Annotated in this window: 86 protein-coding genes and 1 tRNA gene; 38 read left to right on the forward strand and 49 right to left on the reverse strand. The window is 72.0% G+C overall.

Annotated elements, in window-relative coordinates:
* The first annotated feature begins 162 nt into the window (after window positions 1-162).
* The 3 genes from IG63_RS0117270 to IG63_RS0117280 all read left to right on the forward strand — a co-directional run bounded on the left by IG63_RS0117270 (window position 163) and on the right by IG63_RS0117280 (window position 3,161).
* Window positions 163-918, forward strand: coding sequence for a cellulase family glycosylhydrolase (locus tag IG63_RS0117270; protein WP_030485597.1), 756 nt, complete (start codon window positions 163-165; stop codon window positions 916-918).
* 96 nt (window positions 919-1,014) lie between these two features.
* On the forward strand, window positions 1,015-2,250 hold the full coding sequence (locus IG63_RS0117275) for a phosphotransferase (RefSeq protein ID WP_051707060.1): 1,236 nt from the start codon (window positions 1,015-1,017) through the stop codon (window positions 2,248-2,250).
* The gene (locus IG63_RS0117280) at window positions 2,247-3,161 is read left to right on the forward strand and encodes a sulfotransferase family protein (protein ID WP_084597287.1); all 915 of its coding nucleotides are present in this window, start codon (window positions 2,247-2,249) and stop codon (window positions 3,159-3,161) included. The genes IG63_RS0117275 and IG63_RS0117280 overlap by 4 nt, the downstream gene beginning before the upstream one ends.
* Window positions 3,162-3,179: 18 nt before the next feature.
* On the opposite strand, the gene IG63_RS0117285 is transcribed toward IG63_RS0117280, so the two are convergent.
* The 7 genes from IG63_RS0117285 to IG63_RS21755 all read right to left on the reverse strand — a co-directional run bounded on the left by IG63_RS0117285 (window position 3,180) and on the right by IG63_RS21755 (window position 12,755).
* Window positions 3,180-4,331 carry a CDP-glycerol glycerophosphotransferase family protein gene (locus IG63_RS0117285; RefSeq protein WP_342665974.1) on the reverse strand — a complete coding sequence of 384 codons (1,152 nt, stop codon included), beginning with the start codon at window positions 4,329-4,331 and terminating at the stop codon, window positions 3,180-3,182.
* On the reverse strand, window positions 4,259-5,686 hold the full coding sequence (locus tag IG63_RS0117290) for an MATE family efflux transporter (RefSeq protein ID WP_157210265.1): 1,428 nt from the start codon (window positions 5,684-5,686) through the stop codon (window positions 4,259-4,261). The genes IG63_RS0117285 and IG63_RS0117290 overlap by 73 nt, the downstream gene beginning before the upstream one ends.
* A 119-nt stretch (window positions 5,687-5,805) precedes the next feature.
* Window positions 5,806-7,263 carry a hypothetical protein gene (locus IG63_RS0117295; protein WP_169741819.1) on the reverse strand — a complete coding sequence of 486 codons (1,458 nt, stop codon included), beginning with the start codon at window positions 7,261-7,263 and terminating at the stop codon, window positions 5,806-5,808.
* A 212-nt stretch (window positions 7,264-7,475) separates the two neighbouring features.
* Window positions 7,476-8,462, reverse strand: coding sequence for a nitroreductase family protein (locus IG63_RS0117300; RefSeq protein ID WP_245604488.1), 987 nt, complete (start codon window positions 8,460-8,462; stop codon window positions 7,476-7,478).
* 2 nt (window positions 8,463-8,464) lie between these two features.
* On the reverse strand, window positions 8,465-9,598 hold the full coding sequence (locus IG63_RS0117305) for a polysaccharide pyruvyl transferase family protein (RefSeq protein ID WP_157210267.1): 1,134 nt from the start codon (window positions 9,596-9,598) through the stop codon (window positions 8,465-8,467).
* A 181-nt stretch (window positions 9,599-9,779) separates the two neighbouring features.
* Window positions 9,780-10,712, reverse strand: a complete 933-nt coding sequence (locus IG63_RS0117310; RefSeq protein ID WP_030485605.1) for a glycosyltransferase family 2 protein — start codon at window positions 10,710-10,712, stop codon at window positions 9,780-9,782.
* Window positions 10,713-10,796: 84 nt separating this feature from the next.
* Entirely contained in the window at window positions 10,797-12,755 is a 1,959-nt protein-coding gene (locus IG63_RS21755; RefSeq protein WP_051707063.1) for a GumC domain-containing protein, read from the reverse strand.
* A 256-nt stretch (window positions 12,756-13,011) separates the two neighbouring features.
* Here IG63_RS21755 and IG63_RS22825 point away from each other — a divergent pair, with 256 nt between their 5' ends.
* Window positions 13,012-13,515 (forward strand): hypothetical protein, encoded by a 504-nt coding sequence (locus IG63_RS22825; protein ID WP_157210268.1) that lies wholly within the window; start codon window positions 13,012-13,014, stop codon window positions 13,513-13,515.
* Between the two features lie 51 nt (window positions 13,516-13,566).
* On the opposite strand, the gene IG63_RS0117325 is transcribed toward IG63_RS22825, so the two are convergent.
* Window positions 13,567-18,150 (reverse strand): PKD domain-containing protein, encoded by a 4,584-nt coding sequence (locus tag IG63_RS0117325; protein WP_084597289.1) that lies wholly within the window; start codon window positions 18,148-18,150, stop codon window positions 13,567-13,569.
* Window positions 18,151-18,437: 287 nt separating this feature from the next.
* On the opposite strand from IG63_RS0117325, the gene IG63_RS0117330 reads away from it, so the two are divergent.
* From IG63_RS0117330 to IG63_RS0117360, 6 genes are all read left to right on the forward strand, one after another.
* Window positions 18,438-21,521: a PKD domain-containing protein gene (locus IG63_RS0117330; protein ID WP_030485609.1), complete on the forward strand. Its 3,084-nt coding sequence runs from the start codon at window positions 18,438-18,440 to the stop codon at window positions 21,519-21,521.
* A gap of 240 nt (window positions 21,522-21,761) precedes the next feature.
* Window positions 21,762-25,331, forward strand: coding sequence for a PKD domain-containing protein (locus IG63_RS21765; RefSeq protein ID WP_245604489.1), 3,570 nt, complete (start codon window positions 21,762-21,764; stop codon window positions 25,329-25,331).
* A gap of 210 nt (window positions 25,332-25,541) precedes the next feature.
* Complete coding sequence (locus IG63_RS0117345) at window positions 25,542-26,246, forward strand: LamG domain-containing protein (RefSeq protein ID WP_169741821.1); 705 nt, start codon at window positions 25,542-25,544, stop codon at window positions 26,244-26,246.
* A 164-nt stretch (window positions 26,247-26,410) separates the two neighbouring features.
* Window positions 26,411-27,097, forward strand: coding sequence for a WecB/TagA/CpsF family glycosyltransferase (locus IG63_RS0117350; RefSeq protein WP_051707075.1), 687 nt, complete (start codon window positions 26,411-26,413; stop codon window positions 27,095-27,097).
* A gap of 236 nt (window positions 27,098-27,333) precedes the next feature.
* Window positions 27,334-27,951 (forward strand): LamG domain-containing protein, encoded by a 618-nt coding sequence (locus IG63_RS0117355; RefSeq protein WP_157210271.1) that lies wholly within the window; start codon window positions 27,334-27,336, stop codon window positions 27,949-27,951.
* Window positions 27,952-28,004: 53 nt separating this feature from the next.
* A complete protein-coding gene (locus IG63_RS0117360; RefSeq protein ID WP_157210272.1) occupies window positions 28,005-28,967 on the forward strand; it encodes a hypothetical protein in 963 nt (320 codons plus the stop codon).
* Window positions 28,968-28,971: 4 nt separating this feature from the next.
* Here the strand turns inward: IG63_RS0117360 and pth are convergent, their stop codons facing one another.
* From pth to glmU, 4 genes are all read right to left on the reverse strand, one after another.
* Window positions 28,972-29,559 carry an aminoacyl-tRNA hydrolase gene (pth, locus tag IG63_RS0117365; RefSeq protein ID WP_030485614.1) on the reverse strand — a complete coding sequence of 196 codons (588 nt, stop codon included), beginning with the start codon at window positions 29,557-29,559 and terminating at the stop codon, window positions 28,972-28,974.
* A 7-nt stretch (window positions 29,560-29,566) separates the two neighbouring features.
* Entirely contained in the window at window positions 29,567-30,265 is a 699-nt protein-coding gene (locus IG63_RS0117370) for a 50S ribosomal protein L25/general stress protein Ctc (protein ID WP_030485615.1), read from the reverse strand.
* A gap of 253 nt (window positions 30,266-30,518) precedes the next feature.
* Window positions 30,519-31,499: a ribose-phosphate diphosphokinase gene (locus IG63_RS0117375; protein WP_281174309.1), complete on the reverse strand. Its 981-nt coding sequence runs from the start codon at window positions 31,497-31,499 to the stop codon at window positions 30,519-30,521.
* A 76-nt stretch (window positions 31,500-31,575) separates the two neighbouring features.
* On the reverse strand, window positions 31,576-33,006 hold the full coding sequence (glmU, locus tag IG63_RS0117380) for a bifunctional UDP-N-acetylglucosamine diphosphorylase/glucosamine-1-phosphate N-acetyltransferase GlmU (protein WP_030485617.1): 1,431 nt from the start codon (window positions 33,004-33,006) through the stop codon (window positions 31,576-31,578).
* A gap of 94 nt (window positions 33,007-33,100) precedes the next feature.
* Here glmU and IG63_RS0117385 point away from each other — a divergent pair, with 94 nt between their 5' ends.
* Window positions 33,101-34,552: an aldehyde dehydrogenase gene (locus IG63_RS0117385; protein WP_030485618.1), complete on the forward strand. Its 1,452-nt coding sequence runs from the start codon at window positions 33,101-33,103 to the stop codon at window positions 34,550-34,552.
* Between the two features lie 4 nt (window positions 34,553-34,556).
* Here IG63_RS0117385 and ddaH read toward each other — a convergent pair whose 3' ends face one another.
* From ddaH to IG63_RS0117410, 4 genes are all read right to left on the reverse strand, one after another.
* Window positions 34,557-35,354 (reverse strand): dimethylargininase, encoded by a 798-nt coding sequence (ddaH, locus tag IG63_RS0117390; RefSeq protein ID WP_030485619.1) that lies wholly within the window; start codon window positions 35,352-35,354, stop codon window positions 34,557-34,559.
* A gap of 65 nt (window positions 35,355-35,419) precedes the next feature.
* Entirely contained in the window at window positions 35,420-36,358 is a 939-nt protein-coding gene (locus IG63_RS0117395) for a glycoside hydrolase family 26 protein (RefSeq protein ID WP_157210273.1), read from the reverse strand.
* Window positions 36,359-36,602: 244 nt separating this feature from the next.
* A complete protein-coding gene (locus tag IG63_RS21770; RefSeq protein ID WP_169741822.1) occupies window positions 36,603-38,648 on the reverse strand; it encodes an RCC1 domain-containing protein in 2,046 nt (681 codons plus the stop codon).
* Between the two features lie 681 nt (window positions 38,649-39,329).
* Window positions 39,330-39,408 (reverse strand) — tRNA-Gln (locus IG63_RS0117410).
* A 389-nt stretch (window positions 39,409-39,797) separates the two neighbouring features.
* Between IG63_RS0117410 and IG63_RS0117415 the strand changes: the two genes are divergently transcribed.
* Window positions 39,798-40,958 carry a glycerophosphodiester phosphodiesterase gene (locus tag IG63_RS0117415; RefSeq protein WP_051707080.1) on the forward strand — a complete coding sequence of 387 codons (1,161 nt, stop codon included), beginning with the start codon at window positions 39,798-39,800 and terminating at the stop codon, window positions 40,956-40,958.
* Window positions 40,959-40,967: 9 nt separating this feature from the next.
* Here IG63_RS0117415 and IG63_RS0117420 read toward each other — a convergent pair whose 3' ends face one another.
* Complete coding sequence (locus IG63_RS0117420) at window positions 40,968-41,750, reverse strand: trans-aconitate 2-methyltransferase (protein ID WP_030485624.1); 783 nt, start codon at window positions 41,748-41,750, stop codon at window positions 40,968-40,970.
* A gap of 51 nt (window positions 41,751-41,801) precedes the next feature.
* On the opposite strand from IG63_RS0117420, the gene IG63_RS0117425 reads away from it, so the two are divergent.
* A complete protein-coding gene (locus IG63_RS0117425; protein WP_030485625.1) occupies window positions 41,802-42,290 on the forward strand; it encodes a MarR family winged helix-turn-helix transcriptional regulator in 489 nt (162 codons plus the stop codon).
* Between the two features lie 10 nt (window positions 42,291-42,300).
* Here the strand turns inward: IG63_RS0117425 and IG63_RS0117430 are convergent, their stop codons facing one another.
* From IG63_RS0117430 to rsmI, 6 genes are all read right to left on the reverse strand, one after another.
* Complete coding sequence (locus IG63_RS0117430; protein ID WP_030485626.1) at window positions 42,301-44,118, reverse strand: ABC-F family ATP-binding cassette domain-containing protein; 1,818 nt, start codon at window positions 44,116-44,118, stop codon at window positions 42,301-42,303.
* Window positions 44,115-45,017, reverse strand: a complete 903-nt coding sequence (locus IG63_RS0117435) for a 4-(cytidine 5'-diphospho)-2-C-methyl-D-erythritol kinase (RefSeq protein WP_030485627.1) — start codon at window positions 45,015-45,017, stop codon at window positions 44,115-44,117. Before IG63_RS0117435 ends, IG63_RS0117430 begins: the two co-directional genes overlap by 4 nt.
* Window positions 45,014-45,874: a 16S rRNA (adenine(1518)-N(6)/adenine(1519)-N(6))-dimethyltransferase RsmA gene (gene rsmA / locus IG63_RS0117440; RefSeq protein WP_030485628.1), complete on the reverse strand. Its 861-nt coding sequence runs from the start codon at window positions 45,872-45,874 to the stop codon at window positions 45,014-45,016. Before rsmA ends, IG63_RS0117435 begins: the two co-directional genes overlap by 4 nt.
* A 17-nt stretch (window positions 45,875-45,891) precedes the next feature.
* Window positions 45,892-47,016, reverse strand: coding sequence for a resuscitation-promoting factor (locus tag IG63_RS23875; protein ID WP_051707087.1), 1,125 nt, complete (start codon window positions 47,014-47,016; stop codon window positions 45,892-45,894).
* Between the two features lie 271 nt (window positions 47,017-47,287).
* Complete coding sequence (locus IG63_RS0117450; RefSeq protein WP_030485630.1) at window positions 47,288-48,121, reverse strand: TatD family hydrolase; 834 nt, start codon at window positions 48,119-48,121, stop codon at window positions 47,288-47,290.
* Window positions 48,118-48,951, reverse strand: a complete 834-nt coding sequence (gene rsmI / locus IG63_RS0117455; protein WP_030485631.1) for a 16S rRNA (cytidine(1402)-2'-O)-methyltransferase — start codon at window positions 48,949-48,951, stop codon at window positions 48,118-48,120. The genes IG63_RS0117450 and rsmI overlap by 4 nt, the downstream gene beginning before the upstream one ends.
* 48 nt (window positions 48,952-48,999) lie before the next feature.
* Here rsmI and IG63_RS0117460 point away from each other — a divergent pair, with 48 nt between their 5' ends.
* Entirely contained in the window at window positions 49,000-50,646 is a 1,647-nt protein-coding gene (locus IG63_RS0117460; protein ID WP_245604487.1) for a dolichyl-phosphate-mannose--protein mannosyltransferase, read from the forward strand.
* 45 nt (window positions 50,647-50,691) lie between these two features.
* Here IG63_RS0117460 and IG63_RS22830 read toward each other — a convergent pair whose 3' ends face one another.
* The 6 genes from IG63_RS22830 to IG63_RS0117490 all read right to left on the reverse strand — a co-directional run bounded on the left by IG63_RS22830 (window position 50,692) and on the right by IG63_RS0117490 (window position 53,741).
* On the reverse strand, window positions 50,692-50,865 hold the full coding sequence (locus tag IG63_RS22830; RefSeq protein WP_157210274.1) for a hypothetical protein: 174 nt from the start codon (window positions 50,863-50,865) through the stop codon (window positions 50,692-50,694).
* Between the two features lie 115 nt (window positions 50,866-50,980).
* Complete coding sequence (locus tag IG63_RS21775) at window positions 50,981-51,607, reverse strand: hypothetical protein (RefSeq protein WP_051707091.1); 627 nt, start codon at window positions 51,605-51,607, stop codon at window positions 50,981-50,983.
* A 19-nt stretch (window positions 51,608-51,626) separates the two neighbouring features.
* On the reverse strand, window positions 51,627-52,106 hold the full coding sequence (locus IG63_RS0117475; protein ID WP_030485634.1) for an SRPBCC family protein: 480 nt from the start codon (window positions 52,104-52,106) through the stop codon (window positions 51,627-51,629).
* A 21-nt stretch (window positions 52,107-52,127) separates the two neighbouring features.
* Window positions 52,128-53,021, reverse strand: a complete 894-nt coding sequence (locus IG63_RS0117480; protein WP_030485635.1) for an alpha/beta hydrolase fold domain-containing protein — start codon at window positions 53,019-53,021, stop codon at window positions 52,128-52,130.
* A gap of 4 nt (window positions 53,022-53,025) precedes the next feature.
* Window positions 53,026-53,334 (reverse strand): GNAT family N-acetyltransferase, encoded by a 309-nt coding sequence (locus IG63_RS0117485; RefSeq protein WP_030485636.1) that lies wholly within the window; start codon window positions 53,332-53,334, stop codon window positions 53,026-53,028.
* A gap of 50 nt (window positions 53,335-53,384) precedes the next feature.
* Window positions 53,385-53,741 carry a hypothetical protein gene (locus tag IG63_RS0117490; protein ID WP_030485637.1) on the reverse strand — a complete coding sequence of 119 codons (357 nt, stop codon included), beginning with the start codon at window positions 53,739-53,741 and terminating at the stop codon, window positions 53,385-53,387.
* Window positions 53,742-53,826: 85 nt separating this feature from the next.
* On the opposite strand from IG63_RS0117490, the gene IG63_RS0117495 reads away from it, so the two are divergent.
* The 3 genes from IG63_RS0117495 to IG63_RS0117505 all read left to right on the forward strand — a co-directional run bounded on the left by IG63_RS0117495 (window position 53,827) and on the right by IG63_RS0117505 (window position 57,269).
* Window positions 53,827-54,906 (forward strand): hypothetical protein, encoded by a 1,080-nt coding sequence (locus IG63_RS0117495; protein WP_036196126.1) that lies wholly within the window; start codon window positions 53,827-53,829, stop codon window positions 54,904-54,906.
* Window positions 54,907-54,976: 70 nt separating this feature from the next.
* Window positions 54,977-56,191 (forward strand): ornithine--oxo-acid transaminase, encoded by a 1,215-nt coding sequence (rocD, locus tag IG63_RS0117500; protein WP_030485639.1) that lies wholly within the window; start codon window positions 54,977-54,979, stop codon window positions 56,189-56,191.
* A 130-nt stretch (window positions 56,192-56,321) separates the two neighbouring features.
* Window positions 56,322-57,269, forward strand: coding sequence for a M23 family metallopeptidase (locus IG63_RS0117505; protein ID WP_051707093.1), 948 nt, complete (start codon window positions 56,322-56,324; stop codon window positions 57,267-57,269).
* 24 nt (window positions 57,270-57,293) lie between these two features.
* Here IG63_RS0117505 and IG63_RS0117510 read toward each other — a convergent pair whose 3' ends face one another.
* From IG63_RS0117510 to IG63_RS23680, 3 genes are all read right to left on the reverse strand, one after another.
* The gene (locus IG63_RS0117510; protein WP_030485641.1) at window positions 57,294-57,554 is read right to left on the reverse strand and encodes a hypothetical protein; all 261 of its coding nucleotides are present in this window, start codon (window positions 57,552-57,554) and stop codon (window positions 57,294-57,296) included.
* 202 nt (window positions 57,555-57,756) lie between these two features.
* Window positions 57,757-59,184: an FAD-dependent oxidoreductase gene (locus IG63_RS0117515; protein ID WP_030485642.1), complete on the reverse strand. Its 1,428-nt coding sequence runs from the start codon at window positions 59,182-59,184 to the stop codon at window positions 57,757-57,759.
* A gap of 301 nt (window positions 59,185-59,485) precedes the next feature.
* The gene (locus IG63_RS23680) at window positions 59,486-60,799 is read right to left on the reverse strand and encodes an HNH endonuclease signature motif containing protein (RefSeq protein ID WP_030485643.1); all 1,314 of its coding nucleotides are present in this window, start codon (window positions 60,797-60,799) and stop codon (window positions 59,486-59,488) included.
* A gap of 309 nt (window positions 60,800-61,108) precedes the next feature.
* Here IG63_RS23680 and IG63_RS0117525 point away from each other — a divergent pair, with 309 nt between their 5' ends.
* From IG63_RS0117525 to IG63_RS0117545, 5 genes are all read left to right on the forward strand, one after another.
* Entirely contained in the window at window positions 61,109-62,149 is a 1,041-nt protein-coding gene (locus IG63_RS0117525) for a glycosyltransferase family protein (protein ID WP_036196157.1), read from the forward strand.
* Window positions 62,146-63,222 carry a glycosyltransferase gene (locus tag IG63_RS0117530; protein ID WP_030485645.1) on the forward strand — a complete coding sequence of 359 codons (1,077 nt, stop codon included), beginning with the start codon at window positions 62,146-62,148 and terminating at the stop codon, window positions 63,220-63,222. The genes IG63_RS0117525 and IG63_RS0117530 overlap by 4 nt, the downstream gene beginning before the upstream one ends.
* The gene (locus IG63_RS0117535; RefSeq protein ID WP_030485646.1) at window positions 63,219-64,250 is read left to right on the forward strand and encodes a glycosyltransferase; all 1,032 of its coding nucleotides are present in this window, start codon (window positions 63,219-63,221) and stop codon (window positions 64,248-64,250) included. The genes IG63_RS0117530 and IG63_RS0117535 overlap by 4 nt, the downstream gene beginning before the upstream one ends.
* Window positions 64,247-65,053, forward strand: a complete 807-nt coding sequence (locus IG63_RS0117540) for a glycosyltransferase family 2 protein (protein ID WP_030485647.1) — start codon at window positions 64,247-64,249, stop codon at window positions 65,051-65,053. Before IG63_RS0117535 ends, IG63_RS0117540 begins: the two co-directional genes overlap by 4 nt.
* Window positions 65,054-65,157: 104 nt before the next feature.
* On the forward strand, window positions 65,158-65,835 hold the full coding sequence (locus IG63_RS0117545) for a Type 1 glutamine amidotransferase-like domain-containing protein (protein WP_030485648.1): 678 nt from the start codon (window positions 65,158-65,160) through the stop codon (window positions 65,833-65,835).
* On the opposite strand, the gene IG63_RS0117550 is transcribed toward IG63_RS0117545, so the two are convergent.
* Entirely contained in the window at window positions 65,832-66,092 is a 261-nt protein-coding gene (locus IG63_RS0117550) for a DUF3099 domain-containing protein (protein ID WP_030485649.1), read from the reverse strand. The two genes, IG63_RS0117545 and IG63_RS0117550, sit on opposite strands and share 4 nt — an antisense overlap.
* 325 nt (window positions 66,093-66,417) lie before the next feature.
* Here IG63_RS0117550 and idi point away from each other — a divergent pair, with 325 nt between their 5' ends.
* From idi to IG63_RS23360, 4 genes are read left to right on the forward strand one after another with little or no spacing between them, the layout of a single operon-like run.
* Window positions 66,418-67,014, forward strand: a complete 597-nt coding sequence (gene idi / locus IG63_RS0117555; protein ID WP_051707097.1) for an isopentenyl-diphosphate Delta-isomerase — start codon at window positions 66,418-66,420, stop codon at window positions 67,012-67,014.
* A complete protein-coding gene (locus IG63_RS20995; protein WP_051707099.1) occupies window positions 67,011-68,114 on the forward strand; it encodes a polyprenyl synthetase family protein in 1,104 nt (367 codons plus the stop codon). Before idi ends, IG63_RS20995 begins: the two co-directional genes overlap by 4 nt.
* A complete protein-coding gene (locus IG63_RS0117565; RefSeq protein ID WP_036196129.1) occupies window positions 68,111-69,604 on the forward strand; it encodes a phytoene desaturase family protein in 1,494 nt (497 codons plus the stop codon). Before IG63_RS20995 ends, IG63_RS0117565 begins: the two co-directional genes overlap by 4 nt.
* The gene (locus tag IG63_RS23360) at window positions 69,601-71,493 is read left to right on the forward strand and encodes a DUF5914 domain-containing protein (RefSeq protein ID WP_211249376.1); all 1,893 of its coding nucleotides are present in this window, start codon (window positions 69,601-69,603) and stop codon (window positions 71,491-71,493) included. The genes IG63_RS0117565 and IG63_RS23360 overlap by 4 nt, the downstream gene beginning before the upstream one ends.
* Before the next feature lie 156 nt (window positions 71,494-71,649).
* Here IG63_RS23360 and IG63_RS0117580 read toward each other — a convergent pair whose 3' ends face one another.
* From IG63_RS0117580 to IG63_RS0117605, 6 genes are all read right to left on the reverse strand, one after another.
* Entirely contained in the window at window positions 71,650-73,188 is a 1,539-nt protein-coding gene (locus tag IG63_RS0117580) for an FAD-dependent oxidoreductase (RefSeq protein WP_036196132.1), read from the reverse strand.
* Window positions 73,185-73,958: a class I SAM-dependent methyltransferase gene (locus IG63_RS23685; protein WP_030485654.1), complete on the reverse strand. Its 774-nt coding sequence runs from the start codon at window positions 73,956-73,958 to the stop codon at window positions 73,185-73,187. Before IG63_RS23685 ends, IG63_RS0117580 begins: the two co-directional genes overlap by 4 nt.
* Window positions 73,955-74,296 carry a lycopene cyclase domain-containing protein gene (locus IG63_RS0117590; protein ID WP_030485655.1) on the reverse strand — a complete coding sequence of 114 codons (342 nt, stop codon included), beginning with the start codon at window positions 74,294-74,296 and terminating at the stop codon, window positions 73,955-73,957. The genes IG63_RS23685 and IG63_RS0117590 overlap by 4 nt, the downstream gene beginning before the upstream one ends.
* Window positions 74,296-74,652, reverse strand: a complete 357-nt coding sequence (locus IG63_RS0117595; RefSeq protein ID WP_030485656.1) for a lycopene cyclase domain-containing protein — start codon at window positions 74,650-74,652, stop codon at window positions 74,296-74,298. Before IG63_RS0117595 ends, IG63_RS0117590 begins: the two co-directional genes overlap by 1 nt.
* Before the next feature lie 221 nt (window positions 74,653-74,873).
* Window positions 74,874-75,692, reverse strand: coding sequence for an ABC transporter permease (locus IG63_RS0117600; protein WP_030485657.1), 819 nt, complete (start codon window positions 75,690-75,692; stop codon window positions 74,874-74,876).
* Window positions 75,689-78,487 (reverse strand): alpha/beta fold hydrolase, encoded by a 2,799-nt coding sequence (locus IG63_RS0117605; RefSeq protein WP_030485658.1) that lies wholly within the window; start codon window positions 78,485-78,487, stop codon window positions 75,689-75,691. Before IG63_RS0117605 ends, IG63_RS0117600 begins: the two co-directional genes overlap by 4 nt.
* A gap of 814 nt (window positions 78,488-79,301) precedes the next feature.
* Here IG63_RS0117605 and IG63_RS0117615 point away from each other — a divergent pair.
* Window positions 79,302-79,652 (forward strand): hypothetical protein, encoded by a 351-nt coding sequence (locus IG63_RS0117615; protein WP_030485659.1) that lies wholly within the window; start codon window positions 79,302-79,304, stop codon window positions 79,650-79,652.
* Between the two features lie 21 nt (window positions 79,653-79,673).
* Here IG63_RS0117615 and IG63_RS23690 read toward each other — a convergent pair whose 3' ends face one another.
* On the reverse strand, window positions 79,674-80,075 hold the full coding sequence (locus IG63_RS23690; RefSeq protein ID WP_245604491.1) for a hypothetical protein: 402 nt from the start codon (window positions 80,073-80,075) through the stop codon (window positions 79,674-79,676).
* Here IG63_RS23690 and IG63_RS0117625 point away from each other — a divergent pair.
* The 3 genes from IG63_RS0117625 (at window position 80,016) to IG63_RS0117640 (ending at window position 84,864) form a co-directional block, all read left to right on the forward strand.
* The gene (locus IG63_RS0117625) at window positions 80,016-82,388 is read left to right on the forward strand and encodes a heavy metal translocating P-type ATPase (RefSeq protein WP_030485661.1); all 2,373 of its coding nucleotides are present in this window, start codon (window positions 80,016-80,018) and stop codon (window positions 82,386-82,388) included. The two genes, IG63_RS23690 and IG63_RS0117625, sit on opposite strands and share 60 nt — an antisense overlap.
* Before the next feature lie 648 nt (window positions 82,389-83,036).
* Window positions 83,037-83,696 (forward strand): DUF305 domain-containing protein, encoded by a 660-nt coding sequence (locus IG63_RS0117635; RefSeq protein ID WP_084597295.1) that lies wholly within the window; start codon window positions 83,037-83,039, stop codon window positions 83,694-83,696.
* Window positions 83,697-84,402: 706 nt separating this feature from the next.
* On the forward strand, window positions 84,403-84,864 hold the full coding sequence (locus tag IG63_RS0117640; RefSeq protein WP_030485663.1) for a hypothetical protein: 462 nt from the start codon (window positions 84,403-84,405) through the stop codon (window positions 84,862-84,864).
* 132 nt (window positions 84,865-84,996) lie between these two features.
* On the opposite strand, the gene IG63_RS22840 is transcribed toward IG63_RS0117640, so the two are convergent.
* From IG63_RS22840 to IG63_RS21785, 5 genes are all read right to left on the reverse strand, one after another.
* On the reverse strand, window positions 84,997-85,449 hold the full coding sequence (locus IG63_RS22840) for a hypothetical protein (RefSeq protein WP_157210276.1): 453 nt from the start codon (window positions 85,447-85,449) through the stop codon (window positions 84,997-84,999).
* Window positions 85,450-85,616: 167 nt separating this feature from the next.
* Window positions 85,617-85,997: a hypothetical protein gene (locus tag IG63_RS0117645; RefSeq protein WP_030485664.1), complete on the reverse strand. Its 381-nt coding sequence runs from the start codon at window positions 85,995-85,997 to the stop codon at window positions 85,617-85,619.
* Between the two features lie 72 nt (window positions 85,998-86,069).
* On the reverse strand, window positions 86,070-87,047 hold the full coding sequence (locus IG63_RS0117650; RefSeq protein ID WP_157210277.1) for a hypothetical protein: 978 nt from the start codon (window positions 87,045-87,047) through the stop codon (window positions 86,070-86,072).
* A gap of 1,644 nt (window positions 87,048-88,691) precedes the next feature.
* Window positions 88,692-90,407 (reverse strand): carbamoyltransferase family protein, encoded by a 1,716-nt coding sequence (locus IG63_RS21780; protein WP_051707101.1) that lies wholly within the window; start codon window positions 90,405-90,407, stop codon window positions 88,692-88,694.
* On the reverse strand, window positions 90,382-92,019 hold the full coding sequence (locus IG63_RS21785) for a glycosyltransferase family 4 protein (RefSeq protein ID WP_051707103.1): 1,638 nt from the start codon (window positions 92,017-92,019) through the stop codon (window positions 90,382-90,384). Before IG63_RS21785 ends, IG63_RS21780 begins: the two co-directional genes overlap by 26 nt.
* Window positions 92,020-92,155: 136 nt before the next feature.
* On the opposite strand from IG63_RS21785, the gene IG63_RS0117665 reads away from it, so the two are divergent.
* The 8 genes from IG63_RS0117665 to IG63_RS0117700 are packed head-to-tail and all read left to right on the forward strand — an operon-like array spanning window position 92,156 to window position 101,884.
* A complete protein-coding gene (locus tag IG63_RS0117665) occupies window positions 92,156-92,344 on the forward strand; it encodes a hypothetical protein (RefSeq protein WP_030485668.1) in 189 nt (62 codons plus the stop codon).
* Complete coding sequence (locus tag IG63_RS0117670; RefSeq protein WP_030485669.1) at window positions 92,341-92,544, forward strand: hypothetical protein; 204 nt, start codon at window positions 92,341-92,343, stop codon at window positions 92,542-92,544. The genes IG63_RS0117665 and IG63_RS0117670 overlap by 4 nt, the downstream gene beginning before the upstream one ends.
* Before the next feature lie 17 nt (window positions 92,545-92,561).
* Entirely contained in the window at window positions 92,562-94,307 is a 1,746-nt protein-coding gene (gene asnB / locus IG63_RS0117675) for an asparagine synthase (glutamine-hydrolyzing) (RefSeq protein WP_030485670.1), read from the forward strand.
* Complete coding sequence (locus tag IG63_RS0117680; RefSeq protein WP_030485671.1) at window positions 94,304-95,143, forward strand: hypothetical protein; 840 nt, start codon at window positions 94,304-94,306, stop codon at window positions 95,141-95,143. The genes asnB (IG63_RS0117675) and IG63_RS0117680 overlap by 4 nt, the downstream gene beginning before the upstream one ends.
* Entirely contained in the window at window positions 95,140-95,982 is an 843-nt protein-coding gene (locus IG63_RS0117685; protein ID WP_030485672.1) for an MbnB/TglH/ChrH family RiPP precursor modification enzyme, read from the forward strand. Before IG63_RS0117680 ends, IG63_RS0117685 begins: the two co-directional genes overlap by 4 nt.
* Before the next feature lie 17 nt (window positions 95,983-95,999).
* Window positions 96,000-98,057 (forward strand): glycosyltransferase, encoded by a 2,058-nt coding sequence (locus IG63_RS0117690; protein WP_245604490.1) that lies wholly within the window; start codon window positions 96,000-96,002, stop codon window positions 98,055-98,057.
* A gap of 3 nt (window positions 98,058-98,060) precedes the next feature.
* A complete protein-coding gene (gene asnB / locus IG63_RS0117695) occupies window positions 98,061-101,336 on the forward strand; it encodes an asparagine synthase (glutamine-hydrolyzing) (protein ID WP_030485674.1) in 3,276 nt (1,091 codons plus the stop codon).
* Window positions 101,336-101,884 (forward strand): hypothetical protein, encoded by a 549-nt coding sequence (locus IG63_RS0117700; protein ID WP_157210279.1) that lies wholly within the window; start codon window positions 101,336-101,338, stop codon window positions 101,882-101,884. Before asnB (IG63_RS0117695) ends, IG63_RS0117700 begins: the two co-directional genes overlap by 1 nt.
* Here the strand turns inward: IG63_RS0117700 and IG63_RS0117705 are convergent.
* From IG63_RS0117705 to IG63_RS23365, 4 genes are all read right to left on the reverse strand, one after another.
* Window positions 101,856-102,572: a 2OG-Fe(II) oxygenase gene (locus IG63_RS0117705; RefSeq protein ID WP_157210280.1), complete on the reverse strand. Its 717-nt coding sequence runs from the start codon at window positions 102,570-102,572 to the stop codon at window positions 101,856-101,858. The genes IG63_RS0117700 and IG63_RS0117705 overlap by 29 nt on opposite strands.
* 8 nt (window positions 102,573-102,580) lie before the next feature.
* Window positions 102,581-103,471, reverse strand: a complete 891-nt coding sequence (locus IG63_RS21790; RefSeq protein WP_051707105.1) for a hypothetical protein — start codon at window positions 103,469-103,471, stop codon at window positions 102,581-102,583.
* Window positions 103,472-103,541: 70 nt separating this feature from the next.
* Window positions 103,542-105,638, reverse strand: a complete 2,097-nt coding sequence (locus IG63_RS0117715) for a carbamoyltransferase family protein (RefSeq protein ID WP_051707106.1) — start codon at window positions 105,636-105,638, stop codon at window positions 103,542-103,544.
* Window positions 105,639-105,946: 308 nt separating this feature from the next.
* The gene (locus IG63_RS23365) at window positions 105,947-106,129 is read right to left on the reverse strand and encodes a transposase (RefSeq protein WP_211249378.1); all 183 of its coding nucleotides are present in this window, start codon (window positions 106,127-106,129) and stop codon (window positions 105,947-105,949) included.
* Window positions 106,130-106,495 lie beyond the last annotated feature (366 nt).

A 106,495-nucleotide genomic window follows, 5' to 3' on the forward strand; every position in this document is an offset into this window, starting at 1 on the left:
ACCCCGGACCCCACCCCGACCCCCACGCCCCCGGCACCGCCCGCAGCGAAGTGGTCCCTGACGAATGACTGCGATCTCAGTGACCGAGGCATCCCGACCTGTGGCGCCCTCTTCGGTGCGGCGTACGGCGGCAATGCCGAGCCGGGCACCTGGGAGCAGTCCATGGGGCGCAACCTCGGTGTGAGGCGCACCTACTACAACGGCGCGCAGGTCGACCGGGCCGTGACGACCGTGAAGGCCGACCTGGCGAAGGGCCGCATCCCCTGGATCAGCTTCAAGCTTCCCCACAGCTGGGCCGACATGTCGACCGGCGCGGGCGACGCCTGGACCAAGGACCTCGCGGTCAAGCTGAGCAAGGTCGACGGCCCGGTCTGGCTCGCGCTCCACCACGAGCCCGAGGGCGACGACGACATCACGAAGTGGACGTCGATGCAGCAGCGACTGGCCCCGATCGTCCGCGACAACGCGCCCAACGTCGCGTACACCATCATCCTGACCGGGTGGAACCAGTTCTACGGTCCCTCGCAGTACTCGTTGGACTCGCTGTGGCCCAAGAACACCAAGATCGATCTGGTCGGCTACGACCCCTACAACTTCTACGGCGCGATCAAGGACGGCAAGGAGTTCACCGCCCCCACCGACATGGTCAACCAGTACTTCAAGAAGATGGACGCCTGGTCAACGGCCAACGGCGTTCCGTGGGGGATCGCCGAGACCGGCTTCACCGACAAGGCCTCGGTCGACTACCCCCAGTGGATCCAGCAGACCTACGACGCCGTGAAGCAGTACAACGGCAAGGCCTTCACCTACTTCAACACCTCGCTCAACAGCACGGCGTCCTGGGTCATCACCACCCAGCACAAGCAGGACCTCTTCGCTGCGGTCCTGCGCAACAGCCCGAGCCTGCGAATGAAGTAGCAGAGCGCCGCCGTTCGGAGCCGGTCACCTGTGACCGGCTCCGAACGGAGTCGGAGACGGTGCACGGGTCGGGATGGTCGACGTTAGGGTCGGTGGGTGTCGCACGAGACGGATGACGCCGACGCCACGCAAGCGATCGACGCGTACCTCACCAGCAGCCACGAGCTGTGGCCCGACGCCCAGCAGCCTCGGCTGCACCACACGAGGGGGACGAGCGACCACGCCGACGAGAGCGCGTTGGACCTTCTCGTCCTGCCTCGGTCGAGCCACCCCCGACTCCTCGTGCCGGCCGGCAACCGACCCGCCGCCGCGCGCGCCATGTTCCGCTTCAGTGCAGCGCTCTCGGTCCGGGAGATCGTGCAGCGCCTGGGAGTGGCGGCCCTGCTGCGGACCGCCGGTGGCCAGGCCTTCCCGGACAGGATCCGCGTCCGCGAGTCGCCGGCATCATTGCGCTCGCACCTCGGCGACATCCTCGGTCAGCCGGTCGACGTGAGCCTCGGGCTGGGCACGGCACGGGTCAACCGCAAGCCGGTGCTCCAGGTCTTCGACAGACGAGGCAGGAGCATCGCCTTCGCGAAGCTCGGTGAGTCGTCCTCGACCCGCGCGCTGGTCCGAGGGGAGGCGGCATCGCTGCGGCACCTGGAGTCCGCCGGGCTGCCCCCGGGGCTCGAGGTCCCCCGCCTGCTCCACGACGGCGAGTGGCGCGGTCACTCGCTGCTGGTCATGTCCGCCCTCCCCAACTCGGTCCGCCAACGTCCGAGTCACCAGTTCCAGGTCCCCCACGACAGCATGCGTGCGCTGCACCAGGCGTTCGCGGGCGAGACCTGCAGCGTCACCGACACGCCCTTCTGGGAGCGGCTGCTCCAGCAGGTCGACGCCCTCGGGTCTGCGCCCGGGGCGGACCGGCTGAGGGATGCCGTTGCCCGCCTCGAAACCACGGCACGGCAGCAGACCACGACGCCCGGCGCCTGGCACGGCGACTGGACCCCGTGGAACATGAGTCGACGCCGTGGCAGGGTCCAGCTGTGGGACTGGGAGCGGTTCGAGACAGGCGTCCCGGAGGGGCTCGACGCCTGCCACTACGGAGTGAACGCCATCTGTCGGCGTGACGGGTTCAGCGTCGCCTCGGTGCTCGCCGGGCTCCGCCTCGCCGTCGAGGACGCCCCCAGAGGACTGGGCATCGCCCCCTCGCTCTATCTCGCCGCCATCGGGAGCCGGTACCTTGCCGGCACGCTCGACGCGCGCGGCCGCGCGATCGCCCCGGCCAGCCGGGTCGTGCTCGACGTCCTCGAGGCCCACGTCGCCGAGCAGCACACCCAGGGGGAACCATGACCAGGCAGCATCCCGTACGTCGACTCGCTGCCCTCGTGCGCCGGCACGCTCCGGCGCCGGTGCTGGGCGCCATCCGCCGCGCCGTACACGCCTGGGGCATGCTCACGGCTCGGTGGCGGATGCAGCCCGCGGTGCTGGTGGTCGGAGCTCAACGAGCCGGGACCACGACGCTCTTCCGTGTGCTCAACGCTCACCCGCAGGTGGCCCGGCCGACGGCGGCCAAGGGCATCGGCTACTTCGACGTGAACCACCACCGTGGGGCTCGCTGGTACCGCGCTCACTTCCCGGTGACCGCACTGGCTCGGCGCCGCCACGGTCCCGGCGTCATCACCTTCGACAGCAGCGGCTACTACCTCTTCCACCCCCTCGCGCCCGGCCGCATCGCCCACGAGCTGCCGGACGTGCGGGTCATCGTCATGGTCCGCGATCCCGTCGAGCGCGCCTACTCGGCCTACAAGCACGAGCACGCGCGGGGATTCGAGACCGAGGACTTCGCCACGGCGCTCGAGCTCGAGGACGAGCGTCTGGCCGGCGAGGTCGACAGGATCGTGGCGGAGCCTACCTACGAGAGCTTCCACCACCGCCACCACGCCTACCGAGGTCGCAGCCGGTACAGCGAGCAGATCGAGCGGTACCGGGAGGCTCTCGGAGCGGACCGCGTGCACGTCGCCGATGCCGACGAGTTCTTCGTCGACCCCGTCGGCGAGTTCGCCCGCATCGAGCGCTTCCTCGGACTGACGCCCTGGCAGCCGGAGTCGGTCGAGCGGTGGAACGCCCGACCCGGATCCCCTCTGGACCCCGACGTGAGACGGCGCCTGGACGAGGAGTTCGCTCCCTACGACGAGAGGCTTGCGCAGCAGATGGGTCGCACTCCTCGGTGGCGGCGCACCTCGCCACGCGGCAACGCGTAGGTCACCCCGGGGCACCGCTCAGCAGTCGAGCACCGAGCAGAGCCGCTCCACCACACGATCCCCCGCGTGGCCGTCCTCACACGGGCACCAACGCGCAACGAACTGGTCGTAGCGTGTCTGGTCGCTCGCGGAGACACCCCGCACGACGAGCTGCTCCACGGCAGCCGCGAGCTCGTCCTGCCCCGTGACCACCGGCCCCGGAGCCCACTCGTGGTAGTCGAAGTAGAAGCCTCGTACCTCTTCGTACGCCGCCAGGTCGGGCACGAAGAAGAGCACCGGCTTGCCCGTGACGACGAAGTCGAAGACCGCCGAGGAGTAGTCGGTCACGAGGGCGTCCGCTGCCAGGTAGAGCTCCGCGACCTCGGGGTGCCGGCTGACGTCGATGACGCCGTCGCCTGCCACCCGTGCCCGTCTCACGTTGTGGTGCTGGCGATCGAGCACCACGATCCGCCGGCCCACGTCACGCAGGCCCTGGGTGCGGATGCCGACGGCAGGCGCGAAACCCCCGGTATCGTCGCGCTGGTCGTCTCTCCACGTCGGCGCGTGCAGCAGCACGAAGTCGTCCTCCCGGAGCCCGAGGGCATCCCTGACACGCGTCCGGATGCTGGGCGCTCCCGCCGAGCGCAACACGTCGTTGCGCGGGTAACCGGTCTCCCATACCTCGCCGTCGTAGCGGAAGGCACTGCGGAGCAGGGCGGTGCAGTCGGGCGAGGAGGAGATGAGGGCGTCCCACTTCGCGACGTCGCGGTCCATGCGTCGCACGTGCTCCTCCACCCCGTAGGCCGGTGACCGCTCGTCGTGACCCAACAGCTTCAGGGGGGTGCCGTGCCACGCCTGCACGTAGAACAGCCGGGGACCCTTGACGAGGTGCTTGGTGATGATGTCGTTGGCCACCAGGGCTCGGGAGCCGTAGAGGTGCGCGAAGTACGCCGGGCTGTGGCGACGCACGGTCCTGACGTCGTCTGGGAATGCGGCCGCATCCGCACCCACCCAGACACGGCGCGCTCGCTGTCCCAGTACCTCCGAGACGGCCCGCGGACTGTCGGCGTAGGAGCCGCGCCAGCTCTCGAACATGATCGTCGGCTTCGCTCGCCGCCTCACGAGGGACCTCGCGCCCGCGTGCGCAGCAGACCACCCAGGGTCGAGAGCATCAGCGCCTCGCGACCCCACCAGAGCGCGAGCGCGTAGAGGGGCAGCACCGCGAGGACGAGGAGCCCCATGCCCAGCAACCCCGGCGTCAGCAGCGCGCTCAAGACGGCCAGCGGCAGACCGAAGCACAGCACGTTGGCTGCGATGGCGATGCGCACGGCTGGCCCGAAGCTGGCGATCCCTAGCGCCGAGCGCGTCTGCACCACGGCCAGGGCGGACCGCACGGTCACCGCGACGGCCCACCCGATCGCCGCGCCGACGATGCCCAGGTCGGGAATGAGGACGAAGCACAGCACGAGATCGATGGCGAGTGCGACCAACGAGTTCACCAGGCTGAGCGTGCTGCGGCCCGACATGAGCAGCAAGGTGTCCACCGGACCGGTCGCCACGGAGAACAGCATGCCCAGCGACATCAGCAGCACCACCAGGGTCGCATCGCTCGTGGCATACCCCTCGCCAAAGAGACCCAGGTAGGCCAGCGGGCCCGCAGCCACAGCGAGGTAGAGCGGCCAGGCGAGGATGATGTTCCAGGCCGTCGACACCTGGTGCACCGAGCGCAGGTTCTCGTGGTCGTCGGCCGCGATCAGCGCGGTGAACTTCGGCTGCAGCACCTGTTGCGTCGCCTGTGTGCCGAACTGCCCGAGTGCGACGAAGCGGGTGGCGGCCGTGTACAGAGCCGCCTCCGCAGGTGACCGCAGCGCCGCGATGATGAGGATGTCCGCACGCTGGATGGCCATCTGGGAGATACGGGCGATGCTCCGCGGCCAGGTGAAGCGCCAGAAGTCCGAGGCGAGGGCTCGCGTGTCGGTCGTCGCCTCGTGTCCGCGCACATCACGTCGGTCGAGGAAGCGTCTCAGGAGCACCAAGGAGGCCACCGCGGCGATCGCGTAGGGCACCGACCATGCGACCGTCAGCAGCAGGAGCCCCGACCCCGACAGCGCGATGAGGGCGATCAGGGCGGGCTGCGCAGCCGGACGTAGGATCTTGTCGATCATGACGGTCGGGCGGATCCGCCCGAAGGCACGGGTCGCGGCGAGCGCCAGGGTGTTGTACGTCGCGAACGGGACCAGTGCGGCCAGCACGACCAGGGCCTCGGTGGCCTCGTCTCCCTCGAGCCCGAGCGCCCCGAGCAGGGGCGCCGCTCCCAGCACGACCCCCAGGGCCACCAGCAGCGAGAGGGCCATCGTGGGCCACATCGCGGCACGCAGGGTCGGCAGGATGTCGCCGCGACGACCCTGGGTCTCGTAGCGCAGCATGAAGCGCGCCATCCCGGTGTCGGCGCCGAGCGAGGTGAACGCGGTGAGCAGGAGGAAGGCCGAGGTCAGCGAGAAGAAGGTGCCAGCCGCCTCGGCGTCGTAGCCGTTGGTGACCGCCACGACGAGCAGGAAGCCCGACACGGCCGAGACCCCGGCACCCACCAGTCCGAACGCACCGCCGCGTGCGACCTGCCGCAGGTGCCGGTCGGTGTCGTCGCGCGGGCTGAGGTCCTGCTCCGTCATGCGTTCGCGTCGACGGCGGCCCGACGGCGCGTCTGACGGGCGGCCCGTCGGTCACCGGCAGGCAGCTCCCGCTGCCCCTGGCCCGACCCACGGGCCGGACGCACGAACACGACACCGAGCACGTTGACCGGGTTCAGGTCGTTGGTGATCTCGACCAGCTCGTCGATGCTGGACACGCCCTGCACGGCCTCGACCAGGCAGGTGTCGTTGACCAGCGCCAGCGCCTGGCTCCGAGCCTCGAGCAGCGGCCCGGTCGCCACCACCGCGATGTCGGCGACGTCCGAGACGCGCTCGAAGAGCGTGGCGACGTGGGGCCCGCCCAGTCGGTCGTCGTTGCGCGGGTCCGTCGCACCGCACGGCAGCACCTGGAGGTGTGCCGTGAGGGTGACGAGACCGTCCTCGAGCGAGATCTCGCCGCGCAGCACGTCGGTCAGCCCGGGCTGCCCGGCGAGCTCGAGGCGCCGAGTCACCGCGCGGCCGTCCGAGGTGGCGTCGATCAGGACGGTGCGGTATCCGGAGGCAGCCGCGGCGTAGGCGAGGCCGACCGCCGAGCGAGGACCGGTCTCCCCCGGCACCGAGGAGCCCATGAGGATGCGCACGGGCCGACGGCGCTCGCGCGAGAAGACGGCGGCGCGCAGCGCACGGAGGGGTGCGGTGATCTCGCCCTCCTCGCGATCCTCGACGAGGTTGCGCACCATGAGGTCGAGGTCGCTCTCCCTGACGTCGCCGAGGAGCTCGAGACCGACGGCCTCGACGTCGTCGGTCAGGTGCACGCGGTTCTCCGAGCGGACGCGCACGATCACCAGCGCGAGAGCCGCGAGCAGGCCGAGGACACCGCCCGCGATGGTCGCCGCGCCCACCATCACCATCGGTGAGGGGCTCGTGACGAAGGCGGGGGTGGTGACCTCACCCGGGTCGTCGGCCCCAGTTCGGACCTCGTCCAACTGGGTCCGCAGCTGGGCGATCTGCGAGTTGACACCACTGATCTGCTCGCGCAGCACGCGGGCACGCGAGCTGTCGGTGGTGTCGTCGAGCTGGCTGACCAAGTCGCTCAGGTTGTCGTTCTGGGCATCGATCTGAGCTTGGATTCGGTCGGAACGACTGTCGACCACGCGCTCCGATCGCTCGGTGCGGTAGTCGAGGAACTCCTCGGCGAACGTCTGCGCGAGGTCCCGAGCGGCCACGCGCGAGGGCGCGCCGTACTCGATGGAGACGACTTGGGTGTTGGGGAGCACCGACACGGAGAGGCCGGACAGCAGCCCGTCCTGGGAGACGTCGGTGGCGTCCGCGACCGCGCGAGCGACCGCGTCGGAGCGCACCAGCTGCGCCTCGGTCTCGAGATTGATCAAGTCGTCGCTCTCGGGCGAGAAGGCGTTGCCGTCGAGCGGGGAGATGAGCACCCTCGCCTCAGCCGTGGCCGTACGTGCCTGCGAGAGCCCCAGGGCAGCGCCCAAGGCAGCACCCGTCATCACCAGCAACAGGAGCAACACCAGGCGCCGGCGGAGATGACCGGTGAGGGCGGCCCGTCGGGAGCCCATGCGGGGACCAACCATGAGCTGTGTTGCCCTCCTCGGCCTGCGGCGTCCACGACGAGTGTAGGCGGTGGCGCCTGGGGATGCGTGCGTATCGGTGTCCAAGGAACGTGCCGCCTGACACCGCCTTCCGGTCAGCGTCGGCGCACGAACGACTCCGCGGTCTTCCTGTCCGAGATCGGAACCACGACCTCGTCGGGAAAGTCACCGACAGCCAGGAACATGATGATCATCTCGGCGTCGTCGATCCGGAGCAGCTCACGCACAGCGAGCTGATCGCGGTGGTACATCATCGCGTTGAGCGGGACCGCGGCCAGCCCTTCGTGCTCCAGCCCGTACATGACCGACATCGAGAACAGGCCGCCGTCCACGAACGCCTGGTTGCGCTCGACGGGGCTCAGGAACGCATTGTTCGACACCGTCACGCAGAGCAGCACCTCGGGCATCTCGGCGTATCCGAACCCACGCTGGTGCTCCAGCACCTGCCGGGCCAAGTCCTTGTCCTCGACCCAGTAGACCTTCCAGCCCTGCCGGTTGCAGACCGAAGGTGTTCGCTCGGCGTTGCGCAGAGCCCGCATGACGGCCTCGGTCTCGATCGCGGCGCCGGAGAACTCTCGAACGCTGCTGCGCCCTTGCGCCAGGCGGTAGAAGTCCTTGGACCTGTTCTCCTGCTTCTCCTTGCGACGCACCAGCTTGGTGCCGGCGGCTCGCTCACGGACCTCTGCCTCGAGGAACTCGGCGTCCAGCACCTGCTCGAGGAAGTCCACCTCGTGGTCGGCCTTGTCGTGGAGCTCGCGGTAGTGCTGGATGACCGAGAGTCCCTGGACGTACGCGTAGTCCGCGGTGTCGTAACCGCGCATCCGATACATCACCAACGCATCGTTGAGGTTGCTCAGGGCCTTGCGGCCGAAGCCGAGCCGAACGTCGCGGTTGCGCGCCAAGCCCTTCTCCAGCGCATGCACGTTGTACATGATCCGGGAGACGACTTGCTCGTAGCCGTCGTCGAAGACCGAGAAGGACGCCGTGCGGGAGAAGCGACCGACGTCCTTGACCGCGAGGTAGCGCAGACGCACCTTCTGCAGCTGCTTCTTCAGGACCTGCTTCCTCCGGGAGGTGTTCATCTTCACTCGACGCACCCCACCTTCCCGGTGACCGCACGGAGGTATTCGAGCGTGCGTCCGCGCTCGTCATCGACCAGGCGGTGCACGGTGTCGTAGTCGACATCGCCCTCCAGGACGCCCTGCAGGTCGCTTCCCTGGTCCCATCGCTGTGCGGTGAGACCGAAGGTGCGCAGCAGGTACATCAGCTTCTCCTCGTTGCCGTAGGCGTGCCCCCTGCTCGGACGCACGATGGTGGCGAAGGGCCGACGGTTGAGCATCGAGAAGATCGTGCCGTGGAAGGTGTCGGTGACCACCGCCTCGGCGTCGCGGAAGTACGCGAGGAGCTCGAAAGGACTGCACTCGACGAAGCGGTCGGCGCTCTCCTGGACCCCCCCGAAGCTCAGCACGTCGGCCCGGTGGCGAGCAGCCTGCTCCCGCACTGCGGCGTTCTCCGCGCGACCGAGGCGACCCGAGTAGCCGTAGACGATGACGTAGGGGCGCTCGTGGAGCCGACCCGCGGGGATCGCCTGCTCGGTCTCCATGAAGGGGTGGGCGAGCACCGGATCGACGTGCACCGGCGGACGGGTGCCCAGGAGCGCCTCGACGATGCTGGCGGAGTTGTCGTCACGCACGGACAGCGCGTCGAAGCGTGCTAGGTCGGTCCCGACCTCCTCGGCGATCCCGAAGCGTTGGAGCTTCTCGAGCGAGGTGTTGCCGAAGGACGCGGCGTACGAGACCACGCCTCGCGCCGGCGACCCGTGCCCGAAGAGGTCGCGCGAGTAGCCCACCCTCGTGTTGGCCTGAACGCAGTTGAAGACCTCGTCGCTGCCGACCACCTGGAGGTCCAGGTCCAGGTCTCGGTTCGGCTCGGGCGTGATCCCGATCTGGCCGAAGTAGCGCTCGCCGTACCGTCGCTTGTGGTCGACGAAGCGCAGGCGGTCCCTCCAGGACGCGTCGACCTCGACCACCTCGCGCACCTTCTGCGCCGCGCGCGCGAACGACGAGCGCGGCGCCGATCCGCCGTCCTGCACGAGCGGACGCCCCGGTTCGTAGTCGACGAAGGACACCTGGGCCTCTGGGTCGGCTGCCTCGAGGAGGCGGCGCAAACCGTAGGCCTGCAGCGAGGAGCCATAGTTGAAGATCCTCTGCATCGACATGATGCCGATCCTGCTCACACCGCTCCTCCGGTCCACCGCACGCCACTGCCACGGTCATGGCTCTCAGGACCGCGGCGCTGCGCTGCGCGACGCCCGTGGCGTCATCCCCCGGTGCCCTAGGCTACCCGCTGCCGTGTCCGAGGGGGGCCTGATGGGGTGCGACCGCTCTAGCCCGGTGAGATCAGATCCCGTGGCCCCGCTTGTGGGCGATCCGCATCAGTCGCTCGGCAGAGACGGCACGCGTGGCGACCGCCAGCACCAGGAGCGCGCGCCGCTCTCGCGGGTTCAGCCGTATGGCGCGCCACGCGCGACGGACAGCCTCACGTCGCTCACCCAGCGCGGCGAGCGCGAAGCCACTGCGTCCGAGCAAGCGGGCCATCGCACGGGGATCCTCCGCGAAGACGGAGTGCTTGTCGATCATGTAGTCGATCGCGTCGACGATGGTGCGCCACCGCTGGGAGAACATTGATTGCCCCCACCTCACGAGGACGAGAGGTTCGGCGACGACAGCGAAGGTGCCGGCCTGGGCCGCGCGGATGATCCAGTCGAAATCTTCCCCGTAGCTGCCGGGAAGCACCTCGTCCACCAGCCCGATCTCGCCGAGCAGTGCGTCTCGCCGCACCATCACGGTCGAGGGGTGGGCCTCCATCACCCTGTCCCGCACCAGCTGCTCGAGCGTCATGTCGCTGGGATCCGGGACCCGATCGACCGCAGAATCGGCGTAGAGGACGGTGATACCCGTCACCGCAGTGAGGGCCGTGGACCCCACCAGGGCAGAGACCTGCTTCTCCACCTTCGTCGGGCGCCACGCATCGTCATCGTCGCAGAAGGCGACCAGCTCCGCGTCGCCGTGCAGGATCCCCGCGTTGCGGGCACCGGCCAGCCCGGGGCTGCGGTCGTTGTCGAGCGCGACGACGCGCCGCCCCGGCTCGTCCAGCAGCACCGCCGGGTCGATCGGCGACTGGTCGAACACGACGTGGACCGTGATGTCGCCGCGGTAGGTCTGCGCACGGATCGACTCCAGCGCCTCCCGCAGCAGCTCCGGGCGGTTCCTGGTCGCGACCACGACGTCGACCGCCGGAAGCCGGGGCGTCGTGGGCTCGGGGCTCGCCATATGCGGTGGACGCTCGCTCTCGACGCTCGTGGAGGTGGGACGGTCGGGACATGCTACGGGTCCGCCACGCCCGCGACGCGGCGACTACACGCCGGGGCGGCCCCACGGCCAGCGCCGGGACGCACTCATGCCGACAGCAACGGCGATCACACCGAGCGCGGCTCCCGTCACGACGGGGAGCTCCCACTGACGTCGTACGACCGTCGTGTCCGAGAAGCGGATCACCTCTCCGGCCGTCGTCGGGGTCAGCAGCACCGACGTCACGGCCTGCTCCAGCGAGGCACGCGCCTGGGCCGCGCTCTCCAGGCCACCATCAGCCTCGGTCCCCTCCTGACCGAGCTCATCGATACGGCTACGAAGCTGGCGCAGCGTCAAGTCTCGTCGCTCAGCGAGAAAGTTCTCGCGCGTCAGGAGATAGGACTCCGCAAGCTCGTCCGCGTCCCGGGCCGACTGCCATGGATCCTCGTCGCGCACCTCGACCACCATCACACGAGTGTTGGCCGGAGCCGTCACGCTCACCCGGTCGCGCAGCGACTCACCGTCCTCGGTGCGGCTCAGCGACTGCTCCGAGAGCAGCAGGACGGCCTCGGTGTCGATCGTGACCGTCTCGCTGTCCACGACCTGTGCCTCGCCGTCGCCGGCACCGCCGCCCGTCGCCAGGTAGACCGGCGGGTTGGTGAGCAGGATCGACGCCTTCGTGGAGTACACCGGGGGTGTCAGCGCGATGACGACACCGCCGATGATCGCACCGAGCCCGACTGCGATGGTGACCACGGGCCACGCCCCACGCAGGCGTCTCCAGGCGATGCGGACCAGCTGGTCGGCATTCCGCAGCCGGTGCGTCGCCTGTTCCCTGGTCACCAGGCCGATGGCGATCATCACCGTCATGAGAGGGATGCCGAGGGTGTCGTAGATCAGCAGCTGCATCCCCAGGAAGACCAGGACGAAGGTGCACAGGATCTCGTTGGTGGTCCGGCATCGCCAGCACTGCCACAGGGCGATCGCGAAGAACCCCAGGAAGAGGAACGCCCCGACGAAGCCCTGGGAGAAGATCACCAGCCACAGGTGACCCTGGGTTCCCAGGGGGGGCACGGCGCACGCGGGGCAGTCGGGCGTGGCCCCACTGGCGATCGAGGCGAAGCCACCCTGCAGGTCGCGAGTGCTGCCGAAGCCCACCACCGGCGAACCCTGCCAGGTGCTGACGACCGTCTGCTCGAGCAGCTGCGAGCGCCGGTCGTTGCTGTGCTGGTTGGCCAGGCGCTCGTCCAGGACGGTGCTCAAGGGGCTGAAGAGGAAGACGACGGCGGCCGCGACCAGCAGTCCGATCGTCACGAGGATCTGCCACGGCCGGCCCTGACGGAGCTGGAGGACCACGAAGCCGGCGGCCCCGATCACCAGGCAGATCCACAGACCGCGGTTGAGGCTGTAGATGATCGGCACCGCGGACGCCACGAGGACGATCGGCCCCAGCACCCGCTGCCAGGTGCGGCCGTCGCGGAACCACGCCACGAGGAAGAACGGCAGGAACAGAGCCATGGCGCTGCCCCACGAGTTCGCGAACGCGAAGGGCGCCTTCGGCCGCGCCTCGGGACGACCCAGGACGGTCTGGATGTCGGCGACGGCGGGGTGCACGATCGACTGGACGAGGCTGTTGCTCCGCAGGCCGCCGGGCATGAGGAGCTCCAGGGGCGAGTTGAAGTCGATCCCCGGGGCGAGCACACCGGCCAACCCGCCGACCGTCGTCCACACGAACATCACGCCCAGCAGCTGGTAGACCCAGCGAGTGGGCAGCTCGCTCTCACGCAGGTTGGCGACCCACAGCAGCGTCGTCGTCGCGGCGAGGTACCAGGCCAGCCGGTAGGCCCAGACGAGGAGTCGCTGAGGCCCGCCTCCTGCCTCCGTCGCCGGCGCCTGCACCCAGAGCACGAAGGCGCCCAGGACGACGAAGACGAGGAACAGCACCCACAGCGCGGTGCCGCGACCGAGCACCACCCGACGGCGTGCCCGCAACAGCTGGTCGGCCATGACGAGCGTGAGCAGCATCGGGACGAGGGTCCGCAGGCCCAGCGCCCACCACAACGGGAACGGCAGCAGGGCCAGCGTCAGAGGCCAGTGGGCGGGGCGCTCGGACCAACGCCACCACCTGCGACGCTCCGGGGTCGCGGACAAGGCGGTCCGCCCGCGCTCGAGCGTCGTCGTCATGTCCTGGTCCCTCGTCGTCACCGCAGTCACGCCAACGGTAGTCGCCGGGCTCGACGATCGCGCCGAGAACCCGCTGTGACGGACGTAGCATGCTGGCATGGCCTCACCACCCCGAGTCCGGGCGACGATCACGGGCATCCTCGCGGCAGTCGTCCTGCTCCAGGGATGTGGCGGCGACGAGCCCGAGCCGCAGCCCGCACCAGGCTCCTCGACACCCTCCCCCGAAGCGACGAGCAGTGACGCCGACAGCGACGAGACGGCCTCGCCCTCCCCCGGCCAGGTCGGGTCGGAGGAGTGCACCTTGGGCAGGACCGACGTCGACCTCGTGGTGCGGGACTGGACCCGGGTCCAGGACACCGTCGGTCGCGGTGACCACGGCCGGTACACCTCGGGGCTGGTCGACCGTCTCGACGGGCTCGCTGACAAGGCCGCGCAGTGCGAGGGGTCGAAGCAGTTCGACGCCTTCGCCAAGGACGTGGCCCGGCTCGACGCGAAGTCGGGCGACGCCCCGGACTACGACCTCTACAGCGCGACGCAGCAGGCCGGCAACGACTGGCTCCAGGCCGCGGGGCTGGGCGAGAACGCACTCCTGCGAGGGTGACGCGGGCGGGCCGCCTGCGACTCCTCGCCGACGGCCCCGCCCGCCACGTGACTACGGAGCGCTCACCACCACTTGGCGGGTGACCGTCTGCGCCTTCCCCCAGCCGTCCCGGGCGGTGAGGGTCACGGCGTAGATGCCGGGCCGCGTGAAGGCGTGGGCCACCGCCGACGAGCTCGACGCGTTGGCCGCGCCGGAGTCCGGGTCGCCGAAGGTCCAGGCGTACGTGATCGCGTCACCCGGGTTCGGGTCGACCGTGCCCACTGCCGAGAAGTTGCAGGTCAAACCGGCGCACGAGGGCGGGTTGAGCTTCGGCGTCGGCGCGAGGTTGCCCGCCGGCTCCGCGATGGTCACGTTGACCGACACCGGGTCCGAGCTGATCCCCCACTCGTCGCGCGCGGTCAGCGTGACGGTGTAGCTCCGCGCCTGGGTGTAGGTGCGAGTCGCCACCGGTCCCGTGCCCGTCCCGTTGCCGAAGTTCCAGCTGTAGGTCAGCGCCGACGGGTTCTCGTCAGTGGACCGACGAGCGTCGAAGGTGCACACGTTGTCGGTGCAGCTGGGCGGGGCGATCACCGCGACCGGCTTGAGGTTGTCGGCCGGGATGGTGACCGAGACGTTGCGGACCAGCGGCTGTGCGGTGACGAGGTCGTTCTGGTCCACGCCCCGCACCCGCACGGCATAGCTGCCTGCGGGGAGGACCGGGGTGGTGTAGGCGAAGTTCGAACCGGGGGTGCCGGGGCTGGTGAGGAACGAGGTCCGCCAGGTCTCCCCCGTCTGGAAGGTCCCGCCGGAGTTGAGCCAACGTCCCGTGGAGCTCACGATGCCGACCTCGACCCGCTGCATCGACTCGTTGTCCTCCGCCCGCCCGCTCACGTAGATGCGACCGGCATCGAACACCGCCCCCTCCGTGGGGCTGAGCAGCGAGTCGGTGATGACGGGCGGGGTGTCCCCCGGGTACACGGGGTAGCGCGCCGTGCCACCGGTGTTGGAGAAGTCGCGCTGCCCCGCGGAGTCGATCGCGAAGGCGGTCACCGACCAGTCCCCCTTCGACGGCAGCGTCACCGGGAGGGCCCACGCGGTGGACGTGGCTCCGGGCGAGGCCAGGGCCGCCGGCAGCGTCGTGTAGGCCGCCGACGTAGCACCCGTCGCGGTGAGGTACCTCGAGGTGTCGAGGTCGCGCAGGGCCACACGGACCTCCGTGACGCCCTTGTCGTCGGTGGCGTTGCCCTTGAGGTCGAGATCGACCTGACCGGAGGCCGGCTGGGTCCCGGTCACCGCCAGCGTCGCCTTGGGCGGGGCGTCACCCGCCACCTGCACGTTGAAGCTGTAGTTGACCAGCTGCGAGGTGGGCGTGCTCAGCTCGCTCGTGTCGAGCGCCCGTGCCCGGAAGGTGTAGCTGCCGGGCCCGAGGTCGAAGGGTGTGGTCCACGACCAGTTCACGCTGCTCGCGTTGATGTTCGAGCGGATCCGGTAGTAGTTGCTCCCCTTGTTCGGCCCGAAGGTGCCGTCGTTGCCGGTGGTCTCCCCCGTGGAGTTGTTCTGGAGGTGCACGTCGATGGCATACAGGGTGCCGTCGTCGGTCGCCGAGCCCGCGAAGGTGACCGGCTTGCCCGGCTCGACGGTGATCGGCGCCGAGGAGGTCGGCGGCACCATCACGGCCGGCGAGCTCAGCGAGATGGTCGGCACCTGCCCGTTGGCGTAGACGTTGAACGTGCGCTGCGTGCTGTCGAGCGCGCTCTGACCCGCGGTGTCGTACGGCGTCACCTCGACCAGCCACTCCCCCTCGGTGGGCACTGTCAGCTCCTGGGACCATGTGGTGCTCGTGGCACCGACAACGTCGGGTGCGACCCGGAACGTGTGGTAGGTCGAGTCGGCGGTGCCGTCGGCCTGGAGGTAGCGGCCGGCCTTGTCGCGCGCCAGCACGGTCAGGGACTGCACACCCATGTCGTCCGCGGCGGTGCCGGCGAGGATGAAGGTCGTCGACGTCAGGAGGCCGGCCGCCGGCGACCCGATGCTCGCCGTCGGGGTCGTGTCGTCGAGCCCGAAGGTCTCGAACCGCTTCTGTGCCTTCGCCGGCGTCGTGCGTCCGTCGACGCCGACCGTGCGGACCAGAGCCTGCATCTTGACGTTGCCAGGCACGGTCAGGCGCAGGCTCCACCCCGACGTCGGCTGACCGGCCGACCCGAGCTCGGCGTTGATGGAGTTCCAGGTGGACGCCCAGGTCGTGAGGTCGTCCTGGAGGTAGCGACGCGTCTCGGTGTCCTGCAGCTCCACGGCGACGCTGCGGACCCCGGAGGTCGCCGAGGCCCTGCCCTCGAGCACGAACTCACGGGCGCTGGGGAGGACGCGTCCGGTGATGGGCGAGTCGATGGTGGTCTCGACACCGTTCGCCGCGGGACGGTCCTGGAAGTCGAAGAAGGCGACGCGTCCGACGTTGTAGCCACCCTGGGTGGTCGCGTCACCGCCGGTGATGACGCCACGCGGCGTGACCTCCATCGCGGAGTTGCCCACACGGGAGTTGGAGTAGGGGTTCCACTCGACGGCCTTGCCGTCGACGGGGTTGAGCGCGGCGAGGTGCGAGCGGTTCACGACGGCGTCGCCGAGTCCGTAGCCCGACAGTCCCTGGCCGGTGCCGTAGCCGACGTCGTCGCGCCCGGGCCAGGGGTCGGGGCTCGACGGCGACTCGACCCAGCTCATGTGTCCACCCACGTAGACCGCCTTCTCGGATATCGCCACCGAGAGGACGCTGTCGAAGGCCCGCGTGATCCACAGCGGCTTGACGTCCGCCCCGCCCTCCACGGGGAAGGCCATGATGGTGTCGTTGAGCGGAGGACGGTCACCACCGAATCCGCTGGTCACGGCGAAGTAGGAGTCGTCGGGTGCGATGTCGCCCGAGACGACGCGCTGGATCCCCCCGACGAACTGCAGGTTGTCCTCCCACAGGGTGGTTCGCCAAGCCGTCACGGCCTTCGTCGCGGTGTCGACGAAGCCGACGCCCACGCGCTCCTCCCCGGCGATGCGTCGGGCGGTGTGGACGACCATGAGCCGCGAGAGGTCGTGGGTCAGCACCAGCTCCTGCACGTTGATGACGCCATCGGAGCCGATGCCCACGCTCAGGTCGTTCACGAAGCCCGTGTCGACCGCGCCCGTCGTGGCGTCGACGGAGGCGAGGGAGATGCGTCGCACGCCGTTGACGCGCGTGAAACGACCGCCGGCGTAGACCTTGTCGTCGGACACCGCCAGGGCGTTGACCCGCGAATCGGTGTTGGCGACGAAGCCGGCCACGGGGGCGCCGGTCGTGAGGTCGACCTGGGCGAGGCCGTTGCGGGCGACGCCGTTGACCGTGCTGAAGCGACCGCCGATGTAGAGCCGCTTGCCGTCCGGCGAGGCCTCCACCGCGCTCACCTCGTTGTTCACGACCGGACGGAAGGACGTGTCGACGAGCCCGGTGTCCAGGTCGTAGGCCGCGAGGCGGGCCTGGGCGTAGGAGGTCGTGCTGCCGGAGGTGTTGTTGGCGATGGACGTGAACGTGCCGGCGACGAAGACGCGGTTGCCGATGACCTCGATGTCGACGACGTCGCCGGTGGTGATCTTCGGCAGGTCGAGGCGGGGCTTCTCGGGGGCCACCGCCGTGTGCCCGGGCGGGGGCAGCGCCGATCGCAGGCTCAGGCTGCGGCTGGTCGACGCCTCGGCCGTGCCGTCGGAGACGGTCAGCGTGACCTGCTTGACACCGCCCGAGGCGTAGGTGCGCGACACCGTGGCTCCGGTGCCCGTGGTCCCGTCACCGAAGTCCCAGCGGTAGGTGAGCGCGTCGCCGTCGACATCGGTGGTGCCGCGCGCGTCGAAGGCGCAGCGCAGCCCCGTGCACGCCTGGGTGAAGCTCGGCACCGGTGTCGCGTTCTGCGCGGCCACCCCGGGGCTGACCACGACCGTGAACTGGTGGGTGTTGCCGACGGCGGCGCTGCTCTGGGCCGCAGCTGTGCCGGTGGCCGAGCCCGAGACCGGCGCGTCGCTCACGACGGCGCTGGTGAGCCCCGAGCCCGTCGAGGAGGTTGCCGCACGACGCGTTCCGGGGACCGTCCAGGTGGGCTCGACCGACGCCTTGCCCGACCACGAGCGGACCGCCCACGAGCCGGGGTCCGCCACAGCCGCTGCCGGCGCGGTGTGGGTGGTGGTGCCGGCGTTGGCGCCGGACGTGGCCGAGGCGGTCACCGAGGCGGTCGTGCCGCTGCTCCGGTATGCCAGGACCACGAGCGAGGACTTGGCAGCCGCGCTGGTGCGGACGGTCAGCGTCGAGCCGGCATCGGCCTGCACGGCCTGACGCGTCCAAGCCCTGGCACGTGAGCTCGACCCGTCTCGGGTCCCGATGAGGCGCCATCCGGCGGGGTCGGCCACGGTGCTGGAGGTGGCGTTGCTCGTCAGGAAGGCGACGAGGGTGTCGCCACCGCGGACGGCGGCCGGGACCGTCGCCGTGTGCGCGGTTCGGTTGCCCGAGGTCGCCGCCGAGCCGACGAAGCTCAGCTGAGGTGCTGCCGCCTGGGCCGGCACGGCCAAGCCGGTGAGCGAGATCAGCAGCGCCACCACGGCGGTGAGGAACGTGGTGGAACGTACGGACGGCCTGGTGCCGGAAGCGAGCATGCGAGAAGAGCCCCTCAGTGGAAGGCCGCGTCGAGAGTCGCGGCGAGCACATGATGGGGCCGGGGGGATCGGTCCCGACACCGGCAGCGACAGGGGGTCTAGTCCGGAGCGTCCCCAATCGACAAGATCGCCGCGAATGGCCGGTCTCCGTGCTGGGTGTCGTCCACCCGCCCGTGGGCTAGACCGAGTGACACCGACGCGACGGCAATTCGGGCATCGCGACCTATGGTCTTGGAGGCTCAACCACGGGGGGTTGGCCACTTCACTTCGCCAAGGGGCTCTTCACCATGCAACGGACCGCACGCGCACTGCTCTCGATCGTCATCGCTCTAGTGCTCCTCTCCTCCACCGGTGCGGCAGCGTCCGCACTCGGCTACGGCCCGAGCAGCACGGTCAACACGGTGCCGACGCGGACGACCCCGCAGATCCTCGACGGACGCGTGCTCTCGATCGCGCGGGTGGGCGGCACGATCGTGCTCGGCGGCGAGTTCACCCAGGCCACCGACTACGGCAGCGACGTCGTCCAGTCTCGCACCAACTTGCTGGCTTTCGACGCCTCCACGGGAGCCCTCACCTCGACCTTCGCCCCGAACCCCAACGGCTCGGTCAACGTGGTCCTTCCCACGGGCGACGGCCAGAGCGTCTACGTCGGCGGTTCCTTCTCCTCGATCGGTGGGGTGACCCGGAGCAACCTGGTACGCGTGCGTGTCTCCGACGGGGCGGTCATGACCGGCTTCGACGCAGGCAAGGTCGCCGGACAGGTCAAGGACCTGCGACTCTCGAACGGCCGTCTGTACGTCGCCGGCATGTTCACCCACATCGGCGGCAGCGCTCAGAAGGCCCTGGCATCGATCAACCCCACCACGGGCAAGTTCGACCCCGCCTTCATGCGGCCCGTGTTCGCCGGCACCCACAACGGCGGGACGACGGGAGTGCAGAAGATCGACGTCGACAGCCAGGGGACTCGCCTCGTCGCGATCGGCAACTTCGACACCGTGAACGGTGTCAAGAGCCACCAGATCGCGATGATGGACATCTCCGGCAGCGCCGCGACGCTGGCGCCGTTCCGCACGAGCTACTACGAGACCGCGTGCAGCCGGTCCTTCGACAGCTACATGCGCGACCTCGACTTCTCGCCCGACGGGACCTTCTTCGTGGTCTCGACGACCGGCGCCTACGGAGGTGCTGGCGCGGCCTGCGACAGCACGGCTCGCTTCGAGCGTGCGGACGGCGCCGGCGCGGCACCGACGTGGGTCAACAACACCGGGGGCGACACGACGTACGCGGTCGAGATCACCGAGGGCGTCGTCTACACAGGCGGCCACGCCCGCTGGCAGAACAACCCGTTCCGCGCCGACACCCCCGGCCAGGGGGCCGTGTCGCGGCCCGGCATCGCGGCGCTCGACCCGATCAACGGCCTGCCGCTCTCGTGGAACCCGACCCGCACCCGCGGCGTGGGCGTCTTCGACCTGCTCTCGACCGACGCCGGACTCTACGTCGGCAGCGACACCACGCGGATCGGGGCCGACTACCTGCGACAGCGGATCGCCCTGCTGCCGACCGCGGGCGGTGCCACGTGGAAGGGCGTGCGCACCCCTGCCTTGCCCAACGACGTCTACCAGACGCGCAGCACGACCACGAGCGCGACCTTCGACCGGCGCAGCACCAGCGACGGCACCGCGTTCAGCAACCTCGCGAGCGTGCCCAGCGGCGGCATGGCCACCCGCAACATCAAGGGCGCCTTCATGCTCAACGGCTGGCTGTACGTCGCATGGTCCGACGGCAGCTTCGACAAGCGCACCTTCGACGGCACCACCTACGGTCCGTCCGAGCCCGTCGACACCGGCGACGAGCTCGCCGCGATGACGGACTGGGACGCCGACGTGCGGGCGATGACCGGCATGTTCTACGACGAGGGGCGCATCTACTTCACCCGGTCCGGACAGACCTCGCTGAGCTACCGCTACTTCACCCCCGAGAGCGACGTCGTCGGCGCACAGCGACTGACCGCGAGCAACGGGACCACCGGGATCAGCTTCTCCCAGGTGCGCGGCGCGTTCCTCGCCGGCAACACCCTGTACTGGCAGCAGAGCGGTCAGCTGCGCTCCCTCCCCTGGGTCCGCACGGCCAAGGGTGCCGGGCCGGGTGCGGGCAGCGCCACCGTGGTGAGCTCGTCCAGCTGGGCCAACACCGTGGCCATGTTCCTGTACCAGGACGCCGAGGGCGACGGTCCGGCGATCGCACCCACGGCGAGCTTCACCGCCAGCTGCGACAGCCTCACCTGCCGCTTCGACGCCAGTGCGTCGAGCGCGACCAACGCCTCGATCGCCGGCTACGAGTGGGACTTCGGCGACGGGACCACGGGGACGGGCGAGCTGGCCCAGCGCACCTACCCCAGCTCCGGGTCGCGGACGGTCAGCTTGACGGTGACGACGACCAAGGGCCTGACGGCCTCCACGACCAGGACGGTGACGCCGACCCGTACCAACCAGCTGCCCACCGCCTCCTGGACGAGCAGCTGTGACGACACCGCGTGCACCTTCGACGCCTCCGGCTCGACGGATCCCGACGGAACCGTGACTGGCTACGCCTGGGACTTCGGTGACGGCACCACGGGGAGCGGCGCCTCGACCAGCCACTCCTTCCCCGCCGCAGGCACCTACCAGGTGACGCTCAAGGTCACCGACAACGAGGGTGGCACGGGCACACGCACGGTGCCCGTCCAGGTCACGGAGTCGAAGGTCGCCTTCGTCGCGTCGGCCAGCACCAACGGCAACCGGACGAACCACTCCGTGACCGTCCCGGCGGACGTGCGGGCCGGTGACCGGCTGCTGCTCCTGCTCAGCACGAACTCGAGCACCGCGACCGTCACCGCGCCCGCGGGATGGACCGAGGCGAGCACCGCCGACGTGGACGGACTGCGCACGCGGCTCTGGACCCGTCCGGCCACGTCCGGCCACGCGGGCACGGTCGTCACCGTGGCGACCTCGGCGGCGGCGAAGTCCAACCTCACCGTGGCGGCGTACCGCTCCACGGGGGCGCACCCCGTGGAGGTGAGGAACGCGGCGGCGGCGACGACGGCGTCCGCCACGACGACCCTCACCTCGCCGATGCTCGAGGCGCCGGACGGATCCTGGCTCGTGACGTACTACGGAGCGAAGTCCTCCAGCCTGCTCACCCTCGGCACTCCCGACGGACAGTCCCGCCGCACCGGCTCCGAGGGCACGGGCAGCGGAGCGATCTTCGCGGCGCTGTCGGACAGCAACGGCGAGGTGGCTGCCGGCACCGTGGGTGGGCTGCAGGTGGAGGCCGGCGGCAGCGTCTCTCGCTCCGGTGTGCTGTCGGTGGTGCTGGCCCCCGAGGGTCGCTGACCGCGCACGGCCGCGGTGGTGCGGACGGGTCCGCACCACCGCGGCGTCCGCATGCTGGCCTCGCCGAGCATCGGACGTATAGACCACATGACGGGCGTCGTGGCACAAGACGCCCGGCTGCGGGCAAGGTGCCACAGCAGCATCTTTCAAGGTGGGCCACACGGGGAGGTCCGCCGCAACCGGGGGAACACCATGCCGTCTCGTCGCTTCTCGCTACTCTGCTCCACGCTCCTGGCCGTGATGCTGGTGCTCACTCCAGAGGTCGCCCGGGCGGCAAACTCGGCGCAGGGCCGTCTCGTGGCCGACCAGCCGGCCAACGGCACCCCGCACGTGCTGGACGGACGCGTCAACAGCATCGCCAAGATCGGTAACTCGATCGTGCTCGGCGGCTCCTTCGCCCAGACGCGCAACGATGCCAGCACCACCCAGATCCCCCGGTCCAACCTGGTCGCCTTCGACGAGACCAGCGGGCAGATCAGCACCACGTTCCTCCCGAACCCGAACGGCGAGATCACCACCGTCCTGCCCACGGGCGACGGCAGCACGGTCTTCGTGGCGGGCGCGTTCTCGAGCATCGGCGGCGTCGCTCGCTCCAACCTCGCTCGCATCCGCGTCTCTGACGGCGCCGTGGTGCAGACCTTCAACGCCGGCTCCATCACCGGGCGCGTCCGGGACCTGCGCCTCGCCGGAGGCCGCCTCTGGATCGCGGGCAGCTTCACCCACGTCGGTGGCAGGGCGCAGCGATCACTGGCGACCGTGAACCCGACGACGGGCGCCTTCGACACCTACATGAGCCGCGTCATCTCAGGGGTCCACAACGGTGGCACCACAGGCGTCGTCAAGATCGACGTCAACCCCCAAGGTGACCGGCTGCTGGCCATCGGCAACTTCGACGCCCTCGACGGGGTGGCCGCGCGGCAGCTCTTCATGCTCGACATCTCGGGCACGAGCGCACAGGCCTCGTCGTTCAGCACCAACTTCTACGTGCCCACGTGCCGTGCGCAGTCCTTCGACAGCTACATGCGCGACCTGGACTTCTCACCCGACGGCCGCTTCTTCGTGATCACCACGACCGGTGCCTACGGCGGGTCCACCGGTCCCTGTGACACCTCCGCCAGGTTCGAGACCTACGCCAGCGGAGCGGACGTCCAGCCCTCCTGGGTCGACTACACCGGCGGCGACACGACCTACGCGGTGGAGATCACCGACAGCGCCGTCTACACCGGAGGGCACGCGCGCTGGCAGAACAACCCCTTCGCCGGCGACACCCCTGGTCAGGGAGCCGTCGACCGCCCCGGCATCGCGGCACTCGACCCGCTCAACGGACTTCCCCTCTCGTGGAACCCCACACGCTCGCGAGGCGTCGGCGTCTTCGACTTCCTGGTGACGTCTCGTGGACTCTGGGTCGGCTCCGACACCGAGCGCATCGGTGCCAACCGCTACAAGGGCCGGATCGCCCTGCTGCCCCTCGCCGGGACGGTGATCCCTGCCAACACGACGCCAACCCTGCCCAACGACGCCTACGCCTTCGGTGGCTTCGGCGCCGAGAGCGACCCCCGATTCCTGTACCGGGTGAACGCCGGTGGACCCTCGCTGCCCGCCTCCGGAGGAATCGACTGGGCAGCAGACCTGGCGGGTGCCCCGAGTCCTCAGCACAACGGCGTCGGCAACCGCGCCACCTATGCTCCCGTGCCCACCGTCGACGGCACCGTCCCGGCGAGCACGCCGCGCGCACTCTTCGAGTCCGAGCTCTGGGATCCCGCCTCGGCCCCGGAGCAGGCATGGGACTTCGCAGTCCCGGCCGGCACGCCGCTCGAGGTGAGGCTCTACTTCTCCAACCGGTGCACCTGCACGCAGAGCGCCGGACAGCGGCAGTTCGACGTGGACGTCGACGGCGTCCGAGTCCTGGACGACTTCGACATCTCTGCTGCTGTCGGACACAACGTCGGCACGATGCGCAGCTTCGACATCACCTCCGACGGCAACGTCGACATCGACCTGCTGCACGTCACCGAGAACCCGCTCATCAACGGCATCGAGATCCTGCGGACCGACCTGCCGCCGAACACCACCTCCCCCATCGCGAAGTACACCCACGACGGCGCGACCTTCGGGGCACGCACTCCCGTCGAGGCGGGCGGTATCGACTGGAACGCCGTCCGTGGGGCCTTCATGCTGCGCGGCCAGCTCTACCTGGCTCATGGCGACGGGACCTTCGACCGGCGCTCCTTCAACGGCACTGAGTACGGCGCTCCGGTGGCGGTCGACACCTCGGACCAGCTCACCGTCCTCCAGAACTGGCGCAGCGACATCGCCCGGGTCACGGGCATGTTCTTCGACTCAGGCCGGATCTACTACACGATGACCGGGTCGAACCAGCTCTACTACCGCTACTTCACGCCGGAGAGCGACGTCGTCGGCGCCAAGCAGCTGGTCGTGGGGGGAAACGTCGCGGGCATCGACTTCGCCCAGGTGCGAGGCATGTTCACGACCGGGGACCACCTCTACTGGGCCAAGCCCGACGGCAGCCTCAACAGGCTCGACTGGGCCGAGGGCGACCAGTCCGACCGACCCGTGGGCGGCACCGCGACCCAGGTCTCGGGCACGACGATCGACGGCTACAACTGGAGCTCCCGAGGTCTCTTCCTCTTCCAGAACCCCAACGGCGAAGCCGCGGGACAACCGCCGGTGGCCGACATCGCCTACTCCTGCGCCGGCTTGACCTGCCAGTTCAACTCCTCCGGCTCGACCTCACCGGGGACGACGATCACTCAGCGGACCTGGGACTTCGGCGACGGCAACACGTCCGCGGCAAGCAACCCCAGCCACACCTATGCCTCCTCCGGGACACGGACCGTGACCCTGACGATCCGCACCGCGGACGGCCGGCAGGCCACGACCACCCGCGAGGTCTCCGTGCAGCGTGTCAACGGGCAGCCGGTGGCAGCGTTCGACGCCAGCTGTGACCAGCTCGACTGTGATTTCGACGCCTCGGGGTCCTCGGACCCTGACGGCGACGACCTGACCTACAGCTGGAACTTCGGTGACTCCGCCACCGGCGCGGGTGAGACCACCCAGCACAGCTACGCCACCGCGGGGACCCGCACCGTCACCCTCACCGTCAGCGACGGACAGCTGCAGTCGCAGGCGACCCGCCAGGTCGCGGTCTCCGAGACCACCAACCCCGGCATCTCCTTCGTCGACGCCGCGACCACCTCGGGCAACCGCTCCACGCACTCGGTGCAGATCCCCGCCGGGGTCCAAGCCGGCGACCAGCTGCTCTTGTTCATCACCACCAACAGCTCCACCACCACGGTGGCCACCCCAGCGGGCTGGACCCAGGTCGAGACCCGACAGGGCAACGGCATCCGAGGCGTCGTCTGGGGCCGCACCGCCACGGCCGGCCTCGCCGGCAGCACCGTGTCGGTGACCAGCAGCGCCCTGACCAAGTCCACGCTCACCGTCGCGGGCTACCGCAGCCAGAGCGGTGCCGCCACCATCAGCGCCTCCGCCGTCGGTGGCACCGACAGCCCGGCCACCTCCCACACCGCACCCGCGGTGCCCGTTGCCGACGCGGGCTCGTGGGTGGCGACCTACTGGTCGGAGAAGTCCTCCGAGGACGTCACCTGGTCCGCTGCCGGCAGCACCTCCAGGACCACCGGGTCCGGCAGCGGCTCGGGCAAGACCAGCGCCCTGCTCGCCGACACCAACAGCGGCGTCACCAGCGGCAACCGCCCCGGCGCGACCGCCACCACCAGCGCCTCGGTCGGACGCAGCGTCCACTTCTCCCTCGTCATCGCACCCGCGTGAGTCCGATGGGTGAGCGTTTCCTGGTGCGCCCGTCCCTCCGATGACCACGTCCGCACCCCGGGCCGGAGGCCACCCGTGGTGACGGGCGCGCGCCAGCTCGCGCGGTGCCTCGCCACGGCCTGCGCCACCGTCGCCCTCGTCGCGTGCGGTCCCGGAGGCGGCGGGGCCGGCACCACGCCGGCCGAGCCGGGACCGGTCGCTTCGACCGAGGTGGAGGCGGGTGCGCCGTCGTCCGATCGGCTCCTGCTCGACTTCGACGACCTTCCTCCCGGAGAGGTGGCCGCCGACGTGGAGCTGGCACCCGCGCAGCACGGGGCCGAGGTCCGGGTGCGGACGGTGGGGGCGGGGCGCGTCTCCCTGGAGCCTCACCCTCGGGGCGGGCAGGCCCTCCGACTGCCTCCCTACGACGACACTGCGACGGCGCGAGCCGTCGTCACCGTTGCCGCCCCACCGGCTCTGCTGCAGCCCGACGGGCACGACTTCGAGCTGACGGCGTCCTTCAACCTGGATGCCGAGTCCGAGGGAGGTCTCGACAACGGCAACAACCTGGTCCAACGCGGGCTCTGGGGCGAGGCTGCTCAATACAAGATCCAGGTCGACGATGGCATCGTGAGCTGTCGGGTAGCCGGCGACAGAGGTGAGGTCATCGTCAAGGGTGCGGAGGCCGTCGTCCCCGGGGCCTGGTTCACAGCCAGGTGCGTCCGCTCCCAGGACCGACTCACCCTCCACCTGGACGGGCCCGACGGCTCGTCGGCCGCGTCCGAGGTCGAGGGCCCCACCGGCGACCTGTCCTTCCGCGACGACACCCCGCTGGTCATCGGCGGCAAGACGACCCCGGAGGGCATACCGGTCGAAGGTGCATCGGACCAGTTCAACGGGGCTGTCGACGATGTGGAGCTCGTCGTCCACCGATGAGCCGCACACCCCCTCGCGCGGGCGCGACGCCCCGAGGCCTACCCTCGAGCATGGTTCGACCCGGGAGCCGAGGGGGGCACGTGCCAGAACGTCACACGGATTCGGTCGCGATCGGTCCCTTCGTGCTTCCCGACCTGGATCGTCGCGCCGTGTGCGATCGGGCGGTGGCCCTCGCGACCGACGACCGCGCTTCGGCCGCATGCGTCTACGCCCTGCACGTCGGCGGTCTCAACGACCGACGGAAGCGAGACTTCGTCGAGGCGATGCGCGCCGCGGATCTCGTGTACGCCGATGGCGGCTCCACCGTCTGGCTCGGCAGGCTCGCCGGAGCCAAGCACCTCGAGCGCGCCCCGACGACCGACATCGGCTGGGACGTGCTCGCGGGCATCGCACGACGCCGTGGGCGGACGGTCCGTGTCGCGCTGGTGGGCGGCCCCGAGGGTCTTGCGGCACGCGCGGCGACCGTCCTCGAGGAGGGCGGCGACACCCAGGTCGTCGCGGTCGAGCACGGCTTCCACGATGACTGGTCGGGCGTGCTCGCGCGCGTCCGCGCGACCGACCCGGACGTCGTGGTGGTGGGCCTCGGCGCACCCCGCGAGATGACCTGGTGCGAGAGTCACCGAGCGGAGCTGCCGCCGGCGCTCATCCTGACGTGCGGCGGGTGGTTCGGCCACCTCGTCGGCGACGAGCGTCGAGCGCCGACTCTGCTGCGTCGCTCCGGACTGGAGTGGATCGCACGCGTTGCGCAGGCGCCCCGGCGCCTGGGCCCCCGGTACGTTCGAGGAGTGATGAGCTGCATGGTGCTGGCCGCCCAGACGACGATCCGCCGTGCTCGGGCCGTGGTCGCGTGAGCGCGCACTCCGGGATCCGCCCCGCGATCCTCTGCGCCTTCGTGGTCGTCGTCAGCCTGGCCGTCGAGTCGCAGCGGGCCTCTCCCCCGCCGCGAGACCTCGCTCACTCGACCGTCTCCGAGCACGTCCGCCTCGCCTCGAGCGGCTCTGCCCCGTCTCTCGTGCGGCTGAGGTTCGACGACTACACCCCGGCGAAGGCGAGGGCGACCGCTCACCGTGCGCGGATCCCCCTCGCGGTGAGCGGCGACCGCTCGGCGCGGGCGCACCTGGCGAAGGTCAGCACCCGGGTGTCCTCGGTAGCCGACGGGCGCGGCGGACGCGCTCTGCGGCTGCCCCCTCTGGGCACGGGTCGCGCCGTCGCCACCGTGGCGACCTCGTCACCCACCTCGCTGACGCCGCGCGACCGCAGGTTCGTCTTCGGTGCGCGCTTCAAGATCGACAGCCGTTCCGACGGACATCGGCTCGATGACGGCAACAACTTGGTTCAACGAGGGCTCTGGGGAGACCAGGGGCAGTACAAGCTGCAGGTCGACCGTGGCCAAGTCTCCTGTCGTGTCCTTGGCCGAGGAGGCGAGGCAGTGGTCACGGCGCGCGTCCAGATCACTCCCGGCTCGTGGCATCGAGCGCGGTGCGCCCGCCATGCCCGTCTGGTCCGACTCACCGTCACCAAGCCCGACGGCACCCCGATCCGCGCCCAGCGCAGCATCCGCACGGGTCGCGTGGCGCCTCCGCCTACGGCAAGGCTCGCCGTGGGCGGCAAGGTCACGGCACGTGGGATTGCGGTGCGGGGGGACTCCGACCAGTTCAACGGTGTCGTCGACAACGTGTACGTGAAGATCGCCGGCACCCGCTGAGCCGGTTGGCCGTGCTCCCCGGGACCCGATCCGTCCTCAGCCTCATCCTCCTGGTGCTGCTCGTGACGGGGTGCGGAGGCGACTCCCGGAGTGCGCCCGACCCCCCCCATGAGGTCCCGACGCTGCGCGGCCTCTCACCCGACGACCGCGAGCGACGCGACCGACGCGAGCTCACCGACGGCTGCGAGTACGACCAGCGCGGCATCCCCGCGTGCGGAGTGCTCCTCGGAGCGGCGTACGGCGGCAACCAGGACCCCAGCGCCTGGGAGCGCCGCATGGGTCAGCAGCTCGGCGTCCGTCGCACCTACTACGGCCCGGAGGACGCCGCCTACGCCGCCCACGTCGCCAGGGCAGACCTGACGGTAGGCCGCGTTCCGTGGATCAGCTTCAAGACGCCCTACTCGTGGGGCGAGATGGCCGAAGGAGCCGGCGACGAGTGGATCGCCGACATCACGCGACGACTCGCACTCATCGATGGCCCGGTCTGGCTGGCGATCCACCACGAGCCCGAGAACGACGGCAACATCGAGAACTGGACGGCCATGCAGGAGCGGCTCGCGCCGATCGTGCGGGCCGGAGCGCCCAACGTCGCCTACACCGTCATCCTGACGGGCTACCACCAGGTGTTCGGGCGTGAAGAGTTCGCCTTCGACCGGCTTTGGCCGGACACGACCATCGACCTCGTCGGGTTCGACGTCTACGAGCGCTACGGCACCATCCGCGACGGCAGTCAGGTGGTCCAGGAGACACCCTTCGAGGACGTGTACTTCCCCGCCTTCGAGAAGTTCGCGGAGGAGCACGACACCGCCTGGGGGCTCGGCGAGACCGGCTATGCGGACGAGGCTGTCCCCGACCTACCCGACTTCGTGCGCCGTACCTACGACGGAGTCAGGGAGCACGGCGGTGTCGTCGTCGCCTACTTCAACTCTGTCCTGAACAGCACCGCCAGCTGGCGGCTCGACGAGGAGAAGGAGGCCGCCTTCACGACGGTGCTCCGCGACAGTCCGCACCTGTGAGGCGTCAGGAGTTGAAGCGCTGCTGCGTGGCCTCGAGACCGTCGCGCACGAGTGTCTCGACGGCGTCGGCGGCCGTGTCGACGAGGAAGGGCAGCTCGGCGCGCTCGGCCTTGGACCAGGCGGAGAGCACGAAGTCCGCGGGGTCCTGACGTCCCGGCGGGCGACCGATGCCGACCCGGGTGCGGCAGAAGTCGCCGCTGCCGAAGGACGAGCGCAGCGAGCGCAGGCCGTTGTGGCCGTTGTCGCCGCCGCCGCGCTTGCTGCGCAGGGTGGCGAAGGGGATGTCGAGCTCGTCGTGGATCGCCACGACCTGCTCGACCTCGACGCCGTAGAACGAGGCGAGGGCCTTGACCGGTCCCCCGACCTCGTTCATGTAGCTCGCGGGGCGTGCTAGGACGACGCGCGGCGAGTCGGTGCCGGGGGCGCCGAGGCGGCCCTCGACCACCTCGGCGCGCCCGGACTTGTGCTTGCGCCAGCTGCCGCCGGTGCGGCGTACCAGCTCGTCGGCCACGAGGTAGCCGATGTTGTGCCGGGTGGCGGCGTACGTCGGGCCGGGGTTGCCCAGCCCGACGACCAGCCAGACCTCACCCATGCGGGGCTCAGTCCTCGTCGGAGGACTCGCCCTCGGCAGCGTCGCCGTCGCCCGACTCCTCCGCGGCGGCCTCGGCGGCCTCCTCGTCGGACTCGTCGCGCTCGATGCCGGCCTCGGCCTCGGCCTCCTCCAGCTCGGCCTCCAGCTCCTCGGCGGTGGGCGCGTGGATGACGTTGACCACGAGGGCATCGTCGTCGGTGAGGACGACCGAGCCGGCGGGCAGCGAGAGGTCGCGGGCGAAGACCTGGAAGCCGGCCTCGGCGTCCTCGACGTCGATCGTGACCCACTCGGGGATGTTGGTGGCCTCGGCCTCGACGCTGACGGTGTTGAGCTCGGTGACGACCATCGCGTCGGACTTGACCTCGCCCTCGACGTGGACGCCGACCTCGACGGTGACCTTCTCGCCCTTCTTCACCTCGACGAAGTCGATGTGCTCCAGGAAGCCCTTGATCGGGTCGGACTGCACCTGCTTGGTCAGCGCCAGGTAGGTCTTGCCGTCGAGCTCGACGTGCAGCAGCGCGTTGGTGCCGCCGTGCTTGAGCGCCATCATCGCGTCGTGGCCGGGCAGCGCGATGTGGATGGGCTCGTTGCCGTGGCCGTAGATGACGGCGGGGACCTTGTCGGCACGACGGATCCGGCGGGCAGCGCCCTTGCCGAACTCGGTGCGGGCCTCGGCCTTGATCTTGTCGTCGGTCTTGTCAGCCATGTCTGATCGCTCCTCGCGCGTGCGTCATTGCAGTTCGGGTCTGAGTTCGTGGTGGTCGCGTGGCGGAGAGCGGTCCGGAGACGACACATGCACCGCGCGCCGACGTGGGCACGGTGCATGTCAGGACCGGACCGCGTCGATCACGGAGCCGGTGTCTCGACCGGTGCTCCCTCGCCGAGGCAACTGCCCGATCCTAACGAACGGGCGGCCCGGAGGTGAAATCCTCCTCCCGACCGGGAACGTGACGTGGCGCTCAGGCGTGGCCGTCGAACATCGAGGTCACCGAGCCGTCCTCGAAGACCTCCTTGATCGCCCGCGAGATCAGCGGCGCGATCGAGAGCACGGTGAGCTTGTCGAAGTGCCGGTCCTCGGGGATCGGGAGGGTGTTGGTGACCACGATCTCGGTCGCCGGGGAGTTCTTGAGCCGGTCGACGGCGGGGTCGGAGAGGATCGCGTGGGTGGCGGCGATGACGACGCCCGCGGCGCCGTCGGCCATCAGCGCCTCGGCGGCCTTCACGATGGTGCCGCCGGTGTCGATCATGTCGTCGGTCAGGATGCAGATGCGGCCGTCGACCTTGCCGACCACCCTGTTGGCCACCGTCTCGTTGGGACGGTCCTCGCGGCGGGTCTTGTGGATGAAGGCCAGCGGCGCGCCGCCGAGACGGGCGGACCAGCGCTCGGCGACCTTGATCCGGCCGGCGTCGGGCGAGACCACGGCGAGCCGCTGGTCGCCGTACTTCTGCTTGACGTGCTCGGCCAGGATCGGCATCGCCATCAGGTGGTCGACCGGCCCGTCGAAGAAGCCCTGGATCTGGTCGGAGTGCAGGTCGACGGTGATCAGCCGGTCGGCGCCCGCCGTCTTGAAGAGGTCGGCCATGAGCCGTGCCGAGATGGGCTCGCGGCCGCGGTGCTTCTTGTCCTGCCGGGCGTAGCCGTAGAACGGCAGCACCACGGTGATGCGCTTGGCCGAGGCGCGCTTGAGGGCGTCGACCATGATCAGGTGCTCCATGATCCACTCGTTGACCGGAGCCGTGTGGCTCTGGATCACGAAGGCGTCGGACCCGCGCGCCGACTCCTCGTAGCGCACGTAGATCTCGGAGTTCGCGAACTCGTACATAGAGCTGGGCACCAGCCCCGTGCCGAGGTCCCGAGCCACCTCCTCGGCGAGCTCGGGGTGTGCGCGTCCGCTGAAGACCATCAAGTTCTTCTCGGTCGTGCGCTTCATTCCGCTCACGTGCGGCACTCCTCGTGCTGGCGGCCGGCCGGTCCGACCGATTCTGACCCACCGAGGCCCGACGTGCGAAGGGGGGTCACCCCTCGGTCGCCCCCGCGTCCCGGGCGGCGTCGGCCTGGGCCGTCCCGTCCCGCTTGCGCAGCACCCAGCCGAGCAGGTTGCGCTGCGGTCCGGCGCTGAGTCCGAGCGCCCCCGGCGGGACGTCCTCGCGGATCACGGCACCGGCTCCGGTCGCCGCCCCGTCGCCCACCGCGACCGGCGCGACGAAGGTGTTCTTGCTGCCCGTGCGCACATGGCGCCCGATCGTGGTGCGGTGCTTGGCCACGCCGTCGTAGTTGGCGAAGACGGTGCTGGCGCCGATGTTGCTGCCCTCGCCGATCTCGGCGTCGCCGACGTAGGAGAGGTGGGGCACCTTGGCGCCCGCCCTGATGCGGGCGTTCTTGGTCTCCACGAAGGTGCCGATCTTGCCGCCGGCGCCCAGCTCCGTGCCCGGCCGCAGGTAGGCGAAGGGACCCACCTGTGCGCCCTCCCCCACGACGGAGAGCTGTCCGTGGGTGCGGACGACGCGCGCCCCGGCGCCGACCTCGACGTCCTCCAGCGTGGTGTCGGGGCCGACCACGGCCCCCTCCCCCACGACCGTCGCCCCGAGCAGCTGGGTGCCGGGCAGCAGCGTCACGTCGCGCGCCAGCACCACGTCGGACTCGACCCAGGTGGTCTCGGGGTCGAGCACGCTCACGCCCTCGCGCATCCAGCGCTCCAGCACCCGCTGGTTCATCACCCGGGCGAGCGCGGCCAGCTGGACCCGGTCGTTGGCGCCCTCGGTCTGGATCACGTCGTCGAGCACGTGGGCCCCCACGGCCAGGCCGTCGCCGCGGGCCAGCGCCACCGTGTCGGTCAGGTAGTACTCACCGGCGGCGTTGTCGTTGGAGAGCCGGGGCAGCGCACCGCCGAGCCAGGCCGCGTCCATCGCCAGGATGCCGCTGTTGATCTCGGCCACCGCGCACTGCTCCTCCGTGGCGTCCTTTTGCTCCACGATGCCCGTGACCGCGCCCGTCGCGTCGCGCAGCACCCGGCCGTAGCCGGTCGGGTCGGGGACGACGCCCGACAGGATGCTGACCGCGCGCTCACCGGCCTCGTGGTCGGCCACGAGGGCCTGCAGGCTCTCGCCCCGCAGCAGCGGCGTGTCGGCCGAGGCCACGACGACGGTGCCGCGGCGCTCGGCGTCGGGCACGGCGGCGTACCCCACCATGACGGCGTGACCGGTGCCCTCCTGGGTCTCCTGCACCGCGATGGTGGCCTCGGGCAGCAGCTGCTGCACGTGCGGCACCACCTGGTCACGGCCGTGGCCCACGACCACGACCACGCGGCGCGGCTCCAGCGAGCGCACCGCGGCCAGCACGTGGCCCACCATGCTGCGGCCGCCGACGCGGTGCAGCACCTTCGCGGTCGCGCTCTTCATGCGCGTGCCCCCGCCGGCGGCGAGGACGATGACGGTCAGGTCGGACATGGGCAGCACCCTAGGCCCGGGCACGATGGGGTCGGCCACCCCGCCACGGGGTACCGGCAGCGCGTCCCCACCTCCTGCAGAGAGCGAGCCCTCGATGAGCCACCAGGTGCACCTGTCCGTCGGCGGGAGCGACCGGCCGGCGACGTCCGGCGCCACCTTCGTACGCCGCAGCCCCGTCAGCGGCGAGGTCGTGACGGAGGCCGCGGCGGGCTCGGTGGACGACGCGGTCGCCGCCGTCGAGGCCGCCGCCGCGGCGTTCCCGGCGTGGGCGGCGACCTCCCCGGCCGAGCGGCGCGCGCTGCTGCTGCGGGCGGCGGACGCCCTACGCGGCCGCACCGACGACATCGTCGCCGCGGTCACCGCCGAGACCGGCGCGACCGGCGCCTGGGGCGGCTTCAACGTGGGCCTGGCCGCCGGCGTGCTGACCGAGGCGGCCGCGCTCACGACGCAGGTGTGTGGCGAGACGCTGCCCTCCGACGTGCCGGGCAGCCTGGCCATGGCCGTGCGTCAGCCCGCCGGCGTGGTCCTCGGCATGGCGCCCTGGAACGCCCCGGTCATCCTCGGCGTCCGGGCACTGGCCACCCCGCTCGCAGTGGGCAACACCGTGGTCTTCAAGGCGAGCGAGAAGTGCCCGCGGGTGCACCGCCTGATCGTCGAGGCCCTCCTCGAGGCGGGGCTGCCCGAGGGCGTCGTCAACTTCGTCAGCCACGCCCCCGACGACGCCGCCGAGGTGGTGGAGGCGATGATCGCCCACCCCGCGGTGCGCCGCGTCAACTTCACGGGCTCCACCCCGGTGGGCCGCATCATCGGCCGCCTCTGCGGCGAGCACCTGACCCCCTGCGTCCTCGAGCTCGGCGGCAAGGCGCCCTTCGTGGTGCTCGACGACGCCGACGTGGCGGCGGCCGTGGAGGCGGCGGCCTTCGGCGCCTTCGCCAACTCCGGTCAGATCTGCATGTCGACGGAGCGGATCATCGTCGACGAGGCCGTCGCCGACGACTTCGTCGCGCGGCTCGCGTCGAAGGTGTCCTCGCTCCCGGTGGGCGACCCGTCGGGGCACGTCGTGCTGGGCTCCGTCGTCGACCAGGACACGGTCGACCGCTGCCACGAGCTGCTCGACGACGCGGTGCAGCGCGGCGCCACGGTCGTCTCGGGCGGGCGCGCCGAGTCGACGCTGATGCCGGCCACCCTGCTCGACGGGGTCACGCGCGAGATGCGGATCTGGCGCGAGGAGTCCTTCGGCCCGGTCAAGCCGATCATGCGCGTGCGTGGCGTCGAGGAGGCGGTCGCGGCGGCCAACGACACCGACTTCGGTCTGTCGGCTGCCGTCTTCGGCGGCGACGCGGCCCGCGCCCTCGACGTGGCCCACCGCATCGAGTCGGGCATCTGCCACGTCAACGGGCCGACGGTGCACGACGAGGCACAGATGCCTTTCGGCGGCGTGAAGGACTCCGGGTGGGGTCGCTTCGGCGGGCTGGCCGGGGTGCACGAGTTCACCGACCTGCGCTGGATCACCGTGCAGACCGGCGAGCGTCACTACCCCTTCTGAGCCCTCACGACCTGCCTCTCGGTGCCTGCCGCAGCCGCACCGAGAGGCAGGTGACGCAGCCCTCGAGCTTCTCGAGCTCGGAGATGTCGACGCTCACGCACCGCAGCCCCCGGGCCTCGTACGCCGCCCGCGTGCGAGGTGCCGCGGCCGACATCAGCACGGTGTGCGCGTCGAGCAGCACCACGTGGGCACCGGGCTCCTCGGGCACGGACTCGTAGCGGGCCCAGACCCCCGGGTCGTCGACGACCGGGTCCCAGCCCACGACCGTGCCGTCGGGGAGGGCGGTGACCGCCGACTTCAGGTGCAGCGCCCTGGAGAGCGGCACCGTGACGACGTCGGCTCCGAGCGGGGTCAGGTGCGCGCTCAGCTGCTCGATGCCCGACCGGTCGGTCCGCCCGCCCGGCCCCTCGTTGAGCCCGACCCAGACGGTGCCGTCGTGCTTCAGGACGTCACCGCCGTCGAGGGTGCCGGGAGCCTCGATGTGAGCGATCCGGTAGCCGAGCTCGCGGAGCACCTGCTCGGTGCCGGCGGTCTCGGGCCGGCGCTGGTCGGCCCCCGGGCGGGTGACGACGGCGAGGTCGCCGTACATCACGACGGTGTCCTCGACGAAGACGCTGTCGGGGCAGTCGGGCGCCTCCGGCACCTCGACGGTCTCCCAGCCCTCGCCGTGCAGCGCGTCGACGTACCCCTGCCACTGCCGGCGCGCGAGCTCGACGTCGACCGGCGTCCGCTCGAGGTGCGTCACCAGGCCTTCGGCCAGTCGCCGAGACGGGCGGCGGACAAGAGCCTGCCGGTGCCTCACGCGACGAGTATCACGCCGAGGACCCGCCGCGCCCCGTCAGAAGACCGGGCGCGGCGGGTCGGGGGTCAGCGCAGTCGCGGTGCGGACCGCACGAGGGTGGCGAACCCGTTCTTCTTCGCGGAGGTGTTCAGCTGCCAGTTGGCCACCTTGTTGTGCAGCCCGGTGTTGAAGTAGGCGAAGGCAACCCCCCCGTGATCGACCATCGCCTGGTAGGTGAGGCTCGGCCAGTTCGGCTTCTTCTCGGCAGCGGGGTCGCTGTAGCCGGTCTCGGCCAGGCCCCACGCCTTGACGTCGTTGGCCGCGACCCACTTCTCGATCTTGGTGAAGTAGTTGCCGATGAAGTCCTTCCACCGCGTGTCCATCGGCTTGCCGCTCTTCTTCTCGCCGTAGAGCTCGTAGATGTCGAACCCTGCGACGTCGACCTTCGTATCCGGCCAGATCCGGTCCATCGAGTACGTCGACGACGTGGTCCCGAACTGGTGGTAACCCATCAGGATCACGCTGTAGCCCAGGTTGGAGGCTGCGCGGCGCATGATGGGCGCGAGGCGCTCCTGCATCCGCTTCCACGCGAGGACGTCGCCGTCACCCTCCGGCTCGTGGTGGACCGCCACCCACACGGGTCCGCCTGCGGACCGCATCTTGGTAGCGAGGTCACGTGCCCAAGCGTCACCCCGACCGGCGGCCATGTCCGTCCAGGAGTACGGAGTCTTGAAGCTCATCCACGGGACGCGTCCGGCGGCGGCGTCTGCCTTTGCGGTGCGCACGGCACCTGCGACCTGGCTCGCGCCCCAGTAGGTCCGGCGGACTCCGATCTTGCCGCCCATGGACTTCTCCCACGGGCCGACGTCGCTGTTGCTGCCGTAGGCACCGCCGGCGAACGCTCCACAGCTCGGGATGCCGCGGGCGGTGACCCCGCAGTCGTTGGTCATCGACCGGGCACTGGCAGCAGCGGCCTGTGCGGTATTCGGCTTGCTCTCGACGAGCTGTGGCGCAAGGAGCGCCATGACCGCTCCGACGACAAGGGCAGGGGACATCATTCGACGTAGTCGCATCGCTCTACTTCGGGTTGGGGACAAAGGATGCAGGCGACTGGACCTACCCCCAACCCGGACGCCCGCGAATTGCGGACCCGACCCTAGCCGATCGGTACCGATATCGGCACATTGAAACCGGTTGCGGGTGCGTCAGGGGCGCGCACGCGCCTCCCGGGAGACCTTGCACGTCCCCGGCTGGCCCGTCAGCGCGAGGTCACTGCGGCGGGATCACGACGGACCACGTCACGGCCTTGCTGCTCGCCACGGTCGACCGGGCGACACCCGCCGCCACCACCCCGCGGTCGACGGCCTGCTGCGCCACGAGAGCGGCCACCGAGCCACCTCCACTGCCGTAGCTCGTCCCGAGCACCTGGGTGCCGGTGGGCGCCGACCACGTCCGGTCGGCGCTGGCCTTGTCGGCCCACGCCCGCAGGAGCACCGACCCGTCCCCTGGCACGGTCAGCGCGGGCGCCACGTGGTCGACAGTGCTCGTCGAGCCCGTGACACCCGCCACCGCGACGTCGAGCGGGGCCGCGCCCGCGTAGCCGGCGAGGGTGACCGTCGCCTTGACCTGACGACTGAGCGTGACCCGCACGGTGGCGCCCGTGGCCCCGGGCGGAGCCGACCGCTGCCAGACCGACGAGGTCACCTCGGTGCCGTCGGAGGCAGCGGCAAGCCGGCTCCACCCCGTACCCGGACTCACCTCGGCCGAGCCGTTGAGGGAGACCACCAGGACGAGTCGGTCGCCCTCCGAGACGCCGGCCGGCACCCCGACCGACACGGCTGTCGCGTTGGCGTTGGCGCTACTCGCGCCCGTGAGGACAGGCGGCTCGGGGGTGGTCGGTGGCTCCTTGACCGTGACAGTCGTCGACGTGGTACCCGTCGCCCCGTCGTCGTCGGAGACGGTCAGCACGACCTCGTACTGTCCGGCGGCGGGGAGCCTCACGCGCGTGGTGACGCCGGACGAGGCCTGTCCGCCGACGACCCACTCCCACCCCGTGACCTGTCCGTCGGGGTCGCTCGACCCCTCGCCGGAGAAGTCGCAGACGAGTCCCTCGCACTGGGGCTCCCCGATCCTCGCGACCGGCGCGACGTTGGGGCTGGGCTCGACCGACTCCCCCACGAGAACGACCTGGAAGCCGGATCCGCCCCCTCCTGCCTTGACAGCGTTGCTCAGGCCGGGGAGGTACACCGCCGATCTCCGGTCTGTCATCGTCCCGTCGCCCAGCTGGCCGTAGGCGTTGTGGCCCCAGACCTGCACGCGACCGTCGGACAGGGTGACCACGCCGGTGTCACGTCCCGCTCCGATGGACACGGCCTCGCTCACGCCCACCACGCTGACCGGTCGGGTCCGCTGGGTGCCGGTACCGTCGCCGAGCGCGCTGCGGTAGTTGCGCCCCCAGGAGGCGACCGATCCGTCGCCGCGCAGCGCGAAGCTGTGGTGCGCGCCAGCCGCGACGTCGGCCCCACCACTCACGAGCACCCGCACGGGTGCGACCCGATTGGTCAGCGTCCCGTCGCCCACCTGGCCGAAGGCGTTGTCGCCCCATGCCCAGACACTTCCGTCGCCGAGCACGGCAAGTCCGTGGTCGCGTCCGCCCGCCACACGGCGCACGTCAGCCAGCTGACCGACCCTGACCGGCGTGCGTCGCGCCGTGGTCGAGCCGTCACCGAGCTGACCCTCCGCGTTGCGACCCCACCCGACGAGCTGACCGTTGGCGCGCACGGCGTAGGTCATGTCGCGTCCTGCAGCGATCGCGACGGCGTCGACGAGGCCGGATACCTGGACCGGAGTCCGGCGCATGGTGGTGGTGCCGTCACCCAGCTGGCCGTCGGAGTTGAGTCCGCTGGCCCACACGGTGCCGTTGCTCTTGAGCGCCACGAGGTAGTTGTGACCGGTCTCGACCGCGACCACGTCCGAGAGGCCAGGCACGGCCACCGGGCGGGGACTGTCGGCCGAGCCTCCGATGCCGAGCTGCCCCTCCGCATTGCTGCCCCACGTCCACACCTGACCGTCCTGGTCGAGCGCAGCCACGTGCTCCCTGCCACCATGGATGTCGACGATGCCGTCGAGGCCGGGGACGGCTCCCGGCGAGAGGCGATCGACGAAGGTGCCGTCACCGAGCTGGCCGTCGGAGTTGACCCCCCACGTCCACACCCCGCTCGGGGAGACGGCAGCCGTGGCAGCGGCCGTGGTCACCCACGGGAGCACGGACGACAGCAGTGCCGCCACGGTGAGTCGGACAGCGGCAGCACGCACGTTCATAGGTCCCCCCGGGTCAGGTGGGCACGACGCTAGCCGCCCGAGGGAGGCGCGAGAACAGGCGCTGAAGGGTGGTCGAGACCACCTGTGCCCACGAGGTGAGACAGCCGGACCGCAGGCGGCAGCAGGGACACCGCATCAGCGCACGGCGTTGCTCGCTCACCGACGGCACGCTACCGGGGCACGATGCCCCCATGGACGCCGCCGAGGACGTTGTCGGGGACGCTGCCGCCCCGCCGGGACCGCGGTGGGCCGCCGCCCTGATCGGGGTCGTGGTCGCCGCCGGCAGCGCCTTCATCGGCCTGCCGGTGGCCTTCCTCATCGCCTACGGCTTCGCCGAGCAGGTCACGACCTTCATGCACGTCGTCTTCCTCGTGCTCAGCCTGGTGCTGGCGCTGGTCGCGGCCGGCATCACCTGGCCGGTCCTCTCCGCCGGCATGCGGTACGGCGCCGCGCGCGGCCTCGGCGGTGCGCTCGCGCTCGTCGGGGCGACGTACGGCGCGACCCTCGGCGTCGGCACGCTCGTGGCCATGCTCAACGAGGGTCAGAACTCCGTCACCGCCGACCAGCCGAACGCGCCCTTCGTGGTGCTGGTGCTGGCCTGTGCGGCGCTCGCCATCGGCGGCGCCGTGGCCGCCGCTCGCGTCCTGGCGACATCGGCGCAGCGAGGCCGGAGAGCTCCCCGGGTAGGAGTCGAACCTACGTCGCTTGTCCTGATTCAAAGTCAGGCGGGCCCTGCCGACAGACCAACCGGGGATCGCAGACCGAGACCGTATCGTTTCAGCCGGGACGACCAGACCGGAGCCGCCCGCCACCGTCGTGCGGATCCGCCGACAGCGGGCGGCAAGCACCGGCGTTCCTGACGCCCGGGTGGTCGAGGAGGTCGCGCAGCGACCGTCTCGAGACCCCGTGCGCCACGTGGCGGCCGTCCCCGAGCACCCGGCCCGGGTCACCGGGTCTCGAGGCTCGGCGCTGGCGCGCCTCACACCTCGACCACCCGACCCACGTGGGTGGTCACCTCGACCACCCGACCCACGTGGGGTGGGCGGCGCGCCTTCCTCGACCGCCCGGGCGAGCACCGAGGGATCGCCGAGCGTTCACCTCGGGGGTTGCCAGCGGTCACCTGGGCGGGTTGAGGTGTCAGGCATGACCACTCTCGGGAGATCGCGGGCCCTCGCCCGCGCCGTGCTGACGACCCTCACCCTCGCCCTGGTGCTCACCATGCCGGGCCTGGCCGCCGCCCACGCGGCCCCCGACCGTGCCTCCGGGCCGGCCGCGGAGCCGCTGGTGATCGGCCACCGCGGCGCCTCCGGCTACCGACCGGAGCACACGCTCGCGTCGTACCGCCTCGCGATCCGGCAGGGCGCCGACTACATCGAGCCGGACCTCGTGCCCACCAAGGACGGCGTGCTGGTCGCGCGCCACGAGAACGAGATCGGCGGCACCACCGACGTCGCCGACCGCCCGGAGTTCGCCTCACGCAGGCAGACCAAGACCATCGACGGGCGCCAGGTGACCGGCTGGTTCACCGAGGACTTCACCCTCGCCGAGCTCAAGACCCTGCGCGCGGTGGAGCGGCTGCCCGACGTGCGGCCCAACAACACCCGCTACGACGGCCGCTTCGAGGTGCCGACCTTCGACCAGGTGCTCGACCTGGTCAACAAGACCAACCGCAAGCGCAAGGGCACCCGCCACGACATCGGCGTCTACCCCGAGACCAAGCACCCGACCTACTTCCAGTCGATCGGGCTCGCCCTGGAGCGGCCGCTGCTGCGCGACCTGCGCGAGGCCGGCCTCGACCGCAAGAACGCGAAGGTCTACCTGCAGAGCTTCGAGACCACCAACCTGCAGTGGCTGGCCAAGCGCACCAAGCTGCCGATCATCCAGCTGATGGACGCCGCCGGGGCGCCGTACGACCTGGTCGACCGGGGCGACCCGCGCACCTACGCCGACCTGACCAAGCCGCGCGAGCTGCGCAAGATCTCGCGGTACGCCGACGGCATCGGGCCCAACAAGACGCTCGTGCTGCCCGTGGGCGCCGACGGCTTCCTGACCTCCCCCAGCGCGCTCGTGCGCGACGCGCACCGTGCCGGGCTCGACGTGCACGTCTTCACGCTGCGCCGTGAGAACCAGTTCATGGCCAGGGACTTCTGGCAGGGCACCGACCCCAACGCTCCCGGCAACATGCGGGCCGAGGTGCGGGCCTTCCTCGACACCGGGATCGACGGCTTCTTCACCGACAACCCCGACATCGGCGTCGGCGCCCGCGACGCCTGGCAACGGACGACGGGCAAGCGCGCGGCCTGACCGCGCCGGTCAGGCCGACCGCTGCGCCACCACGAAGACGCGGCGGAAGGGCAGCACGACGGCGCCTGCGCGAGGCGGGTAGGCCTCGCGCAGGCGCCGCCTGTACTCCTGCTCGAAGCCGGGCCGCAGGTCGTCGGGCAGCGCCTGCAGCGTGGGCCGCGCGCCGGTGGCGCTCACCCAGGTGAAGACGGGGTCGGGGTCGCGCTCCGCGTCGAGCACGTGGACGTAGGTCGTCTCCCAGGCGTCGACCTCGCAGCCCAGGTCCTGGAGCGCCCGCAGGTAGTCGACGGCGTCGTGGCTGCTGGGGGCGGCCACGTCGCGCACGTGGTCGGCGTACGGCGCCTCGGCCGCGAGGTCGCGCAGCGCGACGTGGCTGGGCTCCTCGAAGTTGCCCGGCACCTGGAAGGCCAGGTGGCCGCCGGGCGCGACCCGGTCGACGAGTCGGGGCAGCAGGTCGAGGTGGCCCGGCACCCACTGCAGCGTGGCGTTGGAGACGACGACGTCGACCGGGGCGGGCGGCGTCCACTCCCGCACGTCGCCGACCTCGAAGCGCAGCCGCGGCCCCTCCTCGGAGCGCGCCCGGGCGATCATCTCCTCGCTCGCGTCGACGCCGAGCACGTCGGCCTCGGGCCACCGCGCGGCGAGCAGCCGGGTCAGGTTGCCCGGCCCGCAGCCGAGGTCGACCACCGTGCGCGGTGCCTCGACCGGGACGCGGGCCAGCAGGTCGACGAACGGGCGGCCGCGCTCGTCGGCGTAGCTCAGGTAGCGGTCGGGGTCCCAGGTGTGCGTCACGCCGGCCAGATTATCTCGATGTCGAGAATCTTTGCTGGCTACACTCCTCGGGTGGAGCAGGACGAGGTCGACGAGATCGTCGAGGCGTGGCGGCGCGAGCGTGCCGACCTCGACCTCGCGCCCGTCGAGGTCTTCAGCCGGCTGACCCGGCTCGCGCGCCTGCTCGACGGCGTACGCCGCCAGGCCTTCGCCGCGCACGACGTCGAGCCGTGGGAGTTCGACGTGCTGGCCGCGCTGCGCCGCGCCGGGGCGCCCTACCAGCTCTCGCCGGGAGCGCTGCTGCGCCAGACGATGGTCACCAGCGGCACCATGACCAACCGCGTCGACCGCCTCGTGGCCCGGGGGCTCGTGGAGCGGCTGCCCGACCCGCGCGACCGGCGCGGGATCCTGGTGCGGCTCACCGACACCGGGCGGCAGCGGGTCGACGGCGCCTTCGAGTCGCTGGTGGCCCGCGAGCGCGACCTGCTCGCCGGCCTGTCGCAGGACGAGCGCGACCGGCTCGCCGGGCTGCTCAAGGGGCTGATGGGGCCGCTGGCCTGAGCCCCGGGCGTCAGCCGAGCAGCTCCGCGGCCTCCAGCCACTCCAGCTCGAGCTCCTCCTTGCGGCCGGAGAGCTCGGCGAGCTCGGCCGTCAGCTCGGTGAGCCGGGCGTGGTCGCTCGCGGCGCCGGCCATCGTCTCGTGCAGCGCCGCCTCCTGCTGCTGCAGCCGGGCCAGCTGACGCTCGACGCGCTCGACGGTCTTGCGGGCGGCGCGCCGATCCGCCTCGGATGACGGCATCTCAGGCGGGTCGGCGAGCATCTCAGGCGGGTCGGCGAGCATCTGGGGCGGATCGGCGTGACGGCGACGCTCCAGGTACTCCTCGACGCCGCCGGGGAGCATCGAGACGCGACCGTCGCCGAGCAGCGCCCACACGGTGTCGGTGGTGCGCTCGAGGAAGTAGCGGTCGTGCGAGACGACCACGAGCGTGCCGGGCCAGGAGTCGAGGAAGTCCTCGAGCACGTTGAGGGTCTCGATGTCGAGGTCGTTGGTGGGCTCGTCGAGCAGCAGCACGTTGGGCTCGTCGAGCAGCAGGCGCAACAGCTGGAAGCGACGGCGCTCGCCACCGGAGAGGTCCCCGAGCCGGGCGGTCAGCTTGTCGCCGGTGAAGCCGAAGCGCTCCAGCAGCGACGACGCCGTCACGTCGCGGCCGTCGGCCGTGCGGGTGATGCGCCGCAGCCCCTCGACCGTGTCGAGCACCCGCGCGGCGGGGTCGACGTCGGGGATCTGCTGGGTCAGGTGCGCGAGCGCGACGGTGCGCCCGGTGCGCAGCCGCCCCGCGTCGGGCTCGACCTCGCCGGCGAGCAGGCCGAGGACCGAGCTCTTGCCCGCGCCGTTGACGCCGATCAGGCCGACCCGGTCGCCGGGACCGAGCCGCCACGTCGCGTGGTGGAGCAGGGTGCGGTCGCCGCGCACGAGGTCGACGTCCTCGAGGTCGACGACGTCCTTGCCGAGCCGCTGGGTGGCGAAGCGCTGCAGCTCGAGCCGGTCGCGCGGGGGCGGCACGTCCTCGATGAGCTCGTTGGCGGCCTCGATGCGGAACTTCGGCTTCGAGGTGCGCGCCGGCGGGCCGCGGCGCAGCCAGGCGAGCTCCTTGCGGGCGAGGTTCTGGCGACGCTGCTCGGAGGCGGCGGCCTGGCGCTGCCGCTCGGCGCGCGCCAGCACGAAGGCGGCGTACCCGCCCTCGTAGGCGTCGACGACGCCGGCGCCGTTGCCGGCCGGGTGCACCTCCCAGGTGAGCTCGCAGACCTCGTCGAGGAACCAGCGGTCGTGGGTGACCACCACGAGCGCGGAGGTACGCCGCGCCGCGGCGCGCCCGCGCAGGAAGCGGGCGAGCCAGTCGACCGCCTCGACGTCGAGGTGGTTGGTCGGCTCGTCGAGCAGCAGCAGGTCGTGGCCGCCGAGGTGGTCGTGCAGCAGCAGCTCGGCCAGGGAGCACCGCCGCCGCTCGCCGCCCGAGAGGCCCTCGACGTGGCGCTCGAGGTCGATGCCCACGAGCAGCTCGGCGACCACCTCGCGGGTCGTGGCGTCGCCCGCCCACTCGTGGTCCTGCCGGCCTCCGAGCACCGCCTCCCGCACCGTGGCCGTGGGGTCGAGGTCGTCGCGCTGGGCGAGGTAGCCGACGCCGAGGTCGCCGGTGCGCGAGACCCGGCCGGAGTCGGGCTCGGCGCGACCGGCGAGGAGGTCGAGCAGCGTGGTCTTGCCGTCGCCGTTGCGCCCGACGATGCCGATGCGGTCGCCCTGCGCCACGCCGAGGCTGACCTCGTCGAGCAGGATCCGCACGCCGTAGGACTTGGTGACGCGCTCGAGGTTGACCAGGTTGGCGCTCACCGGACCGGCTCCACGACGTGCACCCCGGCCACCGGTCCGGGAGCGACGAGGGCGCTGACGCCGGCCTCGGCGAGCCCCAGGCGCGTCGCGGTCGCGTCGGCGTGAGAGGCGGCGTACGCCAGCAGGGTGGGGCCGGAGCCCGACAGCAGGACCGGGCCCGCGTGCACGTCGCGTAGCCGGTCGGCCTCCGCGGCCAGCTCGGGCCGCAGCGACAGCGCGGCGGGCTGCAGGTCGTTGGCGAGCAGCTCCCCCACCCGGGTCACGTCACCGGCCGCCAGGGCCGCCACGAGCGCGGTGGGCGGCGCGGGAGGTCCGGCGTCGGGACGCAGCCGGTCGAGCTCGCGGTAGACGGCGGGGGTCGAGAGACCCTCCCCCGACGGCACCACGACCCACCAGCACGAGGCCGTGGCGGGCAGCACCTCCACCACCTCGCCGCGGCCCGTGCCGCGCACGGTGCCGCCCAGCAGCGCGAAGGGCACGTCGCTGCCGAGCCGGGCCGCCAGGGCGAGCAGGTCCTCGTCGGTGGTGTGCAGCTCCCACAGCCGGTCGAGCGCGACGAGGGCCGCGGCCGCGTCGGCGCTGCCGCCGGCCAGGCCGCCGGCGACCGGGATGCCCTTGTCGACCACGAGGTGCGCGGCGCGGCGTACGCCGTGGTGCTCGGCGAGCAGCCTGCCGGCACGCACCGCGAGGTTGTCATCGTCGAGCGGCACGCCGGAGCAGTCGACCTCGCCGACGGGGCGGACCTCGACGCCCCAGGCCGCGGCGTCGGCGACGGTGACGTCGTCGTAGAGGCCGATCGCCTGGTAGACGGTGTCGAGGTCGTGGAAGCCGTCGGGACGCGGGCCTCCGACGCCGAGGGCGAGGTTGACCTTCGCCGCGGCACGCACGGTCAGCGTCATCGAAGCGCCTCCGCCAGGCGCACGAAGTCGGCGAGTGCGAGCTGCTCGCCGCGGGCCATCGGCTCCAGCCCGGCGGCGGCCACGGCCGCCTCGGCGCGCTCGACCGAGCCGGCGACGCCGCGCAGCGCCTGCCGGAGCACCTTGCGGCGCTGCGCGAAGGCCGCGTCGACCACCGCGAAGACCTGCTCGCGGCTCGCCGTCGTCTCAGGCGGGTCGCGGCGGACCCAGGCGACCAGCCCGGAGTCGACGTGGGGCGCGGGCCAGAAGACCGAGCGGCCGACGGTGCCCGCACGGCGCAGCTCGGCGTACCAGGCCGCCTTGACCGACGGGACGCCGTAGACCTTGGAGCCGGGGGCGGCCGCCAGCCGGTCGGCCACCTCGAGCTGCACCATCACCATGCCGCGCTCCAGCGAGGGCAGCAGGCCCAGCAGGTGCAGCAGCACCGGGACCGAGACGTTGTAGGGCAGGTTGGCCACCAGGGCCGTGGGCGGCTCCCCGGGCAGCTCGGTGACGCGCAGGGCGTCGGCCAGCACCACCTCGCAGCGGTCGGCCTGGGCCGGCGCCCGCTCGGCGATCGTGGCCGGCAGGGCGGCGGCGAGCACGGGGTCGACCTCGACGGCGACCACGCGGCGCACGACCTCCAGCAGGGCGAGCGTCAGCGACCCGAGGCCCGGGCCGACCTCGACGACGACGTCGTCGGGGCCGACCTCGGCGTCGCGCACGATCCGCCGCACCGTGTTGGCGTCGATGACGAAGTTCTGCCCGCGCTGCTTGGTCGGGCGCAGGTCGAGGGCGGCGGCCAGCTGACGCACCGACGCCGCCCCCAGCAGGCTGGGAGCGGCGTCGGCGGAGGTCACGCCGTGAAGGGTATGCGTCAGCCGAACTGCGCTCCGCAGTGCGGCCAGGCGCCGTAGCCGCCCTCGGCGGCGGCGACGCGGTTGGCGACCGCGATCTGCTGCTCGCGCGAGTTCTGGTGGGGCATCCCCTGGCCGCCGTAGGCGCGCCAGGTGGAGGGCAGGAACTGCAGCCCGCCGTAGTAGCCGTTGCCGGTGTTGGCCGCCCAGTTGCCGCCGGACTCGCAGGCAGCGATGGCGTCCCAGACCCCACCGTTGGCCGACGACGACGGGGTCGCCGGCGCGGCGGGCTTGGTGCCGACCTCGACGAGGCCCTCGACCGGCGCGCGGACCACCAAGGAGCGCACGACCCGGGTCTTGACGCGCTCGCCGTTGACCACGTGGTGGCGGTAGGTGACGTCGCGGACGCCGTCGCGGCTCTCGCGCACGGTGCGGGTCTCGCCCTCGGGCAGCTCGTCGTTGTCGCGCTCGACGGTGCCGGCCTGGATCGGCTCCTGCGCGACGCGCTGGGTCTCCTTGCGGATCTTGGTGACCACGACGCGGTCGCCGTCCTCGAGCTCGGCGCTCCGGGAGGGGCGCACCTGGTCGTCGCGGTCGACCTCGACGCCGGCCTCCTCGAGCAGGTCGTCGACGGTGAGCACGGGCTCGGTCACGGCGCGCTGGTCCTGGGCGCCGTACTTGAGCGTGATCTTCTTGGGGGTGACGACGTCGATGGCCATGCCGGACCGGTCGATCTCGGCGCTGCGGCTCACCGACAGCGCGGCTCCGGCGAAGCGCATCCCGAGGTCGGAGAGCGCGGCGGTGACGTCGGTGCCCGTCGTCCAGAAGGTGCGCTCCTGGCCGTCGATGGTCAGCGCCAGCGGCCGGGCCAGCCGCACCGAGATCTCGGCGCCGTCGCTCACCTCGGTGGCGGGACCGGGCACGACCTGGTCGCGCTCGCCGGTCTCGATGCCCTCTCCCTCGAGCACCTCGCCGACGGTGCCGGCCATGGTGCGGACCTCCGTCGGCTCACCGTCGACCAGCAGGGTCACGGTGCGGGTCATCGCGGCGTACGCCGAGGTGCCGGCGACGGCGAGGACGAGGACGGCCGCGAGGCCGAGGGCGAGGATCTTGGACTTGCTGAGCTGCGACAGTCTGACGCGCACGGTTCTCCAGTGGGTACGTGGTCCCGGGCCACGGGTCCAGCGGCACCAGCCTCGTCGCGCGTCACTGCACGACCGGCTCCCCCCAGGCGCTCACCGGTGCTTCGTGCGCGCACACGCGCACCCGCTCCCGGCCAACAGCGACCGACCATAGGCACCGGCGTACGGCCCTGGCAAACCAGCGGTGCCGGCTTTGCCCCATGTGTCACAGGTGTCCCAGGGGCCACGCGGCGGGTGCTGGCGGCGTACGGCGGGGGCCCGACCGGGAGCCGGGTCAGCCCCAGGCCCCGCCGAAGGCGACGAATGTGTTGGCCTCGAGCGCGCGGCAGACCTCGGCGAGGTCGTCGCCGCGGACCTCGGCCGCGGCGCGCACCGTCAGCGGCACGAGGTACGACGCGTTGGTGCGGCCGCGGTGCGGCACGGGCGTGAGGTACGGCGCGTCGGTCTCGACCAGCAGCCGGTCGAGGGGGGCGACGCGCAGCGCCCCTCGGAGCGCCTCGGCGTTCTTGAAGGTGATCGTGCCGGCGAAGGAGAGGTGGGCGCCGCGGTCGAGGCACTCGCGGGCGAAGCGGGCGTCGCCGGAGAAGCAGTGCATCACCCAGCGGTCGGGGGCGCCGACGTCGTCGAGCACCCGCAGCACGTCGTCGTGGGCGTCGCGGTCGTGGATCACCAGGGTGCGGTCGAGCTCCCGGGCGAGCCGGACGTGCGCGCGGAACGACGCGTCCTGGGCCTCGCGTCCCTCCGGACCGGTGCGGAAGTAGTCGAGGCCCGTCTCCCCCACCGCGCGCACCTGCGGGTGGGCGGCGAGCCGGCGGATCTCCGCGAGCGCCTCGTCGAGGTCGCCCTGCTCGGCGTGGCGGGGCGCCTCGTTGGGGTGCAGCGCCACCCCGGCCACCACCTGCGTGTGCTCCTCGGCCGTGGCGACGGCCCAGCGGGCCCCCTCCAGGTCGCAGCCGATCTGCACCACGCGCGGCACCCCGACGGAGGCGGCCAGCGAGAGCGCCTCCTCGACGGGAAGGGCGGTCTCGTCGCCGCGCGCGACGTCGAGGTGGCAGTGGTTGTCGACCACGGGGTGCGGCAGCGGGTCGGGCAGGGCGGGGCGGGTCACGGCTTGTGCACCGCGTCGTAGACCACGCGCTTGGGCACCCCCGCGCGCCGGGCGACCTCGGGGATCGCCTGCTTGCGCGGCACGCCGGCCGCCTCCTCCCGTGCGACGAGGGCGGCCAGGGTCTCCGGGTCGGTGACCGCCTCGACCGGTGGCGCCCCGGCCACGACGACCGTGACCTCCCCGCGGACGCCGGCGTCGGCCCAGGTGGCGAGCTCGCCGAGCGGGCCGCGGCGTACCTCCTCGTGGGTCTTGGTCAGCTCGCGACAGACCGCGCCGGCACGGTCGGCGCCGAAGGTCGCGGCGAGGTCGTGGAGCGTCGCGGCCGTGCGGTGCGGCGCCTCGAAGAGCACCAGCGTGCGTGGCTCCTCGGCGAGCTCGGCCAGCCGGCGCCGCCGCTCGCCGCCCTTGCGGGGCAGGAAGCCCTCGAAGCAGAAGCGGTCGACCGGCAGGCCGGAGACGGCGAGCGCGGCGAGCACCGCCGAGGGGCCCGGCAGGCAGGTCACCCGGACGCCGCGCGCCACCGCCGCGCTGACCAGCCGGAAGCCGGGGTCGGAGACGCTCGGCATGCCGGCGTCGGTCACCAGGACGACGCGCTGCCCGGACTCGAGGGCGGTCACGATCGCCTCGGTGCGCAGGTGCTCGTTGCCCTCGAAGTACGACTGCACCCTCCCCGAGAGCGTGACGCCGAGGTCGTCGACCAGGCGCCGCAGCCGGCGGGTGTCCTCGGCGGCGACGAGGTCGGCGGCGGCGAGCTCCTGCGCGAGCCGCGGCGAGGCGTCGTCGGGGCGGCCGATGGGTGTGCCGGCCAGCACGAGCACGCCCTCCGTCATGCGCCGATCATGTCAGGGGTGCCTGGTGACTCCACCTAGGCTGGGGTGGTGCCGACGACCACGCTGCGCCGCGCGCCGGTACGCCGTGACCACGCCGGCGCGGCCGTGCCCCCGGCGCGGGAGCGGGCGGGCTGGCACCCGCCGCGCTCCGACGTGCTCGCGGCCTGGGCGGGCACCGCCGCGGTGACCCTGCTGGCGCTGCTGCTCCGGCTGCACGACCTCGGCCGGCCGCGCTCCTTCGCCTTCGACGAGACCTACTACGCCAAGGACGCGTGGTCGCTGCTGCACTTCGGCTACGTCCAGGGCTACGTCGACGGTGCCGACGAGCAGATCCTCGGCGGTCGCACCGACGGGCTGTGGAGCGGCGACCCCTCGATGGTGGTGCACCCCGAGCTCGGCAAGTGGCTGATCGCGCTCGGCGAGCGGGCCTTCGGGATGGACCCCTTCGGCTGGCGGGTCGCCTCCGCGGTCGCCGGCGCGCTGATGGTGCTCGTGATGGTCCGGCTCGCGCGCCGCGTCACCCGGTCGACGGCGCTCGGCCTCTTCGCCGGCCTGCTGCTCACCTTCGAGGGCCAGCACCTGGTGCTCTCGCGGCTGGCGCTGCTCGACATCTTCCTGGCGCTCTTCGTGCTGGCCGCCGTGAGCTGCCACGTGGCCGACCGCGACTGGACCCGGGCCCGGATGGCCCTCGCGGTCGGCGACACGCCGCTCGACCCGCGCTCGTGGGGGCCCCGGCTGTGGTGGCGGCCCTGGCGGCTCGCCGCGGGCGTGATGTGGGGCGCCGCGATCTCGACCAAGTGGACGGCGCTCTTCGCCCTGGCCGCCTTCGGCCTGCTGCTGTGGCTCTGGGACGCCGGGGCGCGGCGCAGCTTCGGGGTGCGCTGGGCGGTGGCCAAGTCGGCGGTGATCGACGCGCTGCCCGCACTGGGCTACGTCGTGCTGCTGCCGCTGCTCCTCTACGTGCTCAGCTGGACCGGCTGGCTGCTGCACGCGGAGGTCTACGAGCAGGCGCTCTCCGACACCCAGTACGGGCCCTACTGGGGCAGCTACCTGGAGACCGACGCCACCGGCTTCCTGCCCGAGCTCTGGCAGTCGCTGCGCTCACTGGGGCACTACCACCACGACGTCTACTCCTTCCACACCAACTTCCTCAACGACAGCACCCACAGCTACCAGTCCAGCCCCTGGGGCTGGTTCGTGCTCAACCGGCCGGTCGGCATCGCGGTCGAGCTCGACATCCCGCCGGGCGAGCAGGGCTGCGCCGCGGCCGAGGGCTCCACCTGCCTGCGGCAGGTCGTGATGCTGGGCAACCCGGTGGTGTGGTGGGCGGGGTCGCTCGCACTGCTCTGGTCACTCGTCGCCGGCGTCACCCGCCGCGACTGGCGTCACCTGCTGGTCCTCGTCGGGGTCGCAGCCACCTGGCTGCCGTGGTTCCGCTACGCCGACCGCCCGATCTTCAGCTACTACGCCTCGCTCTCGCTGCCCTTCCTGGTGCTGGCGCTGACGCTGCTGGTGGGTCAGCTCGCGGGCGGGCCGGACGCCTCGCGCAGGCGACGACTGGCCGCCACGGTGGTGGCAGGCACGCTGCTGGGCCTGACGATCCTGGCCTTCGCGTGGTTCTGGCCGATCTGGACCGACCAGCTGATCACCCGCGACGAGTGGCTGCAGCGGATGTGGTTCACCCGCTGGATCTAGCGGGTGGGGCGACCTGCGGGACCGGGCGGGAAGCCGGGGCCGCGCTCAGGCGGCGAGGCCGGAGCCGGCGTACGGCGCCGGGGGGGTGAGCGAGGTCGGCACCGCGACGGGCCGGACCACCTTGCGCTCGAGCACTACGATGCGTGCCACGGCGCCGAGCACGACGAGCACGCCGAGGAGACCGACGAGCAGGATCGAGAGCGGTGCGATGGCGGTCATGTGGCGTCCTCCCCAGGCGCTCGGGCCTCACGTCCTGTGGGACCCGTCACGAAGGACGCTACGCCACGCCGGAGAAAGCGGACATAGTTATTCTGGACTAGATCACGTGGTCGTTTCAGGCACTCGGAGTTGACATCGCGCGCGGCGGGGACATAACGAGACGCGCGGCCAGGTAGCCGGTCGCCAATCCGACCAGCCCCATGCCGAGGGCGCCCCCGGGCCAGAAGATGTGGTCGACGTGCACCAGCACCGCGCCCGGCACCAGCAGGACCGCCGGGGCGCCGGCGACGCCCCAGCGGCGTACGAGGTCGAGCGCCACGAGCACGGCCGCGACGATCAGGCACCACGACCCGATCTCGCCGAGCGGACCGCCGATGGCGAAGATCGAGCGCACCTCGTCAGGGCGCTGCGCACCGGCGGGTAGCCGCGAGGTGACGAAGCCCGCGCCGATCCCGCTCAGGATGTCGAGGGCGTTGTAGAAGATCGCGTAGCCCGCGGCGGCCAGCACGACCAGCCACGCGACCGGGTCGTCGCGCCGCGGCCAGCGGTGCCGGTAGAGCGACATCAGGGCCACCCCGACGAGCGGGAACGCCACCATTCCCGGGACGTGCAGCGTCCACCACCGGTGGGCGGTGTGCTCGGTCAGGCTCTCGGGGTGGAAGAAGCCGGCCACCATGAGGGCCACGCCCGGGAGGGCGGCCAGGACACCGTGGCGCAGGGCCGTCGTGCGGGAGGCGGTCATGCCAGCGGGGGTACCCGGCTCACGCCGGAGGCACCAGCAGCTGCTCGAGCCGCTCGAAGCCCTGGCGGGCGAAGCCGCGCCACAGCGGCCGGAGCACCGGCGCGACGACGGCGGCCTGCGGGCCGCGCAGGGCCACCTCCCAGGTCCAGGTGACCCGGACGCCGGTGCCGGCGCGCTCGAAGGCCCACCGGCCGTCGACGTGGTCGACCAGCGCCGCGAGTGGTCCGGTGACCCGGTCGAGGTGGTAGCCGAAGTGGCGGCCCGGCACCACCTCCGTCAGCTGCTCGTGCATGGTGCCGCCGTCGGCCTGCACGATCGTGCGGGTCTGGCCGACGCTCCCCCACGGCTCGGGCTGGTCGCGCACCTCGGTGATCGGCGAGATCAGCAGGTAGCGGCGGTCGAAGATGCCGGGCAGGGGCGCCGCGAGCGTCTCGTCGTAGGCACGCCCCACCTCGGCGGGGAAGGTGCGCGAGTAGCGGAGCGCGAGCACGTCGGCCATGACCGGACAGTACGCCGCGGCTCAGCCCGCGGTGCCGAGCCCGTCGGCGATGCGGGAGCGGATCGCCCGGGCCGCGGCGCGCCCTTCGGGCACGGGCAGCAGCGGGAAGACGTGGATCGCGCCGCGCGCCTCGTGCAGCGTGACGTCGACGCCGGCCGCGCGCAGCCGCTCCGCCAGCAGCACGGTGTCGGGGTGGGTCAGGTCGCGGGTGCCGACCCACAGGTCGACCGGCGGCAGCCCGGCCATCTCGCCGAAGAGCGGGCTGACCAGACCGTCGTCGAGCGGTGTGCCGTCGGCCCACACCCGGGCGACCTCGCGCAGCGCCGCGCGGGCCAGCCACGGGTCCCGCGCCTCGGCGGCGTCGAGCTCGGGGTTGCCCATGGCCAGGTCGAGCCACGGCGCCAGCAGCGTGAGCCCCCGCAGGGCCGGGGCGCCCCGACGTACCCGCGCCTGGGTCGCGACGAGCGCCAGGCCGGCGCCCGAGGAGTCCCCCGACAGCCAGCAGGGCCGCTCGCCCACACCGTCGAGCACCGCCTCGCAAAGCGCCCGCGCCTCCGCGGCGGTGTGCTGCGGCGCCAGCCCGTAGATCGGCACCAGCACCTCGACGTCGAGCTCGAGCGCCAGGTCGGCGACGAAGGTCCAGTGCTGCGCGACGATCTCGTTGACGTAGGCCCCGCCGTGCAGGTGCACCACGACGGGCCGGGCGCCGCGCGGCGTCCCGGGGCGGCGCACGGAGTGCACGTCGAAGCCCGCGACCTGCTCGGTGGAGACGTCGACGCGGCGGGTGACCTCGTCGGGCGGGCCCGAGGGACCCTTGGGCCGACCGAGCAGGTGCCCGGCCCCGTCGGGGTCGGCGTAGCGGCGCTTGCGGGTGACCCGCATCAGCAGGCCGACGGCGCCCATCTGCCAGCTCATCGGCTCAGTCGGTCGCCGTCGACCTCGGCGCGTTGAAGGCCAGGTCGCCGTACTCCGGGTGGCGCTGGATGTAGCCCAGGATGAAGGGGCACAGCGGCATCACCTTGGTGCCCTGGCGGCGCACGTCGTCGAGCGCCTCCCGCGCCAGCGCCGACCCGACGCCCTGACCCTCGAAGGCCGGGTCGACCTCGGTGTGGGTGAAGACGAGCATCCCCTCCGCCGGGACGTAGGCCGCGAAGCCGGCGGGCCGGCCGTCGACGCTCACGGCGTAGCGCTGCTGCTCGGGCTCGTGCACGACCTCGATGGCACTCATGGGCCCCGAGCCTACGACGTCAGGCCACCGCCGTCTCGGAGCGAGCCGCCTCAGAACCAGAAGGTGAAGTAGGCGCCGACCACGCCGGGCACCAGGCCGACGAGGAGCCACCACGAGAGCGGGTTGGCCCGGTGGATCAGGCGCGCGGCCGCCATCGCGACCACCCCGATCAGGGCCGCCATCACGTTGAGCCCGATGCGGGCGTCGAGACGGTCGTCCTCGACGAAGTACGCCGTGCCCGCCGCGAAGATCGCCAGGTGCATGATCGTGAAGCAGGCGGCGGTGGAGAGGACCCACTTCTGCACGGTGTCGAGCGACATCGAGCCTCGCGTCGGCTGGGGCCGCGGACGCGGGTTGTCGGGGTCGAGCAGGTGCCGGGCACGGCGCACCGGCGGCGGGTCGCTCACGCCTCCATCGTAGTGGCCGGCACCCCGCCACGACGCCACGGGCCGGACGCTCGCCACCGCGGCTGCGGGCGCGGATACTCGGCTCGTGGTCGCCGTCTTCGTCGCCGTGGTGGGCGGCCGGCTGCTGCTGCCGCTGCTCATCCCCCGGTGCCCGCTGCCGGCGATCGTGGCCTGCCTGGTGCTCGACGGCGTCGACCAGACGATCTTCCAGGCCTTCGGTCACGACCCTCCCGGCTACCAGAGCTACGACAAGGCGATGGACGTCTACTACCTCGCCGTCGCCTACCTCGCGACGCTGCGCAACTGGAGCAGTGCCGCGGCCTTCGTGGTGGGGCGCTTCCTCTACTTCTACCGGCTGGTGGGGGTGGTGCTCTTCGAGCTGCTGCAGACGCGCGCGCTGCTGCTCCTCTTCCCCAACACCTTCGAGTACTTCTTCATCGCCTACGAGGCGATCCGCAGCCGGTGGGACCCGCTGCGGCTGCTGCTCGCGGGCTGGGTGACGGTCGCCGGCGTGATCTGGGTGGTGGTCAAGCTGCCGCAGGAGTACTGGATCCACGTGGCGCAGCTCGACGTCACCGACACGCTCGCGGCGTACCCCCGGACGCGGTGGGTGCTGGTGGTCGGGCTGCTCGCGCTGGCGCTGCTCGCCCGCTTCGTCGTCCTCCCCCGGACACGGCGGCCCGACTGGCCGTGGCGCCTCGAGGCCGACCCGCTGCCCGACGCCGTCGACGAGGGACGCGAGGTCGCCGCCTGGCACGCCGCGCACTCACGCGTGTGGTCGCGACCCACGCTGGAGAAGGTGCTGCTCGTCAGCCTGCTCTCGGTGGTCTTCGCCCAGACGCTGCCCGGGGTCAGGATGAGCAACGTCGAGCTCTTCGTGGCCATCAGCGTGCTCGTCGTGGTCAACGCCGCGCTCAGCCTCGCCGGGTCGCGCCGCTCGGTCTCCTACGCCTCCCTGGGCGCGGCCTTCGCCGTCCGGATGGCCGTCAACGTCGGCCTCGTGGTGCTGCTCGAGCTGCTGCTCGGCGGGCGCACCCTCCCGACCCTCACCACGGTCTTCTTCCTCTTCATGCTGAGCCTGCTGACGACGATGCACGACCGCTGGCTGCCGGTCCGGGAGTACCGACGCGCCCACCCACCGGCCGCGCCCGCCCCGGCGTCCTGACGCGCGGGTCCGCCCGAGGGCGGCGTACCGACACCCCGTCTGGCACCCTCGGCCTCATGGAGATGGCGGCATGACCCCGACCGAGACCGACGCCCGCACCGAGTTCCAGCGGGCCGAGGAGCGCACGGCGCACAACTACCACCCACTCCCCGTCGTGGTGCAGCACGCCGAGGGGGCCTGGATGACCGACGTCGCCGGCACCCGCTACCTCGACCTGCTCGCCGGCTACTCGGCGCTCAACTTCGGCCACGGCCACCCCGAGCTCACACGGGTGGCCCGCGAGCAGCTGGAGCAGCTGACGCTGACCAGCCGCGCCTTCGTGCACGACCGCTTCGCCGACTTCTGCGCCGCGCTGGGCGACCTGTGCGGCAAGGACCTGGTGCTGCCGATGAACACCGGCGCCGAGGCTGTCGAGACCGCCATCAAGGTGGCCCGCAAGTGGGGCTACGAGGTCAAGGGCGTGCCCCCGGGGCGGGCCAAGATCCTCGTGATGACCGGCAACTTCCACGGCCGCACCACCACCGTGGTCGGCTTCTCCGACGACCCCGACGCGCACAACGGCTTCGGGCCCTTCACGCCGGGCTTCCAGGCCGTGACCTACGGCGACCTCGCCGCGGTGGAGGCCGCGATCGACGAGGACACCGTCGCGGTGCTGCTCGAGCCGATCCAGGGCGAGGGGGGCGTGGTGATCCCGCCCGACGACTTCCTGCCCGGCGTCCGAGAGCTATGCACCCGGCACGACGTGCTCATGGTGGCCGACGAGATCCAGTCGGGGCTCGGCCGCACCGGCCGCACCTTCGCCTGCGACCACAGCGACGTCGTCCCCGACGTCTACGTGCTCGGCAAGGCGCTCGGCGGCGGCATCATCCCCGTCTCGGCCGTGGTGGCCGACCGTGACGTGCTCAGCGTGCTGCGACCCGGCCAGCACGGGTCGACCTTCGGCGGCAACCCGCTCGCCTGCGCCGTCGGCGCCGCGGTCGTGCAGCTGCTCGGCACCGGCGAGCCGCAGCGACGCGCCACCGAGCTGGGCGTCGTGCTGCGGGAGCGCCTCGAGGCGATGGTGGGCCACGGCGTGCTCGACGTCCGGGTGCGCGGGCTGTGGGCGGGCGTCGACATCGACCCGACCGTCGGCACGGGCCGCGACGTGTGCGAGGCCCTGATGGCGCGCGGTGTGCTGGCCAAGGACACCCACGGCTCCACGATCCGGCTCGCTCCCCCGCTGGTCGTCAGCGAGGAGGACCTGGGCTGGGGCCTCGACCAGCTCGCGGCGGTCGTCGGGGGCTGAGCGACCCGGATCCCCGCGAGGATTCTGCTCAGGTCGGGGCCGCGGCTGCCGACCTGGAGGGCGAGCACGGATCGCTCTCCCCTGGCCGACGGACTGGCGCGCCACCCCCAGACTTGGATGCCGCCCCGTCATGCCCGTGTGCCCCCCGCCCGTCGCGACGCGCCCGGAGCCGGCGACCGCACCGGCGCCGGCGGAGCCGTGGGTGCTCGGGCAGGTCGTCGGCGCCGCGCTGGTCGTCGTGCTCCTCGTCGTCGGCTGGGCGAGCACCGCGCCGCCGGCGATGGCGCCCGCACCCACGGCGTCGGCCGCCGAGCGCGCCGACGTCGTCATCTCCCGCGCCGCGACCACCGACGCCACCGACGCCGCCGACGCGGGGGCGCCGTCTGGCTACTCCTCGACCGACCGCTACCGGCGGGCCGAGGCGCGGGCCGAGCGCGAGCGCGCCGCGCGGGCCGAGCGCGAGGAGGCGCGGCAGCGCAGGCTGCGCCAGGAGCGCGCCGACCGTGACCTCGCGGCCTTCGTCGCCGCCGTGGCGGACCAGAGGAAGGCCCAGAAGAAGGCCCAGGAGGCGGCCCGGCTGGCGGGCCGGCTGATGGGCCCCGCCCTCGCAGCGGATCCCACCGCCCCGGCGACGATGCTCACCCCGGGAGCGCCGGCGGCGGTCGCCGCGGTGGGGACGGCGTGGGTCAAGCCGCTGCAGGCGGCGTACCGGATCACGGCACGCTTCGGCCAGGCCGGCCGACTCTGGAGCAAGGACCACACCGGCGTCGACCTGGCCTCGCCGACCGGCACGCCCGTCGCCGCGGTCGGCGCCGGCACCGTCACGCACGCCGGTCACGCCGGGGCCTACGGCCTGAAGGTCGAGATCACCCACGCCGACGGCAGCGAGACCTGGTACGCCCACCTCTCCCGACTCGACGTCGCGGAGGGGGCCGTCGTCCAGGCCGGTGCCCCGATCGGCTCGGTGGGGGCGACCGGCAACGTCACCGGCCCCCACCTGCACCTGGAGGTGCACACCGCCGGCGGCGGCGCCATCGACCCGGTGCGGGCACTGGCCGCGCACGGGGTCGTGCTCTGAAGCACCTCGTGCCGCGGGGACCGCTCAGGCCGTCCGTGGGAGGTGGGCCGGCAGGTGAACCTCGAGCACGACGACCTCGCCCGACACCTCAGGGCGGTCCGGCACCTGCTCGGAGGCCGTGACGGCCAGCCCGTCGGTCTCCATGCCGAGGCGTCGCAGGTAGTCGCGCACGAAGAACTCCACCGAGGTGGTCAGGTCGTGCAGGCCCGATCGCGTCGGCTCGGACCGGCTGACTGTCTCTCGTGACACGGCCGGCACGTCTCTCACGCGGCTGCTGGTCGTCATCGTCTCCTCCTCCGTCGCTGCACCTCGATCCTCTGCCTCGGTCGGACGCTGGTCCAGGGGCGACGGCCCTCACCCTGCTCGGGCGCCCGCGAGGTCCGAGAGGGTCCTTGGTCCCTGGCGGTCCGCCCGTCACGGGGTGACGATCGAGAGAGGAGGCCGCCCGTCCCCGAGCGCCGGCCTCCGGTCGGGTGTGTCGGTGCGCTCAGCCCCGGCGGAGCAGCGGCCTGGTGGCGGGGCCCTCGAGCACCTCGCCGGTGGGGCTGAAGCGGGAGCCGTGCAGCGGGCAGTCCCACGACTCCTCGGCGTCGTTCCACCGCAGCACGCCGCCGAGGTGGGTGCACACGCCGACGACCTCGCAGGGACGGGGGGCCGCGTCGTCGTGACGCTTGGGCACGTGGCGCAGGGCCGCGCGGGCGACGCCGCCGGCGAGCGCGAGCGCCACGCCCGCGTTGACCTTCGCGACCTCGGCCGCGCCCCGTGGGCCGGTGACCCGGTGGTTGAGCGGACCGGCCCACGAGGGCTGCTGACCGAGGATCGCCCCGGAGAGCATCCGTGCCGCCCCGACGGCGTTGGACATCCCCCACTTCTCGTAGCCGGTGGCCAGGTGGATGCGACCGCCGCCCCGAGGCAGGGACCCGACGTAGGGCACCCCGTCGTGGGACGCGTAGTCCTGCGCCGACCAGTGGTGGGTCTCGCGGGCGCCCGGGAAGTAGGTCGCCGTCCACTCCCGGAGCCGGTCGAGGTGCGCGAGCTCCGAATCGGTGCGACCGACCACGTGACCGCTGCCCCCGACCAGCAGCGCGGTGCCGTCGCTGCGGGGAGCGTCTCGCACCGAGCGGCTGTCGGAGCCGGCCGAGAGGTACATGCCCTCCGGGGCCGCGACGTCGGCGAAGGCTAGCGCGTAGGACCGCTGCGGCTCCACCTTGGCGAAGTAGAGACCGCGGTCGAGGACCGGCACGCCCGTGGCCAGGACCACGTGCTCCGCCGACAGCTCGACGTCGCCCTCGAGGTGCAGCCGGGGCCGGCCGCGCAGCGACACCCGCCGCACCCGTCGCCCCTCCGTCACGGTGCCGCCGTGGCGTCGTACCTCGGCGACCAGGGCGGTCAGCACGTCCATGGGGTCGAACTGCGCCTGGTCGTCGAGCACCACGCCGCCGGCGTTGGGGAAGGGCGTGTCGAGCCGCTCCTCCCAGCGCACCGGCAGGCCCAGGCCGCGCGCCGCCGCGAGCTCCTGCTCCACCGCGGCACGCTCGCTCGCGTCCGCGGCGTACGTCACGGCCGGACGGCGCTGCACGTCGACGCCGTGGTCCTCGCAGAAGCGCAGCAGCCACTCCATGCCCTCGCGGTTGGCGTCGACGTACGCCCGAGCCACCCGCCGCGACTGGTGCCGCGCGACGCGCGAGAGGTGGGTGCCCTGCAGCAGCGAGAGCTTGGCCGTGGTGTTGCCCGTCGCCACCGCCCCCACGTGGCGTGCCTCCACCACCGCCACCCGGCGCCCCGACCGTGCCAGCAGCAGGGCCGTCGTCAGCCCCGTCAGCCCCGCGCCGACGACCACGTCGTCGTACGACGCCTCGGCCGGCAGCCTGTCGCTGGTCGTGTCGGAGGCACGGTCGAGCCACAACGAGGTCATGCCGCGCGGTGTTACCCCCTCCCCCCACTTCATGCGGTGCGCGTCGAGCGGCGTACGGGGTCTCGAGACGGTTGCTGCGCAACCTCCTCGACCAACCCGGGTCCCGGGTGGTCGAGGAAGGCGCGCAGCGCCTGTCTCGAGACCCGGTGAGCCAGGCGGCCTACGAGGGTCTCGACAAGCTCGACCGACAGGGGGCGGGTGGTCGAGGAAGGCGCGCAGCGCCTGTCTCGAGACCCGGTGAGGCGCGCGCAGGCGCGCGGGGTCTCGACAAGCTCGACCGACAGCGCTCCGGCCTGGGTGGTCAGCGGTGGGCGGCCAACGGTGCGCGGCTGGTGGGGACGACCGTGTAGGTCTTGCCCTGCGGGCTCGACCAGTCGTAGGTGCCGTCGCGGCGGCGGACGTAGGTCCAGCCGGCGTGGGTCTTGGCGCGGTGGTGGCGTCTGCAGAGCGGCGCGAGGTTGGAAGGTCGCGTCTGGCCGGGCGGTCCTTCGGGGTCGTACGCCTCGAGGTGGTCGAGGTCGCAGGAGCGCGAGTCGCGGGCGCAGCCGGGGAAGACGCAGTGCGCGTCGCGCAGGATCACCTGCTCGCGCATCGCCGGTGGCGGGTCGTGGCGGTCGACCAAGGCATCGGCGGCGAGGTCGACGACAGGTCGGACTCGGACCGCGACGCCGTCCAGGGCGTGTCGAGCCAGCCAGCCGGCGAAGAGGTCGGTCGACAGCGCACCGAGTCGCTCGACGACGGCCACGCCGTCGTCGGCCAGGTCACCAGCAGTGAGATGAACGGTCAGGTCCAGGGTGCCCGCCGTTCGCGGCCGGACATCAGCGGTCTCTCCGGCCATCAGGTCCAGCGCGTGCTGCGGGTCGGCGAGGACACCGACGGCCTTGGCGCGGCGCACGTCGAGGACGTCGGTGTCACCCAGCTCCTTCAAGTCCGCGGCGAGCCGTCCGACGGTGGCGTCGAACGCCAGCGCATCCGGGGTGTCCAGGGTCAGGTGGACGTCCGTGACGCCCGGGGCGCGGCCGTCTCGCTGCAGCCACGCCCCACGACGCGCGGCAGCGGTTTCTTCGTCGGCGTGGGCGCGGTCGGGGTCGGCGTGGAGCCGGGCTTCGTGGACCAGTCGGGCCGCGCCAGCGGCACTGAGCTGGTCGAGCCGGTCCGGGACGGCGCAGAGCAGCCGGTCCGCGTGCAGCGCGGCGTCGAGCGACAGGTCGCGGGTCTCCCGCGAGATCGCCCTCGCGCGCCACACCGCGATCCGACCCGCGCACATCAGCTCCCACAACCGCGGCAGCCGGAACGCGAGCTCCAGCGTGTCACCGAGGAGCTGTTGGGCGTGCTCGGCCGGACGGCCCAGTGCGGCAGCCAGCTCCAGGGGCGCGGCCGCAGCGACCAGGGGTGCGCCGTCACCGGCCAGCGGGACCGGTCCACCGACGTCGTCGCCGAGGACGAGCCCGTCGTCACCCCAGCCGGCGTACGCCGCCCCCTCGGCGGCGGGGTGCATGAGTGCCCACTCCAGGGCGAGCCGGAGCTGCCGGACCTGCACCTCGTGCTCCTCCGCACGGGCCGCGACGAGGACGTCGAGGACCTGTCGCTTCGGGAGGTGGGGGTGCGGCTCCATAGGCTGATTCTACGGCGTCTCGCTGACAATCAAACGTGTGTTCTATGATCTGTGGAGAACTTCTCTGGTCGGGTGGCGGGGGTCTCGAGACGCTCGCTGCGCGACCTCCTCGACCACCCGAGGTACGGGTGGTCGGCTAAGGCGCGCAGCGCCTGTCTCGAGACCCGGTGACCCGACGGCGTATGTGGTGCCTCGCGCGCACGTCGCGCGAATGACCGGTGGGGACGGGGGTAACCCGCTGCCGTGGACGTACTCAGACCAGCCACCACGGGGGGCACCAGCACGCGCACGGCGACCACCGTCGCCTCCGTGCCGGGCTCCCACGTCTACGTGAGGCACATCAGCGCCGAGCACGACGACGGCGTGCGCCGCCTGCCCGACCCTCCGCCCGCCACGACGGCGGACGCCGCCCCCGGTCAGTGGTGGCCGCCGGCGATGCTCCACCCGGAGTGGGTGCGCGGCCACGACTTCGACGTCATGCACGTGCAGTTCGGCTTCGACGCGTGGGAGCCCGACTACCTCGAGTCGGTCGTCGACGCGGTGCACGGCGAGGGGCGCGCGCTCGTCTACACCGTCCACGACCTGCGCAACCCGCACCACCGCACCCGCGAGCTGCACGACGCGCAGCTCGAGGTGCTCGTACGCCGCGCGGACGCGCTGCTCACCCTGACCGACGGCGCCGCCGACGAGGTGCTGCGGCGGTGGGGCCGGCGTCCGGCAGTGCTCCCCCACCCGCACGTCGTCGACCTCGCCACCATGGCGCAGCGGGAGACGGCTCCGCCCCCGCCCCGGCCGGACTTCCGGGTGGGTCTCCACGTCAAGAGCCTGCGGGCCAGCATGGACCCGCTCGCACTGCTGCCCTCGCTGCTCGAGGCGGTCAGGCAGGTGCCCGGGGGCGTGCTGCAGGTCAACGGCCACACCGACGTGCTGAGCCCGGCCGGCGCGCGCCACGAGCCCGAGCTGGCACGCTGGCTGCACGACGCCGCCCGGCGGGGCGACGTCGACCTCCGCGTCCACGACTTCCTCAGCGACACCGACCTGTGGGACTACCTGTCGTCGCTGTCGGTCTCGGTCCTCCCCTACCGCTTCGGCACCCACTCGGGGTGGCTGGAGGCGTGCCGCGACCTCGGCACCGCGGTGGTCGCCCCGAGCTGCGGCTACTACGCCGAGCAGGGCCCGGTGCACGGCTTCACCCTCGACGAGGACGACTTCGACCCCGCGAGCCTGGTGCGCGCCGTGCTCGAGGCGCACGCGGCCGGCCCGGTGGCCCCGCTTGGCGTCGACGTACGCCGCCGCCAGCGGGCCGAGGTCGCCGCCGCCCACGCCGACGTCTACCGAGGACTGACGTGAGCGCGTCGCTGCGCGTCTGCCTGGTCGCCTCCGCACGCTTCCCGGTCCGCGAGCCCTTCATGGGCGGGCTCGAGGCGCAGACCCACGCGCTGGCCACCTCGCTGCGCAACCACGGCCACGAGGTCACGCTCTTCGCCGCCCCGGGGTCCGACCCCGAGCTCGGGGTGCACGAGCTGCCCGTGGCGACCTACGCCCCGAGTCCGGTGGCACGGCGCGACGTCGGCGCCCCGCCCGCGCAGTGGATGCAGGAGCACCACGCCTACCTCGACCTCATGCTCGGCCTCGCCGACGGCCGGCACGGCCCCTTCGACGTGGTGCACGACAACAGCCTCCACCATCTGCCGGTGGCGATGAGCCGCTCGCTCGACGTGCCGGTCGTGAGCACGCTGCACACGCCCCCGGTCCCGTGGCTGGAGTCGGCGGCGGTGCTCGACGACGGCCACGTGCACTTCGTCGCGGTCAGCCACTACCTCGCCGACGCGTGGCGCGACTCCGTGAGCGCCGCCGTCGTGCGCAACGGCGTCGACACCGACTTCTGGGCGGAGGGTCCGGGCGGGCGCACGCTGGTGTGGACGGGGCGCCTGGTGCCCGAGAAGGCACCACACGAGGCCGTGCTCGCCGCCCGTCGAGCCGACATGGACCTGGCGCTCGTCGGTCCGTTGCACGACGCGGCGTACTTCGAGCGCGAGGTCCGGCCGCTCCTCGACGACCGGCGGCGCTACCTCGGCCACGCGTCGGCCCGCCAGGTCCGCGAGCTCCTCCAGCACGCCGCCGCCGCGCTCGTGACGCCCGCCTGGGACGAGCCCTTCGGCCTGGTGGCGGCCGAGGCGATGTCGTGCGGCACGCCGGTGGCGGCGTACGCCCGCGGCGCCCTGCCCGAGCTGGTGGCCGAGGGCACCGGCGTCCTCGCCACCGCCGGCGACGTCGACGCGCTGGCCCAGGCCGCACGACGGGCGAGCGAGCTCGACCGGCGTCCGGCGCGGCAGCACGCGGTGGAGCACTTCTCCATCACGCGCATGGTCGCGGAGTACGAGACCGTCTACCACCGGGTGCGACGACGAGCCGCCGCGTGATCGGCTACTACGTGCACCACCACGGCCGGGGGCACGTGCACCGCGCCGTCACGCTCTGCGCCTCCCTCGGGGAGCCGGTCACCGGGCTCTCCTCCCTCCCGCGCCCGGCGTCGTGGCAAGGGGCGTGGGTGCAGCTGCCCCCCGACGACGGGGCCTCGGCGCCGTACGACGTCACCGCCGGCGGCGCGCTGCACTGGGTGCCGCTGCACGACCCCGGCGTGCGCTCACGCGCGAGCGCGATCTCCGCGTGGCTCGAGCAAGCCCGGCCGCGCCTGCTGGTCGTCGACGTCTCGGTCGAGGCCGCGGTGCTCGCACGGCTCCACGGCGTCCCCGTCGTCACGGTGGTGCAGCCGGGACGACGCGACGACCCCGCCCACGAGCTGGGCTTCCGGCTCTCCAGCGAGCTGGTCGCGGCCTGGCCGCGCGAGGCGAGCGGCATGACGCCCGGCCTGGCACCCGACCAGCTGGCGCGGATCCACCCCCTGGGCGGCGTCTCGCGGCTCCCCCCGGTCGATGCACGCCGCTCCCGGAGCGACGGGCTGCGTCGGGTCGTCCTGCTGCAGGGCAAGGGCGACCCCGGCGCGCCGCCGTCGGAGCAGCGGCGGCTGGCCGACCAGACGCCGCAGTGGCGCTGGACCTTCCTCGGCGGCGAGCACGGCACCTGGGTCGACGACCCGGCCGCGGTGCTCGCCGACGCCGACGTCGTCGTGACGCACGCAGGCCAGGGCGCCATCGCGGACGTCGCCGCGTCCCGCGCGCCCGCCGTCGTCGTCCCCGCGGAGCGGCCCTTCGAGGAGCAGGTCAGCACCGCGGCCGCGCTCGCCCGTGGCGACTGGCCGGCCGTGGTGCGCCCGCGGCTGCCCGAGCACGGCTGGCCCGAGCTGCTCGAGCAGGCGGCCGCGCTCGACGGCGACCGCTGGAGCGCATGGGTCGACGGCCAGGCGGGCCGTCGCTTCGCGCACGTCCTCGACGGCGTCGCCGTGCCGCCGGTCGAGCCAGCCGCGGGCCTCGTCGTGGAACTGCCGTGACGACGACCGCGGTCGTGACGATCGTGCACGGCCGGCACGACCACCTGCGGCGCCACCGCCGCTCGCTGCTGAGGGGCTCGCGCCTCCCGGACCACCACGTGGTCGTCGCCATGGGCGACGAGCAGGTGGCCGGCGTCCTCGACGACGGGGCCGAGGTGATCTCGCTGCCGGCGGACCCTTCGTGCCTGCCGCTGGCGGCCGCGCGCAACGCCGGTGCGCGAGCCGCCGTACGCCGCGGGGCCGACGTGCTCGTCTTCCTCGACGTCGACTGCCTGGCCGCGCCCGACCTCGTGGCGGCGTACACCGAGGTGGCGGAGCGCGACCGGGCCACGCTGTGGTCCGGACCCGTCACCTACCTCGAGCCCGGCGAGGCGGAGGACGCCCTGCGGGACCCCGACGCCCACGACCGCCCGCACCCGGCACGTCCGAGCCCCGGACCGGGCGAGGAGCTGCGCGGGGCAGACCCGGTGCTCTTCTGGTCGCTGTCCTTCGCGGTGCACCGCGAGGGCTGGCAGGCCGCCGGCGGCTTCTGCGAGCAGTACGCCGGCTACGGCGCGGAGGACACCGACTTCGCCGTCCAGGCCACCGGCCGCGGCCTGGAGCACGCCTGGGTCGGGAGCGCCCGCGCCCACCACCAGCACCACCCGACGGCCAGCCCGCCGGTGCAGCACCTGCACGCGATCCTCCGCAACGCCCGGACCTACCACGAGCGCTGGGGCCGGTGGCCCATGGAGGGCTGGCTGCGTGACTTCGCGGCGCTGGGCCTGGCCACCCTCACCGACGACGGCTGGCAGGCGACCTGAGGGAGCCGCTCCGCAGGGGTGGCCGGGCGGCGCGGCGATGAGTCGCCGCGTCGGGGAGGGTCGACCCAGGACGACCAGCACCCCCACGACCCGGAGGTCCCACCGTGAAGCTCCTGCTCACCTCGGGCGGCGTCACCAACCCCAGCATCCGCGCTGCGCTCGTGCGGCTCCTCGGCATGCCGGTCGAGCAGGCCCGCGCCCTCGTCGTCCCCACGGCCCAGTGGGGTCATCCCCTGTGCGGGCCGGCCTCCGTGCGTGGGCTGGTCGCGGCCGAGCCCGACTTCCGCCACCTCCCCGGGCTCGGGTGGGCCTCCCTCGGCGTGCTGGAGCTGACCGCGCTCCCCAGCATCGGCGCGGAGCGGTGGGTGCCGTGGGTGCGGGAGGCCGACGTGCTCCTCGTCGACGGCGGCGACGCGACCTACCTGTGCCACTGGGTGCGGGAGTCCGGGCTGGCCGACCTGATGCCCTCGCTCGCCGACACGGTCTGGGTCGGTGTCAGCGCCGGGAGCATGGTGATGACCCCACGGATCGGCTCCCACTTCGTCGAGTGGGCCGGGGCGGACGACGACCGCACCCTCGGCGTCGTCGACTTCTCGATCTTCCCCCACCTGGGCGCCTTCGCCGGCAGCTCCCCGGAGGCGGCGCAGCGGTGGGCGACCGAGGTGGGCGGACCGGCGTACGCCATCGACGAGCAGACCGCCCTGCAGGTCGTCGACGGGGAGGTCGAGGTCGTCTCGGAGGGCAGCTGGACGGCCTTCGGGCAGCCGCCGGCGGGTCGCTAGGAGGCCAGCTCGCGCCGGTCGGAGGCACCGGGCTGGAGGTCGGAGCCCGGCTTGCGGGGCATGGCGGCGTTGGCGGCGATCACCGCGAAGGAGGGCAGCAGCACGGCGGCGGCGATGAGGACCCAGCGCAGCACGCCCGGTCCCGCCAGCACGGCGCCGAGGAAGCAGACCGAGCGGGCCGTCATCGACACGACGTACTGTCGCCGTCGGCGCGCGAGGTCGACGGCGGCGCTCTGCGGTGCGGTCGTGATGCGCACGGGGACCGCCTCCGTGGTACGCCGCGCGCCGCGTCGCCCCGACCGGTGCGTCTCCCGGGCCTTCCTCGTCGTCGTCACGGTGTCGACGCTACGGCTCCGACCGCAGAACTTCAACAAGGATCTACACGCATTGTTGAAGTTCGGGTGTGACGCGCGACTCCACCCACCGGCGCCCGGCGTCCTCCTGGTGCCTCAACCTGCACACGACGTTGAGGTAACTGTTTAGAGTCGGGCTCAGCTGGTGAGCCTGGACCTCGCGCGCCTGCGACGAGCCACCACCACTGGGTAACCCGCCATCACCACCGTGCGGCGAGCGAGGAGGACCATGACCGAGGACCGGGGGCGACCGACGGATCGCGCGACCACCCAGGAGGCGGAGGACCTCGTCGTGCTGCTCGACGACGAGGGCCGGCCCTGCGGCACCGCGGCGCGCGACACGGTGCACGGCGCGGACACCCCGCTGCACCTCGCCTTCTCGCTGCACGTGCTCGACGAGGTCGGCCGCACCCTGCTCACCCGGCGGGCGCTGGACAAGCGCACCTGGCCGGGTGTGTGGACCAACAGCTGCTGCGGCCACCCGCGGCCCGGGGAGGACCTCGCCGACGCCGTACGGCGGCGTACCCACGAGGAGCTGGGGCTCGAGGTGGGGCAAGTCGAGCTCGTGCTGCCCGACTTCGCCTACCGCGCCGTCGACGCCTCGGGCGTGGTGGAGCACGAGCAATGCCCGGTCTTCGTGGCCTCCGTCGCGTCGGGCACGCCGCTCGACCCCGACCCGCGGGAGGTCTGCGAGACCGCCTGGGTGCCGTGGGCCGACGTCGTCTCGACGGCGCGGCGCGCCCCCGTGCTGCTGAGCCCCTGGGCCACCCAGCAGTGGCACCGGCTCCCGCAGGACTGGGCCGAGCTGCCGGGAGGAGCGCGATGACCTCGCCCGTCGACGACGTCGGCACACGCCGGCCCCGCCTCGCCGACACGCGCGGCGACGTCGAGTCGCTGCTCGTCGCCCGCCTCGCCCGGGTGGCGGAGCTCTGGGGCACCGACGCCGGGGGCCGCGACCCCGTGCTCGGCGACGCCGACGTGCCGCGGCTGCTGAGCGACCTCGCGCTCGGCGGTGGCAAGCGGCTGCGGCCGCTCTTCGTGCACGCCGGCTGGTCGCTCGCCGGCGGCCGGGACGCGTCGTCGTACGGCGAGGTGGTCACGCTGGGCGCGGCGCTGGAGCTGCTGCACGCGTTCGGACTGATCCAGGACGACGTCATGGACCTCTCGGAGACCCGGCGCGGGTCGCCCGCGGTGCACCGGCGGGTGGCCGAGCTGCACCACCTGGCCGCCGGCACCGGCGACGCGGAGCGGTACGGCGAGAGCGTGGCCGTGCTCGCGGGCGACCTCGCCCACGCCGAGGCGGCCGACCTCGTCGCCGAGCTGCCCGAGCCGGTGCGCCGCGCCTGGCACGGGCTGTGCCTGGAGCTGGTGCGCGGGCAGACCCGCGACCTCTCCTTCGCCGCCTGCGCCGGCGACCGGGTCGACCTCGACCGAGCGTGGGAGGTGGCGCGGGCGAAGTCCGGGGCCTACACGGTGCAGCGGCCGCTCGAGCTCGGTGGGCTGCTCGCGCACGCCCCCCGGGCGACCCAGCTGCGACTGAGCCAGGTCGGGCGGCTGCTCGGCGAGGCCTTCGCCCTGCGCGACGAGATCGCGGGCGCCTGGGGCGACCCCGCCCTGACCGGCAAGCCCGTCGGGGACGACCTGCGGCAGGGCAAGGCGACCGTCCTCGTCGCCCTGGCCGGGGAGCGGCTCGTCGGCGGCGAGGCCGCCGCCCTGCGCCGGCTGCTCGCGCAGACCCACGACGAGGCCGACGTGGCGACGGTCTCGGAGGCGATGCTGCGCCACGGGGTGCGCGCCGACGCCGAGGAGATGGTCACCACCCGGGTCGTCGGGGCGCACGACCTGCTCCGCTCCCGCGATCTCGACCCCGAGGGCGTGCGGGACCTCGGCGAGGTCGTCGAGCTGGTCACGGGGGTGCCGCGGTGAGCCGGGTCGTCGTCATCGGCGCCGGGCTCGCCGGGCTGGCCACCGCCTGCCACCTGGCGCGCTCCGGGCACGAGGTCGAGCTCGTCGAGCGGGAGTCGATCCCGGGCGGTCGCGCCGGCCGGCTGCACCGTGACGGCTTCACCTTCGACACCGGCCCCACCGTGATGACCATGCCGGGGCTGCTGGCCGACGCCACCGAGGCGGCGGGCAGCGCGCTCGAGGACGTCATCACGCTGCGCCAGCTCGACCCCGCCTACCGCGCCCGCTTCCACGACGGCTCCGAGATCCTGGTGCGGCACGGCCACGAGGCGATGCGCGCCGAGATCGCGGCGACCTGCGGCGCGAGCGACGCCGCCGCCTTCGACGACTTCGTGGTGTGGCTGCGCCGGCTCTACGAGGTCGAGATGCCGCACTTCATCGACCGCAACTTCGACTCCCCCCTCGACCTGGTCTCCTCGCCCTCGGCCGCCTGGACGCTGCTGCGCATGGGCGCCTTCGGCCGGCTCGGTCCCGGGGTGGCGCGGCGCTTCTCCGACCCGCGGCTGCAGCGGCTCTTCACCTTCCAGGCGATGTACGCCGGCCTCCCGCCGCGCACCGCGCTCTCCATCTACGCCGTCATCACCTACATGGACTGCATCGAGGGCGTCACCTTCCCCGAGGGCGGCATGGGCGAGGTGCCGAAGGCGCTCGAGCGCGCGCTCGCCCGGGCCGGGATCACCGTGCGGTACGGCGCCTCGGTCACCCGGCTGCTGCGCCGCCGCGACGGTGCGGTCGCCGGCGTCGAGGTCGACGGCGGCGAGCAGGTGGCGGCCGACGCCGTGGTGTGCACCCTCGACCTGCCGGTCGCCTACCGGACCCTGCTCGCCGACCTCGCACCCCCGCGGGTGCTCCGGCGGGGGAAGTACTCCCCCTCCGCCGTGGTCTGGCACGTCGGCGCCCGCGGCGGCGTACCGGCCGGGACGCACCACCACAACATCCACTTCGGCGAGGCCTGGGACTCCTCTTTCGACGCCCTCATCGGCGAGGGCCGGCTGATGCCCGACCCGTCGCGGCTGGTCACCGTGCCCACGGTCAGCGATCCGTCGCTGGCCCCCGAGGGGGACTCCACGCTCTACGTGCTCGAGCCCGTGCCCAACCTCGCCGGCCGTGTCGACTGGTCGCAGGAGCGGGACCGGGTGCGCGACGGCCTGCACCGCTTCCTCGAGGAGCAGGGCTACCCGACCGACATCGTGGCCGAGGAGCTGGTCGACCCCCGCGACTGGCAGGCCATGGGGATGGAGCAGGGCACGCCCTTCGCGCTGTCGCACACCTTCCTGCAGACCGGCCCCTTCCGCCCCGGCAACGTCGAGAGGCGCGTGCCCGGCCTCTTCTTCGCCGGCTCCGGCACCGTGCCCGGCGTGGGGGTGCCGATGGTGCTCGTCTCGGGCAGGCTGGCGGCACGACGCGTCCAGTCCTACCTCCCCTCCCCCCACCGAGCGAGGCAGTCATGACCCTGGCCGACCCGATCCTCGACCAGACCCGCGAGCAGGGCTACCGACGTGCCGCCGAGCTCACCCGCAAGCACGCCACGACCTACTACTGGGGCGCCGCGCTGCTCCCCCGCGAGCAGCGACGCCACGTGCACGCCGTCTACGCCCTGTGCCGGCTCGCCGACGACATCGTCGACGACGCGGCGGCGCGCGGCGCCTCCCCCGACCAGGTGCGCCACGAGCTCGACGCCTTCCGTGCCGCCTTCGAGGCCTCGCTGCTCGCCGGCTCCAGCGACGACCCGGTGCTGGCCGCCGGCAGCCACACGGTGCTCACCTGCGACATCGACCCCGACATCTTCCGGCGCTTCTTCTCCGCCATGGCCCAGGACCTCGACACCTCGCGCTACCAGACCTGGGACGACCTGCTCGGCTACATGGACGGGTCGGCGGCCGCCATCGGGGAGATGATGCTGCCGGTGCTCCGCGCGAGCAGCCCGGCCGCAGTGGAGCCGGCCCGGGCGCTCGGGCTCGCCTTCCAGCTGACCAACTTCCTGCGCGACGTCGGCGAGGACCTCGACCGCGGCCGCGTCTACCTGCCGCAGGACGACCTCGAGCGCTACGACGTCGACCTCGCCCGCCGCGAGCTCACCCCCGGCTGGCGGGAGCTGATGCGCTTCGAGATCGAGCGCAACCGCGAGCTCTACCGGCAGGCCGACGAGGGCCTGGCCTACCTCGAGGGCGCCGCGCACCGCTGCGTGCACACCGCACGGCGGCTCTACTCCGCGATCCTCGACCAGATCGAGCAGGCCGACTACGACGTCTTCAGCAGCCGCGCCCGGGTGCCGACCTGGCGCAAGGCCGGCACGGCCGCACGCACCACGGTGCGGCCGCCACGGCGTCCGGCTCCCGTCGAGGCGCGCGAGCGTCCGGCCACGGCGGCGCGCCCGCGGGTGCCCCTGCAGTGGCGACGGATGCCGCCGCGCGACCAGCTCGCGCCCAGCTGGCGCGACGCCTCGCCGCGGCGGCTGCACGAGTCGCTCGGGGCCGCGCAGCAGCGCGACCCCGGCGGCTGGTACGTCGTGGCCCCGAGCAGCGACCTCGGCCGGAGGTCGATCGTGCGGCACGTCTCCGGACTCGAGGTCACGCTGTGGCGCACCTCGACCGGCGTGGCGGCCGGGCCCGGCAGCTGCCCCCACCTCGGCGCCCTGCTCGAGGACTGCGAGGTCATCCGCGACCAGCTGCACTGCCGCTGGCACGGCATGGCCCTGGCGCCCGACGGCGCGCCGGGCTGGTCGCCGTACGACGCCCTCGACGACGGCGTGCTGCTCTGGGTGCGCATCCCGACGCTGGGCGAGCAGGAGCAGCCGGCCCCGACGATCACCGCCCGGCCCGACCCCGCGTCGTCGGTCGCCGCCGTGATCGAGGTCGACGGCACCTGCGAGCCGCGCGACGTCATCGCCAACCGGCTGGACCCGTGGCACGGCGCGTGGTTCCACCCCTACTCCTTCAGCCACCTGCAGGTGGTCGAGCCCCTCAGCGACGAGCACGTCCTGACCGTCGACGTGACCTTCCGCGTCTCCCGCAGCTGGGGCGTCCCGGTGCGTGCCGAGTTCGCCTGCCCCGACGCCCGCACCATCGTCATGACCATCGTGGAGGGCGAGGGCGCCGGCAGCGTCGTGGAGACGCACGCCACCCCGCTCGGCCCCGACGAGCACGGCCGACCGCGCACCCGGATGACCGAGGCGACCATCGCGACGTCCGACCGGACGGGCTTCCTGCTCGCCAGGCGCGCCGCCCCGCTGCTGCGGCCGCCCATGCGCGCCGTCGCGCGACGACTGTGGGTCGACGACCTCGCCTACGCCGAGCGCACCTGGCTGCTCCGGTCGCGGGGCGAGGACTACGGCGTCTGAGGGAGTGGGCGGGCCCCTGCTGCCGGCCTTTCCGCGGGGAAAGACCCCACGCCCGCGTTTCCGCGCCGAAGGCACCCGACACGCCGACGTACGACGATCCGATCGGGCGGAAACCGTCGTCGAGGTGCTTTCCCCGCGGAAAGACCCAGCCCGCGCTCAGGGCAGCAGCGCGGCGGCCCGGGCGAGCGCGGGTACGCCGCGCCACCGCGCCCTGACGGGCACGCTCCACACGCCGTGGCCGGCAACTCCCCAGCCCGCGAGCAGCCGGTCGGCGGCGAGCCAGCCGGTGGTCGCCGCGCGCTCCATCAGCGCCACGGGGAGGTCGCAGCGGACGCCGTCGCCGGCGAGCACCACGCGAGGGTCAGGCGTGGCGACGCCGGGGCGCTCCTGCCACGGGTCGGTGCCGACGAGCGGGCAGTCCTGCCGCCAGAGCCACTCCTCGTGCACCGTCCGGGCTCCTACCAGCTCCGGGTGCAGCGCCGTGGTCTCCGCCCAGAGCCGGTCCCGGAGCGCCTGCTCCTCCGACGGCCCGGTCGAGACGGCGTACGCGTGCACCTCGACGACCGAGCCGCCGTGCTGCCTGGTCCACGCCGCGGCGCCGTGCTCGAGTCGCTCCAGCACCGAGACGTTGTCGAGCGGGCCGAAGCCGCTGGTGGCCCGGAAGCCGGGGGCCGAGGGCGAGACCGTCGTGTCGAGCCAGCGCCGCCAGACCACGAAGGGCGGCGCGACCCGCTGCTCGCCAAGGCGGGAGCGCCACGGCTCCGTGCCCATGTCGTCGGAGGCCGCGACCAGCCGCTGCAGCGCCCCGCGGTCGCCGGCCAGCACGACGGCGTCGGCGGCCAGGTCGCCGTCGTCGGTGGCCACCACGACCCCCGGGCCCGAGGTGTCGACCGCCTGTGCGCTGGTGCCGGTGCGCAGGTCCACGCCCGCGCGGTCGAGGTGTCGCGCGAGCGGCTGCCACAGCGCGGTGTCGAAGTCGTCGTCGGGCACGTCGAAGAGCAGCCCCTCGGCCGAGCCGAGGAAGTAGGTGTGGAACATCGCGACGAGCTCGCCGGCCGAGAAGTCCGCGGGGTCGGCGAAGAAGCTGCGGGCGAAGACCTCGAGCGCGAGGTGGCGGGCCTGGTCGGGGAAGCGCAGCCGGTCGAGGAAGTCGGCCGCGCTCACGCCGTCGTAGCGCGCGAAGGTGGCGGGGAAGTCGACGTCGACCAGCTCGGTGGCCGCGGCGACGTCGACGTCGCGCAGGTCGCGCAGCGAGAAGGTGGGCGAGCGGCGCATGAAGTCGACGACGTTCCACGGCGGTCGCGTGGCCAGCCCGGCGAAGCTGTCCTCGGGCCCGTCCTTGAGCTGCAGCGGGTAGTCGGCCACCGCGCGCAGGCGCGACAGGGCCGGGTCGGCGCGGCGCAGCAGGGCGCGCAGGTTGTAGTACTGCCGGAAGAAGGCGTGGAAGCCGCGGCTCATGGTCACGGGGCCGTCGGGGGTGTCGACCGGCCAGGCCGCGACCCTGCCGCCCAGCTGCGGCTCCCGCTCCAGCAGCGTCACGCGGACGCCGCGCTCCGCCAGCCCGGTGGCCGCGCTCAGCCCGGCGATGCCACCGCCGACGACGACGACGTGGTGCCCGGCGGCGTCGTCGGCCCGGCCGCCCTCCGGCGGGTGCCACACGGCGCGCGGGTCACGGCCGGGGGTCCAGTCCCTCACGCCGGAGCACGGCCCACGAAGGTGTGCAGGACGCCGCGCTGCCAGCCGGTGAAGCTGCGGCTGCGCACGTCGGCGTACCCGGCGCCGACCATCCGCCCGCGCAGCCGGGAGGCGCCGTCGAAGTCGACGACGCTGCGCCACAGGTAGCGGTAGATCGGGCTGCGCGGCGCGGTGAGCAGGCCGAGGGGCACCACCACCCCCCAGGTGACCGCGGTCCACACGGCCCGGGCCCGCCGGCTGTCGCGGACGCTGTACTCGTGGAGCACCAGCGCCCCGCCCGGGCGCAGCCACGTGCGCAGCTGGGCGAGCAGCTCGTCGCGCCGGCTCACGTTGCGCACGAGGTACGCCGCGAAGACCGCGTCGACCTCGCCCGCGGCGGGCAGGCCCTCGACGTCCCAGCGCCCCTCGGCCAGCCGCTCCGCGTCGGCCTGCACGAAGCGCACGTCGCCGGCCCAGCGCTTGCGACGGGCCTGCTCCAGCATCCCGGCCGAGCCGTCGACGCCGACGAGCTCGTGGGGCAGGCCGGCGCGGCGCAGCTCGGTCTCCAGCGCCCGCGTCGAGGCGCCCGAGCCGCAGCCCAGGTCGACGACACGCACCGGGCGCACCGGGCGCGACGGCGCCGTCTCGCGCAGCTGCTCGACCAGCACGCGCGCCGAGGCCTGCAGCTGGCGCTGGTAGCCGGGGTTGAGCGCGACCATGAGGTCGTAGGTCGACGCCACCTCGTCGAAGAGCGCCGGCACCTGCTCGGTCCTGCTGGCGGTCTGGGTCATCCTCGGCCCTCTCGTGCGGTCTCGGCGCGGCGCTGCTCGCGCCGCCGTGCGCTCACCCAGCACAGCAGCGCCGTGGTGACCATGCTGAAGCCGAAGAGGAAGTCCTCGACGGGGATGTCCCACGGCACGCGGACGCCGATGGTCTGGGCGTCGTCGTAGAGCACGATCGGGGCGGAGAGCTTGGTCAGCCAGCCGTCGACCGGCACCTGGAAGGCGAGCACGATGCCCATCGCCACCCAGTACTGCGGCTCGCGCAGCAGGCCCGTGCGCAGCCACCAGCGCTCGGCGGCCAGCACCAGCACGACCGAGAGCACCGCCAGCGCGGTGTACTCCGGCATCAGCGGGCCTCTTCCGACGACGACGCCGGACGGCGCCAGGCCAGCAGCCGCCCCCAGAGGGTGCCGACGGCCTCGTAGGTGAGCAGGCCGCAGATCGGGATGACCACGAAGAAGACCAGCTCCTCCAGCGGCATCTCGAAGGGCAGCAGCACGCCGGTGGTGTAGCGCTCGCTGTAGGTCCAGTGCCCCCGCACGATGCCCACGACGTCCCAGACGCCGAAGATCGCGACCACGACCGCCACGGCACCCAGCAGCCGGCGCGGACGGCGCCAGACCCTGGCTCCGATCACCAGCTCCAGCGGGAGCGTGAGCAGGAGGCACGCGGCCATCAGCATCAGGTACTGATACTGGTCCACGCCCCCGATGCTAGGGGCTGCCTGGGCGCGCTCCCCGCACGGGCAGCGACCCTTGGCCATTCCCGCCCGCCGTGTGGTGCGAGGCCCGGTCCGGCGGGGTACCCCCAGCCCAGCCCCGCCGGTCGAGTCCGCCCCCCGCGCTCCCGGCGGGGTCCTCACGTCCGGGGTCTCGACGAGCTCGACCGACAGGTCACCGGTCGAGCCGGCGACCTACGCGCCCGTCAGCTCAGGACGTCCTTGCGGGAGAACAGGGCGAAGGCGGCGCCGAGGAGCACCACGGCGTACGCCACCGCCCACAGTCCGCCGGTGACGATGTCGCCCCACGCGACCTCCTGCTGCAGCGCCCCGGCCCAGGCGAACTGCCGGTGGGTGGGCAGGCCCTCCCGGACGACGCCGAGGGCGTCGATGCTGTCGAGGATGGTCGAGACGATCGCGACCATGACGGCGGCCCCGACCGCGCCGAGCGGGGCGTCGGTGAGCACCCCGACGAGGAAGGCCAGCGCGCTGACGAAGAGCAGCACCACGAAGAGCGAGGCGACCACCAGCAGCAGCCGCGGGGCGAGGTCGCCCCAGGTGAGCTGCTCCCCCGTCGGCGAGCGGTAGCCGGTGGCGCCGTACGCCACGAGCCCCACGAGCAGCGACCACCCGACGAGCAGCACCAGGGCGCCGAGGCTGGTGAGCAGGGCGACGGCGAGCTTGACGGCGAGCAGGCGTGACCTCGGGACCGGCGCGGTCAGCAGGTAGCGCAGCGTCGCCCAGCTCGCCTCGGACGGCACGGCGTCGCCCGCGAAGAGCGCGAAGAGCACCACCAGCAGGAAGCCGGTCGAGGCGAAGAGCGTGAAGATGGTGAAGTTCGCGGCGCCGACCTGGGCGAGGTCGACGAAGGACGGCGCCTGGCCCCGGCCGTCGTCGTCGTCGCCGAGGGCGAAGGCGCCCACGAGGAGGAGCGGCAGTGCCAGCAGCAGCGCGGCCGCCACGCGGGTACGCCGCCGCCCGAGCTGGCGGCCCAGCTCGGCCCGCAGCGGCAGCGGGGCGCTCACCGGGCCTCCGCCCCGGCGGCGCGCTGGGCGGCCGAGTCGTCGCCCACGAGTCCCATGAAGACCTCCTCGAGGTGGCGGCGGCCGTCGACCGAGGTCACGCCGATGTCCGCGCGGACGAGCGCCGCCACCACGTCGCGACGCTCACCCCCCTCGACGCGGAGCCGGCCGTCCTGCGCGGTGACCTGACGGACGCCGGCGACGTCGGAGACCACCCGGGCCGCCAGCTCGGTGTCGCCGTCGACCTCGACGAGCACGGCGACCGGGACGGCGAGCAGCTCCGGCACCGCACCCTCCAGCACGACGCGGCCGCGGTGCATCACCACGACGTGGCTGCACGTCTGCTCGACCTCGGCGAGCAGGTGGCTCGAGACGACCACGGTGCGGCCGGCGGCGGCGTACCGGGCCAGGACGCCGCGGAGCCGGCGGATCTGGGGCGGGTCCAGGCCGTTGGTCGGCTCGTCGAGCAGCAGCACCTCGGGCAGGCCGAGCATCGCCTGGGCGATGCCGAGGCGCTGCCGCATGCCCTGGCTGTAGGAGCGCACCGGCCGGTCGATCGCGACGCCCAGGTCGGCGACGTCCATCACCTCCTCGACGCGCGACTCGGCCGCGGGTCGTCCCGTCGCCGCCCACCAGGCGTCCAGGTTCTGCCGACCGCTCAGGTGGGGCAGGAAGCCGGGACCCTCGATCAGCGCACCCACCCGGGCGAGCACGGGCGACCCGGGCCCGATGCGCTCCCCCAGCACGTGCACGTCGCCGGCGTCGGCGTGGATCAGGCCGACCAGCATCCGCATCGTGGTGGTCTTGCCGGCGCCGTTGGGTCCGAGCAGCCCGACCACCTGGCCGCGCTCGGCCCGCCACGACACGGCGTCGACGGCGCGGAAGCCGTCGGCGTACTCCTTGACCAGTCCCCGGACGGTCAGGGGCACCTCGGCCAGCGCCGCGTCGTGCGCCACCGCCGCCGACCGGCGGCGCCACCGCGCGAGCCCGGCCCACGCCGCGGCGAGGAGCAGCAGCGCCGCCACGGCCACGACGAGCGGCCAGGGAGCCAGCGTCGTGCTGCCGACGCGGGTGGTCTCGACGGTCGGCAGCTCCACCTCGTCGCCGGCGAGGGCGACGGCGTACAACCGCTGGTCGTCGGGCCCGGCGAAGGCGGAGTCGGTGCTGGTGACGACGACGCGCAGTCGCTGACCGGCCTGGAGCTGGTACGCCGAGGCCGGCAGCCGCACCTCCACCTCGGCGGGGGTGCCGGGGGTCAGGCCGGTGAGGCGGAAGGGCGAGACCAGCTGGCGGGGCAGCCGGGCCGTGCCCTCGGCGGAGACGATCCACCCGGAGGCGAAGAGGGTGGCGTCGGGGACGCTCGAGGTCACCGACAGGCGCACCCGCGGCGACCCGGCGACCGTGACGGTGCGCGTGGCCGGCTCGCTGGTGAAGACCGCGGTCTGGCCCGGCAGCGCGGCCAGGCCGAAGGCGGCCCCGCTCGCCGTCACGGCCTCGCCCAGCAAGCCACCGGCCCCGGGCAGGCTCGTGAGCGCGGCCGGCTGGCCGCCCGCCGGCGACAGCACGGGCTGCGGCTCACCGCGCAACCCGAGGGTGACGGTCTCGGTCTCGCCGTACGCCGCCGCGCGGAGCCGCGTCGGGCCGTCGTCCCCCAGCGGGGCCGCCGGGAGCGCGAGCTCGAAGCCGGGCTCGGGTGCCGGCCCGTCGCGCAGCTGGTGGTCGAACCAGGCGAGCGCGGGGGTCGTCAGCTCCCCCGCCAGCTCGGGACCGCCCGCGTCGTGGCCCCCGTCGATCCAGCGCACGGCGACCTCGGTCCCGGCCGCGGCGATGCCGCGTGCGTTGGCGTCGGACTGGTCGAGCCCGAAGAGCGAGTCCTGCGCCCCCTGCACCAGCAGGGTCGGGGCCTGGATGCGCGAGAGCACGGGGTCCGGCGACGACCGGCGCAGCCGCTCCAGCCCGCCCGGTCTGGGGCGTCCGTCCTCGGCGGCGTCGGCGAAGAGCCGGCACAGGTCGGGGGCGAGCCTGCCGCAGACCTCCCCACCCGAGAGCACCGAGCCTGCCGCCTCCCGCACCTCGTCCCCGCCCTGGGCCACCGTGGTCGAGACGAAGCGCGAGGCCCAGCCCTGCTTGAAGACCCCCGCGGCCGGCGTCTCCCCGCCGCCGAGGCTCTCGGCGTCCTGCGGGAAGAAGGCCCCGCCGAGGTCGTTCCACGTGATGGCGGGCACGATCGCGTCGACGCGGTCGTCGGCCGCGGCGAGCAGCAGCGCCAGCGCGCCGCCGTACGACGCCCCGGCGACGCCCACGCGGGGGTCGCCCTCGGCGTCCAGCCGGACGTCGTCGCGCGCGGCCAGCAGGTCGAGCAGCACGCTCGCGTCGGCGACCTCGTAGTCGGGGTCGTCGAGGTGGATCAGCCCGCCGGACTCGCCGAAGCCCCGTGCGGTCCAGGTCAGCACGACGTACCCCTCGGCCGCCGTGTCGCGGGCCTGCTCCACCAGGTCGGTCTTGTCGCCGCCGAAGCCGTGGGCGAGCAGCACGGCGGCGCGACGACCGTCGGCGTCCGCGCCGGGGGCGTCGGCCGACGGGGTGAAGACCGAGGCGTCCAGGCTCACGCGACTGCCGTCGGCCTCCTCGCCCACCCGGACCGTCCTCGCCTGCTCGCTCACCCCGGCGTCGTCGCGCGCGGTCCCGACCAGTGCCCAGGCCACCCCCGCGGTCACCAGGACCAGGGCCACGGCGACCGCGAGGAGCACGCGGGTACGACGGGTCGCCGCGAGGCGGCGCACCACGGGGCGGGGCATGGGTTGAAGTGTCCAGCACCCCCGAAACGGTCAGCCTCCTCCGCCCTACCCACGGGCGGTCGCGCCAGGCGCGCAGACGTGCCCCCGGGTGGTCGAGGAAGGCGCGCGGCGCGGTCCGGGCGGTCGAGGAAGGCGCGCAGCGCGGTCCCGGGTGGTCGAGGAAGGCGCGCAGCCCGACCCCGGGTGGTCGAGGAAGGCGCGCAGCCCGACCCCGGGTGGTCGAGGAAGGCGCGCAGCGCCTGTCTCGAGACCCGGTGACCAGGCCGCCGGGTGGTCGAGGAAGGCGCGCAGCGCCTGTCTCGAGACCCGGTGAGCAGGCGGCATACGAGGTCTCGAGACGGTTGCTGCGCAACCTCCTCGACCACCCGGGGACCCGGTGAGCAGGCGGCGTACGAGGTCTCGAGACGGTCGCTGCGCGACCTCCTCGACCACCCGGGAAACGGCGAGGCGCCCCTCATCAGCACTGGTGCTGGTGAGGGGCGCTTCTCTCGTTGTGGAGCTGAGGGGGATATGAGGGTACGCGGGACCGCCGAGCAGACTCGACACCAAAGGGCATCTGGCCGCGAGCCGGTTACACGCTCCGCCGCAGAGCGTCCGCGCCCGTCCTCGGGACTGCTGGCCCGAAGGGGGTCTGCAGCACGCCGCGGACCAAGACGCCGATCAGGCTGGGCCGAACGTTCACGATCCGGTCGCTGCCGCTGACGCCGACGCTGCCGGGGATCACGCCGCCGGTCTACCACTGCACTTCGCAGCCGAGGATCGTGGCGGCCTGCTCCATCACGCGCCGCGCGCCGGGGCGGCGCCGGTCGTTGGCGTGCGGGACGTAGGACTCGCCCTGCGTCTCCGGCTCCAGACAGCGACGCTCCTCGGCGCCACGGACGCGGACGAACTCGGGGCGGTGGCCGTCGCGGATGTCACCGGGGGTCCGACGGAAGGTGTCGCCGGGTGGAACTCGCCGGCGGCGTTGACCTTCACCGAGCGGTGCACCGTAGTGACGGTCACAGTCTTGCCGGTGAGGCTGTGGATCCGGTTCGGGAAGCCGGGGATCTTCCTTGAGCTCTGGTCGGTCAGCTTGGCCACGGGCTTCGGGTCGGCGTTGTTGATCTTCTTGAGGTTCGCGAGGATCTTGCGCTTCGTGGCGGGCGTTTGCCCATCTGCTTCGTGAGGATCTTGCGCTCCTGCTTGGTCATCCCCTTGACCGCTCGGTCGAGCCGGTGAGGTCGCCCTCGGTCTTCGGAATGCCGTTGGCACGGATGACGCTGAGGATCCGGCGCGGCAGGTTCTGGTAGTGGCGGTTGAGAGGGAAGCCCCGGAAAGAGACGGCCTCGAGGCCAGCAGCGTGGCAGATGGTCCGCACGGGTCCTGGCTTGACTTGATACCCCCTGGGGGTACCTTGGTGGCTATGAACCGCGCTGGCCATGAGCACCCGCACACCGCCAAGGGCCACGCCGAAAGCCATCACGAAGCCCATCACACGGGCCACCCCGCGGGGCAGGACGAGGGCGAGGTCACCGACCCGGTGTGTGGCATGCAGGTCGACCCGGCGACCAGCGAGCACACCGCTACCCACGATGGCCGGGTCCGGCACTTCTGCTCCGCGCACTGCCGCAGCAGGTACCTGACCGACCCCGCGTCCTACGAAGGCCCTGACCCGCACGGGTCGCATGGGGGCTCGTACCCCGGTGACGGTGCGGGGATGGCGGAGGTCGAGTTCACCTGCCCCATGCACCCGGAGATCCGTCAGATCGGTCCCGGGCCGTGCCCGATCTGCGGCATGGCGCTGGAGCCGGTCACCGTGACCGCGGACACCGGACCGTCCGAGGAACTGCGCGACATGACGCGGCGGTTCTGGATCGGTGCGGTGCTGACGTTGCCGGTCTTCGTGCTGGAGATGGGCTCCCACCTCTTCGACACCATCCACGACGCCGTCCCGGCCTCGGTCTCCGCGTTGACGCAGTTCGCGCTGGCGACCCCGGTGGTGCTGTGGGCAGGCTGGCCGTTCTTCGTGCGTGGCTGGGCCTCGCTCAAGACCCGCAACCTGAACATGTTCACCCTGATCGCGATGGGCGTGGGCACCGCGTGGACCTACTCGACCATCGCGACGTTCGCACCCGGCATCTTCCCGCCCCAGTTCCGCGACACCAACATGTCCGGCACCGACGGCATGAGCGGCATGGACAGGGGTGGGGGGATCGGGTCGGTCGACGTGTACTTCGAGGCCGCTGCCGTCATCACCGTGCTCGTGCTGCTCGGCCAGGTCCTCGAGCTGCGGGCCCGTGAGCAGACCTCCGGGGCCATCAAGGCGCTGCTGAACCTCGCCCCGAAGACCGCCCGCCGCGTCCGTGACGACGCCACCGACGAGGAGGTCAGCCTCGACGAGGTGGAGGTAGGCGACCGCCTGCGGGTGCGCCCCGGCGAGAAGGTCCCCGTCGACGGCACCGTCGAAGAGGGCCGGTCAAGCCTCGATGAGTCGCTCGTGACCGGCGAGTCCATGCCGGTCTCCAAGAAGACCGGCGACCGGGTCATCGGCGGGACTCTGAACCAGACCGGAGGCCTGGTCATGGCCGCCGACAGCGTGGGGCGCGACACGGTGCTCTCCAGGATCGTCACCATGGTCGCCGAGGCTCAACGCTCTCGCGCGCCCATCCAGCGCACTGCGGACCGGGTCTCGGCCGTGTTCGTGCCTGTCGTCATCGCCGTCGCGTTGGTGGCGTTCGTGACCTGGGCGCTTGTCGGACCCGACCCCGCGCTGGCCCACGCGCTCGTGGTCGCCGTTTCGGTCCTGATCATCGCCTGCCCTTGTGCTCTGGGGCTCGCGACCCCGGTCTCGATCATGGTCGGCGTGGGCCGCGGTGCCAGCAACGGCGTGCTCATCAAGAACGCCGAGGCGTTGGAGCGCATGGAGAAGGTCGACACCGTGGTGCTCGACAAGACCGGCACCCTCACCCAGGGCCGTCCCTCCGTCACCCACGTCGCTACCCACAGCCGCAGCGCCTCCGGGGGCGCCTCGGGCAGCGTCGGGTGGAGTGAGAAGGACCTGCTGCGGCTCGCTGCTGCGGTCGAGCGGGCCTCCGAGCACCCGCTCGCGCAGGCGGTGGTGGGTGCCGCCGCCGAGCGTGGCATCACGGTGCCGGAGGTCGAGGACTTCGACGCCCCCGTCGGCAAGGGCGTCACCGGCATCGTCGAGGGACACGTGGTGGCCGTCGGCTCCGCCGGGTTCCTGACCAGCCGCGACCTCGACCCCACCGTGTGGGCTCAGACAGCAAACGACCTGCGCAGCGAGGGCGCCACCGTCGTCTTCGTCGGCGTCGACGACGTGGTGGCGGGCGTCATCGCTATCGCCGACCCGGTCAAGGACACCACCCCCGAGGCGTTGGCCGCGCTGCGCGCCGACGGCATCGAGGTCGTCATGCTCACCGGCGACAACCAGGTCACTGCCCGAGCCGTCGCGAACCGTCTCGGGATCGACCGGGTCGAGGCCGAGGTCATGCCCGATCGCAAGGCTGATGTCGTCAACCGGCTCAAGGACGAGGGCAAGGTCGTCGCCATGGCTGGTGACGGCGTCAACGACGCCCCCGCCCTCGCTGCCGCCGACGTCGGGCTCGCGATGTCCAGCGGCACCGACGTGGCCATGGAGTCCGCCGGAGTCACGCTGCTCCACGGCGACCTCAACGGCATCGTCAAGGCCCGCCGTCTCTCGCAGAAGACCATGCGCAACATCCGCCAGAACCTGGTGTTCGCGTTCGTGTACAACGCCGCAGGGATCCCTGTGGCCGCCGGAGTGCTCTACCCCCTCACCGGAACGCTGCTGTCCCCGATGATCGCGGCCGCCGCCATGGCACTGTCCTCCTTCAGCGTCATCACCAACGCCCTGCGCCTGCGCACCCAGAAGCTCGCCTGACCCACCCCGACAGCCATCCGGCCTCGATCCACGGGTCTTGATGCACCCGCACACTGGAACCTGTGAGGACCATGCACCCCACCACCGTGACCCCGAGGCGAGCACTCGATGCTCGCCTCCTGGTCACGGTCGTCGGCGTGCTGATGGGCCTGCTGGGCATGCACGCACTCACCGCCCCGAGCATCAGCCACGACACCGCCCCGGCTGCGGGACTCGCGGCTCCCGCTGCCACGCACGACGGGACAGCCAACGGCAGCCACGCCACCATCGGCGGCCATGCCACCAGCACTGGGGAGACGAACGCGGGCGCCGCGGCGAGGAGCGCCCCGGCCGAGGACACAGGCGGTCACGGGAGCCACTCGCCAGGCTCGATGCTGATGATGTGCCTAGCCGTTCTCGCGGTCGCCCTGTCCCTGCTCTGGCCCCTCCTGCGCGCCCTGGACACCGGCTCCCTACGCCTACCCCGACCCACCGGCGCCCGTCTGCCGACACGCCACCTCAGACTCGGCACTGGACCCCCGCCGGCCTGGCAGTTCTCCGTCATCAGGTGCTGAGCAGCGCACCGGGACGCGGCACCACTCGGTGCTCGCGGGACCGGCGCACGCCCGCAAACCCGACTCACGCAGCTGAGACAGAAGGACACCCACCATGCGTACGACCCTGCACAACCACCTGCTCGCCCGTCAGCCCGGCCGCCGACTTTCCCGGGCGGTGATGGGCACCGCCCTGGCGCTGACCCTCGGCCTCTCCAGCGCAGCCTGCGGCAGCGACAGCGACGACTCGCCGAGCAGCTCGGCCACCGCCGAGTCACAGACAGAGACCCAGGGCGAGCACAACAAGGCCGACGTCACCTTCGCCCAGAACATGCTGCTGCACCACACCCAAGCCATCGAGATGGTCGACATGACGAAGGGCCGCGACCTCGATCCAGAGGTTCAGGACCTCGCAGGACAGATCGAAGCCGCGCAGGGACCAGAGATCGACACCTTCACCCAGTGGCTCGACACCTGGGGCGAGGACGCACCTGAAGCCTCCGATAATGACGCCGGGCACTCCATGGGCGGCGACATGGAGGGAGGCATGGCCGGGATGATGACCGCCGAGGACATGTCAGCCCTGGAGTCCGCCTCCGACGCAGAGTTCCAGGACATGTGGCTCTCGATGATGATCGAGCATCACGAGGGGGCCGTAGAGATGGCACGGACCCAGATCGAGGCAGGCGAGTACCAGCCCGCCATTGATCTCGCCGACACCATCGCGACGTCCCAGACCACCGAGATCGACACCATGAAGAACCTGCTGTCCTGACACGACCGACCGACCGAGCCAGCCCGGTCTGCGGTGGGTCCTTCTGAGTGCGATCGGGAGGACTCACCGCACACCCGAGCCCTGCTCAACGATCTGCTGGGAAAGACAGCGCCACCACGCATGAGCAGATAGCGGGGGTCTGCTGCACGGACTGGTGTTGCCGGCTCAGGAGGCGCTGAACTTCTCACAACCTGTGAGCAGTTACCCGTGGTGCCCATGCAACCTCAGCGCGCCCGAGGGCGCGGTGCAGCTGCGGTGGCTCCCACTCCCTCTCACAGTGACCGTCTCACTGCTGATTGCATCGGTTGCGGGGGCACGCAGGGGGCACACGCGTCACATGGCGAAACCGGGCCTCGTCTGCGTTTCCGCAGGTCAGACCCGGCTTGATGGTGGAGCTGAGGGGATTCGAACCCCTGACCTTCTCATTGCGAACGGCCCCGGAACGACCTCCCGTGACTCCCAACGCCTGACCTGCCAGTCCTGCAACGCCAGAAACCGCACACGTTGCAGATTGGGGGTACGCCGGTGGCACGGCCCCGAGACACCCTCGCGGCGGCCACGCATGCCGACCACAGTGGAGTACAAGGGCGCCGCCTGACCGCCGAACAGCCGAACAGGCTCCACGCGAAGGGCACGTCGACGCGAGTGGCACAGGGTCAACAGCCGCGCTCAGCTTGATCCCAGCCGCTCCCGCAGAACAGCCGCCGTGAAGCTCGGGATCAACACCAGCCTGGTCGACGACGTCGTCTTCGGGGTGCGGCTGGCGCACGATCGGCCGTCCCTTCGGAGAGACGATGGTGCCGCAGATGAGGACCGTCGAAGGGGTGCGAGTGACGTCGACATCGCACTTCCGGATGGCGAGCCCTTCACCGATGCGGGCGGACGTGCCGAGCATGACTTCGATGATCTGCTCGAGCTGACCATCAGGCGGCGGGCCCGGAACACCGGGGTCACAACGCCAGGCCCGGGCTGCCCCCCGAATCGCCTCGACCTGGTCGTGCGTGAGCGAGACCGCCTCAGACGGCGGCTTCTTCATCCGCTTCGCCTCTCGGACCGGGTTCTTCGGAATCGCCTCGTGACGGGCGGCCAGCCCGAGGACGTCCCCTGGACCTCTCCGTGGCCCGAGATCACGACGGTTCGCCGGCAGAGGTACATGTGGTGCGTGTAGCGCCGGAGTCTCAGGCCTGCGTCAGGGGTGCGGCTCCAGCCGGTGGGCGTGCTGATCTACGGGCTTCGGGCGGCGGACGCGCCCGCTCTCACACGCGCACGCGAAGTCTTTGACCGCGGCCTTGCGGCAGCACTACTTCGGCTCGGCGACGATGATCTCAACGTTGATCGCGCTGCACCTCGTATCTACCTTCTCTCTTGCCCACTCAAGATCCGCAACCTTGCCTCCTTCGAGGAGTCCGACATCCTCGGGTAGTCGCTGCCCGAGGCGTAGCTCGCGCCCCCGAAACGAGATGGTGTTTCCGGAGAGCTCCGTGCCTGCTGGCCACAAAGCGACAGTCTGTCTGCCGGACTCATACTGAAGGCCGATACAACCAGATTCGAGGCGGTTTACGACTGCACCTGCGGCCGCGTAACCCGTGTAGTCCTGAGGCGCGAGTAGCCGGTCGCCAGCAGCTACCAACAGTGTGCCCTCTTCGCCGTTTGCTACTTCGGGGTCTGAGTCAGAAAGAAACCAGAATAATCCGCATGCAGCAATCGGAACAAATAGGATTAGCGCTAGGCGCGCAGTTGTTTTCTTAGTCATTGGTACTCGTAGACTCTAGCGCCGAACACGGGAATTGCATTCTTCACCGGCGTGAACTGGGCGAAGTGGTGCTGCGCGCTGACCGACGGCGGTGGTGGCGGCGAATGCGGTCGCAGCGAGTGCCAGAGCAGCGGTGACTTGTACAAGAGAGTCCAAGCGAGGGGCTCTCATTGACTCGAAGCCCGCCTGAGGATGTCTTGCACGTCGTGTCCCTTGGCGATGTAGAGGGTTGGTGGCTCTGCGTTGGGGTCGTACAGCGCATCAGTGGGCTCCACGCCGCGAATGTGGCTCAACCTGATGCTCTCACCGGTGAGGTCCCCACAGAGGCTGTCCTGCGCCAGGGCCGTCGTCGCAGTTGGGGTGATGCTAGTCCTGTCACCGGGTATGGCGACTTGTCGGTAGTAGCGGCCCTCAAGTTCGACGGCTTCAGGACAGCTTCCTTCGGGTTCGGCGTTGCCCGTCCGGGCGCTGGAGCAGCCGGTGAAAAGCAACAGAGCCAGCACCAGAGCCGGGCCGATCTTGACAGTGATGAATGCAGTCCTCGACATACCGAACTCCTCTCTGGTGCCTGTTAAGGAGGGGGGACGGCGTTCAGCCCTCGCACGTCGCCTCTTCCGAGGTTACGTCCGAATAGCTTGCACGGTGGGATGCTGCCGTTCATGGTCTGGTAGTGACTGGCACTGGTGTCGATGTTGGCGAGCCCATACGAGTGGCCCATCTCGTGGGTGGTGACGAACTGCACGTCGTGCTTCTCGCTGCAGCCAGACGACGTAGGGTTCGTGGTGAAGTCGAAGTCCTCGATGTTGAACCTGATGTCGTTCTCGATCTTGATTGGGCCCGGTGTACCCGGGGCCCTGGCTGGAATCGTGGGTCGACCATGTGCAGTTGATCGCCAGCGGCGGCTTTCTGTTGCGGTCGAGATTGCTCGCATCGATGACGCTGTACCCGTCCCGGTCGGCGCAGCGAGAGACTCCGCCAGAGACCTGCATGTCTGTCTCGCGCGTGGTTGTGCCTTGGTAGCTATAGTCGAAGTCGGTGATGTCCGGGGCGCCGCATGGGTTGGTCGAGTCGCGCCAGGTGCGTGCCGACAGGCCGAGAATCTCTCGGAACTGGGCGTCGGTTAGCCCGGCAGGGTTGGAGCCGTCACCCATGTAGAACTGCCAGGTGGCGCGGCGCCGTGTGTCTTGTGCGGCGTACTCGCGATTGTCGCAACCGTAGGTGTCGCGCGCCAGCCGGTCACCCGTCTCACCTTCGTCTGGGGCGTCGCTGTCGGGGTCGGTGTCCGAAGGCGCGCTCTCCTCAAAGCTGATGACGCCGTCCACTCCGATCGCAACACTGAAGGTCTCTGCTGCCGCGTCGGGCAGGAGCGCTTCGGCCTCAACAGTCACACCAGGCTCGGGGATCTCCAAGGCGAGGCCGGTGTCGGGGCTCTTGAGGGCCTCCCCCACTAGGTCGCATTCAACGACGTCGGTGCCTTCGTCAAGGTTGTCGGTCGTGATCACACCGGCCTCTGGGCCGCACTCGAAATCCGCTTCGGCAGCAACAGCTGCCTGCATGAACAGCCCTCCGCTGACAAGCGCGGTGAGCGCCGCGCTCATGATGACCTTCAATCGCATCCAGTCCCCCGAGAACATGTGAGTTGTATCGCTCAACGATCACTGCGGATGCGTGCCGATGCCAAAGCCCCAACGGGTGGTTGTCGCGTGCCGGGTCATCCCCGGCTTCCCCCAACGAGTGGGGACCCGGGTCATGCGTTTCCGGAAGGCGGCGCCTCGATCAAGGCTCCGCCTGACTGGGGTGACTGCAGGGGCCTCTCGTCGTTGAGGAGCAGGACCCTTTTCGGGGTCGGGGCGGCGTCCGCTCGGTACCGCTCCCCAAGGTCTCGGCGGCTCTCAACTCTGCGAGCATTTCCTCGCTGCTGGGGTAGTCGCCGATGTCGGTGTAGTGCAGCCGAGCCGGCCCAGCTGTGGCGGGACTCTTCACCGGCACCGTGACGGCAGCGCTGCGTCGCTCTTGATGTAGGGGGCGGGCCAGGAAGCCGCCGTGGGCACCCGCGGCAGAGGCATTGCCCTCAGCACCAATGCAGTGTGACGAGGACAGAGGTTGTCGTCGCACACAGATGACGGCCACGGCCTGCGGTCGGTTCCCTACGCGCCGCCCCACCACGGCGCCCAGCCCGCGACGCAACCACGACGGGGGCGTGCCTCTGGGTTCGCTGCACAGAAAGATGACACCCCTCAGGCGGCGCTGACCCTCTCACGACCCGTGAGCAGTTGTCCGTGGTGCCATCGCAACGTCAGCGTGGACGAGGGCGCTATGCAACTGACGTGGGTTCCACTCCCCCGGATAGTGACCTTCTCACTGCTGCTTGCCTGGGTTGCGGGGGCACGCAGGGGGCACACGTGTCACACGGCGAAACCGGGTCTGGACTGCGTTTCCGCAGGTCAGACCCGGTTTGTTGGTGGAGCTGAGGGGATTCGAACCCCTGACCTTCTCATTGCGAACGGCCCCGGAACGACCTCCCGTGCCTCCCAACGCCTGAACTGCCAGGCCTGCAACGCCAGAAACCGCACACGTTGCAGATCGGGGGTACGCCGGGGGCACGGCCCCGAGGCACCGGTGCGGCGGCCACGCATGCCCACCACACTGGGATACAGGGGTACCGCCGGACAACCGAGCAGGCTCGACGCAATAGGGCAACGCCCAGAGTGACTCGACACAGTGGTCGGACTGCCGAGACTCAACCGGCCGTTGGCGTCCCGGGGTCGATCTGGAGGTGGGTTCCCAGACGGCCGCTTGAGCGCAGATCCCGCAGGTCTGGCGCGACCCGATCGTGGACTCATCGATGACCTCCACGGCGCGGCGAGTCGTCCCATCCACCCATAACCACCTAGCAGTTGATGGGGTGGAAGACCTCACCCGTCAAGACGGCGTAGACCTGGCCACTCCGAGCACAGAGAGATCGTCGACGACCAGCCTGGATGCGGGCTCCACAGGAATGAACGGGCCGAGCGCTGCGGCTTCGTTCCCGGCACTTGCGGCCGGCGAATCTCGATGTCCGGCGTGTACGTGGCGTCCTCTTGAGCATGAGAAGAATTGGGCACGCCAGCTGACGAAGATTGCTGTGACCGTGACGACAGCGGCCGCTGAGATCCAGTCCACGATTACGCGAGAGTCCATGGTGGAGCTTTACCGCGGCGGGAGGACCCGAGCCTCCACGAAACCGCGATTCACTGCGGAATCTACTCGCGACGGCGGTGCCCGCAGGCCGGTCGGACCAACCGGCCGCCGATCACCAGCAGGTCGAGCCCGCCGGCGGCGAGGCTGCGTAAGGCATCCTCCGGAGACTCCACGATCGGCTCGCCGGCCACGTTGAGCGAGGTGTTGAGCAGGACCGGGACGCCGGTCAGCCCGGCGAACTCGGTGAGCAGTCCGTGGAGAACTGGGTTGTCGTCCCTGGCCACGGTCTGGACCCGAGCGCTCCCGTCGACGTGCGTCACGGCCGGGAGTCGCGAGCTTCGCACGGGCACCACCCGCAGCATCATCGGGGACGGGCCGTCGAGGTCGAAGTACTCCGATGCCCGCTCGGCGAGCACGGCGGGGGCGAACGGCCGGAACGCCTCGCGGTGCTTGACCTCGGCGTTGAGCCGACGCGGCATGTCCGGGTCGCGGGGGTCGGCGAGGATGCTGCGGTTGCCCAGAGCCCGCGGACCGAACTCGCTGCGGCCCTGAAACCAAGCGACCACCTCGCCGCCGGCCAACGCACGCGCCGTACGGCGGGCCACCTCCCGCGGGGTAGCCCGCTCCACGACGACGCCCGCTGCGTCGAGCGCGTGGTCCACCTCCGGGTCGGCGTAGGCCCGACCGTAGGTGTCGGTGACCGGCTCGGCGACCCGGACGCCGATGCGCTGGTGGTGCACCGCCAGCGCGGCGCCGATCGCGGTCCCGTTGTCCTCGCACGAGCCGTTCATCTGCAGGTCGATGCCGAGCGTGCGGACCAGGTGCTCGTTGCTGATGCCGTTGAGCGCGACGCCGCCGCTATAGCAGACCCGATCCAGCCGGTGCCGGTGCAGCAGGTGGCCAACGAGCTCGGCCAGGAACGTGTTGGTCTCGCGCTGCACGTGGGCGGCGACGTCCTCGAAGTGCGAGTTGCCGGTGACGTCGAGACCCGCGGAGTTGGGCTCGCGGGCCCGGGCAAACAGGGCCGGGAAGTCGAGCACCAGGTCGCCGCCAGCGGCCATCCGGACGGACGCGAGGTCCGCGTGCCGCTCGGGGTCGCCGTACGGCGCGAGCCCCATCACCTTGCCCGCCTCGCTCGTGCTGCCGTGGCAGTAGTACGCCGCCCACTGCCAGAGGTGCCCGAGGCTGTGGAGCAGCCGGGTGTGCGGCTGGTCGAACGCCTCCGCGTAGGCCGGGAGCGGAGCCAGCCCTCGCGCCACGCGGTGCACGAGCCGGAGGTCACGGCCGTCGAAGACGTACGCCGAGAGCGACTCCTTGCCGTCGGGCGGCGTGAAGCACACCGCGTGGGGAGCGACGACCTCCTGCACGTCGAGGCGGTGGCGCACCGCTTCGGGCGTCCCGCTCCCGTCGGCCACCAGGACCAGGGCCGGCCGGTCCTGTGCGTAGTGGAGTACGTACTCCGCGTGCGCTAGGTGATGGGGGACCGAGACAAAGGGCGCCAGCTCCCGGTGGTCGACCGGGGCGTCCCGCCCAACGAAGCCCGCCTCGACGTCGTACGGCGAGCAGGTGGCGATCACATCGACGTCGGGAAGATCGATACCCGCCGTGCGCAGGCAGTACTCGATGACCTTGGCGGTCTCCATCGACATCCGCGGCAGCACGATGGGGTGCCGCTTGATCCGCGTCAGCCGTTCGGTCTGCACCGCCACCACCACCCGCCCGTCGTGGACGAGGGCCGCGGCTGAGTTGTGGCTACCCGCGATGCCCAAGACCCACATGCGGAGCTCCCTCGATCACCTGCGGCGACCAGTCGGTGGGCCGGGCGGTGCGGACGACCTCCCCGGCGCGGACTAGCTCGCTGAGCGCCCCTCCCCCGTCCAGCCTCTCCAGTTCAGCGGTGGTGGCAGGCCCGGACTCGAGCCTCGCCAGCACGTAGGGGGCCCCGGCGGCCCGGACCGGGGGCCCCGGAACCGCCGCACACTCGCCTGGCCGGCTCGCGGCGTACAGCGCGCCGGCCACCGGCTCGGACTCCTGCACGCGCAAGGCGTACGGCCGCGCCACCTCGCACTGCAGCGCCCAGTCGGCAGCGGTGCCGTGGACCGGGAACGGGAGGGGGAACGTGCCCCGGCGGGCACCCGCGAGCGGCACGGAGTACGTCGAGTCCAGCCGTGCGCCGAGGTCGCTCCAGTCGTGCGTCGGGCGTTCTGGGACGTCAGCGAGCGCGCTGCGCACGAGGCGCTCGAGCGCCTGGGCGAAATGGTCGAGGGTGTAGAGCCGCTCGACCCGCGCCCTCGCGGCGGCGCCCATCGCGGCTCGGGCTCGCCTGTCACCCGCGAGCGCGACCACGTGGTCCGCGGCCCGAGGAACGTCGACGGCCGCGCCGCGCGGGGTCAGGACCGTGTCCACCCGGAACCCCGTCACGCCGTCGTCGACCGTGTCGCGCAGCCCGCCCCAGTCGGATCCGACGACGGGTAGCCCCGCGGCCATGGCCTCGACGGCACCGAACCCGAAGTTCTCGTCGAGGTTCAGCGTCAGGTTCACCGAGACGTCGGCGGCCGCGAGCAGCTCGGGCAGCAGGTGGCGCGGTACGTCACCCCAGCAGGTGACCGAGGCCGGGTCGAGGTCGCCCAGGCTGCGCCGCAGCCGCGCAACGAACGGACCGTCTCCGAGCAGGGACAGCGGGACCGGAGATGGGATCCCCGGTCCTCGCTCAGGCACGTCGCCGAGGATCCACAGCCGTGCCTTCGGGACCTGCCGGACGACCTCGCGGAGCACCGCCGCCGCGCCGTGCACGTTCTTGGACTCGTCTGTGCGTCCGTGCACGATGAGCACGAGGTCCTCGCCGAGGCCGAGGCGGCTGCGGGTGCGGTCCCGGGTGCCGGCCGCGGCCAGGAAGGGCGCCGGGTCGATCCCGAACGGCAGCACGCACGTCGTCGCGGGAGTCGTCCTGACCAGTCGGTCGTGGACAGCGAGGTCGGCAGTCGAGGAGAAGGCCAGGACGTCCCCGGGCTCGAGGTATTGCTGTAGCCGGCGGTAGGCGACCGCCCCGCGTGGGAACTCGCCCAGCGGTAGGTACACCAGCGGCACCCGCCGCTTCAGCCGTTGCCGCACCAGCGCGAGTGCCTCCACGTCGGCCGGGTGCGGAGGGACTGCCCAGACGAGGGCGTCGACCTCGGCGAGTAGCTCCTCCGCGATGCCGACCGAGACGCTGGCCGGAGCACCGTAGTAGTAGGGCGGAAGGGGCCAGACCTCGCATCGACGGCGCAGCGCGGGGTCGAGCGTGGTGAACAGCAGCTCGGTCCCCGGGGAGGCGCCCGAGGCTCTGCTCTCGGTCCCCCTGTGCCGGGAGAGACCCACCCGGAGAGGCCGCAACCGACCGCTGATCGCCACGAGTTGACTCTGTCGCGGGAGCCGTGTTATGTCGAGCCTTGACTTTGAAAATCGGTGGACACTATCTTGACAAACGGCCGGTAACAGTGCGGCCGTGCACTATCAGCGGGAATCCCCAACAGGGAGGGAGTCCAAGATGACTGCTGGTGACAGCTCCGATGCACCCAAGTTCCGACTCGTCGACCGCGACCGCATCAAAGTCGAGTTTCTGATCGATGACCTCATTCGCCAAATTGGCGTCGACGGCCTGCGTCCCATCGCCTCCTGCAACGGCTGCAACACCTGCAGCGCGGCGGTAGAGATCTCGAACGAGGTGACCCGATGACAGACAGCGAGAAGGCAGAGCTCGGCGCACCGAGGACCCTGCGGCACTCCCAGATCGACGACGCCGTCGTCGCCCTCAGCGACTCAGAGCGGATCTCGGTCGAGTTCCGGATCCAGGACCTGGTCCGTCGGCTGGTCCCGGAAGGAGACCTGCTCTCGAGCTGCGGCGGCTGCAACGGCTGCATGGGCTGCTCGATGTAGCTGACGACGCGCCTCCTGTGTGCGGCATCGCGGGGCACGTGGGGTCGCCCGAGGAGGCGACCGTCGAAAAGTTGACGTCGGGGCTGTGGCACCGCGGCCCCGACGGTTCGGACGTGTGGCACGCCGGCGTCGTGCACGTCGGCGTAACCCGGCTCGCAATCATCGACCCCGGAGCCGAGCAGCAGGTCTTCCTCGACGAGAGCGGGACGCTCTGCCTGGTCTTCAGCGGGGAGATCTACAACCACCGTGAGTTGCGCGACGAGCTGCGAGGTCGCGGCCACCGGTTCGTCTCGGAGACCGACAGCGAGGTCGTCGTCCACCTCTTCGAGGAGCTCGGAGAGGCGTGTGTGTCTCGGCTGCGCGGCATGTTCGCGTTCGCCGTGGCGAGCAAGACGGGCGTTGTGCTCGCGCGAGACCGACTCGGCATCAAGCCGCTGTACTGGACTGTCGACCCGGCTACCTCGACCTTCCTCTTCGCCTCCGAGGTCACGGCGCTGCTGTGCGTGCTCCCCGCGTCGCCCAGCCTGGACCTGCAGGCGTTCGCCGACCACGTGGCGCTTGGGCACACCGTGGGGGACGCCACGATGTTCGTCGGGATCCACTGTCTCCCGGCCGGTACGACGATGCGCGTCGATGCCGCGGCAGGAGCCGGCCCGGCAGCACCGGTGTCCTACGTAGCGCCGCGTCTGCGCGAGGAGGAGCTCGGCTATGGCGAAGCGGAGGACCTGGTGCTGGCCGCGCTGGAGGACGCCGTACGAAGCCACCTGGAAGCCGACGTGGAGGTCGCCCTCACGCTGTCCGGCGGGATCGACTCCACGCTGCTCGCCCTCTTCGCCGCCGACAAGTCCGAGCACCCGCTGCGGACGTTCACGGTCGCCGACCACGACGGGCATCCCGACGTCCGCCACGCGGAGGTAGTCGCGGACCTGATCGGGAGCCGGCACACCACCGTGATCCTGGATTCGAAGACGTGGCTGGATGGCGTGCCGCGGGCGGCCCGCGCGGCGGAGGCGCCGGCCAGCCTGTTCGGAGTCTCCTTCCACCTGCTCTGCGAGCGGGTGGCCCGCGACGTGAAGTCGTGCCTGCACGGAGAAGGGGCCGACGAGGTCTTCGGCGGGTACGTCGAGTACCTCTCCTCACACCACCGGCGGCGGTCCTTCGAGCGGAACCTTTCGCGGCTGCGGCAGCTAGGCCTCATGCCTAGCGACGCCGCCGTCGAGACCATGCTCGCCCTGTCCTCGGCAGGCACGCTGGCCGAGCACACCGAGGCGGTCTTCGCGGTCAACCTTGGCGACCCGCTGCAGCGGCTGCACCTCGACGGTGTGGACCGCAGCGCCATGTCCGTCGGCCTGGAGATGCGTGTGCCATACCTGGACGACGAGCTCGTCTCGGTGGTGGGGCGGGTGCCGGTGCGCCACCTGGTCCGCGCCGACCTCGGCGTCGGCAAGTACCTCCTGCGTCGGCTCGCGCTGCGCGTGTTCGGCGAGCGGTACGGCGCGGGCCTGCTCGACATCGTGCTCCGCGAGAAGCTCGGGGCGCCGACTGCTGGCGCCCGGTTGCTCGCGTCGTTCGACGAGGAGTGCGAGCGGCGGCTGCCGGTCGACTATCTGGAGCGGCACGAGCTTGGTGCTGCCTTCACCACCAAGCGCCAGCTGCTCATGTTCGAGTTCTTCTGCGACCTATTCCTGCGCCACCGCGGCGACCTGGCGAGCGTCGGCACGATTCGGTCCTTCCTCGACGAGCAGGAGGACGCGTACGCATGAGCCTGATGGAGCTGCAGTCGTGTCTGGCCCGGCTATACACCAGCGAGGTGTTCCGCATGCTGTACCTGCGCGAGCCGGACGAGGCGCTGGACGGTTACGACCTCTCGCCGCACGAGGCCGAGTCGTTACGGTCCCTTGACCCCAAGATGATCAACGTCTTCGCGGCGACCCTCGTAGCCAAGCGGGCGCGGCGGGCACACCGTGCCTACGGGTCGTCGTACGCGTGGCACGGTCCGGCGCTCGACCGGCTGTTCCACCGGTTCCTGGAGCTGCAGGGTTCGCGGCCACAGCCGACCGTGCACCACGAGACCGTGGCCTTCGGCCACTTCGCCGAGCAGGCCCTCTCCGACCTCGAACGGTTCCCCGATGCGGCCGCGGAGCTGGTGCGGTTCGAGCGGTCGTCGTACGAGGCGATGTTCACCCGGGAGCCACCGGTGCAACGACCTGGTCCCCTCGGCCGACCGCTCGAGGACGACGATGTCGTCGCCGTGGCGCCCGGGGTGGTCGTCGAAAAGTTCCGCCACGACGTGATCGCCTTGGACGAGGCGCTGCGCTCCGACGGCGCAACCCAGGACGTGGCCGCGCTGACGTCGTGGATCGCCTTCCGGCCGGGCCGCGACGATGGCGGCCAACGGTTGCTGCGGCTGAACGGCCCGACCGCGACCATCGTGCGCAGCTGCCAGCCGGCGTGCTCGGCCGGCGACGTCGTCCGACAGGTCGCGCAGGAGCTCGGGGCCGAGGACCTGAGGGACGCGGTCCTGGCCGGCGTGGCGCAGCTGGCGGAGCTCGGCATCCTGCGCATCAACCTACCGACTCGAACGGAGACCCCCCGATGACCAAACTCGCCTCGAGCCACCTGGATGCGATCCCGACCCTGGGCTCGGGGATGGGCTACCGCCGCGAGCTGCGCGAGCAGATCTTCGCCTCCCGCGACCGGATCGACGTGCTCGAGATCGTGACCGAGCAGTTCTTCGGGGGCGATCAGGAGCTCGAGGAGCTCGTGGCCTTGTGGCCGGTCATCCCTCACGGGGTGGGCCTGTCTATCGGTACGGCGGGCGCGCTCGACTGGGAGTACCTGCACCAGGTCCGGCGCGTCTCGGAGCGGACCGGGTCGCCGTACTACAGCGAGCACTTGGCAATTACCCGGGCGCCGGGGATCGACATCGGCCACCTTGCGCCGTTGTGGTTCACGGAGGAGGCGCTGCGCACGACGATCCACAACGTGGACGCGGTCCAGAGCTTCCTGGGCAAGCCGTTGGTGCTCGAGAACATTTCCTACCTGCTCTCGGTGCCCGGCGCGACCATGCCGCAGGACGAGTTCTTTGGCCGCATGGTCGAGGCGACCGGCTGCGGGGTGCTGCTCGACGTCGCCAACGTCCACATCAACGCGCAGAACCACAGCTTCGACCCCGTGGCGTTCCTGGACGCCATGCCGCTGCACGCCGTCGTTCAGATCCATCTTGCCGGCGGCTACTGGGCCGACGACGTCTACATCGACGCCCACTCCGAGCCGGTCAATGGCCCGACGTGGGAGCTCCTCAGCGAGCTGGCGGACCGGGTGCCGATCCGGGTCAGCATCCTGGAACAGGACGCGAACTTCCCCGACCAGATCACCCCGATCCTGGCCGATGTGGACCGCTCCCGAAGCGTCATCGCCGCAGCGGCCCGGCGGTGAGCTCCGTGCCGGGCCGGATGCGGGTATGCCTGGTCGGGAAGTACCCGCCGATCGAGGGTGGGGTGAGCACCACGACCTATTGGATCGCCCGCGGGCTGGCCGCCCGGGGCCACGAGGTGCACGTGGTCACCAACGCCGACGAGGTCGAGCCGCGCTACCGCATCCGCCTCGAGGCCGCCGACGCCCAGATGCTGCAGGCGCGGTTCGAAGGCGGAGGCTCGGTTCGCGTGCACCACGTCGAGCCGTTCGACGAACGGACCATGTCGCACATCCCCGTGTCCAACCCCTACGTGAGCCGTACGGCCTCCCTAGCCACCGACGTCTTGCGCCGGTACGGCTGCGAGGTCGTGCTGGCGTACTACTTCGAGCCGTACGGCGTGGCCGGTTGGTTCGCGGCGACGGCCACCGGATCGCCCCTCGTACTGCACCACGCCGGGAGCGACCTGGACCGGTTGGCGCGCCGCCCCGACCTTGCCGTGGCCTACAAGCAGATCCTGCGCGACGCCGCGGCAGTGGTGACCCGCAAGGCGCTCGGCGGCCGGTTTCTCGGCATGGGCGTCGCGCCCGAGCGGATCGTCGACAGCCCCGCCCAACCGCTAGACCCGGAGCTCTTCACGGCCGAGGGGCCGCGCCTCGACCTCGACGCGGCCGCCGTATGGCGAGGAGCCGACGCCGCCGCGTCGCACGACGTACCCACGATCGGTGTCTACGGCAAGATCGGGGTGACCAAGGGGACGCTGGACCTCATCAACGCGCTCGGGCTGGTGGCGGATCGAGCGCTGCCGTTCCAGTTCGCGATGATGGTCGGTGCGGAGTTCGGCGAGCTCCTGCAGCCCCGCCTCGATGCGGCCGGGATCGCGTCCCGCACCCTCGTCCTGCCGTACCTCCCGCACTGGCGGGTGCCGGAGTTCATCCGTGCCTGCGACGCGGTCTGCTTCCTCGAGCGGGACTTCCCGGTCTCGATCCACGGCCCGATGGTCGCGCGCGAGGTCCTCGCCTGCGGGACCTGTCTGGTGCTCTCCGGCGAGATCGCGGACAAGCAGCTCAACCGCGGCGACATGGTCAGCGGCGTCAACCTCCACCTCGTCGACGACCCCCGGGACGTGGTCAGCCTCGCCGACACGTTGGCCACGGTCCTGACCGACCGGGCCGCCACCCGGCGGATGGGCGCGGCGGGTGCCGCCTCGCTGGCCGCGCGCGACGAGCGCGGCGAGGTCGCGGCCGGCTGGGAGGCAGTCCTGCGCCGGGTCACGCAGCCGGTCTCGCTCGACCCACCGGATGGGGCGAGCGCCCGGCGCTCGGCCCTGGAGCACTCGGTCCCGGCCCTCCTCGTGTACGCGGAGCGGCACGCTCCCGACGTGGTGGCGACCTTCCTCGCCTCGGAGCGGACCGCCGCGCTCCCCGACGTCGCGCTGGAGCTTTGCGACGCGCTGCGCGACGTCCTGCCGAGCAGGGTTGGCAGTGGCCGGGGCGCGCTGCTCGACGACGCGGTGTGCCACCTCAGGGCGCGCGTGCGCGCGTCGTACGACAGCCCGGACGATCTGCCGCCGTTCGCGGTGGTCGATGCCCTGGGCGGCGCCACGCTGACCCGAAGGACGGCTGGCCACCTCTACCCGGTCCGCGGGAACCACGTACGGGTGGAGGTCTTCGCCCACGATGTCGGGTCGGTGTTCCTCAGCGCGTTCGACGGCGCCTACCCGGACGACCCGCTCCAGCGCGCAGTGGACGGGCCGACGTACGTCCTGTTCCAGAAGACCCCGAACCTGGAACCCCGCGAACTCGCGGTGAACGCACTGACCGTGGACCTGCTCCAGCACTGCGACGGACAGCGCACCCTCAACGAGCTGGTCGAGGAGCTGACCGACGCGCTCGCACCCAATCCCCCCGACCCCACCGACCGGACCGCGCTTGAGGACCTCGTGGTCTCCGCGGTGGCCGAGCTGCACCGTCTCGACGTCCTCGTGCTCGGCCGGCGCGACCCGGTGTGGGGCTGGCACCGGGGCCAGCGGTCGGACCTATCCGCGCTCCCCCACCTGCGACACGCAGAGCCGGAGCGCGTAGGCCTGGTGGACTGAAGAATGTGCGGCTTCGCCGGGTGGGTCGGACCGGGCACCTCTGCCGAGGCCGACCTGACCCGGCTGCACCAGATGGGAGCCGTGCTGGCTGCCCGCGGCCCCGACGACGAGACCGTCACGGTCGACCGCAGCCTGCACTTGGTGTTCCGCCGGCTCGCTGTCAACGACATCGAGGGTGGCGCCCAACCGTTCCGCACGCCTGACGGCCGCTTCACCGTCGCTGTGAACGGCGAGATCTACAACCACCGCGACCTCGCCCGGCAGCTCCCACCCTCCGTGCAGCTGGCCAGCGGGTCGGACTGCGAGGTCGTACTTCACCTCTTTCAGCAGCACGGGACGGCCACGTTCTCCCGGCTGAATGGCATGTTCGCGATCGCCGTGTGGGACGCGCACGAGCGGGTGCTCGTGCTCGCCCGCGACAGACTCGGCATCAAGCCGCTCTACACCGCGCCTAACGGGACCGGGCTGAGCTTCGCCTCGGAGCTGCGCGCGCTCCTGGTCGACCTTCGGGTGGCTCCTGAGCGCAACCTGGACTGGCCGGCGTTCCGGGACCTCCCGACGCACGAGTACCCCTACCAGCGCCCCAGCAGCCAGGTGGTCAGCACAGGCGTCGCCGGGGTCTCGTTCGTCGAGCCGGGCACCTTCGTGGTGTGTCGACCTGGCCGCGCACCCTCGACCACCAGGTACTGGGAGCCCCCCGCGGCCGACGCCACCGGCCGTCCGGCCACGTCGTACGTCGAGGAGTACGGCGAGTTGCTCGCCGACAGCGTCAGGCTGCAGCTGATGAGCGACGTACCGATCGGCGTCGCCTTGAGCGGCGGGGTCGACTCCGCCACCGTCGCCGCGATGGCCGTCGGGGCGGGAGCCGAGCTGGAGGCCTTCACCCTGGTGGAGCCGGCCGTCGACGCGGCCGGTGACCCCGGCGCGGCCCGGGAGGTCGCGCGCCACCTCGGGCTGCCGTTGCACCAGGTGGCGGTCGACGCGGCGACCATCGAGGAGTCCCTCGGACTGGGTCTGCCGGCGCTCGAGGAGCTGGTCTCGATGATGGACTTCCCCGTCGTCGACCCCGAGATCATCTTCAAGCGGCAACTGCACCGGTATGTCGCCACGCAGCGCCCGCACACGAAGGTCGTGCTCATCGGTCAGGGCGCCGACGAGTTCGCCGGCGGCTACTCCTCTCTACTCCCCCCGAGTTGGGCGGAGTTCGCCCGCCGCGAGGAGGTCGCGCTCCGGCGAGCTCGGGCGCGAGACGCCGGGGTGCCGGACGTGCTGGCGCCCCTGGTGTCGGACTCATACGTGGACGCGGTCGCGCCCGGGCCGCCCCCGGGTCGTGCCGCCTGGCAGACCGCGCGGCTCGGCGACCTCGTCGCCCACAGCCTGTGGCACGAGGACCGCACCGCGGCCGCGTCCGGGCGGGAGAACCGGGTCCCATACCTAGACCACCGCCTCGTCGAGCTGTTGTGCACGATCCCGGCCTCGCTGCACGCCGACCTGCTCAGCGACAAGCGGATCCTGCGCTGGACGGCGGCGCGGCTCCTCCCCCTTGCGATCGCCGAACGACCCAAGACCCCGCTGTACGACACACGGGCTCCGGGCGCCTCGGTCGCGGCCCTGATGAGGAGGCTGGCCGACTGCGCGTTTCCCGAGTTCCGCGAACGCTACCTGCGCGCGCCGGACCCCCTGTTCGACGAGGACCGCCTCGCCGAGATCCACGAGTACACCGCACGACCGGATGCGTCCCCCGCACTGACCGACCTCCTGCTGCGGTGCATGGCGCTCGAAGTGTTCCACCGGAGCTGCCGACTGCAAGACGCGCCGACCGAGGTCGCGCCGGTGACGGTCGTCGCCGCGCCGGCCACCGGATCCAAACCGCTCGCTGATCTCCCCGATCTCGCCGGGGCGGCCGTTGTCGACGAGGCGTCCTGGCGGGCGTTCGGCGAACGCTTGGCCACCATCGGGTTCACCACCCGGTTCTGCGCCGGGCTGTGGACCGGCGCCGCAGACGCCTACCCGTGGCTGCACCGGCCCATGACCGTGTGGCGGGCGCAGCGGACCGACACCGCAGCGGCCGCCGTGTTCCGGCTCTTCTGCCTCGGCGCCGCCGAACCGGTGGCGACGGTCCGCGGCGCGCTCGGAGCGGGTTTGGCCGACGTACTCGCGCGGGCCGGCGTCCTCGTGCCGGCCGTCGGTGACGCCCTGGTCTCAGTGCTCGACCTGCGGATCCTGGACTCGATGTTCCTGCTGTGCGACCGGCTGGAGGCCGGCGGCGACGCCGTATTCGGGCTGGGTGAGGGCAACTCCGCGTTCAGGGGTGCGATCAGCGAGCGCTGGCCGGCCACGACCGTGGCCGAGATCGGCTGCGGGGCCGGCGCGGTCGCCCTCGTCGCCGCTCGGCACGCCCGGCAGGTGGTGGCGACCGACGTCAACCCCAGGGCTCTGGTCCTTGCCCGGATCAACGCCGCCGTCAACGGGCTCGACAACCTCGAGCTGAGAGCCGGTGACCTGCTGACGCCCCTGGGTGACCAATGCTTCGACCTGATCACCGCCCAGCCGCCGTTCGTGCCGCAGCCCGCGGAGTCCGCCGGAGCGACGTACCTGTACGGCGGCGCGAGCGGGGGCGAGCTGTTGCGCCGCCTGTTTCCCGCGGTCTCGCGCCACCTGACCCCCACCGGGCGCGCCGTGATCGTGTACGAGGCGCCGCTGGCAGGCGACGCCGACCTCGATCCCTGGACGTCCCTGGAGCCGGACCCCCGCCTGCGCGCTCTTCGCCTGGTCGGCTCCCCGACCGACCCGGACGTGTATGCCACCCGGCACGCACTCCCCTGGCTTCGCGACTCCGAGGAGCCGTTCGACGCGGTCGCGGAACGGATGCGGACCCACCTCGACGCGCTGGGGATCACCGGGATCCGGCCGGCCGTGGCGGTCTTCGAGCGCACCACGGACGGCGCCGGCTGGACGGAGACCATCCCGGTGCGCGGCTACCTGTGGGACAGCATCGGAGCGGCATCGCTGTGGCGGCTTCTACGCGGGGTGAGCGCCGCCCGCAACGGGGTCGAGGCCGCCGTCGGGCTGCCTCCGCACACCCTCGTGGTCGAGCCCGGCGACGGCGGCGCGGGGCCGCTGCAGCTGGTGCTGCCGGGCGACCGCATCGGGCTGCCCGGCACCTGGACCCGGGACGAGGTCGACAGCCTGCGCCGGGGTGGCCCGATGCCCCACGCGCTCCGAGACAGGGCGCTGCGCTCGGGCCTCCTCGTCGACGACGGAGGTCCGCTCCGGTGATGGTAGTCCGCACGGCCGCGAACCGGCCCGAGGAGCAGGCGACCCGCGACCGCGTCCTGCGGCTGCAGTCGCAGCTGGACCTCGCTCCCTGGACGTTCGCCTCCGAGGTCCTCGTGGACGCGACCGCGCAGCCGCACAGCCACCCGGTGCTCACGATCGACGCCGTCGAGGACGACGAGCTGCTCCTCGCGGCGATCCTTCACGAGCAGCTCCACTGGTTCGAGGACGCGCACGCCGACCGGACGGACGCCGCAATCGAGGCGACCAGGGTGCGGTGGCCCGACGTACCGACGCAGCGCCCGGGAGGTGCCGGGAGCGAGGAGTCCACCCGGCTGCACCTGCTCGTCTGCCACTGGGAACACCTAGGCCTGGAGTGCCTGCGCGGGCCGAAGGTGGCGGCGGCGGTGATCGGTCGGATTTCCGAGCACCACTACGGGTGGGTCTACCGCACCGTGCTCGCCGAGCGTGCGCTGCTGACCGAGATCTCGGTCCGCCACGGTCTGCTCCCGCCGGGTGCCGTCACGACGGTGGCCAGTAGCGCAAGGTGATCGTCATCCGCCGCGGCGCTGGCCCGCCGGCTCTGCGGAGGAGGACCGGCACCTCGTGCCAGGTACCGGGGCCGAGGATCCCGACGGAGCCGCCCCCGTCGTACTGCATCGCGAGCAGGGCACCCTCGAGCACCCGCAGGCCGCCGTCGCCCCCAAGCGTGACCGAGAGGTTCACGTCATAGCGCGAACCCATGTGCGCGTCGTCGTGCGGGGTCAGGTAGTCGCCCTCTTCGTAGAGGTTGGCGAACGCCCGCTCATAGACCAACCCGCCCGTCACCGCGGCGACGATCGGGTCGATCACCTCGGCCAGGCGCCGGGCGAAGTCCACAAACCCGATGGCCACCAGGACCTGGTCCAGTGCATCGCCCTGAGCCCCGTCCAGCGACCGGCTGTCGACCCGGCGCAACCGACCTCCCGACGAGAGCCCGGTCTCGGCCGGCCGGTGCGGGACCACCACCGGGAAGGCGACCGCGGTGAGGAGCGGCCACAGAGCGGCCACGAGCTCCTGCGTGGCGGCCTCGTCGAGCACGCCCGGAAGCCGGACGTAGCCGACCTCGCCGAAGCGGGCGGCGAACTGCGGTAGCTCCGGAAGACCGGCCAACCGGACGCCCTCGGGCGCCAAAGCGAGGACGTCGTGGTAGCGCTCGTCCAACACATCCAGCGCAGCGCCGTACATGGAAGTGGTCACCTCGACCCCTAGAGCGAGTAGCGGCGCAGGTCGGCGGACGGCGGGGCGACGGGCCTGCGCAGGATGCCCAGGCGGAGCAGCCGGTGCGCCTCGGCCCAGATCTGCTCGGCGCGCACACTAAGCCGGTCGGCAAGCTCGCGCACGGTGTGGGCTCCAGGCTCGAGGAGCGCGTCGTACACCGCGGCCCTGGCCGGGTCGATCCCGGCGTCCCGCAGACTCGCGCGGACCCCGTCGAGGACCAGCGGCGCGAGGTCGTCAGCGACGCCGATCGCGACGCCCCACAGCGGCTCAGGATCGACCACGAAACCGAACGAGAGGGTGATCCGCTCCCGCGCCCCGACCACCGGTGTCGCGCCGTGCATCAGCTCCGTCGGGTGCAGTGCCCACACGCCACGCTCGGGCACCTCAATCAGTGTCTCCGAGATGACCGGGAGGCCGCCCCCCTCGGGGCGCTGGACGAGCACGTTGCAACGCAGCAGCGGCAGCGGCGGGCTACCGTCCAGCGGCAGCCGGGCGTCTTTGTGGGTGTGCACGTCGCCTCCCGGCGAGACGCACGTGAGGAACGAGCCCTTGTAGGGATCGTCCGGCAGGGCCTCGAGGCCGAGCCGCGAGACCACTCGAGTACGCACCGCCCAGAACTCCTCGGGCAGGAACACCTCACCCTTCTCGCGAGGGATCCACACCAGGTCCGTGGAGTCGGGCTCGGTGCCCTCGTCGCGGGTAAGGACAGAGCGCCCCCGGTCGGCCGCCGCGAAGAACGGCGTCGTTCGGCTGAGCGGGTCGACCGGGTTCTGCTGGAGCAGCCCGGCGGCGCCCTGCTCGGTGGCCCACTCGACCAGCCTCGCACGCTCGGCGATGGTCACGACCTCGTCGACGACGACCACCTCGTCCAGGCCCATCGACGGTGCTTCACTCGTGCTTGCATTCAGCATCGGAACCGCCTCCCTCGTGCGGAACGCCGACTCGAGACTAGCCCTGCGCCGAGCCGCTCGCCAGGGGTTGCGGGGCTGCTCCGTCGTGGGCGCGATGGACGTGATCGAGCAGCCCGGAGCCGCTAAGCGCGCGCGCCAGCTCAAGGACGGTGTCGACCTCGGTCCCGAGGGCGGCCGCGATCTCGGCGTACGTGCTGCGCCCGTCGCACCGCGACAGGAAACGGTAGACGTCCGGCGCCACGTCCAGCGGGGCCGGGGCGTCGTTGAAGCGGAGCACGACCGACGTCTCGGCACCGGCGACCCCCCTCTCCTGGCCACGGCTGACGTCGTGGACCAGGGCGACCTCGCTGATGCGCGCGCCCAGCAGCGGGACGTCGGCCGGACCCGGCGCCGCCAGTGGCCCGCGCACCCGCCGAGCCGACCCGGCGTCGGCCGTCGTCTTGACCAGCACCACGTCGTCCAGCACCAGAGCGTCCAGCGCACTCTCTCGGAACAGCGCGATCGCCTCCTCCGGGGTCTCGACGATCGGCATGCCCCGCTTGTTCAGGGAGGTGTTCAGGAGGACCGGGAGACCGGTCCGTTCCGCGAAGGCACTGACGAGCCGGTGGTAGCACGGCTCGTCCTCGCGATCCACCGTCTGCACACGGGCGCTCCGGTCTGCGTGCACGACATTGCGCAGCGCGCCGACATGCTCGCTTCGCACCTGGAACACCAGGAGCATGTAGGGACTCTCGATCCCGCCGTCCTCGAAGTACTCCGCGGCCCGCTCGGCCAGCACCGACGGGGCGAAGGGCCGGAAGTCCTCGCGGAACTTGATCGCGCGGTTGATGTGGTCGCGCAGCCCCGGGTAGCCGGGGTGGGCGAGGATGCTGCGGTGGCCAAGCGCGCGGGGCCCGAGCTCGGAACCACCGTGGAACCACCCAACGACCTTTCCGGCGGCGAGCAGGCCGACCGCGACGTCCACCACGGCGTCGGCGCCGGTCGCGACAACCTCGAAATCCTCGGAACCGCGCCGGTGATCCAGGACCGCCGTACGCACTTGGTCGGGTGTGTACTTGCGCCCGAGCTGCACCGAGCGCGGCTGCTCTCGTCGCGGGCCGCCGCATACCTCGAGCCAGCCGTAGTGAGCACAGCCCACGGCCAACCCGTTGTCGCCCGCGGCGGGCTGCACGTAGAGCCGGTCGACCACGCACTCCCGGAGCAGCCGGGCGTTGGCAACGGCGTTCAGTGCCACCCCGCCGGCGTATGCCACGTCGCGCGAGCCGGCCCGCGCCACCCGGTCCTCGAACACGTACAGCAAGGCGCGCTCGACCTCGTCCTGCACCCAGCGGGCAAGGTCCGCGAAGTGCTGGAAGCGCGCTGTCAGGTCGGCTCGGGTCTGTGCGGGCGAGGTGAACCCCGAGAGGATCTCGCGCCGTACGAACGCACGACCGTCGCGCAGGTCGAAGAGGGGCAATTCGAACGGCCCGCGCCGGCCGTAGGGCGCGAGCCCCATCAGCTTCCCGGCGTCGTCGAAGGCGCCGAAGACGTACTCGCTGAACGCGCGGTACAGACCGCCCAGGGAGTGCAGGGTCCCCGGCGGACTGAGCGGCCAGCCCTTGGCCCCCCACGGGGAAAAGTCCTTGGCGACCGTGCACAGACCTCCGTCCGCGGCGGCGTAGCAGCTGTCCTTCTCGAAGTACAGGTGCTCGAGCCCGGCCGGCACCTCCTCCAGCGTCGAAGATGCTGAGGTGTCGAGGCAGTCCTCGAATGCGTTGCCGCACCCGTCGACCACGAGAACGGTGCAGGCGTCGAACGGGCTCGGAGCGAAGGCGCTGTACGCGTGCGCGAGGTGGTGAGAGATCGACACGACCGCACCGGCCGCCGCCACTTGACGCGGCTCGCCGCGATAGCTCTCGTTGCCGCTCCTGAACATCCCAAAGTTCTCGTTCTGGACGACCAGGTCGACGTCCTTCATCTTGATGCCGGCGACGTCGAGCACGTACTGCGCCGCCGCCGCGTCGTTCCCGCCGTCGTGCTTGACGCGGGTCAATCGCTCCTTCTCGATCGCCGCGACCACCACGCCGTCCGCGAGCAGACAGGCCGAGCCGTCGTGCGACAATCCGGTGCCTAGGACGTACGTCGTTCTGGCCACAGCTCTCCCTCCGGCGGCCGGCCACCGGCGGCCCTCCGTCCGCTTGCCCACCATGCTGAGACCCCGCGCGTCGACAGGCAAGCGGTGCCGCGAGGAGACGCTGGCGGCGGCAGACGTCCTGCTCGTGGTGCCGCGGTGCCGCGGTGCCGCGGTCGAAATCGGAGTGGCTCGTGGACCGAGCGTGGGCCTTCTCCAGCAGTTCTTCCTCACTCAAGCTCCCAGAATCGACTGGGACCCGAGGATGAGCACCCCAGGTTCGCCTGCGATCGTCGATGCCACGCCAGGATGTGCTCCACCTGGGGCGCGCCTCATGCATGCGACCGCTCGCGGTGCTTGTCGTGTCCACGGAACGCGGTGAGCACCTGGACCCGCTGTTCCTGGCTGAGCGCGGCCACGTGCAGCATGTGGTTGACCTTGCGGTTGCCGGAGCGAGAGAGGCGATGACGAATCCGCTCCCCCGATAAGGCGTCCAGCGACGGATCCCGGCCCATGAGGCGAACCGGTTGCGATCGGCGAACCTTGTCACGTGACCGACGTCGGCGAGGATCCGGGGCGCCCGCCCCGATCCTTTTGAGGTAGCCACAGAGCTGCTCCCCCCTTCCCGCAACTCCGTCCGGACGGGCCGTGCGCGGCGCTCCACTCCGTAGCGGCCCCAAGCGTCGGCCCATGTCCCGCCGAACGTTCGGCAGTCAGGGCATGGCCGAAGGCCGCGAGTCGGTGGGCAAGCGGGGGATCTGCTGCACAAACAGGTGACACCGTGACCTGACCTACGTCCTGGGTTCCAGATTTGGTGGCTAACTGACGGCCTTCACGAAAGGCTGAGAGCCATGCCTCGTCCCTATCCGCCGGAGTTCCGG

Origin of the sequence: Nocardioides aequoreus, assembly GCF_000720335.1 — a bacterium.
In the GTDB taxonomy this organism is placed as follows: Bacteria; Actinomycetota; Actinomycetes; order Propionibacteriales; family Nocardioidaceae; genus Marmoricola; species Marmoricola aequoreus.

What these genes read in the sequence shown, in the direction of transcription:
- IG63_RS21765 (WP_245604489.1), top strand. Translation starts at nt 21,762, where the DNA reads ATGCTGGTGCTCACTCCAGAGGTCGCCCGGGCGGCAAACTCGGCGCAG.
- rocD (WP_030485639.1), top strand. Translation starts at nt 54,977, where the DNA reads ATGACCCCGACCGAGACCGACGCCCGCACCGAGTTCCAGCGGGCCGAG.
- IG63_RS22840 (WP_157210276.1), bottom strand. Translation starts at nt 85,449, where the DNA reads ATGACTAAGAAAACAACTGCGCGCCTAGCGCTAATCCTATTTGTTCCG.
- IG63_RS22825 (WP_157210268.1), top strand. Translation starts at nt 13,012, where the DNA reads ATGGCCTCACCACCCCGAGTCCGGGCGACGATCACGGGCATCCTCGCG.
- IG63_RS0117480 (WP_030485635.1), bottom strand. Translation starts at nt 53,021, where the DNA reads ATGAGCTGGCAGATGGGCGCCGTCGGCCTGCTGATGCGGGTCACCCGC.
- IG63_RS23685 (WP_030485654.1), bottom strand. Translation starts at nt 73,958, where the DNA reads ATGACCCAGACCGCCAGCAGGACCGAGCAGGTGCCGGCGCTCTTCGAC.
- IG63_RS20995 (WP_051707099.1), top strand. Translation starts at nt 67,011, where the DNA reads ATGACCTCGCCCGTCGACGACGTCGGCACACGCCGGCCCCGCCTCGCC.
- IG63_RS0117280 (WP_084597287.1), top strand. Translation starts at nt 2,247, where the DNA reads ATGACCAGGCAGCATCCCGTACGTCGACTCGCTGCCCTCGTGCGCCGG.
- IG63_RS0117510 (WP_030485641.1), bottom strand. Translation starts at nt 57,554, where the DNA reads ATGACGACCAGCAGCCGCGTGAGAGACGTGCCGGCCGTGTCACGAGAG.
- IG63_RS0117515 (WP_030485642.1), bottom strand. Translation starts at nt 59,184, where the DNA reads ATGACCTCGTTGTGGCTCGACCGTGCCTCCGACACGACCAGCGACAGG.
- IG63_RS21775 (WP_051707091.1), bottom strand. Translation starts at nt 51,607, where the DNA reads ATGACCGCCTCCCGCACGACGGCCCTGCGCCACGGTGTCCTGGCCGCC.
- IG63_RS0117300 (WP_245604488.1), bottom strand. Translation starts at nt 8,462, where the DNA reads ATGAACACCTCCCGGAGGAAGCAGGTCCTGAAGAAGCAGCTGCAGAAG.
- IG63_RS0117625 (WP_030485661.1), top strand. Translation starts at nt 80,016, where the DNA reads ATGCAGGTCGACCCGGCGACCAGCGAGCACACCGCTACCCACGATGGC.
- IG63_RS0117270 (WP_030485597.1), top strand. Translation starts at nt 163, where the DNA reads ATGGGGCGCAACCTCGGTGTGAGGCGCACCTACTACAACGGCGCGCAG.
- IG63_RS22830 (WP_157210274.1), bottom strand. Translation starts at nt 50,865, where the DNA reads ATGACCGCCATCGCACCGCTCTCGATCCTGCTCGTCGGTCTCCTCGGC.
- IG63_RS0117650 (WP_157210277.1), bottom strand. Translation starts at nt 87,047, where the DNA reads ATGAGCGCGGCGCTCACCGCGCTTGTCAGCGGAGGGCTGTTCATGCAG.
- IG63_RS0117670 (WP_030485669.1), top strand. Translation starts at nt 92,341, where the DNA reads ATGACAGACAGCGAGAAGGCAGAGCTCGGCGCACCGAGGACCCTGCGG.
- rsmI (WP_030485631.1), bottom strand. Translation starts at nt 48,951, where the DNA reads ATGACGGAGGGCGTGCTCGTGCTGGCCGGCACACCCATCGGCCGCCCC.
- IG63_RS0117590 (WP_030485655.1), bottom strand. Translation starts at nt 74,296, where the DNA reads ATGCCGGAGTACACCGCGCTGGCGGTGCTCTCGGTCGTGCTGGTGCTG.
- IG63_RS0117685 (WP_030485672.1), top strand. Translation starts at nt 95,140, where the DNA reads ATGACCAAACTCGCCTCGAGCCACCTGGATGCGATCCCGACCCTGGGC.
- IG63_RS0117370 (WP_030485615.1), bottom strand. Translation starts at nt 30,265, where the DNA reads ATGGCTGACAAGACCGACGACAAGATCAAGGCCGAGGCCCGCACCGAG.
- IG63_RS21790 (WP_051707105.1), bottom strand. Translation starts at nt 103,471, where the DNA reads ATGGGCCTGGACGAGGTGGTCGTCGTCGACGAGGTCGTGACCATCGCC.
- IG63_RS0117505 (WP_051707093.1), top strand. Translation starts at nt 56,322, where the DNA reads ATGCCCGTGTGCCCCCCGCCCGTCGCGACGCGCCCGGAGCCGGCGACC.
- IG63_RS21780 (WP_051707101.1), bottom strand. Translation starts at nt 90,407, where the DNA reads ATGTGGGTCTTGGGCATCGCGGGTAGCCACAACTCAGCCGCGGCCCTC.
- IG63_RS0117475 (WP_030485634.1), bottom strand. Translation starts at nt 52,106, where the DNA reads ATGGCCGACGTGCTCGCGCTCCGCTACTCGCGCACCTTCCCCGCCGAG.
- pth (WP_030485614.1), bottom strand. Translation starts at nt 29,559, where the DNA reads ATGGGTGAGGTCTGGCTGGTCGTCGGGCTGGGCAACCCCGGCCCGACG.
- IG63_RS0117325 (WP_084597289.1), bottom strand. Translation starts at nt 18,150, where the DNA reads ATGCTCGCTTCCGGCACCAGGCCGTCCGTACGTTCCACCACGTTCCTC.
- IG63_RS23360 (WP_211249376.1), top strand. Translation starts at nt 69,601, where the DNA reads ATGACCCTGGCCGACCCGATCCTCGACCAGACCCGCGAGCAGGGCTAC.
- IG63_RS0117605 (WP_030485658.1), bottom strand. Translation starts at nt 78,487, where the DNA reads ATGCCCCGCCCCGTGGTGCGCCGCCTCGCGGCGACCCGTCGTACCCGC.
- IG63_RS0117305 (WP_157210267.1), bottom strand. Translation starts at nt 9,598, where the DNA reads ATGTCGATGCAGAGGATCTTCAACTATGGCTCCTCGCTGCAGGCCTAC.
- IG63_RS0117680 (WP_030485671.1), top strand. Translation starts at nt 94,304, where the DNA reads ATGAGCCTGATGGAGCTGCAGTCGTGTCTGGCCCGGCTATACACCAGC.
- glmU (WP_030485617.1), bottom strand. Translation starts at nt 33,006, where the DNA reads ATGTCCGACCTGACCGTCATCGTCCTCGCCGCCGGCGGGGGCACGCGC.
- IG63_RS0117385 (WP_030485618.1), top strand. Translation starts at nt 33,101, where the DNA reads ATGAGCCACCAGGTGCACCTGTCCGTCGGCGGGAGCGACCGGCCGGCG.
- IG63_RS0117645 (WP_030485664.1), bottom strand. Translation starts at nt 85,997, where the DNA reads ATGTCGAGGACTGCATTCATCACTGTCAAGATCGGCCCGGCTCTGGTG.
- IG63_RS21755 (WP_051707063.1), bottom strand. Translation starts at nt 12,755, where the DNA reads ATGCTGCTCACGCTCGTCATGGCCGACCAGCTGTTGCGGGCACGCCGT.
- IG63_RS0117635 (WP_084597295.1), top strand. Translation starts at nt 83,037, where the DNA reads ATGCGTACGACCCTGCACAACCACCTGCTCGCCCGTCAGCCCGGCCGC.
- IG63_RS0117690 (WP_245604490.1), top strand. Translation starts at nt 96,000, where the DNA reads ATGCGGGTATGCCTGGTCGGGAAGTACCCGCCGATCGAGGGTGGGGTG.
- IG63_RS0117415 (WP_051707080.1), top strand. Translation starts at nt 39,798, where the DNA reads ATGACCACTCTCGGGAGATCGCGGGCCCTCGCCCGCGCCGTGCTGACG.
- IG63_RS0117435 (WP_030485627.1), bottom strand. Translation starts at nt 45,017, where the DNA reads ATGACGCTGACCGTGCGTGCCGCGGCGAAGGTCAACCTCGCCCTCGGC.
- IG63_RS0117330 (WP_030485609.1), top strand. Translation starts at nt 18,438, where the DNA reads ATGCAACGGACCGCACGCGCACTGCTCTCGATCGTCATCGCTCTAGTG.
- IG63_RS0117665 (WP_030485668.1), top strand. Translation starts at nt 92,156, where the DNA reads ATGACTGCTGGTGACAGCTCCGATGCACCCAAGTTCCGACTCGTCGAC.
- IG63_RS0117485 (WP_030485636.1), bottom strand. Translation starts at nt 53,334, where the DNA reads ATGAGTGCCATCGAGGTCGTGCACGAGCCCGAGCAGCAGCGCTACGCC.
- IG63_RS0117395 (WP_157210273.1), bottom strand. Translation starts at nt 36,358, where the DNA reads ATGGCGCTCCTTGCGCCACAGCTCGTCGAGAGCAAGCCGAATACCGCA.
- IG63_RS23680 (WP_030485643.1), bottom strand. Translation starts at nt 60,799, where the DNA reads ATGGAGCCGCACCCCCACCTCCCGAAGCGACAGGTCCTCGACGTCCTC.
- IG63_RS0117700 (WP_157210279.1), top strand. Translation starts at nt 101,336, where the DNA reads ATGGTAGTCCGCACGGCCGCGAACCGGCCCGAGGAGCAGGCGACCCGC.
- IG63_RS0117310 (WP_030485605.1), bottom strand. Translation starts at nt 10,712, where the DNA reads ATGGCGAGCCCCGAGCCCACGACGCCCCGGCTTCCGGCGGTCGACGTC.
- asnB (WP_030485674.1), top strand. Translation starts at nt 98,061, where the DNA reads ATGTGCGGCTTCGCCGGGTGGGTCGGACCGGGCACCTCTGCCGAGGCC.
- IG63_RS23365 (WP_211249378.1), bottom strand. Translation starts at nt 106,129, where the DNA reads ATGGGCCGGGATCCGTCGCTGGACGCCTTATCGGGGGAGCGGATTCGT.
- idi (WP_051707097.1), top strand. Translation starts at nt 66,418, where the DNA reads ATGACCGAGGACCGGGGGCGACCGACGGATCGCGCGACCACCCAGGAG.